Origin of the sequence: Streptomyces sp. NPDC127092, from assembly GCF_042722475.1 — a bacterium.
Classification (GTDB): domain Bacteria; phylum Actinomycetota; class Actinomycetes; order Streptomycetales; family Streptomycetaceae; genus Streptomyces.
Map to the genome: position 1 here is coordinate 29,854 of NZ_JBHXFE010000026.1, position 89,607 is coordinate 119,460.

Below are 89,607 nucleotides of genomic sequence, written 5' to 3' on the forward strand. Positions count from 1 at the left end.
GACGGAAACAAAGAGCGGAGCCATTGCGTTTCAGGTCCGCGATGGCGCCGCTGTGTGGGGGAAGCACCTGAACGATCTACAACGACGGGGGAATCGTTCAGGCACTGCGGGGGGTGGCGGTGATGGTCTCGGTCTCGACCAGCGGGGACTCGACCAGCTGGTGGTCGCGCTGATCCAGATTGACGAAGATCATGCCGTACCTGATGGCACAGCGGACGGGCTGAGGAGCGCCGCGTGGGCGGCGAAGACATCGGTAGGCGCGGACGTCCTCGTCCTGCTCACGAGCGACGACGATCGGCTCTCCGAAGAGGGTCACCATCAACGAGTCACCACGGTGGGGGATGGCCGTGACGAGATCGATGAAGTGCCACCCGGATCGGTAGGCCGAAGCCATCTCCCGGCGGAAGGACCGGTCGTCCGGCGGGACGATCATGCTTCCGAGCCCGCCGGAGCGAACTCCCAGGACGGCTCACCGGGAGATGCGAGGACGACGGTCGCAGGTGTGCTCTCCCACGAGGGCTCATTCGGCTCCGCCACCACGGAATGCGACGGGGGGATCTCCCACGAGGGCTCGCCGTTCAGGGCGAGTGCGCCAAGAGCAGCCGCCGCAACGGCTATGGCGCCAAGTGCACGAACCATCCTGGTCATGGCCGATCTCCACCTCTTTTGATCACTACCTCCCCCCCGCGTCCAAAACGATGGCCCACGATCGCCCCCCACACCAGCCGCGCCGGGCATCATGTTCCTGTAATTCATGACCCTGAGGGGGGTGCAAATGAGGCGAGAATCCTGCGAATCCAGACATAACCACAGTCGCGGTGAACTGTGCGACGTGGCCAAAGAGCTGTACGCACACGCCCTGCGCACGGGTCGCCTCGCCCGCGCCGAAGCCGACGCCGCACCGTGCCTCACCGAACTGGCCCTTCTGCGCCCCGGCCCGGACGACGTCGAGTGGCTGTACCCCGTGCCGCCGTCCGTCGCCCTCAACCAGCTCATACACCCCATCGAGCAGGAGATCCAGACCCGGCGTCAGCATGCCATCGCCCTGGCCGACACGTTCGAGCCGTTCCTGGCGATGAGCACCCGGGAGTCCTCCACCGGCAGCGCGATCACCGTCCTCGAAGGCCTCGGCGCGATCAACGCGACGCTCGACCACGTCATCAGCGCCTGCACGGAAGAGCTGCTCACCATCCAGCCCGGCAGCGGGCGCCGCCCCGACACCCTCGAACAGGCCCTGCGCCGCATGGAACCGCTGCTCGACCGCGGCGTCCGCATGCGCACGCTCTACCAGCACACCGCCCGGCACCACCCCGCGACGCTGGCCTACGTGGAACGCGTGGCCCCCTACGGGCTCGAGCTGCGCACCCTCGAGGAGATCATCGACCGGCTCATCATCGTCGACCGCAAGGTCGCCTTCGTGCCGGCCCGCAGCGACCGCCAGGTCGCGCTCGAACTGCGTCACGAGGGCCTCGTGCAGTACCTCGTCGGCGTCTTCGACCAGTTCTGGCTGCACGCCGTCCCCTGGGACGAGGAAGTGCCCTACACGCCCTCCGTGGACGGCATAGGCGGCGTCCAGCGCTCCATCGCCAAACTCCTCGTCGAGGGCCACGTCGACGAGGCCATCGCCCGCCGCCTCGGCATGAACGTCCGCACCTGCCGCGCCCACATCGCCAAGCTCGCCGCCGCCCTCGGCAGCGGCAGCCGGGCCCAGCTCGGCTATCTCATCGCCCAGTCCGGCATCCTCGAACAGGACCAGGACGACCAGCGCGAGGACTGACCGCGCCGCGGGAACGGCCGAGGCCCCCTCCGCCACGGCGGAGGGGGCCTCGACAGGCAGTCGGGGAGAACTACTCGCCGCGCTTGTGGCCCGGCCGCCACACCACCAGAGCGCTCGCCTGCTGCACATCGGTGTACGGGACCAGGTCACGCCGGTACGAGGCGTGCACCTGGGCCTCGCGCTGGCGCATCGCCGCCGCCGCGCCCTCGACCGCGGTCGACAGCTCGGCCACCCGCGCCTGCAGCGCCGCGACCTGGTTCTCCAGCTCGATGATGCGCTTGATACCGGCCAGGTTGATGCCCTCGTCCTGGGACAGCTGCTGCACCTGACGGAGCAGCTCGATGTCCCGGGCCGAGTAGCGGCGGCCACGGCCCGCCGTACGGTCCGGCGAGACCAGACCGAGACGGTCGTACTGACGCAGCGTCTGCGGGTGCAGACCGGAGAGCTGGGCCGCCACCGAGATGACGTACACCGGGGTCTCGTCGGTCAGCTGGTAGGGATTACGACGGCGGCCTTCCATCTCCTCAAGCTCCCTTCGCGGCCTGGAACAGCTCTGCCCTGGGGTCCTCGCCCGCGGTCGCCTCGCGGAAGGTCTCCAGCGCCTCACGTGCCTTGTCGTCCAGCTCCTTCGGAACCGCGACCTCCACCGTGATCAGCAGGTCGCCGCGGGTTCCGTCCTTGCGGACCGCGCCCTTGCCGCGGGCGCGCATGGTGCGCCCGTTGGGCGTGCCGGCGGGCAGCTTCAGCGTCACCGCCGGGCCGCCCAGGGTGGGCACCTTGATCTCGCCGCCGAGCGCCGCCTCGTCGAACGTGACGGGCACCGTGACGGTGAGGTTGTCGTCCCTGCGGCCGAACACCGGGTGGGCGTCCACGTGCACGACCACGTACAGGTCACCGTTCGGCCCGCCGCGCTCGCCCGGCGCGCCCTTCCCGCGCAGCCGGATCCGCTGGCCGTCGGAGACGCCCGCCGGGATCCGGACCTGCATGGTGCGGGAGGACTTGGCCCGGCCGCTGCCCTTGCAGACCTCGCACGGGTTCTCGGCGATCAGGCCGCGGCCCTTGCAGTCCACGCACGGGTCGGTCAGCGAGAAGCCGCCGCCGCTGCCGCGCGAGACCTGCCCGGTGCCGACACAGGTCGGGCACACCCGCGGCGTGCCGTTCTTGTCGCCGGTGCCCGAACACGCCTTGCACGGCTGCTGGCTGGACATCCGCAGCGGCACGGTCGCGCCCTCGATGGCCTCGGTGAAGCTGAGGGTCACCTCGGACTCGATGTCCTGGCCGCGGCGCGGCTGCGTACGGGTGCCCGCACCGCCCGCGCCCCGGTTGAACAGCCCGCCGAAGACGTCGCCGAGACCGCCGCCGAAGCCACCGGCGCCACCGGCCCCGCCCTGGGCGCCGCCGAAGAGGTCGCCCAGGTCGAAGTTGAACGAGCCGCCCGCACCCGGGCCGCCGGCCCGGAAGCCGCCGTTGCCGAACAGGGCGCGGGCGTCGTCGTACTCCTTGCGCTTCTTGGGGTCGCCGAGGACGTCGTTCGCCTCGGAGATCTCCTTGAAGCGCTCCTCCGCCCTGGTGTCACCCTTGTTGGCGTCCGGATGGTTCTCGCGGGCGAGCTTCCGGTACGCCTTCTTGATCTCGGCGTCGGTGGCGTCCTTGGGGACGCCGAGAACCTTGTAGTAGTCCTTCTCGACGAAGTCCTTCGTACTCATCGACGTCCCTCCTCCCGCGTGCGGGTACGGCTCTTACTCGCTGTCCTTCTCGGAGTCATCCGACTCCTCCGCCTTGCCCTGAGCACCCGGCTGGGGCTCGGCGACCGCCACGCGGGCGGGGCGGATGGTGCGGTCGCCGATCCGGTACCCCGGCTGCAGGATCGCCACGCAGGTCGTCTCGGTGACGTCCGGCGCGTAGCTGTGCATCAGGGCCTCGTGGATCGTCGGGTCGAAGGGCTCGCCCTCCTTGCCGAACTGCTGCAGACCCATCTTGGCGGCGACGGTCTCCAGCGACTCGGCGACCGACTTGAACCCGCCCACGAGCTCGCCGTGGTCCCGGGCCCGGCCGATGTCGTCGAGCACGGGAAGGAGCTCGGTCAGGAGGCCCGCGACGGCGATCTCCTTGACCGTGACCCGGTCCCGCTCCACGCGGCGGCGGTAGTTCTGGTACTCGGCCTGGAGCCGCTGGAGGTCGCCCGTGCGCTCGGTGAGCGCGGTACGGGCTTGGTCCAGCTGCGCCAGCAGGGCTACGTCCGTAGCGTCCCCGGCCGGGGCCGCCCCGTCCGCCTTCGCGGCGGACTCGGCGGCCTCGGTCTCCTCGGGCGTGCCGTCGGCGGGGACGTCGGGCTTCTCCTCGAAGCCCGGGGTCTCCTCCGACATCAGGCCGCGCCACCCTTCGGCTTGTCCTCGTCGACGATCTCGGCGTCCACGACGTCGTCGTCGGCGCCGGCCTGCTGGGCACCCTCGGCGCCGGCGGCGCCCTGGGCGGCCTGCGCGTCGGCGTACATCGCCTGGCCGAGCTTCTGGGAGACGGCGGCGACCTTCTCGGTGGCCGTGCGGATCTCCGCGGTGTCCTCGCCCTTGAGCTTCTCCTTCAGCTCGGCGACCGCGGCCTCGACCTCGGTCTTGACGTCACCGGGGACCTTGTCCTCGTTGTCCTTGAGGAACTTCTCGGTCTGGTAGACGAGCTGCTCGCCCTGGTTGCGGGTCTCGGCGGCCTCGCGACGGCGGTGGTCCTCCTCCGCGTACTGCTCGGCCTCCTCGCGCATCCGGTTGACCTCGTCCTTCGGCAGCGAGGAGCCGCCGGTGACGGTCATCTTCTGCTCCTTGCCCGTGCCCAGGTCCTTCGCGGTCACGTGCATGATGCCGTTGGCGTCGATGTCGAAGGCGACCTCGATCTGCGGGACGCCGCGCGGGGCCGGCGGGAGGCCGGTCAGCTCGAACATGCCGAGCTTCTTGTTGTACGCCGCGATCTCGCGCTCGCCCTGGTAGACCTGGATCTGCACGGACGGCTGGTTGTCCTCGGCCGTCGTGAAGATCTCGGAGCGCTTGGTCGGGATCGTGGTGTTGCGCTCGATCAGCTTGGTCATGATGCCGCCCTTGGTCTCGATGCCGAGGGACAGCGGGGTGACGTCGAGGAGCAGGACGTCCTTGACCTCGCCCTTGAGGACACCGGCCTGCAGGGCGGCGCCGATGGCGACGACCTCGTCCGGGTTCACGCCCTTGTTGGCCTCGTTGCCGCCGGTCAGCTCCTTGACGAGCTCGGCGACGGCCGGCATGCGGGTCGAGCCGCCGACGAGGACCACGTGGTCGATCTCGGACAGCTGGATGCCGGCGTCCTTGATGACGTTGTGGAACGGGGTCTTGCAGCGCTCCAGGAGGTCCGCGGTCAGCTGCTGGAACTGGGCGCGGGTGAGCTTCTCGTCCAGGTGCAGCGGGCCCTCGGCGGAGGCCGTGATGTAGGGCAGGTTGATCGTGGTCTCCGTGGAGGAGGACAGCTCGATCTTGGCCTTCTCGGCCGCCTCGCGCAGACGCTGCAGCGCCATCTTGTCCTTGGACAGGTCGACGCCGTGCCCGTTGGCGAACTGCTTCACCAGGTAGTCGACGACGCGCTGGTCCCAGTCGTCACCACCGAGGTGGTTGTCACCGTTGGTGGCCTTCACCTCGACGACGCCGTCGCCGATCTCCAGGAGGGACACGTCGAAGGTGCCGCCACCGAGGTCGAAGACGAGGATGGTCTGGTCGTCCTTGTCGAGGCCGTACGCCAGGGCGGCGGCGGTCGGCTCGTTGACGATGCGCAGGACGTTGAGGCCCGCGATCTCGCCGGCCTCCTTGGTGGCCTGGCGCTCGGAGTCGTTGAAGTACGCCGGGACGGTGATGACCGCGTCGGTCACCTTCTCGCCCAGGTAGGCCTCGGCGTCGCGCTTCAGCTTCTGGAGGATGAAGGCGGAGATCTGCTGCGGGTTGAAGTTCTTCCCGTCGAGCTCGATCTTCCAGTCGGTGCCCATGTGGCGCTTCACGGACCGGATGGTCCGGTCGACGTTGGTGACCGCCTGACGCTTGGCGACCTCGCCGACGAGCACCTCGCCGTTCTTCGCGAAGGCGACGACGGACGGCGTGGTCCTGGCGCCCTCGGCGTTGGTGATGACGGTGGGCTCGCCGCCTTCCAGAACGCTGACGACGGAGTTAGTCGTGCCCAGGTCGATGCCGACCGCACGTGCCATTTCGATTCCTCCAGCTGACTGACTTGAGTGGAACTGACTCAAGGATGCACGAGCCCCGGACGGGAGTCAACAGACCTGAGTGGAGCCGACTCAACTCTTCGCCGGGCCGGGCACTCAATGGAGGGCCGCCAGGCGACGGCCACCAGGGCGCGTCGCTTCCCTTCACCGCGACTCCTCCGTGAGAGAGTCCGGACATATCCGATGATTCTCGCCGGAAGGTGCTCGCGCATGACGGGGACGGGGATGACGGGGGCGAAGGGGAGGCGCCTCTTCACGGCGGGGCGGCCCTTCACGGCGGGGCGGCCCTTCACGGCGGGGCGTGGCGTGGCGGCAGGGCGCGGCGCGACAACAGGGCGCACCTTCACGGTGAAGCGTGCCTTCGACGTGGTGGGCGGGCTCGCGCTCCTGGTCCTGCTCTCCCCGCTGCTCGCCGGCGTCGCCCTCTCGCTCGTCCTGGCCAACGGAAGCACCCGGGGGATCCTGCGCCGCCGCCCGGTCGCGGGCCGGGGCGGCCGGACCTTCACGATGCTGACCTTCCGCACGAAGAGCCCGCTCGCGAACCTGCCCCTCCTGGTGCACGTCGTACAGGGCCGGATGTCACTCGTGGGACCGTGCCCGTTGGCGCCCGGCCACCGGGAGTCCACCGGCGACGGACGGCGCCGGCTGTCCGTACGACCGGGGGTCACCGGCCTGTGGCAGATCAGCGGACGTTCGGAGCTGCCCTGGGAGGAGCGTGAGCTGCTCGATCTCCACTATGTGGACCATCACTGGCTCGGCATGGATCTGGCGATTCTGGCGCGTACGCTTCCAGCAGTCCGTAAACGTCGCGCGGCAGGCCGGACACCGGTTCCTGCGGCACGGGCCGCCTGAGTCACGGCAAGGGTTGCCTGAGCGACACAGATCACCGTGAGCTCCGCTACATCGCGGGCCCGCGAACCGGTAATCTCGGCACGGACTCAATAAGTTACCGCTTAGTAGGCCCGAAGCAGAGGCCCGCTCGAGGAGCCCGTCATGCAACTCGCCGCGATCATCGTGTCGATCGTCATCACGGTGGTGGCCGTCGCGCTGTTCGGCCGCGCCATCGCGCAGATCTACCGCTTCGTGCGGCTCGGCCAGCCCGTGCCCGCGGGTACCCGCACCGGAGACCCCAAGCAGCGCACCATCACGCTGGTCAAGGAGTTCCTCGGCCACACCCGGATGAACCGCTGGGGCGTCGTCGGCGTGGCGCACTGGTTCGTGGCGGTCGGCTTCTTCTCGCTGCTGCTCACGATCGTGAACGCCTTCGGCCAGCTCTTCCAGGCCGACTGGCTGATCCCGATCATCGGTGACTGGCTGCCGTACGAGATCTTCACCGAGTTCCTCGGCCTGATGACCGTCCTCGGCATCGTCACGCTCATCGTGATCCGCCAGCTCAGCAAGCCGACCAAGGCCGGCCGCAAGTCCCGCTTCGCGGGCTCCAAGACGGGCCAGGCCTACTTCGTCGAGGCCGTCATCCTCATCGTCGGCGTCTGCATCATGACGCTGCGCGCGCTCGAGGGCGTCCAGCACCACGTGACGAGCTGGGAGCCGGGCTTCTTCGCCTCGTACCCGCTGATCGCGCTGCTCGACGGCGCCGACCTGAGCACGATCCAGAACCTCACGTACTTCTTCGCGGCGCTGAAGATCGTCACGTCCTTCACCTGGATGATCACGGTCTCGCTCAACACCAACATGGGTGTCGCCTGGCACCGCTTCCTCGGCTTCCCGAACATCTGGTTCAAGCGCAACGCCGACGGCTCCACCGCCCTCGGCCCGCTGCAGCCGATGACCTCCGGCGGCAAGCCGATCGACTTCGAGGACCCGGGCGAGGACGACGTCTACGGCGTCTCCCAGGTCGAGCAGTTCTCCTGGAAGGGCATCCTCGACTTCTCCACCTGCACCGAGTGCGGCCGCTGCCAGTCGCAGTGCCCCGCCTGGAACACCGGAAAGCCGCTCTCCCCGAAGCTCCTCATCATGTCGCTGCGCGACCACGCGCACGCCAAGGCCCCGTACCTGCTGGCCGGCGGCGGCAAGACCATGGAGGGCGACGAGAAGGCCACCGAGGAGCAGCTGAAGGACGTCCCGGCCGCCGCCCTCGCCGAGGCCGAGCGCCCGCTGATCGGCACCGCCGAGGAGAACGGCGTCATCGACCCGGACGTCCTGTGGTCCTGCACCACCTGCGGCGCCTGCGTCGAGCAGTGCCCGGTCGACATCGAGCACATCGACCACATCGTCGACATGCGCCGCTACCAGGTCATGATCGAGTCCGCCTTCCCGTCCGAGGCCGGCACGATGCTGAAGAACCTGGAGAAGAAGGGCAACCCCTGGGGCCTGGCCAAGAAGCAGCGCGTCGAGTGGACCAAGGAGGTCGACTTCGAGGTCCCGATCGTCGGCAAGGACGTCGAGGACCTCACCGAGGTCGACTACCTCTACTGGGTCGGCTGCGCCGGCGCCCTCGAGGACCGCGCCAAGAAGACCACGAAGGCCTTCGCCGAACTCCTCCACATCGCGGGCGTCAAGTTCGCGATCATGGGCGGCGAGGAGAAGTGCACGGGTGACTCCCCGCGCCGTCTGGGCAACGAGCCGCTGTTCCAGCAGCTCGGCCAGGAGAACGTCGCGATGCTGAACATGGCGTTCGGCGAGGACGACGAGGACGAGTCGACGAAGAAGCCGAAGTCGGCGAAGAAGATCGTCTCGACCTGCCCGCACTGCTTCAACACCATCGCCAACGAGTACCCGCAGCTCGGCGGCGAGTACGAGGTCATCCACCACACCCAGCTGCTCCAGCACCTCATCGACGAGGGCAAGCTGATCCCGGTGACCCCGGTGGAGGGCCTCATCACCTACCACGACCCGTGCTACCTGGGCCGGCACAACAAGGTCTACACGCCCCCGCGCGAGATCATGTCCGCCGTCCCCGGCCTGCGCCAGCAGGAGATGCACCGCCACAAGGAGCGCGGCTTCTGCTGCGGCGCTGGTGGTGCCCGGATGTGGATGGAGGAGCGGATCGGCAAGCGCATCAACACCGAGCGCGTCGACGAGGCCCTGTCCCTGAACCCGGACATCGTCTCCACCGCCTGCCCGTTCTGCCTCGTCATGCTGACCGACTCGGTCAACGGCAAGAAGAACGACGGCAAGGCGAAGGAGAGCCTGCAGGTCGTGGACGTGGCCCAGCTGCTGCTCGACTCGGTGAAGACGCCGCTCGAGCCGGAGGCCCCGGAGACGGCCGACGAGCCGGAGCCGGAGCCGGCGGCGTAAGCGCCGCTCGTATGTGACGGAAGGCCGGAAGGGCCGGAGGGGCCTGTAGGGCCGGAAGTGCCTGTAGGGCCGGAAGTGCCTGTAGGGCCGGAGGGGCCGCCCCGCGTGATCGCGGGGCGGCCCTTTTCCGTGGGTCGTGGGTCGTGGGTCGTGGGCTGCGTGGCTCCTGGGCCTGGGGGCTTGTGGTCAGTTCTGCTGACCACGCCGGTGGTAGAGGGCGAAGCCGAGACCGGCGGCACCGAGGGCGGCCATGCCGCCGCCCGCGCCGATGAGGGCGGCCTCGTGGCTGTCGTCGGAGACGGGCGCGACGCCCTCGGCCCCGGCCTTCACGGCGCCCTTGGGGACGGTGCCGCGCGGCACGACGACGGTGCTCTTCTTCTGAGCCGTGTAGGTGCGCACGAGCTTGCCGTGGAAGTCGTACACCCAGCTGTTGCCGCCCTGCTTCGGGGTGTCGACGACGACGAAGCGGTAGACGCCCTTGCCCTGCGGGACGAGCTTGTACGTCCAGCCCTTGTGGCTGAGGGTCTGGTTCTTGAGGGTGAGGGAACCGAAGCGGAGCTCGACGCGCGGGCCCTTCTTGTAGAGCTTGGCCACCTCGCCGTTGGGCAGCGTGACACGGGCGTCGGCCTGGTGCGGCGCGGGCTTGGGCTTGGGGGTGGGCTTCGGCGTGGGCTTGGGGGTCGGCTTCGGCTTCGGGGTGGGCTTCGGGTCCGGGGTCGGGACCTTGTCCATCCAGGAGCGGACGGTGCCGTCGGGGTTCAGGACGATGTGCAGGCCGTTGTTCTGGCCGTACGCGGGCTGCCCGGAGGTGGTGAGGGTGTCCAGCAGCGTGCCGCCGGCCCAGATCTCGGCCTGGTAGTCGTTCGGCGTGGTCATGTAGACCTTGGCGACGGAGCCGTCGGCGAGCTTGTACGACTGGACGAAGATCCGCCCGACGACGGGCTCGGAGGTGTCCTGCCGATCACCCTGGTCCTGCCCCTGGTTCTCGTCCTGCCCCTGGTTCTCGTCCTGCCCCTGGTTCTGGTCCTGCCCGGGGTTCTGGTTCTGGTCCTGCCCCGGGTTCTGGTTCTGGTCCTGCCCCTGCTTCTCGTCCTGGGTCCGGTCCTGGATCCGGCCCTGCGTCTGCCCCTGGTCCGCCGGCGCCGGGTTGTCGTCGGCGAAGGCGGCGGCGGCCGGGAGGGTGAGGGCGGCGATGGTGCCGGTGGCGATGGCTGCGGTACGGAGGGTCCGACGGGCAATTCGCATGGGAAAGCTCCTTTTGCCTGACTTGTTCGGCGACAAATCCAAGGTAGGAGCCCCATGTGTGCGCATTCCGTAGGATTTGTAACAGACGCCACAAACCTGTGCGGCGGCCATGTAACCCCTCAGGCCCCCGCAGGCCCCTCAGCCCCCTCAGGTCCCCCGCAGGCCCCCTCTCGCCCCCCTCAAGTCCCCCTTACGCCCCCTCAAGTCCCCTAGGGGATGTCACAGCTCTGCCGCACTCTCCGCCGATGGCGCGAGCGCACGGCGGGACCGGGTACGTTCATGACGTGGCTGGATTCAGGAACGGACGCGGCCGGGCCGGCGGCCCCCCGCAACAACAACCGCAGCAGCAGGCGCCGTACGGGTACAACGCGCCGCCGCCGTCGTACCCGCAGCAGTACCCGCCGCAGCAGCAGTGGGCGCAGCACCAGGGCGGCCAGGCGCCGTACGGCGAGCCCGAGTACTTCGGCGACCCGCACGCGCCGCAGCAGCAGCACCCGCAGCAGCACTACGCCGCGAACAACCCGGGCCACACCCAGGCCTTCAGCGTCCACGACGACCCGTACGGCCAGGGCGCGACGTACCAGGCCGGCGCCGCCCCCGTCGTCCCGACGGGCCCGCGGCTGCCGTGGAAGGGCCTCCTGAGCGGCATCGTGCTGCGCCCGGCGGACACCTTCCTGCGGATGCGGGACCACGCGGTGTGGGGCCCGGCGCTGATCGTCACGTTCCTCTACGGACTCCTGGCGATCTTCGGCTTCGACCAGGCGCGCGAAGAGGCGATCAACGCGACGCTGACCACGGCGATCCCGTACGTCCTGATGACCGGCCTCGGCTTCGTCGTCGGCGGACTGATCCTGGGCGCGGTGACGCACACCCTGGCCCGCCAGCTGGGCGGCGACGGCTCCTGGCAGCCGACGGTGGGCCTCTCCATGCTGATCATGTCGATCACGGACGCGCCGCGCCTCGTCTTCGCCCTCTTCCTGGGCGGCGAGAACGGCCTGGTCCAGGTGATCGGCTGGGCGACCTGGCTGGCGGCCGGCGCGCTGTTCACGCTGATGGTGAGCCGCTCCCACGACCTGCCGTGGCCGAAGGCGCTGGGCGCGTCGGCGATCCAGCTGGTGGCGCTGCTGAGCCTGATCAAACTGGGCACGCTCTAACGGCCCACCGGTACGACCGGCGACCGGCGACCGGCGACCGGCGACCGGACATACGGAAAGCCCCCACCACAAGGGCGGGGGCTTTTCGTATGTCCGGAGGCGGGATGTCCGGAGGCGGGTCTCAGGCGTCGAGGACCTGACCCTCGCGCCGCACGACGGGCGGCTCGACGGACCAGGGGAAGTTGATCCACTCGTCCGTCTTCTTCCACACGTACTCGCACTTCACGAGGGAGTGCGACTTCTCGTAGATGACGGCGGAGCGGACCTCGGCGACGTGGTCGACGCAGAAGTCGTGGACGAGCTTGAGGGTCTTGCCGGTGTCGGCGACGTCGTCGGCGATCAGGACCTTCTTGTCGGAGAAGTCGATCGCGTTCGGCACCGGCGCCAGCATGACCGGCATCTCCAGGGTGGTGCCGACGCCGGTGTAGAACTCCACGTTCACGAGGTGGATGTTCTTGCAGTCCAGGGCGTAGGCCAGCCCGCCGGCCACGAACACGCCGCCCCGGGCGATCGAGAGCACGATGTCGGGCTCGTAGCCGTCGTCGGCGATGGTCTGGGCGAGCTCGCGGATCGCGCGCCCGAAGCCCTCGTACGTCAGGTTCTCGCGTACGTCACTCATGCGGCTACCGCCTCACACCTGGGTCCGATGGAAGTTCATGTACGAGCGGGAGGCGGTCGGCCCCCGCTGCCCCTGGTACCGCGAGCCGTACCGCTCGCTGCCGTACGGGTGCTCGGCGGGCGAGCTGAGCCGGAACATGCACAGCTGGCCGATCTTCATCCCCGGCCAGAGCTTGATCGGCAGGGTGGCGAGGTTCGACAGCTCGAGGGTCACGTGCCCGGAGAACCCGGGGTCGATGAACCCGGCGGTGGAGTGGGTGACAAGCCCGAGCCGCCCGAGGGAGCTCTTCCCCTCGAGGCGTGAGGCGATGTCGTCCGGCAGCGTGATGACCTCGTAGGTCGAGGCGAGCACGAACTCGCCCGGGTGCAGGATGAACGCCTCGTCGCCCTCCGGCTCGACCTCGCGCGTCAGGTCGAGCTGCTCGACGGCGGGGTCGATGTGCGGGTAGCGGTGGTTCTCGAACACCCGGAAGAAGCGGTCAAGCCGCACGTCGATGCTCGAGGGCTGCAGCATGGATTCGTCGTACGGGTCGATGCGCACCCGCCCGGCATCGATCTCGGCCCGGATGTCCTTGTCTGAGAGAAGCACGGTCCCACGATACGCAGAGGGCGCGGAGCTCCCCCAATCGGGAGACTCCACGCCCTTTCCCTCGTCAGCGCCGCTCAAGCTCCACGGGCACCGCGTGCCGCAGCCGCGCGCAGCGCGGGCACCGGATCAGCCGCGCGGGCCCGATCCGCCCGGCACCGAGCTGGGCGAGCGGAAACGAAGCAGTACTGAACACGTGCCCCTCGGCACAACGGACGACGGTGCGCTCCATCGAACCCATCAAGTCCCTTCCCCGACAAGTGGTGGACGAGACAGCCACATTAGGGGATCAGCACCCGCTCCCCGGGGAGGGCACTCCGACCACTCCTCGACCGCACTCCCTCCGAGGGGCGCTTCGCCTCGCGTGCCGGATGGGGTACAGTGTGCAACGATGCCGCATCGATCTTCGGCGGCACTGCGGATGTAGTTTAATGGTAGAACATGAGCTTCCCAAGCTTATAGCGCGGGTTCGATTCCCGTCATCCGCTCGTGAACGAAGGCCCAGGTCAGCGACCTGGGCCTTCGTCGTTGTCTAGACCTCCTTAAGCGTGTTGCACCACCTCTGCACCACCCAGGCCTTTCTCCGGCTGCCGGCGGCCCTGTCGCGAGCCAGCCGCACCATCCGGTCAAGCCCGCCTGCCACCTCCTTCTGCCGCTCGGGTACCGATGTCCTCGTGGCGCAGGGCACCGAGGCCGGTGGCCACACCGGGACGATGGGCCTGCTGCCGTTCCTGGCCGGGATCGTGAGGCGTTATCCCGATGTTCCGGTACTGGCTGCAGGGGGCATTGCCGACGGCCGAACACTCGCGGCCGTCCTCACCGCCGGTGCGGACGGCGCCTGGCTGGGCACGGCGTTTCTCGCCACGCCTGAGGCGGTCGAGGTACACGACGTCCACAAGCGCCTGATCGTCGAGAGTGATGGCAGCGACACCGTATGGACGCGGACCTACGACATCGTGTCGGGGCTGCCCTGGCCGGCGAACATCGGCGCACGCGTCCGCCGTAATCGGTTCACCGACGAGTGGTCAGGACGTGAAGCAACGTTGCGGGACCGCAAAGAGGAATTCGCGCCCGCGCAAGACATCAACCCTTTCGAGGCCCCACCCGACCCCGACACGAGCCAGATCCCCTACGGTCAGTCGGCGTCCTTCGTCGACGCCGTCCGCCCCGCCGCGGACTGGTCCGGACCATCAGTGACGAGGCCGAGGCAATCCTGGCCTCGCGGCCTCGGTCCCTGCTGCGCTGACCGAGAGTGTCGCGCGCACAGCAGGTGGACAGTCTCCGTGCCCAGGCTCGGGCGAGTCCTCAACAGTCACGCCCACTAAGTGAGCCGGTCACGGATCGCGTCGGCCTCGGCGAACTCCTCGCTGCGTGGAGCCGGTCGCGCTCCTTCACGAGTTCGTCGACGGCGGCGTCGCTCTGGGCGGAGCCGGGGATGCCGAAGGTTCCGAAGAGGTTGTTCACGTCAACCGCAGGGTGGCCGGACCGGCCGGCTCCTCCATGCGGGTTCTGCTCGCGGATGTGCTGGAACAGGACGGCGAGGGCACCGGGGGTTCGGATACCGCGGTCACGTCACCGGCGCCCGCATGCCCCGCCGGGGTGGAATCCTTCCCTCGTACCGGGGATCGGTGCTGGTCACATGGGGTGAAAGGGCCTCGTGACTCGTACCCCCGCCCCGGGCGGGCGGAGTTGGTGGGGATGTGAGTACCTCAACCACCGCCCCGATACTGCCGGCGCCTCTCGCCACCCCTGCCCATCCCGTCGTGCACGACTCGGGCGCGGACACCGCGCCCGGCGTCATAGTCATCGACTCCTGCACCAGCCTCGGCGGCACTCTGGTCGTCCACCTCGCCGGGGAGATCGACCACTACAGCGCCGCACCGCTGCGGGCACTGTTGGCCTCAGCCGCCGACGACGGCTACACCGGCCTCGTACTGGACACCTCGCGGGTCTCCTTCTGCGACTCCGGCCTCCTGGCCACCCTCGACTGGTGGCCCCGGCACGGACGCCGCCTCAGGCTCGCGAACCGCTCCCCGGCCGTTCAGCGCCTCCTGAACGCGGCGGCCGCAGCAGCCCGGCCACCGGGTCGGCCGGGCCGGCTCACCCACGGCAGCGTGTCATGACGGTCAGGCTCCTGGCCTGTGGCCCCCGGTCTCCTCGCATACCGGCCGCCCAGGGAAGAGCGGCATCGCCGCCCCGTCCAGCCCTCCGGCCCACACGCCGCAGAACATCGGTCCACTGCTGCCTGGCGCCACCACTCCCGAACTCCATGACGTAGTCATGGGCGAGCAGGTGTGGGGCTCGCGCCCGCTCGCGGACCCCACACCTGCACCACAACGAGCCCGCTCAGACGTCGGCGGGCCGGATTCCCCTCGCGAGGTCAGTGATCGGAATAGCTGACGTCGCCCATGGTCCAAGCGCTGATGTCCGCGATCGAGACGCGGTACATCCCGCCCGTCTCCGGGATCCCGACCGCGCCCTGAAGAATCCGCGCCAGGTGGAAGTGCAGGTGTGTGGGCGGCCCGTCCTTCGCCACCGCGCCGGTTGCGAAGACGGCGGAGAACTCGGCCAGTCGTTCGGAGTCCGCCAAAACCTCCGAGACCCGCTGACGCCATGCCGCTTCGGGGGCCAGCCGCCCCGTGATGACAGCGCCCCCGGTGACGACGGTCAGGGACATTTGATTGCTCCGCCCGGACTCCACCAGCCTGGCGATGTCAACGAGCAGCTCGTCAGTCTTCGACATGAAAGCCGATCCTACGGGTCGCGTCGCCCGGTCCACAGGGTCGCTCTCACGGATGGGGACGGGCCGAACGGGGTTCACGCCGTAGACGAACAGGCCGCGACCGCCCAGATGCCGCAAGACCCGTACGGTGGCCGACGGGATAGCGACGTAGCACGTCGACCGCGCCTGCACAGGGGCCGTGCCACAACGTGCCGGTAGGGGAGCTCATGGCGCGGGTTCGCATTCCCGTCATCCGCTCTCGAACGAAGGCCCAGGTCAGAGACCTGGGGCGTCGTCGTTGTCCTGGGCGGTGCCGGTCGACGGGGCCCCGGTGTGGGGGAATTCGGCGAGGAGGATCTCGGAAGCCTGAGTGACGTTGTCGGCGCGGACGGCGCGGGCCATGGCGCTGCGGGCGGCCTCGGGCCCCGTGTCCGGCGGGACGACCATGAGGGAGAAGTGGTCGTTGCCGCCACGGGTGATGAGCACGGTGTCGTCCCCGACGGGGAAGGAGTCGAGGTGCACGACCTGGTCTCCGACGACCAGGCGGGTGGGGATGCCGTTCCAGGCCGAGGCGTCCAGTCCGACCCGGGTGATGGGCCCGAGGTGCTCGGACAGGGCGGTTACCAGCGGTGGGACCTCCCGCTCTACGTCACGCGAGCGCGGCCACCAGGCGCCGTCGAGGAGGCTCTGCCGGGACCCCGTCGTCTCCAGCCGGAGCAGCGCGGTTCCCGGGCCGACGGCCTGATGGACCTCGTCCGGCAGGAGGCGCGGGGGCGCGGGGACGTGGTGGGGGGAAGTGCCTGCGTCGGTCATGATCGGTCCGTCCGTCCTCGGGCGGCGCCGCTGCCGCCCGGACCGGTGCCACGGCGGACGCTGGGTCGGCGGGCGGGGCGACGGCCCCGTCCTTTCACCGTACTCCGGGAGGTCGCGGGGAAGAGCCGCTCCCCGCTGCGGAGCCGTTCGGCACCGTCGGTCTCGAACGTACCGTGGAGGTACGGAGGCCGACCCGGCCCGCTACGGGCGCTCGCCGGCGAGCCTCCCACAGGAAGGGACAGTGCAGCCTTGGACCGCAACGAGCCAGTAGCCGAAGCCCTGCCGCCGCCGGGGCACGCCGAAGTCCGCATCGTCGCCGCCACCCCGGACGCCGCCCGGACGGTCGCCGACATCCTCCGCCACTGCTTCGCCGGCAGCGAGCAGCGCAGCTACCCCGCCCCGGGCGGGGGCACCCGCCTCCACCTCACCGTCGACACCACACGACCCGCCGGGCCGGCCCGGTCCTGGCTGGCCACCAGCAGGCCCCCGAGCGGCACCGGGCCTCACTCCGAGGAGCCCTGACCGGCCAGCCGAAGCCGACGGATGTGCGGGCGGCCCCGGCCGTCGCGGAGCATCCTGGAAGCCGCATCCCGATGCCGTCGGATCCGGCTCCTCGGCGCCGGCTCGCCCAGTCCATTTCTGTTCCGCGCGACATTCATACGCCTTCTGAATTGCTCTGCCCAGGTCCGTCCGGTCGTCGAATCGGGGCCAACCGCAGCGGTGCACGCTCCGCATGCCGGGACACTCGACAACCTGTCCGTATGCAAAGAGCCGACCCCGAGCGCTGGCGAAGGCCCTGGTCAAGGGCCAGGGCCTTCGCCGGTGTTCGGGTCTCTCCAGGCCCCGGCCCTCAGGCGTTGGCCTCTTCCCTCGTTGCGGTCGGTGCGGGCGCGGGGGGTTTGCGGGTTCGGCGGCCGGGGAGCCACCAGTTGGCCTTGCCGCACAGTTCCATCACCGCCGGGACGAAGACCATGCGGACGATGGTCGCGTCGATGAGCACGGCGACGGCCATGCCCAGGCCGCCCTGCTTGACGGCGACGTCGGGGCCGAGCAGTGAGGTGGTGAAGACGGCGATCATGATGGCGGCCGCGGCCGTGATCACCTTGGCGGTCCGCGCGAGTCCGGTCGCGACGGCCGTGCGGGTGTCGCCGGTCCGCTCGTACTCCTCGCGGACCCGCGAGATCAGGAAGACTTGGTAGTCCATCGACAGGCCGAACAGGACCGGGAACATCATCATCGGCACCCAGGTCGTGACGGGCATGGCGGCGGGGAAGCCGAGGGCCGTGCCGAGCCAGCCCCACTGCACGACCGCCACCAGCACACCGTAGGCGGCGCCGATCGACAGCAGGTTCATCACGGCGGCCTGCAGGGCGATCGTGACCGACCGGACCAGGGCGATCAGCAGCACCATGGACATCGCGACGACGACGACGATCATCAGGGGCAGGCGGGAGCCGGACTCCTCGGCGGTGTCGATGGTGCCGGCGTTCGGTCCGCCGACGAGGACCCCTTCGCCGCCGGGTGTGCTGGGCAGCACGTCGTCGCGGAGCCTGTGGACCAGGTCCGTGGTCGCCTCGTCCTGGTACCCGGTCGTGGGGAAGGCGACGAAGGTGACGGCCTTCCCGTCCTCACTCACCCGGGGCGGCGTCGCGTGGGCGATGCCCTCGGTCCTGCCGACCGCTTCGACGACGGGAGCCAGATCGGCGTCCCCGGAGCCGGTTTCGACGGCGAAGACCAGGGGTGCGCCGTAGCCCGGGCCGAAGCCCTCGGAGAGGATCTCGTACGAGAGGTAGCTGCTCCGGTCGCGGGGCTGGACGCTGGCGTCGGGCTGGCTCAGCCGCATCGACAGCGTGGGGACGGCGAGCAGCAGCAGGGCCCCGCCGGCCAGGAGCGCGGCGACCAGCGGCCTGCGCTGCACCGCACCGGCCCAGCGCTCGGCGGGCGTACGGCGCTTCCGGGACGGTGCGCCGGTGGACGGTGCAGCGGTGGAACGGTCCCGGCGGGACACGCGGCGAGGCAGGCGCAGCGAGTCGATGCGGTGCCCGGTGAAGCCCAGGAGCGCGGGCAGCAGCGTCAGGGCGGCGATCATCGTGACGAGCACCGTGATCGACGTGGCGACGGCCAGCCCGGTCATCAGCCGCTGGCCCATCACGAGCAGGCCCATCAGCGCGATCACCACGGTCGTGCCGGCGAACAGCACCGCGTGACCCGCGGTGGCGATGGCCCTGACCGTGGCGCTCTCGGGGTCGTCACCGTCCCCGAGGCCGTCCTTGTAGCGGGTCACGATGAAGAGCGCGTAGTCGATGCCGACGCCGAGCCCGATCATCGCGCCGAAGGTCAGCGCGAAGTTCGGCGCGGGGACCAGGTGCCCCACCACCTTCATCAGGGCCAGACCGCCCACGATGGCCAGGAGGGCGGTCGCGATCGGCAGGCCCATCGCCACCAATGATCCGAACGCGACGAACAGGATCACGGCCGCCGCCAGGAGGCCCACGCTCTCGGCCGGGCCCTGCGGGGGCGTCTCGGCCTTCTCCGCCATGTACCCGCCCAGCGCGAGCGTGACGTGGTCGCCGGAGGCTTCCCTGACCCTGTCCACCAGCGGCTTCACCTCGCTCTTCTCCACCCCCTTGTCGCTCAGCGGGATGGCCGTACGCGCGATGCGACGGTCCTTCGTCACCAGGCTCTCGTCCTGATACGGCGACGTCACCGGCCCGGTCACGGGCGAGTCGGCGAGATCGGCGAGGACGTTCTCGATCCGCTGCCTGGCCGCGGGATCGTCGATCCCCTTCTCGGCCCTGATCGCGAGGGTCAGCCTGTCCCCTTGCTCCTCGGGGAAGTGCTTCTCCATCAGCTGCTGCGCCCTGGCCGACGGCGAGTCTCCTCCGGAGAAGTCGTTGTCGGGGGCGGCGCCGTAGCCGAATCCGGCGAACGCCACGGCGATCACCCCGACGATCCAGCCCAGCAGGACCAGGCGGCGGCGCCGGAAACAGAAGCGGCCCAGTCTCGCCAGCGTCCCGCCCGTGGGTGCGGTTCCGGTCGCCATCATCGGCTCCTCACCTCCCGTCCCTCCTTCACGCGGACGCGCGCACGTCGGCGGAGCGGCCGGCCGGCCGGCCGGCGCGGCGGGAGCGGACCAGGGCCAGCCGGCCGAGGACCACGGCGATCAGCCCCAGCACCAGGGCCACGGCGCCACCGAGCACTCCGTTGCCGGTGCCGGGACCGCCGTCGGCGACGGCCAGGTTCACCGCGCCGACGGCCATGCCGATCGCCCCGGCCACCAGGGCCGCGAGGGCGCCCCTCTTACCGCTGCCGCGGCCGATCCGGCCGGTGGAGCGGGCCAGGGACAGCCCGCCGACGACCACGCCGGCCAGCGCCACCACCGCGCCCGTGGTGCCCACGAGCCGCCCGGTGGTCAGGTCGTAGGCATCGGCGGCGAACAACTGGACCGAGGCCTGCGCGGCCGCGGGTGCGGCAAGCACGTGACGGACGGACATGAGGTGCTCCTTCTCCTCGTACGACTCCTGCTCCTGGATGTGGCCCGATCCTGTCCGCGGGACCTGCCTCCGGTCGTCCCGCGTACGGACGCACTTCGCGCTGCCGCCGGTGCCGTACGCGGCTACCGCGGACGCGGCAGGAGCGGCGCGGGTACCGCGGACGCGGTAGGCGGCCGGTCGTCCACGAGCCGGATCCGCCCGCGGCGCCCGCTGGCTAAGGTGCGCCCATGGGCATACGACGGTTCGCTGTACCGGCCTGGGTCGGGGACGTGGTGATCGCCGTGGGCGTGGCGGCGCTGATGCTGGGCGACGGCTGGTCCGGGGAGCACCTCGGCACGGGGCCCGCCCCGCTCGGCTACGCGCTGCTCGCGGCCGGCGGCCTCGCGCTGGCCGCGCGCCGCAGGGCTCCGGTCGCCGTCCTGGCCGTCACCGGGCTGTGCGCGGTGGGCTACCAGGCGGCCGGGTTCGACGTGCTCGCCGTCGCGTACCTGGTCGCGGTGTACGGCGCGGTGCGGGCCGGGTTCCGTGCCGTGGCGGTGACGGCGTCCCTGACCATGCTGGCGGCCCTCCAGCTCACGGCGCTGGCCCTGCGCGACGGGCCCGTGGGCGAGGTGTCGGTGCAGGCCCGCGGCACCCTGGAGATCGCCTGGCTCGTCGCCGCGTTCGCCGCGGGAGAGGCGTTGCGGCAGGCGGAGCAGCGGGCGGAGGAGGCCGAGCGCACCCGGGAGGAGACCGCGCGGCGCCGCGCCGACGAGGAACGGCTGCACATCGCCCGCGAACTGCACGACTCGCTCACCCACCAGATCTCCGTCATCAAGGTGCAGTCCGAGGTCGCCGTCCACGTGGCCCGCAGGCGCGGCGAGCGGGTGCCGGAGGCGCTGCTGGCGATCCAGGAGGCCGGGCGGGAGGCGAGCCGGGAGCTGCGCGCGACCCTGGAGGCCCTGCGCGACGACGGCACCGCCCCGCCGCGCGGGCTCGCCGACGTACCGGAACTGGTGGAGCGGGCCGGCAGGACCGGTCTGGAGGCGACGCTGACGATCGAGGGCGAGCGGCACGACGTGCCGGCCGCGGTGGGCCGGACCGCCTACCGGATCGTTCAGGAGTCGCTGACCAACATCGTCCGGCACGCCGCCGCCACCACGGCGTCGGTCCGGATCGACTACCGGCCCGACGCCCTCGCCCTGCGCATCGACGACGACGGGCGGGCCACGCCGGAAACCACTCCCGTGCCCGGTGTGGGGCTGCTCGGCATGCGCGAACGCGTCACCGCCCTCGGCGGCGTCCTGCTGGCCGCACCGCGCGGCGAAGGCGGCTTCACCGTCCGGGCCGAACTCCCCGTGGAGCGAACGTCGTGATCCGAGTCCTGCTGGTCGACGACCAGCCGCTGATCCGCAGCGGATTCCGCGCACTCCTCGACCTCGAGGACGACATCGAGGTGGTGGCCGAGGCCGCCGACGGCGAGGAGGGCCTGGAACTCGCCAGGAAACACCTGCCCGACATCGCGCTCGTCGACATCCAGATGCCGGTCGTCGACGGCATCGAGGCGACCCGGCGCATCGCCGCGGACCCGGCCCTGGCCGGGGTGCACGTCGTCATCCTGACCAACTACGGCATGGACGAGTACGTCTTCGACGCGCTGCGCGCCGGCGCCGCGGGATTCCTCGTCAAGGACATCGTCCCGGACGACTTCCTGCACGCCGTCCGCGTGGCCGCGCGCGGCGACGCCCTGCTCGCGCCCTCGATCACCCGCAAGCTGATCGACAGGTACGTGTCCCGGCCGCTCGACACCGGGACCGCGGCGGGGCTCGAAGAGCTGACCGGCCGCGAACGCGAGGCCGTCGCCCTCGTGGCACGGGGCCTGTCCAACGACGAGATCGCCGACCACATGGTGATCAGCCCGATGACGGTGAAGACCCACGTCAACCGGGCGATGACCAAACTCCACGCCCGCGACCGAGCCCAACTCGTGGTCCTGGCCTACGAATCGGGCCTGGTCGTCCCGCGCGCCTCCTGACCCCTGGGAGGGCCGCCGGCCACGGCGGAGGACCGCGTGCGCCGGGCGATGGGGCTCCGCGGACAAACCATGTGCCGGTGCGGTGCGTGTCTCACTAGCGTGGGCCCATGCATGAGGTCACGTGGTCGGGTGTGCGGGAGCGGGTTCTCCGGCTCGGCGAACTCCCCGGAGCAGAAAAGGTCTTCGGCGCGCGGGGGCATGGCTTCCGCCTCGGTCCGGTCATGGGCGAGGAGCAGCTCCGGGCGCTGGAGGCGGAGCTAAGCGTCGGTCTGCCCGAGCAGTACCGGAGCTTCCTCCTCCAAGTCGGAGCAGGGGGAGCCGGCCCCGACTACGGCCTGATGACACCGTCCTTGGGCGACGGCGGGTGGCAGTGGCGCGGCATCGGGCTCGCGTACTCCGCCCGGCCGACCACCGCCGCGTTCGCCGGGCGGCCCTTCGTGGCCGAGGTTCTGCAGGGTGAGCTCGACGCGCTCGACACCCAGGAGCCCGAGAGGGACGCCTTCGCGTCCGACGAGGAGTTCCGCCGTGCTCACGCGGCCTGGGACGCGCGCTACGAGGAGCTGTACGACGCGCAGGAGGCGGGGGCGGTGTTCCTCGGCGAGAAGGGATGCGGCTATACGTCGCTGCTGGTGATGACGGGCCCGCACCGGGGTGCCGTCTGGGAGGATCTGAGACCGGCGGACGGAGGGATCGAGCCGACCGGGCAGGACTTCGCCCCCTGGTACCGAGGCTGGCTCGAGCGCGTCGAGCAACAGCTCGACGTCTGACGGGGTGACGACGACGCGGGACTGCGCGTCCGCGCGTCCGCGCGTCCGGCCGTCCAGGGGGGGGCCGATCGTGGCGCCGTCACGCCCGCGGGCGTGGCGATATCTACTCGCGCCGGATGAGAATTCGGCAGACGACGCCGCGAGAATTACTGCCGCTCAAAAGGAGCGGAGATATTCCGCCGACTTTCGGAACGGTGTCGTGCTACTGTCGATTTCAGTTGCAGTTGTGGTTCCCGAAACTTCAGGTGCCCCCGACGGCCCTCAGGGCGGCGGGAGTGCTTTTTTTCGTCTCCGGATTCTCCGGCGGGGCAATCATCACAGCGACATGGTTTCCGCGCAGTGCGGACGCCGATGATCCCTCGAAGGAGATACGACATGAGCACCGGTACCGTGAAGTGGTTCAACGCGGAAAAGGGCTTCGGCTTCATCCAGCAGGACGGCGGCGGCCCCGACGTCTTCGCCCACTTCTCGAACATCGCCGCCCAGGGCTTCCGCGAGCTGCAGGAAGGCCAGAAGGTCAGCTTCGACATCGCGCAGGGCCAGAAGGGCCCGACGGCCGAGAACATCGTCGCTGCCTGATCCAGGCGCACACTCCGCAGCTGGGGCCCGCATCCTTCGGGGTGCGGGCCCCAGCTGCGTACGCACCACCTACCGGAATCCCGCCGAGCGAATCCGGCCGATCCCGTACCCGCCACGGCCCGGACATCATCTCTCCTCGTCGCGCCGCCTCCTCCGCCGAGCACGCCCTCCCGGGCCTTTCCGGCAGTTCAGCTTTCATGCCCCATTCGAAGCCGTCGGGAAATATCTGGTTCCGTTCCTTCGTCGCGGACATTCCCTGATGCGCCTCTCACCGAGGAAGGCTCCGCATGAACAGCGCACACCCGAACGGCCGTCCTTCCGCCCCGGACGACCGGGACTCCGCCTCCCGCCGGCATCAGAGGGCCCTCCCCTCCACGGACAGCCCCGCAGTGGCGCCGGAGCCGGCACCTCGGTCCTCCCCTTCCCCTTCTCCGACCAGGAGCCGCTCGTGACAGCGACGCAGACACCACCACCCCACCGCCCGTCCACCCCGGCCATGGCCGAACCGCACGTCTGGGCGGACATGACCGTCGAGGTCGCCCTCGCGGTCATGCAGGGAGCCCGTACCGCACGCCTGATCATCCGTGACGCCGACGGCCGGCGCACCGGCGTCATCACCCGGGCCCAGCTCACCGGCTTCCGCGCCAGCCCCGCGTACACCGACCGGGTGCGCCTGCGCGAACTCGGTCCGACGGACACCACACCCCGCTCGTGACCGCCCGCTGCCGGCACGACCACCCCGCCGCTCACCTTCCCTTCCTCTCCTCCTGTGAGGTCCCATGCGCTGCGTGATCGCCCGTTTCCCGTTCGAGCTGACGAAGAGCGATGTCCTGGAAGCGATGAAGGGCGTCAAGCCCGAACCCGTGTCCGGCGCGTTCGTGCGCATCAGACGCCGTGATTACCCCGCCAAGCAGGTCGGCGCGGTCGTCACCCGACAGGACCGCCGTGACTTCGGCGTCGGCGAGGTCGTTCGGGCCATGACCCGGCTCGGCTTCACGTGCGGCACCGGCACGGCCGTCGCCCCCTCGGCCACCGCCAGCCCGGTCCAGCGGGCGTCGGCACTCCTGGGCACGCCGCCAGCTGTCTGACGGCCTAAGAGCCGGCGGCGGGGGCCCAGTTGGCCGGGTCCGCCGTCCGCCTGTCCGGCCGCTCGTCCGTCCGTCTTCCGTCTGCCTCCGTCCGACTGGACGTCCGCCTTCCGTCCGCCTTCCGTCCGCCTGGCCGTCCGCCCTCTGACCGTCGCCCGGCCGTCTCCCGGCCCGCCTCCGATCGAGGACGATTCCCCTTCCCCCTCTCCAGCCGTCAGGAGCGCCGGTATCGGCGCCCCGGGCGGCGGCGTTACGCTCGGTGAACGTGCCGGAACGCCGGCCCGCGCACCGGAAGGTTCGACGGAGAGGTGAGAATGACATCAGACGATCCGCTCGGCCGTCTCGACGACGACGACTACCCCGCCTACACGATGGGCCGGGCCGCCGAGATGATCGGTACCACGCCCGGTTTCCTCCGCGCCCTGGGAGAAGCCCGGCTGATCACCCCGCTCCGCTCCGAGGGCGGCCACCGCCGCTACTCCCGCTACCAGCTGCGTATCGCCGCCCGCGCTCGCGAACTCGTCGACCAGGGCACCCCCATCGAGGCCGCCTGCCGCATCATCGCCCTCGAGGACCAGCTGGAGGAAGCCCAGCGCATCAACGCCGAGTACCGCCGCGCGGCGGGCGAACTCCCCCCTCCGGAAGCCGACTGAACCGAGCCCCGTCGTCCGTCTTCACATAGGCTGCGTCCCGCGACGTCAGCCGCGTCGTCGTCCTGGATGGTGCCGACCGGCGGCGCTGCGGGCCCGACGAGATCCTCGGCACCGGAAGGGAAGACCGCGCCATGCGCATTCTGATCGTCACCGCCGGTTCACGGGGCGACGTCGCGCCCTTCACGGGGCTGGGGCGGCGCCTGTCGGACGCCGGGCACCAGGTGGCCGTCGCGGCTCACGCGTCCTTCGCCGGGCTCATCGGCGCGTGCGGTCTCGGGTTCCGGCCCGTGCCCGGGGATCCGCAGGGGCTGATCCGGGACTGGGCGCGGGCGGGGTCGCGGGAGGAGGCGCGGGCGCTCACGAGGGCGTACGCGGAGGGGCTCGCCGACGGGGTCGCGGAGGCCGTCGCAGGCGGCGCCGACCTGCTGCTCACGCCCTTCGGTCCGGCGCCGCTCAGCAGGACGGCCGGCGAGGCGTACGGCATCCCCGTCGTCGGCACCTATCTCGTACCGGCGTTCGCCACCGGACGGTTCGCACTGCCGAACGCGGACGCGAACGCGAACGGCGCCGGCGGCGCGGGCCCCGGCCAGGAGCCGGAAGCCAACCTCGCCGCGGGCCGGGACGTGCTGCGGCGCGCGGACGCGGCCCTCGCGGGCGCCGCGACCCGGCTGCGTGCCCTCCTCGGGCTGCCCGACGGTACGCCGTCCGCGCCGGCGGACATCCGGCCGGTGTTCCACGGCTACAGCCCGCTGGTGGTGCCGCGCCCCGACGACTGGCCGTCCGGGGTCGAGGTGACGGGCTACTGGTGGCCCGCGCGGCCGGACGGCTGGCAACCCCCGCCCGAACTGGTCGACTTCCTCCAGGCCGGTCCACCCCCGGTGTTCGTCGGCTTCGGCAGCATGGCCCCGGGCGAGGGCGAACGGCTCGGTGAGCTGGTCGCCGCAGCGGTGCGGCGGGCGGGCGTCCGCGTGGTGGTGCAGGCGGGGTGGGCCGAGCTGAGCGGCCAGGGCGACGACGTCCTGGCCGTCGGCGACGTCCCGCACGACTGGCTGTTCCCCCGCACCGCCGCCGTCGTCCACCACGCCGGGGCCGGCACCACCGGGGCCGGACTGCGCGCCGGAGTGCCCGCCGTGCCCGTCCCGGTCATGGCCGACCAGCCCTTCTGGGCCTCTCGGTTGCACGACCTGGGTGTCGCTCCCCGGCCCCTGCCGTTCCGGGACCTCACCGCCGAGAACCTCGGCGACGCGATCACGGCCTGCCTGTCCGAACCGGTCCACCGACGCCGCGCCGCGGAACTCGCCCGCGGCATCGCCGCGGAGGACGGCGCCGCTTCGCTGCTCGCGCACATCGACGGCTACTCGACCGGCGCCGGGTGAAGGCGCTCTTCCCCTCGCGGTCTCGTCACCGGCCGCTGTCCTCCGCAAGGGTGTGGGCCACGAGGGCGTTGGCGTGGCCGTGGCCCAGACCGTGTTCGGACTTGAGCCAGGTCACGAGCTCCATGTGCTTCGTCAGCGGAGAGGAACGGACCAGGTCCTTCCATTCGGCGATCGGGCGGCCGTACTTCTTCTCGATGGACGGGAAGTAGCTGGCAGGGCCCTTCACAGCAGCGGTCATCGGTGCCTCCGTTTCGTCTTGCCGGCCGACGCCGGGACGGGAGGCCGCGTGCCGGGCGCGTCGCGGTCTTCCCTGCGTCGGTGGTGTCGTTCGTTCCTATGACCGACGGCGGCGACGAAAGTCATCGCTCTCCTTGCGAGCGACGGAGGAGACGGAGGAGACGGAGGCATCGGAGGCGACGGACGCGCGGCCGGCTTGGCAGGAGGTGGTGCCGCATAATCCTCGCGTGAACCGGACTCCCGCACCCATATCCGCCGGCCCCGCTCCCCAGGGCGCCCCCGCCTGGCCGGTCGCCGACGCGGCGGCCTGGGCGGGCGCCCGGCACGGCTCGTGGGCGAGGCCCCTGTGGTCCGTCCTGGCGCTGCTGACGTCCGTCGCCGCCGCGATCGACCTGGAGCCGATGCCGGTGTGCAGCGAGGCGGCGCCGTGCGGTGCGGACTGGGTCGGCATGGTCCAGTCCGGTCTCGCCGTCGGGTTGCTGTACTGGTTCGCCCGGCTCCCCGAGCTCGCTCTCGTCGCCGCGCCGGTCCTTGCCGTCATCGTGGCGTGGGAGGAGCTTCCGGACTCCGGGTGGGCGTCCCGTTCGGCGAATCTGGCGGTCATCGCGGCCCTCGGCTTCGGCTGGGCGGCGGCGTGGGCCCGGCTGGCGGCCCGGCGGCGGCAGCAGGTCCTGGTCGGGCAGGCCGGGGCCGCCACCGTGGGGCACGGGTGGGTGAAGTCGACCGGTGCGGCGCCGGGGCGAGGGCGGCGGGGGCTCGTACCGATCGCGGTCGGGGCGGTGCTGTGTGCCGTGGCCGCCGGCGCGGTCGTCCTGGGCCTGCGCGGCGTGGGCGAGGACGAGCGGCAGGCCGCTCGGGCGGCCCGTACGGAGGCGGTGGTCCTCGGCCGTACGGACATGACGCTGAAGGTCCGTACCCATGACGGGCGTCGTCTCGCCGTCGACGCCCTGTTCCCGGAGGACTACCGCCTCGAGAGCACCGTGGTGGTGCTGGAGGACGGGCCGTGGCGGCGGCTGGCCGCCGAGCCGTACGACGCGTTCGACCGGCAGTTGACGGCCCTGGCCGCCGGACTGCCCGGGCTCTCGCTGCTGGCGACCGGGCTGCTCGCACGTCGACGGCCGTGAGCCGGTGCCCGCGTCGAAGGAGGCGTCCCTGAAAGTGCCTCAGAGGCGTGCCCGACGGCGTGGCCGTCGGCGTTCGGCCGTGGTCACGGCTTCGTCCACTCGTGTTCCAGGATCGAGTACGTGATCGAGTCCCGCCATGCCCCGCGTACGAACACGTGGTCGCGGATCCTGCCCTCCTCCGTCAGGCCCGCCCGCAGAAGGGTTCGTGCCGACGCCTCGTTGAGGGGTGCGCGGGCCGCCCAGATGCGGTGGAGGCCCAGTTCCTCGAAGCCGAGGGCGCAGAGCAGGCGGACCGTCTCCGTGCCCAGGCCCCTGCCCCATTCGGCCGGGTGCAGCGCGAAGCCGATGGTGGCCGCCCGCTGGGGTTCGGTCGCCAGGCGGGCGTAGCCGATCAGCCGGGGGTCGCCGAGCCGGGTGACGGCAAGGCAGTACTCGGTCCTCGGGGTGTCCTCGGCGGAGGCGACGGACCGGTCGACGATCGCCTGGACCTGCTCGGGGGTACGGGGCTCGAAGCTGAGGTGCCGGGTGGCCTCGGGGTCGCCGTAGACCGCCAGGAGCGCGTCGGTGTCCCCGGGTTCGATGTCGCGCAGGGCCAGGCGAGGGCCGGCCAGGTGGATCGGGGGCATGGGCGCGGAGCCTCCCTGCGGGGTCGTCGGTGCGGGCCGGTCCGCCGGACCCGACGGCACTTCGGGCGCCCGGAGTTCAGGCGCCGAGGTCATGGAAACCGATGCAGTCCGGGTCCTGAAGCGGACACGAGGGATGCGGTGTGCGGTCCGGCTCGGGTGCCGACGGTTCGGGATCCCAGTAGCCGGGACCCGGCGGCGGCGTCGCGAAGGACTCGCACGCGCAGTCGGCCGAGCAGGGGCCCGAGAAGCGGGGTGCGTCATGGCGGTAGCGCGGGTGGCCGCACCGGCATTCGTACGTCGCCCAGGTCATCCCCATACCGGCCACCCCCGCACGTCTGGGCACGTCTCCGCGCCGCCCTGTGCCTCCCCGTACGTCTCCGCGTCTCCGCACGTCTCCGTACGTCGCCGCAAGTCTCCGTACGTCTCCCGCGTCCACGATAGCGACGGGCGGGCGGAAGAGCGCCGTGCGTGCGGGCCCGGGTTCAGCGGTCCGCCTCCGTGGTCCTCCCGTCGGCGGCGGGCCGCGCGGTGTCACCGGGCACGGGCGTTCCCAGCCATCGGGGGAACCGGCCCGAGGACGCGACGACCTGGCCCACCGCCACGCAGACGACGATCACGCAGCCGCCCGCGATGAGCCAGGACAGGAACGTGAAGACGTAGCCGAGGGGACCGTAGTGCTCCTGGCTCTGCTCCAGCGCCTGCGGCATCACGAGGGGCGAGACGTAGCCGAAGGCCGTCGTCGCGACGCCCGCGAGCAGTGCGCCCGGCAGCAGGGGTGCCCAGCCGATCCGCGCGCCCAGCAGCAGGTGCTGGGTCCACCACCACAGCGCCACGGACGTCGCCACCGAGACCAGCACACCGACGGCCGTTCCGGCGCCGAAGCCGTGGCGGATCGCCGACTGGAAGACGATGACGGCCAGCCAGCCCAGGATCCACACCAGCCACCTCCAGGCCGTGAGGCGGGCGCTCCCCTTGGGCAGGTCCCAGCAGCGCTCGCAGACCTGCTGGAGCGCCCGGCTGAGTGCCGTCGCCGAGATCAGCACGACGACCACGCCGGCCACGCCGATGCTGCCCCTCAGCTGGCCGTTCGCGGTCAGCGCCTGCTCGACGGCGTCGGTCGGCACCTTCTCTCCCATGAAGGAGCGGACGGCGTCGACCAGGAGGTCCTCCACGCTCTGCGGCGCGAACGCGGCCACGACGATCAGCAGCGGCAGCGCCGCCAGGAACGTCTGGGCGGCCAGGCGCGCGGCGGCCTCCATCGTGTTCACGCGGGCCAGCCGGGTGACGACCCGGCCGACGACCGGCGTCCGCTGGAGCGCCCCGCTCAACGGGCCTCCCCGCTCAACCGGCCTCCCCACTGAACGGTCCCCTCGCTGCCTCCGGCATCTCCTCCGGCATCTCCTCCGGCGTCTCCTCAGGCATCGCCCTCCGGGCGGGGCGGCGCCAGACGCTCGGCGTCTGCCGTGGCGCGGCCGCTCGCCGCCAGGAGGGCGATCACCGCGAGGACGGCCAGCAGGATCAGTACCAGGAGCAGGATGGTGAGCGCCGTGGGGTGGTTCCAGAGCGCGAAGAGCAGCGCCACGATCAGCAGGGCTCCGAGCGTGATCCACCGCCGGTTCGCCTCCGTCCAGACCCCTGCCCGGCCGGTCCGCACGTGGTGGACGTATCCCCACGTGGCGGCGGAGTCCGCGGTGCGCTCCGCGACTCCCCGTACCGCGACGGGCAGTCGGCCGGGGCCGATCAGATAGGCGCCGAGGGCGATGACGACGCCGAGGACGATCGCCGTGCGCAGCGCGACCCGCAGGAAGTGCAGCAGGGTGTCGAACACGGACGCCGCGGCCGCCTCCGACTGGACCTGTGACGGGAGGTGGTCGAGGTAGTAGCGGCGGGCGACGACCAGGCCGATGACGACGACGAGGCAGGCGAAGGCGGCTCCCAGCGCCGTGCGGGCCAGCGCCCGCCGCCGCCTGTGCGCCAGCAGGACGCCCACGGCGCCGATCACGACGACGATCACGGGGAACCAGTTGCCCACCACGTCGAGCGCGTGCGCCAGGTCGCGGGTCTTGTCGAGCTTGTCGGACCGGAAAAGCACCATCTGCTTGTCGACGTCGGGGATCTTGCCGGCCGGTGCCACGCCGGCGTCCACCAGCTCCTCCTTGACGCGGTCCACGGCCTCGCCGATGTCGAGGGTGACCGTGCCGTCGTCCACGCCGACCGCGCCACGCCCCTGCCCGGTCAGCGCGTGCACGACGGCGCCGTGGGCCGCCCGGTTGGCGGTCGTCCAGACCGTTTCGAAGCGGTCGCTCTCCACGAAGCGGGTGGCGACTTTCTCGACGGCGCCGTCGACGGCCGAGTCGAGCTGGGGGCCGAGCTTCATCACCGCGTCCGCGGCGCGCGGCGGCAGCCCCTGGCTCTTCAGCCAGGCGGCGACGTCCGCCATGACCTGCGGACCGTCGACGCGTACGTCGGCCGCCTGGGTGATGCGGTGGACGGCCGCCGCCTCGATGTCGGGGTCGCTCGCCAGCGGGGCGACCGTCTCCACGTACCGGTCGGTGTCGAGGGCGATGTCGTGCACCCATACGGTGAGCAGCGCGACCGGCACCAGGACGCAGGTGAGCACCAGGAGGACCGCGGAGGAGACGACCCGTGCCCACCTGCCCGCCGCCGAGCCCGCCGGTTTCCCCTCAGCCGGTTTCCCCTCGGCCGGGCTCCCGTCCTCCGGCTTCCCGTCCTGGCTGCTCATGAGCGCTCCTGGGTCTGGGGTCGCCTGCTTGCCTGCCTGCCTTGCCTGCCTGCCTTCATTTCTGATGGTCGAACGGCGCGAGCGCACGTCCGGATGGGCTGTATGGGAACCGGGCCCGGTTCACCGGTCCTCTCGCGTGCGGTGCCGTACGGGCTGATGGTGCGGACGGTGCGGGCGGTGCGGGGTGAACTCGACGTCCTGCCAGAGCGCGCGGAACGGCGACGGGTCGTCCTCGCTCAGGTGGTCGGCGGGGACGGCCCAGGAACGGACCGGCGTCCGCTCGGCGGTGACCGGCGGCCAGCCCGGGTCGCCGGTGGCCGCGAAGGCGGCCCAGGCGCGGAGCATCCGGTCGGACAGGGCGCGGTCGTCGGCGTCGGGGGCGCCGCCGACGAGGAAGTCGACGCCGGCGACGTCGAGGTTGCCGAAGGCGAAGGGGACGTCCGCCGTGTGCCAGGGCCTGGCTCCCTCGCGTCGGCGGGCGAAGCGGGCCAGGTGGGCGCGGCCGCCGTTCCTCGCGTGCCGCTCGGCGAGGCGGGTGGTGTACTCGGCGAACTGCGCGTCGCCGAAGAGCGCGAGGAAGCGGTCGAGCACCGGGGAGTCCGGCATCAGTGCCCCGTAGCCGTCGACCAGTCGGGAGGGGAGTCCCAGGTCCTCGGCGAACGCCACCAGTTCGGCCTCCGTCGTGAGTCCCCGTACGGCGCCCACCGTGTGGAGGAACCACTGCTCCTCCAGGGCGTGGCACACGAGCAGGTCCACGTCCGGCGCCGTCCTGGCCGCCGCGGCCGAGGCGGGCAGCACCACGCCGTCGACGACCGGCTGGAAGATCACCGGAGCGTACGCGTGGATCGGCGTCACCGGGTCCTTCGCGCAGCCCGCGGCGGTCCGGTCGGAGGCGGCCACCAGCGCCTCGGGCGGCACGGACGACAGTCCTTCCGCCGTCGGTGCGACTCCGGCCTCGGCCGCGATGCGCGCGGTGACCGCCGCGGCGAGCTCGACCGTATAGAACACGCCAGGCACGCTGTGGGCGATGACCCGCCGGAACAGGCCCCGGTCAGCGGCGCCCCCATCCGCATCCGCAGCCCCATCTGCATCCGCAGCCCCATCCCCATCCGCATCCGCGGTCGACCCGCCGCCCGCCCCCATCGCCATCAGGCACACGGCCGAGGCTCCGCCCGACGAGTGCCCGGCCACGGTCACGTTCCCCGGATCGCCGCCGAAGGCCGCCACGTTCTCCCGCACCCAGCGCAACGCCGCCACCTGGTCCAGGAGTCCGCGGTTGTCGGGGCGGCCCGGCACGTGGCCGAAGCCCTCGAAGCCCACCCGGTAGTTGCAGCTGACCACCACGAGACCGGCACGGGCCAGCGCCGTCCCGTCGAAGTCGGGCTGCGCGGAGGAGCCGAAGGTGTTCGCGCCGCCGTGGATCCAGAACAGGACGGGCAGCGCCGCGCCCGCGCCTACCCCCGCGTCCGCCTGCGCCCCCGCGCCCACCCCCGCGTCCGCCCGCGCCCCCGCGCCCACCCCCGTAGCCGCCTGCGCCGTCGGCGTCCATATGTTGACGGTGAGGACGTCCTCGTCGCCGGGCCGCCACACCGGTGCTCCCGGCAGCTCCGCCGACTGCGGCGCGATCGGACCGAACTCCGTGCCGTCCCGCACCCCCTCCCAGGCTGACGCCGGTTCCGGCTCCCGGAACCGGCGGTCGCCGAACGGCGGTGCCGCGTACGGGATGCCGAGCACGGCGGTGACGCCGTCGACGGCCGCCCTGCCCCTCACCTCGCCGCCCGTCGTCCGGAAGACCGCCCCGCCCGCGCATGATCGTTCGTCTCTCATGCGCGTCAGTGTCCGCCATATCCCCGCCACACCCCGCCACACCCCGCCAACCCCGCCGCACCCCACCCGCCCGGTGCGCACCGCCGTGCGCGATCATGCGCTGCATGAAGCTGCGTTGTGCCGTCCTCGACGACTTCCAGGGCGTCGCCCTGTCCTCCGCCGACTGGAGCCCGCTCGACGGGCGGGTCGACGTCCGCGTCCTGCGCGAGCACCTCGCCGACCCGGACGCCCTCGTCGCCGCCGTCGAGGACTGCGAGATCCTCGTCGTGATGCGCGAGCGGACCCCGCTCGACGCCGGCCTCCTCGCCCGGCTCCCCCGGCTGCGGCTGATCGTCACCTCCGGGATGCGCAACGCCTCGATCGACGTCGCCGCCGCCCGCGCCCGCGGCGTCGTCGTCTGCGGTACGGCCAGCGGCTCGGAGCCGCCCACCGAGCTGACCTGGGCGCTGATCCTGGGCCTGGCCCGGCAGGTGCACACGGAGAGCCGGGCGATGCGCGAGGGCGGGCCGTGGCAGTCCACGGTCGGCCTGGACCTGGCGGGCCGCGTCCTCGGTCTCGTCGGCCTCGGCAAGATCGGGGGCCGGGTGGCGCGGATCGGCCTCGCCTTCGGCATGGACGTGGTCGCCTGGAGCCCGAACCTCACCGACGAGCGGGCCGCCGAGTACGGCGTGCGGCGCGCCGGAGACCTCCACGAGCTGCTCGGCGCCGCCGACGTCGTCTCGCTGCACATGGTGCTCTCCGACCGTACCCGCGGGCTGATCGGCGAGCCGGAACTCGCGGCGATGCGCCCGGGCGCGTACCTCGTCAACACCTCGCGCGCGGGCCTCGTGGACGGTTCGGCGCTGCTGCGGGCGCTGCGCGAGGGCCGGATCGCGGGAGCGGGGCTCGACGTGTACGAGACCGAGCCGCTGCCCGCCGACGACCCGCTGCGCACCCTGCCGAACGTGCTCGCGCTGCCGCACCTCGGTTACGTCACCGAGGCCAACTACGGCCGCTACTTCGGCCAGGCGGTCGAGGACATCGAGGCGTGGCTGGCGGGTGCGCCCGTACGCGAGCTGGGGTGACGACGTGTTCGGCCCCGTACCCCTCTCTTCTGCGGGGGTACGGGGCCGATCGCGTCGTTACGGAAAGCGGCGGTGCGGGATCAGGCGGCCGGTGCGGTCGCCTGGGCCGCCTGCGCCGAGGCGGGCCCCGGTGCGAGCAGTCGCTGGGCGAGCAGTCCGAAGGCGAGTCCGAAGACCGCCCACAGCACCGCCTGGATGCCCAGCGTCGCGAGCCTGAAGTCCCACAGCACGGCGGCCGGGAAGTCGGGCTTCACGGCGTCCTCGTTGGCGGGCAGGAACGCGCAGGCGATCGCGACCGCGGTGACGAAGCCCGCGCCCGCGACGACGGTCGCGTTCCAGTTGCCGAGGCGCGGCGCGAGCCGGCGGCCCGCGATGACCGCGGCGATGCCGAGCAGCACGCTCAGCAGGATCATCAGGAAGAAGAGCGTGGTGCGCTTCCCGATGGTGTCCGGGTTGCCGACGGCCGGCGGGGTCGCCGGGTACTTGAGGAACGGCACCAGATAGACCGTGGTGAAGGCCGCCGCCGCGACGAGCGCCGCGGTGGCCTTCGGGGTGAACCGGCCCACCCGTCCCAGGACGAAGCAGAACGCCAGGGACGCGATGCCGCCGAGCGCGACGCCGTAGACGAGGACGCCGGTGGCGAGACCCGCCGTGGACTGCAGGTCCCGGCTGACGATCTCCTCCTCCTCGGCGGGCTCCTCGGCGGCGGCGCCGTGGCCTCCGCCGTGGTCGTGCGCGGTGGCGTGCTCGGCCTTGGCGGCGGCCTCCTCGACGGCGATCGAGGCGTTGACGGACGGTTCGCCCGCGACGTAGGCGACGGCGAAGGCGAACAGTCCGGCGATCAGGCCCGCGAGCATGCCGCGGACCAGGAGCTTTCCTACGAGCGAGCCCGTAGGAGCGGTTGGGGCAGACATGGAGCGGCTACCCCTCAGTGGCAGGGGAATCCGAGCAGGTGACGACCGTCGTGCACCCACTCGTGCACGTCGCTGCCGGCGATCAGGGACGTGGCACCCTGCTCGGCACCGACGAAGTACAGCGCGACGAGCGCCAGGATGCCGATGAACGCCGCCCACGGGAGCACCGCGCGGACCGGCAGCGAGACCGGGGCGACGGACGGGGTGGACGTGACGGCGGGCGACGCAATGGCCTCGGCCATGGTGGAACCTCCTCGGGAACGCGCGTCCCATACGGTGGTGCGCGACGACGGTCGTCGGGTCTGACTCGCCACCTCGCGGGCTGGAGGCGGCTCACAGTGGCGCGACCGTGCCGGACTTGCACCGGGCTTCCGTCTCGCCGTCGTCGTTCTGTGGAAATGTCGACTGACCGTACCGCGCCGGACACTCCGCGCCAAGGGCGCACGAGGCAGCGCCCGATGAATTGAGGGATGTATCACCCATGGCCCCGCCCACGACCGTTCGGCTCACGCTGGTCGCCCCCGCCATGAACGCGGCCTTGCGCGAGGCGAGATTCGACGACGCGGGGCCCGTGGAGCGGCCGCCGGACGGCCTGAATCCGTTGTGCCTCGGCGCGCGGGTACGCGTGGTGAGCTCGCCGTCCGGGCGGTGCCGGGCGACGGCGGAGGCGCTGGGCCTGTCCCGGTACGAGGAGGAGCCGGCGCTCGCGGGCTGCGCGATGGGGCGCTGGCGGGGACGGCGGCTCGACGAACTCGCCGTGGAGGAGCCGGAGTCGGTGGCCGCCTGGCTCGCCGACCCGGCCGCCGCTCCGCACGGCGGCGAGTCGCTGCGGGAACTGCGGTCCCGGGTCGCGGAGTGGATGGAGGGGCTGGGCACGCCGGCGGCCGCGCGGGACACGGACGCCTCGGCATCGGTGACGGTGTGGGCGGTGGCCGAACCGGACGTGATCCGCGCGGCCGTCTCCCACGCGCTGGGCGCCCCCGAGGAGGTGTTCTGGCGGCTGGACGTACGCCCGCTGCGGTGCGTCGAGCTGTCCGGACGATCCGGCCGCTGGAACCTGCGGCTCGGCGCGCCACTGCCGTAGTACGCGACCGGGGCCGCCGCCCGGGCTGAGTCAGCGCGGGCCGGCGAAGTCGGCCCAGGCCGGCGAAGTCTGTCCAGCCCGGCGAAGTCAGTCCAGCCCCGTGGAGTCAGTCCAGGCCGGCGGAGTCGGCCCGGCCCGGCGGAGTCAGCCCAGGCCGGCGCGGGCCAGCTCCAGGAACTCCTCGTCGGTCAGGCCCAGTCGGCGCGCCTCGGCCACCAGGGCGTGCAGCCGCTCGACGAGCTGGGCGCGGTCGGGCGCCTGCGCGCCGGGCACGATCACGGCGCCCCGCCCGCGCCGCAGCTCGATCAGCCCCTCCTCGCGCAGCCGCTGGTAACCCCGCAGCACGGTATGGACGTTGACGCCGAGCGAGTCGGCGAGCTCGCGCGCCGCGGGCAGCCGCTCGCCGGGAGCGGCACTGCCGTCGGCGAGGGCGCCGCGCACGCAGGCGGCGATCTGGTCGCCGAGCGGGACGGAGGAGGCGGGGTCGACCCGGAAGAGCACGGTCAGATCCTCTCACCGCGGGCGCCGGCGGCGCCGGACTCCCCGTCCTCCCCCGCCCCTGCCCCTGCCTGTGCCCGTGCCCGTGCCGCCAGGGCGTTCAGCAGCGCCGCCGCCGTTTCCGCGTCCGGCACGGTGACCAGGAAGGCGAAGCCGTTGGCGCGTCGTACGGACAGGGCCTCGCCGGAGCGGAGCAGGAGGGCCGAGCGGTGGGGGCGGGTGCGGTAGCCCCAGCCGCCGAACTCGGCGAGGGCGTCCACGTCCTGGACGGTCGCGGAGGTGATCTCGTCGAGCGGGATCCGGATCCGGGGGCGGGGGAGCAGGGCGGGTGTGACCGTGAGGCCGCGGCGGTCGACGGCGACCCGGACGCGCGAGAGCGCGAGGCCGGGCACGCCGACCGCCAGGCCGACGAGGGCGATCAGGGCGTACGGCCAGGGCGTGAACAGCACCGCGGGGACCGGCGCGGTCGCTCCCGCCAGGACGAACACCGTGGAGAGCGCGGTCATCCCGCGCGAGCCGGTGTCGCGCGACCAGCCGGCGATCTCGTGCGCGCCGAGTTCGAGCCGGGGCACCCGCGACGGGCCGACACGGCCGTCAGAGCCTTCGCCGCCGTCGGAGCCTTCGCGGCCCTCGGATCCGTCACGGCCGTACGCCGCCGGCTGCGCCGGGACGAGGCCGGTGAGCGCACGGCCGGCCAGGGCGGCCGGCGCCGCGATGCCCACGGCGAGGGTGAGGGTGGCGAGCGGCGCGGTGACCTCGGCCGCGTCGGCGGCGTCGAGGTTGGCGCGCAGGAGCAGGTCGAGCAGGCCGCCCATGAAACCGGCGGTGGCCCAGGCGCCCCAGAGCACGGCGCGCCGGACGAGCAGGGTCCAGCCCGCGCCGAGGGCCACGAGCAGCCCGGAGCTGACGGCGGCGTAGCCCGCGAGCGGGGTGAAGCCGTCGGCCCTGCCGCCCTCGCCGGCGGAGAAGTGCGTGGCCAGCGGGTCCGGGAGCCGGTCGCGCCAGAGGGCGAGGAGCAGCAGGTGGAGGGCGAGCGCGAGGACGAACGGCGCGGCGGCGAGGACACGGAGACGGTTCGAGCCGTGCGGTCGGTTCACGTCGTGCGGAGGGTGCGGACGGTTCACGGGACCAGGACCTCCCTCGGTTCTAGTTGTTTGCACTCTACTAGAACAACTTGGGTATGCGCCGCCCCCTGACGAAAAGCCAGGGGGCAGGCCGTCAGCGCGCCGTCCGCTTCGACACGCCGGTCTTCCCGCTCGTCGGATACGGCTTGGGCGAGCCGCCGATGGCGGGCGGGGTCCGAAGTCCCGACGGGGCGCCGGACGGCTTCGCGGTCTGCGTCGCCGCCGACGGCTCCTCGGACGGCGTGGCCGACGGGCTCGGCGAGCCGGTGGGCGTCGCGGAGCCGGTGGCGCCCGGCTTCCTGCCCTTACCGTCGCCGGAACCCGGGCCCGGGCCCGAGCCCGAGCAGGCCCCCAGGGCCAGGCTCAGGCCGAGCACCACCGACACCGTCACAGCTCCGCGGGCACGCACGCCCACCACCCCACCCCTGGTCACGCCGGTCACGTCATCGATTCGCACGACCGTGCGGCCGGGATCGTAACCCGGACCGGACCTCAGTCCTCGTCGCCGCCCGCAGCGCCCTCGAGGTCGCCCTCGGTCTCCAGGAAGACCTGCCGCAGCGCCGCCAGCGTCTCCGCGTCGGGCTTCTCCCACATGCCGCGCGACTCCGCCTCCAGGAGCCGCTCCGCGATGCCGTGCAGCGCCCACGGGTTGGCCTCCTTCAGGAAGGCCTGGTTCTCCGGGTCGAGGACGTACTCCTGCGTCAGCTTGTCGTACATCCAGTCGGCGACCACGCCCGTCGTCGCGTCGTAGCCGAAGAGGTAGTCGACCGTCGCCGCCAGCTCGAACGCGCCCTTGTAGCCGTGGCGGCGCATCGCCTGGATCCAGCGCGGGTTGACCACGCGGGCGCGGAAGACCCGTGAGGTCTCCTCGACGAGCGTGCGGGTGCGGACCGTCTCCGGGCGCGTGGAGTCGCCGATGTACGCCTCCGGGGCCGTGCCCCGCAGTGCGCGCACGGTCGCCACCATGCCGCCGTGGTACTGGAAGTAGTCGTCCGAGTCGGCGATGTCGTGCTCACGGGTGTCCGTGTTCTTCGCCGCGACCGCGATCCGCTTGTACGCCGACTCCATCTCGGCCCGCGCCGGACGGCCCTCCAGGCCGCGGCCGTACGCGTAGCCGCCCCACACCGTGTACACCTCGGCCAGGTCGGCGTCCGTACGCCAGTCGCGCGAGTCGATCAGCTGGAGCAGACCCGCGCCGTACGTGCCCGGCCGGGAGCCGAAGATGCGGGTGGTGGCGCGGCGCTCGTCGCCGTGCTCGGCCAGGTCGGCCTGGGCGTGGGCGCGCACGTAGTTGTCCTCGGGAGACTCGTCCGCCAGGCCCGCGACCAGCCGTACGGCGTCGTCGAGCAGACCGATGACGTGCGGGAACGCGTCACGGAAGAAGCCGGAGATGCGCAGCGTCACGTCGATGCGCGGGCGGCCGAGCTCGGCGAGCGGGATCGGCTCCAGACCGTTCACGCGGCGCGAGGCGTCGTCCCACAGCGGGCGCACGCCGAGCAGCGCGAGGGCCTCGGCGACGTCGTCGCCGGCGGTGCGCATCGCGCTGGTGCCCCAGAGGGACAGGCCGACGGACGTCGGCCACTCGCCGTTGTCGTCGCGGTAGCGCGTGAGCAGCGAGTCGGCGAGCGCCTGGCCCGTCTCCCACGCGAGGCGGGACGGCACGGCCTTCGGGTCGACCGAGTAGAAGTTGCGGCCGGTCGGCAGCACGTTGACCAGGCCGCGCAGCGGCGAGCCGGACGGGCCCGCCGGGACGAAGCCGCCGTTCAACGCGTGGACGGCGTGGTCGAGTTCGTTCGTCGTGGCGGCGAGGCGCGGCACGACCTGGCGGGCGGCGAAGTACAGCACCTCCCGGACGTCGTGGCCGTGGGCGTCGGTGAGCTCCGGGATCGCGGCCTCGTCCCAGTTCGCGTCCTCCATCGCCTGCACCAGTTCACGGGCCCTGGCCTCGACGGCGTCGGCCGTCGTACGGGTCGCGGCCGACTCGTCCAGGCCGAGCGCCTCGCGCAGACCGGGCAGCGCCTGCGTGCCGCCCCAGATCTGCCGGGCGCGCAGGATGGAAAGGACCAGGTTCACCCGCGCCTCGCCGGTCGGGGCGCCGCCGAGGACGTGCAGACCGTCGCGGATCTGGGCGTCCTTGACCTCGCACAGCCAGCCGTCGACGTGCAGCAGGAAGTCGTCGAAGCCGTCGTCGTCCGGGCGGTCGGCCATGCCGAGGTCGTGGTCGAGCTTCGCGGCCTGGATCAGGGTCCAGATCTGGGCGCGGATCGCCGGCAGCTTCGCCGGGTCCATGCTGCTGATCTGCGCGTACTCGTCGAGCAGCTGCTCCAGGCGCGCGATGTCGCCGTAGGAGTCGGCGCGGGCCATCGGCGGCACCAGGTGGTCGACGAGCGTGGCGTGCACGCGGCGCTTGGCCTGGGTGCCCTCGCCGGGGTCGTTGACCAGGAACGGGTAGACCAGCGGCAGGTCGCCGAGCGCCGCGTCGGGGCCGCACGCGGCGGACAGGCCCGCGTTCTTGCCCGGCAGCCACTCCAGGTTGCCGTGCTTGCCCAGGTGCACCATGGCGTCGGCGCCGAAGCCGCCGTCCTCGGCGCGGGCGGCGATCCAGCGGTAGGCGGCCAGGTAGTGGTGCGACGGCGGCAGGTCCGGGTCGTGGTAGATCGCGATCGGGTTCTCGCCGAAGCCGCGCGGCGGCTGGATGAGGACGAGCAGGTTCCCGCGGCGCAGCGCGCCGAGCACGATGTCGCCCTCGGGGTCGCCGCCCTGGCCCACGCGGGAGCGGTCCAGGAACATCTCGCCCGGCGCCGGGCCCCAGTGCTCCTCGACCTGCTCGCGCAGCTCCTGCGGCAGCTCGGCGTACCAGCGCTTGTAGTCGGCGGCCGGGATGCGCACGGGGTTGCGGGCCAGCTGCTCCTCGGTGAGCCAGTCCTGGTCGTGGCCGCCGGCCTCGATCAGGGCGTAGATCAGCTCGTCGCCGTCGCCGGAGACGAGGCCCGGGATGTCCTCCACCGGGCCGAAGTCGTAGCCCTCGGCGATGAGGCGCCTCAGGAGCGCGACGGCGGAGGCGGGCGTGTCGAGACCGACGGCGTTGCCGATGCGGGAGTGCTTGGTGGGGTACGCGGAGAGGACGAGCGCCAGCTTCTTCTCGGCGTTCGGGATGTGCCGGAGGCGGGCGTGGCGTACGGCGATGCCGGCGACGCGGGCGGCGCGCTCGGCGTCGGCCACGTACGCCGGGAGGCCGTCCTCGTCGATCTCCTTGAAGGAGAACGGGACGGTGATGAGCCGGCCGTCGAACTCGGGCACCGCGACCTGGCTGGCGGCGTCCAGCGGCGACAGGCCCTCGTCGTTCTCCTCCCACGCCGACCTGGATCCGGTCAGGCACAGGGCCTGCAGCACCGGCACGTCGAGCGCGGCGAGCGCGCCCGCGTCCCAGGCCTCCTCGTCGCCGCCGGCCTGCGCGTCGGCCGGGGTCGTGCCGCCCGCGGCGAGCACGGTGGTGACGATCGCGTCGGCGGCGCGGAGGGCGTCGAGGAGCTCCGGCTCGGGAGCGCGCAGCGACGCCACGTACAGGGCCCTGGCCTGGCCGCCGGCCTCCTCGATCGCGTCGCAGAGGGCGCCGACGAAGGCGGTGTTGCCGCTCATGTGGTGGGCGCGGTAGTAGAGCACGGCGACCGTGGGGCCCTCGGTGCTCTTCGGGGTCCGGTCGAGCGGGCCCCAGGTCGGGGCGGGCGCCGGGGCCTCGAAGCCGTGGCCGGTGAGGAGGACCGTGTCGGACAGGAAACGGGCGAGCTGGCCGAGGTTGGCCGGGCCGCCGTGCGCCAGGTAGGCGTGGGCCTCGGTGGCGACGCCCACCGGGACGGTGGAGGAGCCCATCAGCTGGGCGTCCGGCGCCTGTTCGCCGCTGAGCACGACGACGGGCTTCCCGGCGGCGAGGACCTCGTCCAGGCCCTCCTGCCAGGAGCGCACGCCGCCGAGGAGACGGACGACGACGAGCTCGGCGCCGTCGAGGAGGGCGGGGAGGTCGTGCCGGGGCAGCCGGGCGGGGTTGGCGAAGCGCCACTCCACCGGGTTCTCGGTGTCCCCGGCCGCGGCGGCGGCGTTCGCCGCGCGGGCGCTGAGCAGGTCGGTGTCGGAGTGCGACAGCAGCAGGAGCATGGCGAGCTCAGGCCCTTCCTCGGGGTTGTCCGCGCCCCGGGTGGTCGTGTGGACGGCAGGAGTTCCTGACTCACCGGCCACCCGGACACCCGGGGCCGGCTCACAGTGGCGGGACCGCGCCGGATTCTCACCGGGCTTCCTCCCCGGGGCCCTGGGACCCCATGCCGGTCTGCATCCTAGATCGTGCGGACCGGGCTACGGGCGGGGACCGGACGTCGGCCGGGTCACACCGGGCGACGCGGGTCGCGGGCCGGGTCCGGTCCGGACTGTGCCGCTGCGGACCGGGCATGCCGTGGACCGGGCCCGTCGCGGGCCGGGGCTCCGCGTTGCCCGTCGTGGAGCGAGCCCGTCCCCGACCGGGACCGTCGCGGACCGGGTCCGTCCCGGACTGTGCCGTCGTTCACGGCAGCCGGGAGGGCGTGCCGCCCGTGGGTATGCTCGCCGCCATGCCGGCCACCCCTCACGCCTCGTCCCGGCGGGACGAACCGCTCATACGGGACCGTGGTGACGCATGCCCGGGAGCGCTGCGTCTGCACCGCGCCGATGACGGGTTCCTCGCCCGACTCCGCCTTCCCGGAGGCCGGTTGACCGCCGGTCAGGTCGGGCTCCTGGCCGACGCGGCCGAGCGCCTGGGCGACGGAGGGATCAGCATCACCTCGCGGGGGAACGCCGAGCTGCGGGGGCTGCGGGACGGGTGCGGCGGCGAGCTCGCCGCCCTTCTGGAGCGGGGCGGGCTGCTGCCCTCGTCCACCCACGAGCGGGTGCGCAACATCGTCGCCTCGCCGGCCGCCGGGCTCGACGGACTCGGTTGCGCGGACGCCCAGTTGTGGGTGCGCGAGCTGGACGCGCTGCTGTGCGGCGAGGCCTGGGCCGCTTCCCTTTCGGGACGGTTCCTGTTCGTCCTCGACGACGGGCGCGGTGACGTCGCCGGGCTCGGCGGTGATGTGACCTTGGTCGCAGCGGACGACGGCGGGAGGGAGCCCCGGCCCCCGGCGGACCCGCCGGCCGCGAGCGAGCCCCGCGGGGGCCACGCCCTGGTCCGCCTCGGCGGTCAGGCCTTCCGCGTCCCGCGCGCCGACGCGCCGCGCGCCGCGCTCGCCGCCGCCGACGCGTTCCTGCGGGCCGCCGCGGACGCCGGGAACGGTGCCTGGCGGGTGCGGGAGCTGCCCGAGGGGCACGTACCCGACCTGGCCGGGGCCCTGGCGCGGGCCGGGATCGCGGCCGAGCCCGCGGCGGACCCGACGCCGCCGCACGAGACCCGTCCGCCGCACGGCACCTTGGCCCTGGACGGCACCCAGCAGCCGCACGGCACCCCGGCCCTGGACGGCACCCCGGCCCCGGACGGCACCCAGCAGCCGCACGGCGCCCCGGCCCCGCACGGCACCCCGCCCCCGCACAGCGCCCCGCTCGTGCCGGGGCCGCTCGGTGCGGGCGCCGTCTACGTGCTCGCGCCGCTCGGCCGGCTGACCGCCGCTCAGCTGCGGGGCCTGCTGCCCGCCGACGAGGTGAGGTTCACGCCCTGGCGCGGGGTGGTCGTGCGGACCGACCCCGCCCGGCTCCCGGAGCTGGCGGCGTACGGGCTCATCACCAGCCCCGACGCCCCCGGCGCCGGTGTCACCGCCTGTACCGGCCGGCCCGGTTGTGCCAAGTCCCTCGCGGACGTGCGGGCGGAGGCGGCGCGCGCCCCCGGGGGCGGGCTGCCCGTGCACTTCTCCGGGTGCGAGCGGCGCTGCGGGCACCCGCACGGCACCTGGGTGGACGTCCTCGCCACCCGCGACGGCGACTACCTGGTGGACGGCGCCCCCACCCCCCGTACCTCACTGCCCGAAGCCGTGGCCACGGCCCGTACGACGAGATGAGCGAGAACAACAGGATGTTCGAGTACGAGAAGGACGGCGCGGAGATCTACCGCCGGTCCTTTGCCACGATCCGCGCCGAGGCGGACCTCGCGGACCTGCCCGACGACGTCGCCACCGTCGCCGTGCGGATGATCCACGCGTGCGGCATGACCGACCTCGTCCGGGACCTCGCGTACTCCCCCGGTGTCGTCTCCGCCGCCCGCTCCGCCCTGCGCGCCGGCGCGCCGATCCTGTGCGACGCGCAGATGGTCGCGAGCGGCGTCACCCGCAAGCGGCTGCCCGCCGACAACGACGTGCTGTGCACGCTGTCCGACCCGGCCGTGCCCGCGCTCGCCGCCGAGCTGGGCACCACCCGCTCGGCCGCCGCGATGGAGCTGTGGCGGGACCGCCTGGAGGGCTCGGTCGTCGCCGTCGGCAACGCGCCGACGGCGCTCTTCCACCTCCTGGAGATGATCGCGAAGGGCGCCGGGAAGCCGGCGGCCGTGCTCGGCATCCCGGTCGGCTTCATCGGCGCCGCCGAGTCCAAGGACGCCCTCGCGGCGAACGAACTCGGTCTGGAGTACCTGGTGGTACGGGGCCGGCGCGGTGGCAGCGCGATGACGGCCGCGGCGCTCAACGCGCTCGCGCACGAAGCGGAGATCCAGGCATGAGCGTCGCGAAGGGCAAGCTGTACGGCGTCGGGCTCGGGCCCGGCGACCCGAACCTGATGACCGTGGCCGCCGTGAAGGCCATCGCCGAGGCCGACGTCGTCGCCTACCACTCGGCCCGCCACGGCCGCTCGATCGCCCGGTCCATCGCCGCCGAGCACATCCGCGAGGACCACGTCGAGGAGCGGCTGATGTACCCGCTCACCGTGGAGACCACGGACCACCCCGGCGGCTACCGGGGCGCGCTCGACGACTTCTACGAGGAGGCCGCGGCCCGGCTCGCCGCCCACCTCGACGCCGGGCGCACCGTCGCCGTGCTCGCCGAGGGCGACCCGCTGTTCTACGGCTCGTACCAGCACATGCACAAGCGGCTCGCGCACCGCTACGACACCACCGTCATCCCCGGCGTCACCTCGGTGAGCGCGGCGGCGGCGCGGCTCGGCGAGCCGCTGTGCGAGGCCGAGGAGGTGCTGACGATCGTCCCCGGCACGCTGCCGGAGGACGAGCTGACGGCCCGTCTCGCGGGCACCGACTCGGCCGTCGTGATGAAGCTCGGCCGCACGTTCCCGACCGTGAAGCGGGCCCTGGAGCGGGCCGGCCGGATCGACGACGCGCGGTACGTGGAGCGGGCGTTCATGGCGGGCGAGCGCACCGGGCGGCTCACGGACGTCGACCCCGAGTCGGTGCCGTACTTCTCGGTGGCCGTGCTGCCCTCCCGTATCGACGAGCAGCCGCCCGTACGGGAGCGGGGCGAGGTCGTCGTCGTCGGCACCGGCCCGGCCGGGGCGCCCTGGCTGACGCCCGAGTCGCGCGGCGCCCTGGTCAACGCCGACGACCTCGTCGGCTACACCACGTACCTGGACCGCGTCCCGGTGCTGCGCGCCTCGCAGCGCCGCCACGGCTCCGACAACAAGGTCGAGTCGGAGCGCGCCGAGTTCGCCCTCGACCTGGCCCGGCGCGGACGCCGCGTGGCCGTCGTGTCGGGCGGCGACCCGGGGGTCTTCGCGATGGCGACGGCGGTCCTGGAGGTGGCGTCGGAGGAGCGCTACGCCGACGTGCCCGTACGGGTCCTCCCGGGCGTGACGGCGGCCAACGCCGCGGCCGCCGCCGCGGGCGCGCCCCTCGGCCACGACTACGCCACCATCTCGCTCTCCGACCGCCTCAAGCCCTGGGACGTCATCGCCACCCGCCTCCGCGCCGCCGCCGAGGCCGACCTGGTCCTCGCGATCTACAACCCGGGCTCCAGGTCCCGCACCCACCAGGTCGCCGCGGCCCGCGACCTCCTCCTGGAGGTGCGCTCGCCGGACACCCCGGTCGTGGTGGCCCGCGACGTCGGCGGCCCCGAGCAGTCGGTCCGCGTCCTCACCCTGAAGACCTTGGACCCGTCCGAGGTCGACATGCGCACCCTGCTCCTGATCGGCTCCTCCCAGACCCGTGTCACGGAACGCGCGGACGGCCGCAGGATCGCCTGGACGCCACGACGTTACGGCTGAGCCGGCGGGCCGGCGAGCTAGCGGGCTAGCGGGCCAGCTGGCTAGCTGGCTAGCTGGCTAGCGGGTGAAGGTGCCCAGGCCCTCGGTGTTCAGGTATTCGACCGTGAAGGACCTGCCGTCCGGGGTGAAGGTGACGCCCGTGCGGCCGACGGCGTTCTCGCCGCGGGTCTCGAAGCTGAAGGTGTCGCCGTCGTAGTGCGTGAGCGGGTACGTCTGGGGCTCCGGGCCCAGGCGGAGGGTCAGGGTGCCGTCCGCGGCGGCGGTGACCTCGGCGCGGCCGTAGTAGGCGTTGGCGTACGTGCCGGCGTAGGTGGCGGCGGCCTTCGCTGGCGTGGCGTCGGACGGCGGGCGGGCGTAGTCGGTCTTCGACCGGCCCGCGTCCGCCTCCTGCTGGTACAGCGCGTCCACGAGGGGGATCCAGTCGCGGCTGACCTTGCCGGTCTGCGCGATGTCGAAGAAGTCGAGGGCGACGGCGTCGGCGACGCCGACCGGGGAGGTGTTGGTCAGGACGACGATGCCGAGCTGTTCGCCGGGCAGCATGGTGACGTTGGTGTGCGCGCCCTGGGCGAACGCTCCCGTGTGGGAGAGCCGGAGCCGGCCCTCGTCGTCGTAACTGACGTTCCAGCCCAGGCCGTAGAAGCCGGTCCTGGCGGCCGGTGCGCGGGGCGGGCCGGAGACCGACTCGGGCCAGTGGGTGCGCTCCAGGGCCTCGGCGTCGACGATCTGCCTGCCGTCGAGCCTGCCGTTCGCGAGCTGGAGCCTCAGCCAGGTCGCCATGTCGCGGGCGGTGGAGCTGACGCCGCCGGCGGGCGACTGGGCGTCCGGGTCGCGCACGTACGCGGCCTTCCAGGCGCCGTCGGTCTCCACGTGGCCCCAGGCCCGGTTCGCGGCCTTCGCGTAGTCCTCGAAGCGGGAGCTGGTGTGGCTCATGCCGGCGGGCTCGTAGAGGACGTCCTCGGCGAGCTTCTCCCAGGCCACGCCCTTCTCGTCGGCGACGGCCTGGGCGGCCGCCGTCAGGCCGAAGTTGGTGTAGGCGTAGCTCGCGCGGAACGGCGCGAGGGGCTCGTAGCGCAGGTGGGACAGGATGTACGGCCGGTCGTAGCCGAGGTCCTCGAGGAGGTCGCCGGCGTGGTCGGGCAGGCCGCTGCGGTGCGAGAAGAGGTCGGCGACCGTCACGTGGGAGGTCACCCACGGGTCTCCCAGGCGGAAGTCCGGCACGTTCGGGGCGACGGGCTTCGTCCAGCCGTCGACGCCGACGGCGCCGGAGACGACGGTGGAGGCGATCGGCTTCGAGACGGAGGCCAGCTGGAAGACGGTGTCGGCGTCGACGGCGGCCTTCTCGCCGGCCTTCCGCACGCCGTAGCCCTTCAGGGCCAGCACCTTGCCGTCGTGGACGACGGCGACGGCCACGCCCGGCACTCCCGTGCGTTTCATGGCCGATCCGACCACGTCGTCGAGCCGGTCGACCGCCCGCCGCACCTCCGCGTCGTCGAGCTGCGGCGGAGGCTGGGGCGGAGGCGGCGAGGGTCCGGGGGCGGCGGAGGCGGTGCCGGTGGCGAGGGCGGGCGCGGTGACGCCGAGCAGGGCCGCGAGACCGGCCGCCGCGAGCCGCCGTCGAACGGTGCTCATTCCTCCATTCAACGGGCCCCGGCGGGGTCTGTCGCGCCGGACGCCCGGCCCGCGACGCGCCGTGCCCAGGCCGCGGCCTCCTCGGGCGTCGCGGCCGTCGGCACGCCCTCCGGTACGGGCGGGCGGCGGACGACGACGACCGGGATGCCGGCCTCGCGGGCGGCCGTCAGCTTGGGCGCGGTCGCCGCGCCGCCGCTGTCCTTGGTGACGAGGACGTCGACGCGGTGACGGCGGATCAGCTCGCGCTCGCCGTCGAGGGTGAACGGCCCGCGGTCCAGGAGCACTTCGGTGCGCGCGGGCATCGGGGCCTCGGGCGCGTCGACGGAGCGGACCAGGAACCACTCGGTGCGGCCGGCGAACGCGGCCAGGCCCATCCGGCCCGTGGTGAGGAAGACCCGCTCGCCGAGCCCGTCCAGGGCCGCCGCGGCCGCGTCGAGGGACGCCACCTCGCGCCAGTCGTCCCCCCCGACCGGGACCCAGCCGGGGCGGCGCAGCGCCAGCAGGGGAACATGGGCGGTGGCGGCCGCCGCGGCCGCGTTGAAACTGATCCGCTCGGCGAAGGGATGGGTGGCGTCGATGACCGCGTCCACGGCGTGCTCCCGCAGCCACGCCGCGAGCCCCTCCGGCCCGCCGAAGCCGCCGATCCGCACCTCTCCGGCCGGCAGCCGGGGCGCCGCGACCCGCCCGGCGAGCGAGCTCGTCACGCGGACCGCGGGGTCCGCGGCGTGCAGCAGCCCGGCCAGGGCGCGGGCCTCGGTCGTCCCGCCGAGGATGAGTATGTGCAGGGACATGGGAATCCTGGGAGTCCGTTCATGAGTTCCGGCGGGCGTGCGGCCCAACTCAAGCACACCGGTCTGCGCCCCGGCTGGACGACGGGCGCCTGCGCGACGGCGGCCACGACCGCCGCGTACACCGCGCTGCTCACCGGGGACTTCCCGGACCCGGTGACCATCACCCTGCCCAGGGGCCACCGGCCGTCCTTCGCGCTGGCCGCCGAGTCCCTGACGGGCGACGCGGCCATGGCCGGGGTCGTGAAGGACGCGGGCGACGACCCGGACGTCACGCACGGGGCGCTGGTCCGCTCGACGGTACGGCTGCTCCCGCCGGGCTCGGGAGTCGTCTTCCGGGCGGGCGAGGGCGTCGGTACGGTCACCCTGCCCGGCCTGCCGCTGGAGGTCGGCGAACCGGCGATCAACCCGGTGCCCCGGCAGATGATGCGCGAGCACGTCGCCGAGGTCGCCGCCGCCCACGGCGGCACCGCCGACGTGGAGATCACGGTCTCCGTCGACCACGGCGCCGAGATCGCCCGCTCCACGTGGAACCCGCGGATCGGCATCCTCGGCGGCCTGTCGATCCTCGGGACGACCGGGATCGTCGTGCCCTACTCGTGCTCCGCCTGGATCGACTCCATCCGGCGCGGCGTCGACGTGGCGCGGGCGGGCGGCCTCACGCACGTCGCCGGCTGCACCGGCTCGACGTCGGAGCGCACGGTGACGTCGCTGTACGACCTGCCGGAGATCGCCCTGCTCGACATGGGCGACTTCGCGGGCGCCGTCCTCAAGTACCTCCGCCGCCACCCGGTGGACCGGCTCACCGTCTGCGGCGGCTTCGCGAAGCTGTCCAAGCTGGCCGCGGGCCACCTGGACCTGCACTCCGCCCGTTCCCAGGTCGACAAGGCCTTCCTCGCCGACCTGGCCCGCACCGGCGGCGCGTCCGAGGCCCTGGCGGAGGAGATCACCGCCGCGAACACCGGCCTCGCCGCGCTCCGCCTCTGCGAGGCCGGCGGCGTCCCCCTCGGCGACCTGGTCGCCGCCCGCGCCCGCGACGAGGCCCTGACGGTGCTGCGGGGCGCACCGGTGGCGGTGGACGTGGTGTGCGTCGACCGGGCGGGCGTGGTGGTGGGCCGGTCGACGGTGGCGGGGCCGGGGGCGTAGTCCGCGGGCAGGGGAAACCGGGCGACAGGGCGTCGGGCGGCGGGCGACAATCCCTGGATGGCGCACTCCGACGACCGCTCCCGCAGCGGCTTCTCGCACAAGCCGACCCTCACCGGCGACCTGGTCGTCCTCCGGCCCGTCACCGAGGACGACGTGCCGGCGCTGCTGCCGATGCTGCGGGACCCCGAGATCGCCCGCCTCACCGGCTCGCACGCGGACGTCGACGAGTCCGCGCTGCGCGCCTGGTACGGCTCGCGGGGCGCCCAGCCGAACCGGCTCGACCTCGTGGTCGTCGAGCGCGCGACCGGCCGGGTGGTCGGCGAGGCGGTCCTCAACGAGTGGGACCAGGCGAACGAGAGCTGCGCCTTCCGGATCGCCCTCGCCCCGGACACCGTCGGCCGCGGCCTCGGCACCGAGGCCACCCGCCTGATCCTCGGCCACGCCTTCGAGGCCCTCGGCCTCTACCGCGTCTGGCTGGAGGTCTACGCCTTCAACCCCCGCGCCCGCCGCGCGTACGAGAAGGCCGGCTTCCGCCCGGAGGGCGTGCTGCGCGGGGCGCTGCTGTGGGAGGGCGAGCGGGTGGACGCGACCCTGATGGCGGCGCTGGCGCCGGAGTGGGTCGACGGCGTCACTGGGACCTGAGCGCGCGGAACGCGGCGCGGCGCTCGTGCTCGGCATCGAGTTCGGCGAGTTCGGCGAGTTCGGCGCGGCCTGCGGCCGGCTCGGCCTCGGTGAGAGGCCCGTACTACGCCTCCAACCGGTCGACGACGTCCCTGAGTGACGGATAACCGATCTCGGCGATGTCCTCGGCGAGGTCGGCGAGTGCCGCGTCCGGATTGAGCGCCGCCACGACCTCCCGCGTCAGGGGCCGCAGCCCGAGGACGTGGCGGACGGCGTCGACGTCGACCTCCGTCTCGTAGTAGTCCGAGGCCCACGCCGCGTACGCCTCCGCCGAGCGGTCGACGAGCAGCCCGAAGAGGTGGCCGGCGCCGTCGGGGTCGCCGTCGCCCCAGGTGGGGAAGGCGATGGTGCCGGTCCGCCAGGCGGAGTCGTGCAGCTCACGCCAGAGGCAGGCGGTGACGGCTGGCGCGTAGCCGTCCTCGGCCGTGGAGACGCAGGGGAGGAAGACGTCCGGCACGTCGTCAAGGACGCCCGGCCACACCTCCGGGTCGTCCAGGCGGGCCCACGGGCTCATCGGGGCTTCGTGGGCGAATCCCTCCACGTACGCGCCCGCCGCCGAGAAGACGATCGTGTACTCGTCGCCCTGGCCGTCGCGCATCGACGCCACGTCCTTGGCGAACGAGAAGTACCGCCCGTCCCACTCAGGGCTCAGCACCGCGTCCAGCATCGCGAGCCCCTGGCAGTGGTCGCGCAGTTCCTCGATGCCCGGCAGCGCCCGGGCGACGTCGTAGACGGTCACGCGGCCCATTGCATCGCACCGCACTGACAGTCGGCCCCTTCGGCATGCGGGCCCCCTCTCCCGACCCTAGGCTCGGCAGGGCAAAGCCCCATCAGGCCCCCGGACCGGGAGGAGTCACCATGGCGAAGCGTGGCAACAAGAAGCGGGCCCGCAAGAAGAAGAAGGCCAACCACGGCAAGCGGCCCAACGCCTGAGCGGAGTGCGCCCGGGTGCCGTCAGCAGGTGTGGCGGTCCCGGGCCGGGTCGTAGAGGTGGCTGTCGCGGAACTCCGAGGCGGCCAGCGTGCGGCCCACGACGATGACGGCCGTCTTCGTGATGCCCGCCGCCTTCACCTGCTCCGCGATGTCCTCCAGGGTGCCGCGCAGCACGACCTCGTCCGGGCGGCTCGCCATGGCGACGACGGCGGCCGGGCAGTCCACGCCGTAGTGCGGGACCAGCTCGGAGACGATCCGGTCGACGTAGCGGGCGCCGAGGTGGAGGACGAGCAGGGCGCCGCTGCGGCCGAGGGTCGCGAGGTCCTCGCCGGCCGGCATGGGCGTGGCCTGCTGGGCGATGCGGGTGAGGATGACGGTCTGGCCGACGGTGGGGACCGTCAGCTCCCGCTTCAGCGCCGCCGCGGCCGCCGCGAAGGCCGGGACGCCGGGCACGACCTCGTAGGGGATGCCGGCCGCGTCGAGGCGGCGCATCTGCTCGGCCATGGCGCTGAAGACGGACGGGTCGCCGGAGTGCAGCCGGGCCACGTCCTGGCCCGCCTCGTGCGCGGCGGCGATCTCGGCGACGATCTGGTCGAGGTCCATCCTCGCCGTGTCGACGAGCTTCGCGTCCGGCGGGCACTCGGCGAGCAGTTCGGTCGGCACGAGCGACCCGGCGTACAGGCAGACCCCGCACTTCGCGAGGGTCCGCGCGCCGCGCACGGTGATCAGGTCGGCCGCGCCGGGGCCCGCGCCGATGAAGTAGACGGTCATTGCTCTGGGGAACCCTTCGTTACGGACCACTGGGTGACGGGCATGGCCTGGCGCCAGCCGGTGAAGCCGCCCACGGGCACGGCGGCGGCGACCGCGAGCCTGATCAGCTCGCCGCCGTGGCGCCGGTAGCGGTCGGCGAGCAGCGCCTCGGACTCGAGCGTCACCGTGTTGGCGACGAGCCGGCCGCCGGCCGGGAGCGCGTCCCAGCAGGCGTCGAGCAGTCCCGGCGCGGTCAGGCCGCCGCCGATGAAGACCGCGTCGGGGGCGGGGAGGCCGGCGAGCGCGGCGGGCGCGGGCCCGGTGACGACGTCCAGGCCCGGTACGCCGAGGGCGGCGGCGTTGCGGGTGATGCGGGCGGCGCGTTCGGGCGACTTCTCGACGGCGACCGCCCGGCAGGTCCGGTGCGCGCGCATCCACTCGATGCCGATGGAGCCGGAGCCGCCGCCGACGTCCCAGAGCAGTTCGCCGGGGGCCGGGGCGAGCGCGGCGAGGGTCGCGGCGCGCACGTACCGCTTGGTGAGCTGGCCGTCGTGCTCGTACGCCTCGTCCGGCAGGCCGGGCGTGGTGCCCAGCCGCAGCGCGTCCGGGTCGCGCACGCAGTCGAGGGCGAGGACGTGGAGGGCGTCGGCGCGCTCGTACGGCCAGTCGGCGGCCGTCCCGTCGAGCAGGCCCTCGCGCGGGCCGCCGAGCTGCTCCAGGACCCGTATCCGGGTGCCGCCCCAGCCGCGCTCGCGCAGCAGCGCGGCGACCCGGGCGGGCGTGCCGGGCCCCTCGCCGAGGACGAGCAGCCGGCGGCCGTCGTGGAGCGCGGCGGTGAGGGCGTCGAGCGGCCGGGCGACGAGCGAGACGGTCTCGACGGCCTCCAGGGGCCAGCCGAGCCGGGCGCAGGCGTACGAGACGGAGGACGGGTGCGGCAGGACGTCGAGGCGGGTGCCGGGGCCGAGGATCTCGGTGAGGGTGCGGGCGATGCCGTAGAAGGAGGGGTCTCCGCTGGCGAGGACGGCGATCCGGCGGCCCCGGTGGGCGGCGAGGAGGCCGGGCACGGCGGGGCGCAGCGGGCTCGGCCAGGGCACCCGCTCGCCGGGGCAGTCGCCGGCGGGCAGCAGGTCGAGCTGGCGGGGGCCGCCGATCAGCACCTGGGCGGCGCGCAGGGTGCGGCGGGCGTTCTCGGGGAGCCCGTCCCAGCCGTCGGCACCGATGCCGACCACCGATATCGCGTCCGCCTCGCCTGCCGCGTCTCTCGCGTCGTTCACGACGGGGACTCTACGGGAGGGGGCCCGGGGCGGCGGGAACCGGCCGCCCGGGCCGCCGGCCGGGGGCTGGGCTGGGCCTGCCGGCCGGGGGCTCCGCCGGGGCTGCCGGCCGGGGGCTGCGCCGGGGCTGCCGGCCGGGGGTTCCGCCGGGGCTGCCGGCCGAGGGCTTTGCCCGGACTGCCGGCCGGAGGCTCCACCGGGGCTGCCGGCCGAGGGCTTTGCCCGGGCTGCCGGCCAAGGGCTTTGCCCGGACTGCCGGCCGGAGGCTCCGCCGGGGCTGCCGGCCGGAGGCTCCGCCGGGCCGCCGCCCGGGGGTTACTTCGGCGCGTGCTCGCCGACGTAGAAGAGCAGCCAGATGAAGCCGGCGAGGGCGTGCGTCACGAAGACGTACACGAAGACGCGGAGCATCACGCCCCGCTCCTTCCAGCGTTCCAGGTCCGGCTCGGTCATGGGTTCAGGGTACGGGCGGGGAATAGCCGGGGCGGGGGTGCCGTTGAGGCGCATGACAGTTTAAGATTCAACCAAAGCCGGGACGAGCGCCGGCGGAAAGCCTGCGAGAGGTGAGCACGATGCAGTTCGGGATCTTCACCGTCGGCGACGTGACGACCGACCCCACCACCGGCCGCACCCCGACCGAGCACGAGCGGATCAAGAACACCGTCGCCATCGCGCTCAAGGCCGAGGAGGTCGGCCTGGACGTCTTCGCGACCGGCGAGCACCACAACCCGCCGTTCGTGCCGTCGTCCCCCACCACGCTCCTGGGCCACATCGCCGCCCGCACGGAGAACCTGATCCTCTCCACCTCCACGACCCTCATCACCACCAACGACCCGGTGAAGATCGCCGAGGACTACGCGACCCTCCAGCACCTCGCCGACGGCCGCGTGGACCTCATGATGGGCCGCGGCAACACCGGACCGGTCTACCCGTGGTTCGGTCAGGACATCCGCCAGGGCATCCCGCTCGCCATCGAGAACTACGCGCTCCTCCACAAGCTGTGGAGGGAGGACGTGGTCGACTGGGAGGGGAAGTTCCGCACCGCGCTCCAGGGCTTCACGTCCACCCCGCGCCCGCTCGACGGCGTCCCGCCGTTCGTCTGGCACGGCTCCATCCGCTCGCCCGAGATCGCCGAGCAGGCCGCGTACTACGGCGACGGGTTCTTCGCGAACCACATCTTCTGGCCCAGGCAGCACACCGAGAAGATGGTCCGGCTGTACCGGCAGCGCTACGCGCACTACGGCCACGGCACCCCCGAGCAGGCGATCGTCGGCCTCGGCGGCCAGGTCTTCATGCGCAAGAACTCGCAGGACGCCGTACGGGAGTTCCGCCCGTACTTCGACAACGCGCCGGTCTACGGACACGGCCCGTCCCTGGAGGAGTTCAGCCGCGAGACGCCGCTGACGGTCGGCTCGCCCCAGGAGGTCATCGAGCGCACGCTGTCCTTCCGCGAGTACGTCGGCGACTACCAGCGCCAGCTGTTCCTCGTCGACCACGCCGGCCTGCCGCTGAAGACGGTCCTGGAGCAGCTGGACATCCTCGGCGAGGAGGTCGTCCCGGTCCTGCGCAAGGAGTTCGCGAACCTGCGCCCGGCCGGCGTGCCGGACACCGCCCCGTTGCACCCCGCCGTCCTGCGGAACACCGAGAACCAGGAGGTCTGACCCCATGCGCACCCTGAAGCTGGTCGCCGTCTCGGCCGGACTCAGCAGCCCCTCCTCCACCCGGCTGCTCGCCGACCGGCTGCTCCGGGCCGCCCGCTACCGGCTGGCCGAGCAGGAGTACGCGGTCGACGTCGAGGTGGTCGAACTGCGCGACCTGGCCGTCGACATCGCCAAGAACCTCGTCACCGGCTTCCCGTCGGAGAAGCTGCGGAAGGCGATCGACGAGGTCACCGGCGCCGACGGCGTCATCGCCGTGACCCCGGTCTTCACGGCCTCCTACAGCGGCCTGTTCAAGTCCTTCTTCGACCTGATCGACCCGGCGGCGCTGACCGGCACCCCGGTCCTGATCGGCGCCACCGGCGGCACCGCCCGCCACTCCCTGGTCCTCGACCACGCCCTGCGCCCGCTCTTCGCCTACCTCCGCGCCCTGGTGGCCCCGACGGCCGTCTACGCGGCCTCCGAGGACTGGGGTTCGGGCGGCGACGACTACACGGAGGGCCTGCCGTCCCGGATCACCCGGGCGGGCAACGAGTTCGCGGACCTGATCGCGGGCCGCCCGGAACGGGCGGGGGAGGACGACGAGGTCGTCCCCTTCGAGAAGCAGCTGGCGGACCTGCGGCTGGACTAGGCCCGCTGGGGAGGCCCCGGGGGGCGTCCGGGCCTCCCCACCCGTACGGGAAGGTCGACGGGCGCCCCGCCGCCGCCCGGCGCATGATGCCTCTCATGGACATCAAGCTCGAACTGATCGGCGTGCCCGTCACCGACATCGACCGCGCCAAGGCCTTCTACGAGCAGGTCGGCTTCCACGCCGACCACGACGTGACCGTCAGCGACGACATCCGCTTCGTCCAGATGACGCCGCCCGGGTCGGCCTGCTCGATCGCCTTCGGCAAGGGCATCACCGAGATGGCCCCGGGCTCCCTGGACAACATGCAGGTGGTCGTCGCCGACATCGAGGCCGCGCACGCCGACCTCACCTCCCGCGGCGTCGACGTCAGCGCGATCGACGACCAGCCCTGGGGCTCGTTCGTCTACTTCGCCGACCCGGACGGCAACCGCTGGGCGGTGCAGCAGACCACGCCCCGTACCTCCGCCTGATCCCTCGCCCTCCTCCGGTCACTTGCGGCCCTCCTCCAGTCACTTGCGGCGCTCCTCCGGTCACTTGCGGTTGTAGAGGCGCATCGTCACGGGGCCGAACACCACCACGAACAGCGCCGACCAGCCCAGCGTCCAGGCCAGGTCCGCCGCCGGCCGGCCGCCCGCCATCAACTCCCGCACCGCCGTCGACAGATGGGTCACCGGACTGTTGTTGACGAAGGCCTGCAGCCAGCCCGGCATGGTCCTCGGGTCGACGAAGACGTTCGACAGGAAGGTCAGCGGGAAGATCACCATCATGCTGACGCCGATGACGGACTTCTCGCTGCGCAGCAGCAGTCCGAACATCGTCCAGATCCACGAGAACGCGAACGCGAAGACCAGCAGCAGCGCGGTCCCCAGCAGCACGCCCGCCACACCGCCGTCCGGCCGGTAGCCGATGACGACGCCCACCGTCAGCATCACCGCGGACGCGATCAGATAGCGCACGACGTCACCGAGCAGATAGCCGACCATCGGCGCGGGCCGCCAGATCGGCAGCGTCCGGAAGCGGTCGAAGACGCCCTTCTCGATGTCCGTGTTGACCGAGACGCCGGTGTACATCGTGATCATCATGACGCTCAGCACCAGGATGCCGGGCAGCAGGAACTGGATGTACTCCGACACCGAGCCGGCCAGCGCGCCTCCGAAGAGGTACGTGTACATCAGCACCATCATGATCGGGAACGCCGTCACGTCGAACAGCTGCTCCGGCACGTGCTTGATCTTCAGCATCGCCCGCCAGCCGAAGGTCAGCGAGGCGGACAGCGCGCTCGGCCGCGCCGGGCGGGCGTGGCCGACGAGCAGGGCGGCCAGTTCGTCGGCCTTCGGGGCGACGAACTCCGAGGCGGCGTCGGTGGTGGTGGTCACGCTGCTGCTCATGCCCCGCTCTCCTTCGCCCGGGCGGCGACGCTTCCGTCACCGCCGCCGTGGCCCCTGCCACCGCCATGGCTCCCGTCGCCGCCATGGCTCCCGTCGCCGCCGTGGCCCTCGTCGCCCTCGTCGCCGCCGTCCCCGCCGCGGCCCTCGTCGCCGCCGTCGCTGCCGTCCCCGCCATCCCCGCCATCCCCGCCGTCCCCGCCGTCGTCGCCGTCGCCCGGCGTGTGGTCCGTCAGTGCCAGGAAGACCTCGTCCAGGCTCGGCTGACCGAGCCCGAAATCGTCGACCGTGATCCCCGCCCTCGCCAGCTCGGCCAGCGCCCGCGCCGCCTGCTCCGCGGCGCCGAGGTCGGTGCCGTGGCCGTTCACGGTGGCGGTGAGCGCGACCGGGTCCGGGTCGAGCTGCACGGAGGCGTTCAGCACGGCGGCGAGGACCCGCTCGGCCGCCGGCCGCTGCTCCGCCTCCCGCAGCCGCACGTGCACGGAACCCGAACCCACCGAGGCCTTCAGCTCGCCCTTCGTGCCCTCCGCGATCACCTTGCCGTGGTCGATCACGGCGATCCGGGAGGCCAGCTGGTCGGCCTCGTCCAGGTACTGCGTCGTCAGCAGCACCGTCGTGCCCTGGGCGACGACCGCACGGACGATGTCCCAGACCTGGTTGCGGCTGCGCGGGTCGAGACCGGTGGTCGGCTCGTCGAGGAACAGCAGGTCGGGCGTGTTGAGGATGGACGCGGCGATGTCGATGCGGCGCCGCATGCCGCCCGAGTAGTTCTTGACCTGCCGGTCGGCGGCCTCCGCGAGCCCGAACGCGGCGAGCAGCTGCGCGGCCCGCTCGCGCGCGGCGGGACGGGAGTGGCCGAGGAGCCGGCCGAGGAGGAACAGGTTCTCGGTGCCGGTCAGGTCCTCGTCGACCGAGGCGTACTGACCGGTGAGGCTGACCCGGCCGCGCACCGCGTCGGCGTCCTGCACGACGTCCCTGCCGAAGACCCACGCGTGCCCGCCGTCGGGCCGGAGGAGGGTGGCGAGCATCTTCACGACGGTGGTCTTGCCCGCGCCGTTGGGGCCGAGGACGCCGTAGACCGTGCCGGCCGGGACGCGCAGGTCGATGCCGTCCACGGCGCGGTTGGTGCCGAACACCTTCACCAGGCCTTCGGTCCGGACGGCGAGGCCGGTGGCGGGGTCTGCGACGCGGTCGGTCATACGCGTGTCCTCCCGGACGGGCGGTCTCGCGCCCGCTCCCACCAGTCTCCGACGGCCCGGCGGGTCGTGCCAGGCCGGGCGGGGCGGAGCGGGGGTACGAGGCCGGTCACGCCGCCGGGGGTACGAGGCCGTCTCCGCCGTGCGGCGGAGGAGGAACGGCCTGCCGGGCGACGCGCCGGTACGGGCGCCGGCGGGAGGCTCGACCCATGCCGATGAGACTGAACGCCCTCCCCGACGTGCCCCGTTGGGCCGCCCTCGCCGCCCACGCCGTCCCGCTCGTCGTCCTGCCGTCCGGACTGTGGCGGCTCGCGCGCGTCGCCGGACTTCCGGTCACCCAGGACGCCGGGCTCCTCACGATGGGACCGGGCGAGACCGTCTACGTCGTGTCCCTCAGCGTCGTCTCCGAACTGCTCGCCTTCCTCACGCTCGGCCTCGTCCGCCCCTGGGGCGAGGTCTTCCCGCGCCGGCTGCCGCTGCTCGGCGGGCGCCGGGTGAACCCGGCCGCCGCGACCGGGGCCGCGCTCGCGGGCGTGGCCGGGCTGTGCGCGATCGCCGCGTGGGGCGTCTACGCCTCGTACGCCGGGCTCGGCCCGGGCATCCCGGCCTCACCGGCCCAGGAGGCCGTGCTCCTCGTCTGCTACGCCCCGCTGGCCGCCTGGCCGCCGCTGCTCGCGGCGGTGGCGGTCGCGTACTACCGGCGCCGGACCGGTCGCGGGACCGGTCGCGGGGCGGGTCGCGGTCAGTACGGCGCGGGGCGGCCGGCGGCGTCCTCGTGGGTGTAGAAGAGGTAGAAGGCGGCGGCGAAGGTGGCCGCGCCGACGATCAGGCCGAGCATCGACGACGAGAACACGCTGTGGTCGGACAGACTGAAGAGGAAGCCGATCGCGATGCCGGTCAACGCGCCCCAGGCCACCGCGCGCACCTCGCGCCGCAGCGTCCGTCCGTAACGGCGGAGCCCGTACACGGACACGGCGAGGACGACGGCCGAGAACAGGCCGAGCCAGAACTGGCCCCACGACAGGGCCTCGCCGCGGCGGGCGATGACGGGGGCGTACAGGCCGTAGGCGATGCCGAGGGTGACGGGCAGGCCCCAGCCGTGCGTGCTGAAGTCCCTGCGGGACTGCCCGCGGGACTGTCTGCGGGCGGGTACCGCTGCGTGTGCGGCCATGGGGAGACTCCTTTCCCGCGCCTTCCCGCACGCACTGCCGTGCCACGTGCGTGCGGCCGTGCTGCACCCTCCAGGGCACACCCGCCCCGTACCCCCCGCAAGTGGATCAGCCGGCCGCGGCCCCCGGTCGCGGCCGCCACCCCCGCCGCGGCCGCCGGCCCCACCCGTCTCGTCCGGCTCACCCGTACGTCTCACCCGTACGGCCCATCAGAAGGTTCCGAACCGAACAGGTGCTCTCACGATGAGCACCATGAGCCAGAACACCACACCCCCGCGCACCTCCCCGCAGCCGTCGACGGGCGGCGGCTGGGCCGCAGGCGGCACCGTCTTCGGCGGCGTCCTCATGTCGGTCATCGGCATCCTGGACATCTTCCAGGGCATCGCCGCCATCGCCGAGGACGACGTCTACGCCCGGGTCGGCGACTACGTCTTCAAGTTCGACCTGACCTCCTGGGGCTGGATCCACCTCTGCCTCGGCATCGTCGTCACCATCGCCGGCTTCGGGATCCTCAGCGGCGCCGAGTGGGGCCGGATCGCGGGCATCGCGCTCGCCTCGCTCAACATCGTCGCCCAGTTCCTGTTCCTGCCCTACCAGCCCTGGTGGGCGCTGTTCTCGATGGCCGTCTCGATCTTCGTGATCTGGGCCCTGGCCACCGACCATTCGTACGGAAAGAAAGCGGGCGTATGACGCGCCGCCTTCGCCGCACGGCTTCCGCCGCCGCCGCGCTGCTCTCCCTCGCCGCGTTCGGTCCGGTCCTCACGGGCTGCGACGCGGCGAAGGAGAAGGCCGGGGACATCGTCTCCTCGGCCACCGCGGCGGTGGCGTCCGCCGCGCAGCAGCAGATGGACGAGATCAAGGACGGGGTCGACGCCACCGCCGACGTCAAGGCCGGACCGACCTCCGTGGACGCCGACCGGACGGTCGCCGAGATCACCGCGACCAATCCCAAGGACAAGATCGCCGACTACACGGTCGTGGTGAACTTCCGTGACACGGAGGGCAATCTGCTCGACGCCGTCGTCCTGAGCATCGACGCGGTCGAACCCGGGAAGTCCAGGACCGGTACGGCGCGCAGCAACCGGACCCTCACCGGCGAGACGAAGGCCGAGATCGCCCAGGCGGTGCGCCACTGAGCCCGGCCCCGCCACGGCCACCGCCACCGCCACGGCCACCGCCATCGGACGGCTCACGGCGCCTCCGCCTCGCGCGACGGGCAGCGATCGGCCACGCTGGAAGGCATGGAGAACGACGAGATCCTCGAGAACATCGGTGCCCTCGTCGAGGAGGAGCGCAGCCTGCGGCAGCGCACCGGGGGCCTCCACGACGAGGAACGCGCCCGGCTCGCCGAGCTGGAGGTCCGGCTCGACCAGTGCTGGGACCTGCTGCGACAGCGTCGCGCCAAGGCCGAGTTCGGCGAGGACCCGGACACCGCGGCCGTCCGCCCGGCGGCCGAGGTCGAGGGCTACCGCAGCTGACGGGCCGCCCGCCGGCCGGATGCCCCGGGCCCCGCACCACCCGCCGTACGTTTGACGCATGGCGAAACCCGCACTGCCGCCCCGCACCCGCGCGTTCCGCGCTCCCCGCGCGCGCCTCGCGCCGCCCGCCTGGCTCACCGCCGGGCTGAAGCCGCAGCCGACCCCGGTGCCCTGGCCCGCCGTCGCCCGGGCGTCGATCGCGCTCGCCGCGCCGCTCGCCGTCGGTTTCGCCACCGGGCAGACCACGTACGGGGCGCTCGTGTCGATGGGCGCCCTCTCCGGAGTCATCGGCGACACCGCCGACGCCTACCGGATGCGGGTCTTCAACATCGCCGTCCCGCAGCTCTTCGGCGCGCTCGGCGTCACCCTCGGCGCGCTCGTCTTCGACCAGGGCTGGCTCGCCGTCGCCGTGCTCACCCTGATCGCGCTGGTCTCCGGGATGATCTCCTCGATCGGCGCCGTCGCCTCCGTCTCCGGACTGCTGCTGCTCCTCAACGCCGTCGTCGGCGCCGGCCTGCCGATGCCGGACCCCTGGTGGAAGGCGCCGCTGCTGCTCGCCCTCGGCGGGGTCGTCGTGCTGGTCCTCACCCTGCTCGGCTGGCCGCTGCGCGGCGGCGCGCCGGAACGGACCGCGGTCGCCGGGACCTACCGGGCCGTCGCCGAACTCTTCGACGCCGCCGGCACCGACGCGTACGACGAGAAACGGCAGGCCGTCACCGCCTCGCTCAACCAGTCCTACGACCTGGTCCTCGGCCGCCGCGCCCGCCGGCACGGCCGGGCACCGACCCTGGTGCGGCTGCTCTCGCAGCTCAACGCGGTCATCCCGGCCGTGGAGGCCGCGCCCGCCGCCCACCTCGCGGCCCGCCGCTTCCACCGGCCGCTGCCCCCGGAGATCGCGGCCGCCGTGCGGGAGCTCGCCGACGCCGTCGAAGCCGGCCGCACCGGCACGCCCGAGCCGCACCTGCCCGAGGCGCGCCGCCCGTCCGAGAAGGCCGTGGACGCGGCGGTGCGGTACGCGGCGACCGTCGTCCACAAGGCCGAGCCGCGCCCGTACAACGTCGACGACCGGCTCGGACTGCCCGCCGCCCTGCGGGTGCGGGTGCGCCGCGCCACGCGCGGCGTGCTGCTGTCCGGGGCGTCCTGGCGCTACGGCCTGCGGCTCGCGCTGTGCATCGGCCTCGCGCAGGCCTTCGTCTCGCTGATCGCCGTGCCCCGCTCGTACTGGGTCGCGCTCACCGTCACGTTCGTGATGAAGCCGGACTTCGGCTCGGTGTTCTCGCGGGCCGTGCTGCGCGCCTTCGGCACCGCCGCCGGGCTGCTCGTCGCCGCGCCGATCCTGGCCGCGCTGCCGCGCGGCTGGTGGGACGTGCCGGTGATGCTGGTGCTCGCCGCGCTCATCCCCGCCTTCTCCGCGAAGGGTTACGCCTTCCAGACCGCCGCCATCACCCCCGTCATCCTGCTCCTGTCGGACCTGCTCAACCAGCAGGGCTTCCACCTGGTGCTGCCGCGGCTCTACGACTCGCTCATCGGCTGCGCCATCGCGCTGGTCGCCGGCTATCTGCTGTGGCCGGAGTCCTGGCACACCCGGGTCGCGGACCGGCTCGCCGACGCGGTCGCCGACACCGCCGCGTACGTGGCACTGGCCTTCGGGACCGGATCCGGCGCCGGGGGCGATGGCGGACCCGGGGGTGATGGCGGCGGCGACCAGGGCGCACGGCACCGGGCCCGGCGCAAGCTGTACCGCGACATGTCGACCGTACGGTCCGAGTTCCAGCGCGCGCTGACCGAGCCGCCGCCCGCCGGGGACCTGGCCGCCGCGTGGTGGCCGCTGGCCATCGCCGTGGAGCGGATCGTCGACGCCACGACCGCCGCCCGGATCCGCGTCGACCACGGCGCACCCGCCCCGCACCCGGCCGAGGTGGCCGTCGTGGAACGGCAGTTGCGGGAACTGGCGGAGGGCCTGCGCTCCAGCGAGGTCCTGGTGGAGGTGCGCGCCGAGCTCGGCGGGGACGAGGACGGCGTGCTCGCGCCGCTCCGCCAGGAGGTACGGGCGGCCCGCGCCATCGCCACCCCGAGCCCGGACACCGGGACTTCATCTCCCCACACCGGCTCCCCGACCTCCCCAGCCCCATCCCGGGACGGCCTCAGCGCGCCGTAAACCCGGCCAAAGGGGCGTACGGGAGCCCTTACCGGCGGTTGCGGAATCGAACCCTCCCACCGCCGTTACCGGATCCCACGCGTACGACTACGATGCGCTCGAATTCACCGTGATCCACGTCGCGTTCCGTCCCCGAGCGACCTGGTGGCCCGGTCACGTCGTCCTGCGTACCTCCCCCCTCCGTCCTGCGTTCCTCCTCCCCCCGCGCCCCCGAGGACACCGCCATGCGCACCACTTCCGGCAGAGCACCCGGCACCTCCGGCCGCCGCGTCCCGGACCGAGGCCCCGGCCGGGGCCTCCAGCCCAACGCCCTCGGCACCTTCGACACGATCGTGATGGCCGTGGCCGGCAGCGCGCCCGCGTACTCGCTCGCCGCCACCACCGCCGTGCTCTTCGGCGCGGTCGGCCTCGCCGGACCCGCGTCGCTGCTCTACTGCGCGATACCCATGCTCGGCATCGTCCTCGCCTACGCGCGCCTCGGCCGGATCGACGTCAACGCGGGCGCTGGGTACTCGTGGGTGGGCCGCACCCTCCACCCCTTCCTCGGCTTCCTCTCCGGCTGGGCCCTGGTCTTCGCGGCGACCGTCTTCATGGTGGCCGGATCGCTGCCCGCCGGTTCCCTCACGCTCTCCCTCATCGACCCGGACCTCGCCGAGCACACCACCCTGGCCCTGGTGGTCGGCGCCGGCTGGTTCCTGATGATGCTGCTCGTCGTCCTCGGCGGCGCGCGGCTCACCGTGCGCGCCCAACTCCTCATGTCGGGCGTCGAGCTGCTGATCCTGCTGCTGTTCGTCCTCGGCGCGGTCATCCACCGCGGGCACGCCACCGCCTTCGACTGGTCCTGGTTCGGCCTCGGTCACTTCGGCGGGGCCTCCGGCTTCGCGTCGGGCGCGCTGATCGCCGCGTTCTACTACTGGGGCTGGGACGTCACCAGCAACCTCAGCGAGGAGACCCGCGACAGCCGCCGCACCGCCGGGGTCGCCGCCCTCGTCGGCATGGGCGTGGTGTTCCTGCTCTTCGAGGCGTTCACCGTCGCCGTCAACGTGCTGCTGAGCGCCGAGCAGATCGAGCGCGGCGGCGCGAACGTGCTCGCCGTCCTCGGGCAGGAGATCTGGCCGGGCGTCGGCGGCAAGCTGCTGGTCCTCGCGGTGCTCCTGTCGACCGTCGCCACCCTGGAGACCACCCTCATCCAGGTCACCCGCTCGCTGTTCGCGATGGGCCGCGACCGCACCCTGCCCGCCGTGCTCGGCACCGTCCACCGCCGCTGGAACACGCCGTGGGTGGCGGTGGCCGTCGTCGGCGGCGCCGCGCTCGTGATGTTCGCCGCCGCGGCCGCCGCCGGTTCGATCGGCCAGGTCCTCGGCGACGCGGTGAGCGCGATCGGCCTGCAGATCGCCTTCTACTACGCCCTCGCGGGCATCGCCGCCGTCGTCGCGTACAAGGGCCTGCTGCTGACCTCGGTGAAGGAGTTCGTGCTGGGCGGGGCCTGGCCGCTGCTCGGCTCGGCGTTCATGCTGTGGGCGTTCGTCGAGTCGCTCGGCGAACTCTCCACCGCCTCGCTCGCGATCGGCCTCGGCGGGCTCGCCGCCGGAGTCGTACCGATGCTCGTGTACTGGAAGAAGGGCAGCGCCTACTACCGCCCGGCGCGCCTGGACGCCGCCCGCGCGCTCGCCGCGGCCGAGCCGTTCGCCTCGCCGGACTCACCACGGGCGCGACGGGCGGACGAATCGCTGGCGACGGACTTCTGACCACCCGATTCCCCGGCCTCCGGGTCCGGATCACCGGTCCGGAGCACCGGACCGCAAGACCGGACCGCAAGACCGAACCGCAAGACCGAACCGGAAGACCGGACCGCAAGACCGGACCGCAAGAACGATTCCCTGTCCCGAGTCCGGGCCCATGAGTCCGACTTTCCCGTCCTCACGTCCGAGTCCTGACACCGTCGGCCATCGCCGCCGACGGCCGCCACTGCCTGCGAGGGAGGTACCAGGATGGCCGCGCTGCGCCGCCGCTCGGCCCGACAGGGCCGGTTCACCCCGGACTTCGACCCGGACTTCGGCGACCGGGCGCTCACCGAGGCCCGTCACGACATGGTGATCGGCCGCTGGCAGGGCGTACGGGATCTGCTGCAGGCCACCGGCGAGGACTGGTCGCGCCGCACCCACCGGCTGCGGCTGCTCTCGCACGCCGCCGCGGGCAGCTCGACGGTGGAGGCCTGGCGGGCGGCCGAGCCGCACAACCCGGACGCGGCGGTGCTGCGGGCGGCGACGGAGGTGGTACGGGTCTTCGACACGGCCATCGCCGCCGGCCGGGGCAGCACGGTCGACCGGGGCCGCGTCGACGCCTCCGTCGACGCGTGCCTGGCGGCGGCCGACGCGGCACCGGCCGACCCGATGCCGTGGGTGTCGCTGCTGTCCGTCGCCCGGCTGTACGAGGGCGGCGTGCCGCGCCGCCAACTGCGCCACTGGTTCGACGAGCTGCGGCGCCGCGACCCGTACAACACCGAGGGCCACACCCAGGTGCTCCGCTACTGGTCGGCCCGCTGGCACGGCACGCACGGCGCGATGTACGACTTCGCGCGGGACGCGGCGGGCGTCGCGCCGCCCGGTTCGCCGCTGCCGGTCCTGGTGCAGATCGCCCGGGTCGAGGAGTACCGCTACGTCGTGGACGGGGCACTCGGGCGGGGGCCGGTGCGCGGCTTCGACCAGCACTGGAAGCACGAGCTCGCGGTGACCGAGCTGCGCCGTACGCACGCCCGCTGGATCGGCGGCCGCGAGCCGGGGGCACCGGTCCGCCCGGAGGAGGTTGCCGAGCTCAACTACCTCGCCCATGCCGCCTGCTACGCGGGCGAGGCGGAACTGGCCCGGGAACTCCTCGGGATGCTGGGGCCGCGGGCGGCGTGGGTGCCGTGGGTGTACACGGGCGAGCCCGAGGAACAGTTCGTCCGGTTCAGGGAGGGGCTGGGCCTCGGGACGGGCACGGGGACGGGGACGGGAACGTCGACGGGGTCGGGTCCGAGGACGGGTCCGAGGACGGGATCGGGGCCGGGGACGGGCTGACGCCCGCCCCCGACGCCGGGGCGTGCGTCAGACGCCGATGTCGCGGCCGTCGGCGCGCCACACGGCGACGACCGCCGGGCGGACGATCTTGCCGGGGCCGTCGGGCCAGACGGAGGCCGGCTTCTCCACGGAGGCCCCGTCGACCTCGCCCGGGTGCTGCACGGCGACGAGGACGCGGCGGTCCTGGATGATCGGGCCACAGGTCTCGGCACCCGCCGGGACGGTCAGGAACTGCTTCAGCTCACCGCGCCGCTCGCCGCGCGTCGCGACGCCGAAGAGGCCGTCGTGCGAGCCGAGCTGGTTGCCGTCGGTGGAGATCCACAGGTTGCCGTGCGGGTCGAAGGCCACGTTGTCGGGGCAGGAGATCGGGCTGACCTTGTCCTTGGGGAAGCCCGCGAAGTAGGTGGCGGGGTCGTTCGGGTCGCCCGCGACGAGGAAGAGCCGCCAGGCGAAGCCGTCGCCGGCCGGGTCGTCCCAGTTCTCGGCGAGCTCCAGGATCTGGCCGTGCTTGTTGGCGTTGCGCGGGTTGGCCTCGTCGGCGGGGGCCTTGCCGGCCTTGCCGCGGTCCTTGTTGTTGGTGAGGGCGACGTACACCCGGCCGGTGCGCGGGGAGGGCTCGACGTCCTCGGGGCGGTCCATCTTGGTGGCGCCGACCTTGTCACCGGCGATGCGGGTGAAGACGAACACCTCCTCGGCGGTCATGCCGGGCACGTGCGAGACGGCGCCGTCGGGGCCGGCCGTGGCGAGCGGGATCCACACGCCGGTGCCGTCGAACTCGCCGTCGCTCGGGTGCTTGCCGGTGCCGTCGATCTCCGCGGCCGGGGAGTCGCCGGTGAGCTTGGCGACGTAGAGGGTGCCCTCGTCGAGCAGGGTGAGGTTGTGCTCGCGCGCCTTGCGGGAGCCGCCCTTCATCATCCGCTTGCTCGACACGAACTTGTAGAAGTAGTCGAAGCGCTCGTCGTCGCCCATGTAGACGACGGGACGGCCGTCGGCGGTGAGGCGGGGCTGCGCGGCCTCGTGCTTGAAGCGGCCGAGCGCGGTGCGCTTGCGGGGGGTGGACTCCGGGTCGTACGGGTCGAGCTCGACGACCCAGCCGAAGCGGTGGGCCTCGTTGGGCTCCTGCGCGAGGTCGAAGCGCTTGTCGAAGCGCTCCCACTTGCGCTCGGAGGCGCCGGCGACCATGCCGTACCGCTTGTCCGTGGCGCTCGAACCGTTGGCGAAGTACTGGTTGAAGTTCTCCTCGCCGTGGAGGGTGGTGCCCCACGGGGTGGTGCCGCCGGCGCAGTTGTTGAGCGTGCCGAGGACGGTACGGCCGGCCGGGTCGGCGGAGGTCTTCACGAGCGCGCTGCCCGCGGCGGGACCGGTGAGCTCGAACTCGCTGGTGGTGTGGAGCCGCCGGTTGAGGTGGTGGCGGGTGACCGGGGTGAGCTTGCCCGTGCGGTGCTCCTCCTGGACCACGACGACGGACAGGCCGTGCGCGGCCCAGGCGATCTCGACCTGCTCGCGGGTCGGGTTCTCGGGGTCGTAGCCCCGGAACATCAGGACCTCGTCGGTGTACTCGTGGTTGGCCACGAGGACTTGGCGGTGGTGCTCGCCGCGCAGCGGGAGGAGGGAGAGGAAGTCGTTGTTGTAGCCGAACTGCCCGGCCTGGGCGGCGGCGGTCTGCTTCTCCGAGTCGAAGGCCGGCGCGCCGCGCAGGATGGGCTCGCCCCAGCGGATGACCACGTTCTGGGAGTAGCCGGCGGGGACGGTGACCTGGTCGGCGGTGTTGGGCGCGACGGGCGCGAAGCGCAGGCCGCGGGCGCCGTCGGCCTTGCCGGGCACGGTGTTCCCGTTGTGTCCGGCGAGTCCGGTCTGGGCCTCGGCGGCGGGCGCGTTGCCGAGGGCGAGCGCGGAACCGGCGGCGGAGGCCACGGTCACGACGGCGGCGGCACGCATGACGGAGCGGCGCGAGAGCGCGCCGGCTATGACGTCACCGACGTACTCGTTGTCACTGGTGTTGGGCACCTCCTGGAAGCAGGCGTCGCCACAGCGGAAACGGCACGTCAGGGCGGAACGGCCGCCTCCGTGTGAGTGGTTGCTCAGCATCGGCAGCAGTTTGCGCACGTCGTCCTCCAGGTTTGAGCGCGGGTCCGCGGCGACGTTATGTGCGCACGTCTGCACGTCGGAGGCGGGAGAATGAACGCACGATGAATGCGTGGCGACCGGGGGCGCCCGGGTCGTAGGGCGCGGGGAGCCCGGCCGCTAACCTTACGTGTCCGCCCTGGCCAGGGATGAAGGACGCATACCGCACCCAACTCATGCGAAGGGGTTACCCCATGGGTATTCGGAGCTTGCTGCGCAAGGTATTCGGCCGCGACCGCGCGAACACCGCGGAACTCGAGGTCCCGGCAACCTCCGTCCCGCCCCAGGGCACGTCTCGCGACGGGGAGGTGGACGCGGCGGCGAAGGCGGAGGCCGAGGTGACGGCGGACGCCGAGGTGACGGCGGACGCGAAGGCCGACGCGAAGGCCGAGGCGAAGGCCGGGGGCAGGGCTGACGGCGCGGGTACGGGCGCGGGCGCCGGCGCCGGCGCGGACACGGCTTCGGCAGAGGCCGGTGCCGGGGCTGCCGGCGGCGGAAGGCCGTCGGCGGCCGAGCGCGCGGCGGCGGACCTGGTGGCGGCCGCGTTCGACAACCCGCAGATCCCGCCGGCACGGCGGGCGGGGGACGCGGAGACGCCGCGGGCGAAGACGGAGACGGACGCGGCGGAGCCGGCGGACGCGGTTGCGGCTGAGGGCGAGCGCGAGGCGCAGGCGACGGCGGACTCGGTGGCGGTTGAGGCGGAGGCCGAGGCCGCGGTCGAGGGCTCCTCTGAGGAGCCGCAGCAGAGCGCCACGGCGGAGCCTGCCGGCAGTGCCGAAGCCACGGACGACGTGGAGAACCCCGCCACGGAGAGCCCTGCCGTGGAGCCCGAGGAGCCGGAGGCCGCCGAGGCCACTGCCTCGGAGGAGCCGACCGCGACGGCGGAAACCGAGCCGGAGGCGGAGGCGCCGGCCGCTGCGGCGGCGAGCGAGCAGGAAGTCCCGGCGGAGCCGGAGACCGAGGCTCCGGCCGCTGCCGCCGAGGCGGAGTCCGAGGCCGCTGCCGAGGAGGCGGCCCCCGTAGCCGAGGCCGAGCCCGCCGCCGCCGAGGAGGCGGCCCCCGTAGCCGAGGCCGAGCCCGCCGTCGCCGATGAGGCCGAGCCCGTAGCCGAGGCCGAGCCCGCCGTCGCCGATGAGGCCGAGCCCGAGGCTGCCGTCGCGGACGAGGCCGCCCCGGCCACCGCCGAGCCCGAGGCCGAGGCCGCCGTAGCGGATGAGGCCGAGCCCGAGGCCGCCGCAGACGCCGTCGCCGTGGAGGCCGCCGCCGCGGACGCGGAGCCGACGCCGACGGAGCCGGTAGCCGAGGCCCCGGCGGCCGACGCCGTGACCGCGGCCGAGCCGGAGGCCTCCGAGGCCGAGCCGGAGGCGGCCCCCGCTGCCGAGGCGGACGAGGCTCCCGTACAGCCGGAGGCAGAGCCCGAGGCCGTAACCGAGACCCCGGCGGCCGAGCCCGTCGCCGCGAGCGCGGAGCCCACCCCGGCGAAGCCGGAGGCCGCGGAGGAACCCTCCACGACCGCCCCCTCCCCCACCCCGGCCCTCTCCCTCGCCAAGGTCAAGGCCGCCGCCCCGCACCTCGCCGACGCCTACAAGGCGGCCGGCGCCGTCCTCAAGAAGCAGGGGCTGACCGGCGCCCGCGCCGCCGTCTACCTGGTCGTGGACCGGTCCGGGTCGATGCGGCCGTACTTCAAGGACGGCTCGGTCCAGCGGCTCGCCGAGCAGACGGTGGCACTCGCCGCGCACCTCTCCGAGGACGCCGCCGTGACCGCCGTCTTCTTCTCCACGGAGATCGACGGCACCGCCGTCCTCACCCCCGCCGACCTCACCCCGACCCGCGTCGAGGAGATCAACGCGACCCTCGGCCGGATGGGCCGCACCAACTACGACCGCGCGGTCGAGGAGGTCCTCGCCCTCCACGAGAAGTCGGCGGACCCGGCCCGCCCGGCCCTGGTCGTGTTCCAGACGGACGGCGCGCCCGAGTCGAAGACGACCGCCACGCAGGCGCTGACGGAGGCGGCGGACCGCCCGTACGCGACGCACTGGCGGTTCACGGTGTGGGGCGAGGAGGAGACGAAGGCCTTCGACTACCTCCGTAAGCTGGCCACCCCTCGTACGGCCGTCCACTTCGCGGGCCCGGCCCCGGTGGAGACCCCGCACGCGACCTTCTACCGCGAGCTGCTCGCGGACTGGACGGTCTGAGCCGACCGACCCACCGCCCGGCCGACCCACCGCCCGACCGACCCACCGCCCGACCGACCCACCACCCGACCGACCCACCACCCGACCGACCCACCACCCGGGCGGACCGGGCAGGGCCCGGGCGGACCGGGCGGACCGGGCAGGGCCGGACCGGACCGGGCGGGGCCCGGGCGGACCGCGCGCCGGGCCCGAGCGGTCCGCGCGCCGGGCCCCCGGGTCCCGCCCCAGGTTTATCCGTGTGAGGACCGCTCGCCCCGGCCGTTAAAATTCGCACCATGGCGGCCACTGGATCCGAGAAGCAGGGCTCGAAGGCGTACTACGTCACGACCCCCATCTACTACGTCAACGACGCTCCTCACCTGGGCCACGCCTACACGACCGTCGCAGGCGACGTGCTCACCCGCTGGCACCGCCAGCGCGGTGAGAAGGTGTGGTACCTCACCGGCACGGACGAGCACGGTCAGAAGATCATGCGCACCGCGGAGGCGAACGGCGTCAGCCCGCAGGAGTGGTGCGACAAGCTCGTCGAGGAGGCCTGGAAGCCCCTCTGGGAGCACCTGAACATCGCGAACGACGACTTCATCCGCACCACGCAGAAGCGTCACACCGACCGCGTGCAGGAGTTCGTGCAGGACCTGTACGACAAGGGCGAGATCTACAAGGGCGGGTACGAGGGCCCGTACTGCGTGGGCTGCGAGGAGTACAAGCTCCCCGGCGACCTCATCGAGGCGGAGGACGGCACGAAGCTGTGCGCCGTCCACAAGAAGCCGGTGGAGATCCTCAAGGAGGAGAACTACTTCTTCAAGCTGAGCGAGTACGGCCCGAAGCTCATCGAGTTCTACGAGGCGAACCCGGGCTTCATCCAGCCGGAGTCGGCCCGCAACGAGGTGCTGAACTTCGTCAAGCAGGGCCTCGAGGACCTGTCGATCTCGCGCTCGACGTTCGACTGGGGCGTCCCGGTGCCGTGGGACGACAAGCACGTGATCTACGTGTGGATCGACGCGCTCCTGAACTACGCGACGGCCGTCGGCTACAACGAGAACCCGGCGAAGTTCGACGAGACCTTCCCGGCGAACGTCCACCTCATCGGCAAGGACATCCTCCGCTTCCACGCGATCATCTGGCCGGCCATGCTGATGGCGCAGGGCCTGCCGGTCCCGGGCCGGGTCGCGGCGAACGGCTGGCTGATGGTCGGCGGCGAGAAGATGTCGAAGTCGAACCTGACCGGCATCAAGCCGCAGGACCTGACCTCGCACTTCGGCGTGGACGCGTACCGCTGGTACTTCCTGCGGGCGATCGCCTTCGGTCAGGACGGCTCGTTCTCGTGGGAGGACTTCTCCGCCCGCTACACGTCCGAGCTGGCCAACGACTACGGCAACCTGGCCTCGCGCGTGGCCGCGATGGTCGGCAAGTACTTCGGCGGCGAACTGCCGGCCGCGACGGCGGACGGCGACGCGGAGAAGGCGCTGCACGAGGGCCTGGCGAAGGCCGTCGCGACGGCCGACGCGAAGATCGGCGAGGAGCTGGACTTCCAGGCCGGCATCCTGGCGATCTTCGACTTCGTGAAGCAGGTCAACGGCTACATCACGGAGCAGGAGCCGTGGAAGGTGGCCAAGGACGACTCGGCGGAGGGCCGGGCCCGCCTGGCGACCATCCTCTACACGGCCGCGGAGTCGCTCCGCGCCGTCGCCGTCCTGCTCAACCCGATCATGCCGGAGACCTCGCAGGCCCTGTGGGACTCCCTCGGCGCCGAGGCCTCCCTGGGCGCCCTGTCCGCCCAGCCGGTCCAGGACGCCGCGACGTGGGGCCAGCTCCCGGCCGGCGCGACGGTGACGAAGGGCGCGGTCCTGTTCCCGCGCCTGGAGGACCCGAAGAAGGACTGACGTCCGACGACGCCCACCTCGACGGCCGCCGCCCCACCCGGGGCGGCGGCCGTCGCCGTACCGGAAGAGAGAGGAGCCCCCGATGCCCCTTCGCCTGACGGCCACGCTGAAGGCCCTCGGAGCAACGCCGACACCCTCACCGACCCTCCTCACGGAAGCACTCCGCGCGGCCACGGCCGTACGGGCGACGGCGGCCTCCGCACGCGGCGACACCGCCCCCACCACCCCCACGACCGGCGTGTACGCCGACATCTCCGCCCTGACCGAGGACGAACTCCGTACGTGCCTGACGGCCCGCTTAACGGACCCGCGAGCCGAGGTAACGGCGGCCTGGCCGGCCGACGGAACAGCGGCGAAACTGCCGGCCGGACGGCTGATCGCGGCGATCGGCGACCTCTGGTACCCGTCCCAGGACGACCTGATCGTTCTCCACACCACCCCGGCGGGCCCGGCGGTCCTGATCCTCGACCACGAGGAACACCTGACGGCCGCCCGCCTCCCGTCGGCGCCGCTCCCGGTGGGGCCGACCGTCAACCCGGCACTGGCCGGACGCATCGTGGCCGGCTGCCGGGCGGTCGGCGCGCCCCACCTCCTGTACGAGAGGCCCGACGCCCCGCCCGTCCCCCTCCCCCTCACCACCGACCTGACCGCTCTCCGCCCGCCGTGCGTCCTGGCCACCCCGGACGACACGGGCACGGTCCACTACCCCGAGCCCGGCCACGCCCTGATCTCCGGCACGCCCCGCTTCCTGTCGGCGGCGCTCGCCGAAGGCGTCGAGGAGGCCCGTACGCGCTTCGCCCGTCACGCCCGCGTACTCGCCGACCGGCAACCCGCCCTCCTCGCCGTGGCAGCCGCCCATCCCGCCACTCACCGAGCCTGGACCGACCCCTCCGAGGTCCCGCCGGGCAGCGTGACGGCCCACCGGCTCTCCCTGCTCCAGGCCTTCGTCTCCGGCGACGCCGTCGACGGCCCCTCCGCCGATTCCTTCGCCATGGCCTGGCACAGCGCCCGCCGCTCGGCCGACGCCGCCGGAGAACGCGTCCGGGGCCGCCTCGCCGAACTCTTCGACGCGGTCTTCATGGCCCTGGAGGACCGCGACGACGCGCTGCTCCCCGCATCGGACCTCACGACAGCCGTCCGCTCGCTCATGGCGGCCGCGGACCTCTCCCCGGCCGGGAGGACGAACAGCCGATGATCAAGCTGACCTTCACGGTCCGCCCCGGCCAGGGCGAACCCAGCGGCTTCGACCTGGGCGACTTGGTCTGCGAGGGCGAAGGCGGCACGGCGGCCTCGACCGGGCACGTGCCCGACCAGGGAATGATGATCCACCTGTCGGTGCCGCTGCTCCTGGACCAACTGGAGCCCCTGCTCTCAGGAAAGAGGCGGACGCTCACCTACACGCCCATCGGCTCGTCGTACCGCCTGGACTTCCACCGCCGCCGCGACGGGCACGTCCGGGTGCGGGCGAACGGCATCCCGGTGGGCCGCTGCAGCACCGAAGACCTCGCCCGCGCGGTACTGACCGCCGCGCAGAGCTTCGCGGACGAGCACGTGGAGACCCTGCCCGCAGGCGACCCGGCAGCGAAGGACTACACATCGGCACTACGCCGGTTCCGCCAGGCACAACACGATCCGACGACGTGACTCGCAGAAGAACGTCGCCGCAGCGAGCCGCTCTCAGGCCGTCGCCCCTGATATATGGGACGGGCCGCCTTCGAGGTACGAGACACCGGCGTCACCCGCCAGGGTGAAGCCTTCGACACGCGCCGACATAGCCATCAGGCATTGCCAACGTCTGGTCATGGCGACAGCGACGAATCCGTCCGCGCGACGGGACGAACACGTACCGTGGAAGGCACCACCGATCCCGGAGGAGGCCGCCGTGGAGGCAGTCGAGCAGCGGACCCGTGCGATGACCCAGGAGCTCTTCGAGGAGCTCGCCAGGGTCGGCGACCGGCTGAGCGACGCCCTGCGCCTGGAGTTCATCGACGGGAAGATCGGGGAGAAGGCTTTGCCGGACGGCGACCACGGGCGGATCATCGAATGGCTGACCCGCCTCTGCATCCAGACGAACACGGAATGGTGGCTGTACCCGGACCAAGGGCTGCGGGTCGAGACCTACCGCAAGGGCAACGCCCGCCCGGACGGCTGCCTCGCGCCCAGCGGCACCTTCGCAGGCCAGGGCGAGTGGGCGTCCGCCGACGGTGTCCTCATGGCCGTCGAGGTCACCCCGCGCGACTCGGACACCGACCGTCGCGACCGCGTCGAGAAGCCCCGCGCCTACGCCGAGACCGGCATCCCCGTGTACCTCCTGATCGACCGCGCGACCGGCGAGGTGCTGGTCCACTCCCAGCCGGGAGAGGGACGCTACGACATGGTCGTGACGGTCACCTTCGGCAAGACCGTGACCCTGCCGGAGCCCGTGGGCATGGAACTGGACACCGCGCCGCTGAAGGAATGGGTCGGCTGAGGCCCACGGGCCAGGGGACGCACGGCAATCGACCATATTTACCGTTGCTCGTGGAAATGATCACGTGACAGCATGGGCGCGTGATTGACAACGGGGATGGCATAGCGAAGCCTCAACGGGTTTCACGGCTGACGGAGTTAGCACTGGAAGCGGAGGGGTCCGTACCGGCGACCGCCGCGCCGAAGGCTCAGCCGGCGGACGACCCAAAGGATGAACTCGTCGCCGCGCGACGCGAGTTTGCGCGTTTGCTTGGTGAATTCCGGCGTACGGCTGTGCTGGTGCCGTTCGACGAGAACGAGAGTCTGTGGACCGCGGACTTCAACGGTGTGCGGTGGATCTGCGCGTTCTCGGACGAGGAGGCGCTGGCGCGGTTCGCGGCGGCGCGGGGCGAGGCGGGCCGGGAGTGGACGTACCGGACGGTTCTGGGCGCGCGGCTGCTGGACGTGATGGTGCCGATGCTGCCGGGTCCGGGCGGAGTGGCACTGGATGCGGGCAGTGCGGACGGGAGAGCAACAGCCAGCGGTGCAAAGAGACGGTCTGCGAAGGCGACCCGATCGACATGGCGACGGGCCGCATGCTGCTGCCTCAGACCGACAGCCGCTGGTTCGGTCCGGGGTGGTCGTCGACGGTGGACCAGCGGCTGGAGATCGACGCCGAGGGCGTCCTCCTGGTCAGTGACGACGGCAGCATCCTCGCCTTTCCGCATCCGGCACCCGGTGTCCCCGTACTGCCGACCCACGGCACCCGTCGCTGTGCGCTGGACCGGGACGCCTCGGACGGCACGTACACGGTGACCGACCCGGAGACGGGCCTTGTACGGCACTTCGCCACCGTCGGCCACGGGGACGGCGGCGGGGACGGGCACGGGGGCAGCGACCGCGACGAGGCCGCCCTCGTCCAGATCGACGACTGCAACGGCAACTGGATCCTCGGGTCCGCTCTGGTAACGAGGAGGGGTGTTTCATCCATGTCCGCACGCGGCCGTTTGGTCGGCGAAACGCTCAGCCGACTGGGGCCCTTGAGGTGGTTCAGACTCAGCGCAGGACGACATCCGCTGTACGACTACTACCAAGTGCCGTACGTTGGTTGGCGATTCGATGCACCTCGCATCGAATACCTCCAGCTCATCGAGCAGGCCGTACGTGCGACTCCTACCGCTGTGGAATGGAGCCTCGACACCACGCGCCGGAACTGGCTATTGGCCCCATCAGTCCTCCTTGAGGACAACGAAACCGACGGTACGCCCGCCGCCTTTGACGAGCGCGTCAATCTGGCGATGCGGGACCAGGACTTCTGCATCAGAGCCTTGGGAGATCTGGACGCGATCATTCAGACGCTTCAAGACCTCATCACCAGGCACAACAAAGGAGAGAACTGACCCGAGGTGTACGCGACGAAGTCCGCCCACGCGGCCGGCGCGAGCGCCAGCCGGGGGCCGTCGGTGCACTTGGAGTCGCGGACGTGGGATTTCCGTGTCCGGCGGTCGCCAACTCCGCGCGGGGCCGGGCTTCCCCGGCTGCTCGCCGCCGAATGGCTGTGGACGGTCTGGGCGGAGCTGGAACTCGTCGGTTCACCGGAGCTCGATAAGCCGGGTTCCGGTGCTTCGGGCGGTCCCAAGTGCCAAGTACCAGAGGGGAAATGACCCCGCCAAACCCGCCCTTCCCCTCCCGTAGCGGCAGCGTCACCCATGCAGGTGAAATATGCCAACTGGGGTGGCGTCGAGGCCGGTTGCTTGATCTACGCTCAGCTCGACCGAGACAACCGTAGACATGCGTCGGCCCCCGCCGGGACGGCAATCCCGTTGCGAGGGCCTGACCATCAAGGAAGGCATCACTTCCCGATGGATAGCCAGAACACTAGCGTGCGCCCGCACGCCTCGTCCCGTAACGGCGGGAAGAACCACTCTCACCGGGGTACGAGTGGCGGTGTCATTCACGAGAACACCCGTCACACCGAGCGCTTCACCATCGTCGGCAACGACCTCCTCCAGCACGAGGAGCTGTCGGGGCTGGCCCGCGCAATCGGCGCGTACATCCAGTCGGTGCCCGGCGGCTCGCCCGTCGACATCAAGACCATGGCCCGGAAGATGCGCGAGGGCACCACACGGACCGCCGCCGCCATGCGCGAGCTGGAGGCCCATGGCTACCTGCGGCGTGAGCGCGTACGCCTGCTGAACGGGCGGATCGTGACACGGACGGTGTTCTGCAACCAGCCGGGACGCAGCGGCACCAGTACCCGTACCGGCTCCGCACGGCCGGCGCCGAAGCCTGCGCCGAAGCCCCGGCCTGCGCCCCGGTCCGAGCCGCCCCGTCGCCGCGCCATGCCCCCCCGTGCCGCAGCCCGCGTATCCCGCCCCTGAGCTGCTACTGACCGCCGTCGAGGTCCTCGCCGGGCTCCGAATCCGAGATCCCCGGCTGCTCCTCTCCGCCGCCGACACCGAGCACCTCGCCCCGGGTGTCGCCGCCTGGCTGGAGCGGGAGGTCTCGCCCGAGGCCGTACGGCATGCGCTCACCACCGATCTGCCCGAGCCCCTGTACCGCCCCGCCGCCCTCCTGGCCCACCGGCTCACCGCCCTGCTCCCGGCGCCGCCCCCGTTCCGGGCGCCCCGACAGCACCCGCTCCAGAACTGCGACGTCTGCGACCTGGCGTACCGAGGGCCGGAACCGGGCCGCTGCGGGGGCTGCCGCCTACCATGAACGTGACGATCCTTGCCCCTGGGCACAGACGAGGAGCGAGCGCCATGACCATCGCCTCGAACGACGCACGGCAGGGCGCTTCTCTCCTCTACCGGACCATGAGGGACTTCGTTCACTCCACGGACGACACCCTGCCGGGGAAATTCGAGATCACCAAGGAAGGGATCGTCCTCGACATGATGGCGCCCAGCGGTCGTCACGAACTGACCGCACTGCGCCTCCGGAAGCGCCTCGAGAAGGTGATGCCGGAGGAGATCGTCGCCCACACGGGAGAGCCCGACGTGGAAGACGAGCCCGAAGGCATCATGCGCCGCCCCGACCTCATGGTGATCGCCGAAGCCGACATGGACGTCGACGGCTCCTTCGACCCCCGGACCCTCGTCGCCGCCGTCGAAGTCGTGTCGCGCTCCAATCCCGACAACGACTGGCGCGGCAAGATGCGCGACTACGCCCTGATCGGCGTCCCCGTCTACGCCGTCTTCGACCCCCGTACCGGAACCGGGGCCGTCATGACGGACATCCACCCCACACCGGAGGGACCGCGCTACGCCACGCGGAAGGACTTCGTCTACGGCGAGGACGTCACCGTCGCCGGATGGACCATCTCGACCGAAGGCCTTCCGCGCTACGAGAACGAGTGAGGCCCGGAACCGTCGTGCGAGACGGTTCCGGGCCCCTCAAGAACCTACAAGGCCGGCAGGCGTCAGCCGCGGGCCGCGTCCGGGTGGACCGACTCCGTGATCGGGCGGTCCGCGGTGGGCTTGGTGGCCGCGACCGGCTTGCGGAGCTGGATGTTCAGCTCGCGCAGGCGGGCCTCGTCCAGTTCGGTCGGGGCGCCCATCATCAGGTCCTGGGCGTTGCCGTTCAGCGGGAAGGCGATCGTCTCGCGGATGTTGGGCTCGTCGGCGAGGAGCATCACGATGCGGTCGACGCCCGGGGCGATGCCGCCGTGCGGCGGGGCGCCGTACTGGAAGGCGCGGAGCATGCCGGCGAACTCGGTCTCGACGGTCTCGCGGCTGTAGCCGGCGATCTCGAAGGCCTTGAACATGATCTCGGGCTCGTGGTTCCGGATGGCGCCGGAGGAGAGCTCGATGCCGTTGCAGACGATGTCGTACTGCCAGCCGAGGACGTCCAGCGGGTCCTGGGTCTCCAGGGCCTCGAGGCCGCCCTGCGGCATCGAGAAGGGGTTGTGCGAGAAGTCGATCTTGCCGGTCTCCTCGTCCTTCTCGTACATCGGGAAGTCGACGATCCAGGCGAAGCGGAAGACGTTCTCCTCGAACTGGCCCGCGCGCTTGGCGGCCTCGACGCGGACGGGGCCCATGATCTTGGAGACCTCGTCGAACTCGCCGGCGCCGAAGAACACCGCGTGGCCGGGCTTGAGGCCCAGGCGCTCGGTGAGGACCTTGACGTTCTCCTCGGTGAGGAACTTGGCGATCGGGCCGGTCAGCGCGTTGCCCTCGCCGACGCGGACCCAGGCCAGGCCCTTCGCGCCGAGCGAGACCGCGAAGTCGCCGAGGCCGTCGAAGAACTTGCGCGGCTGGTCGCCGGTGTCCGGGACCGCGAGCGCGCGGACGTGCTTGCCCGCGAAGGCCTTGAACTCCGAGTTCTCGAAGACGTCGGTGATGTCGACGAGTTCGAGCGAGGTGCGCAGGTCCGGCTTGTCGTTGCCGTACTTCAGCATCGACTCGCGGAACGGGATGCGGGGGAACGGGGACGTCACGTGACGGCCGCCGCCGAACTCCTCGAAGAGCTCGGTCATCAGCTTCTCGATCGGCTGGAAGACGTCCTCCTGCTCGACGAAGCTCATCTCCACGTCGAGCTGGTAGAACTCGCCCGGCGAGCGGTCGGCGCGGGCGTCCTCGTCGCGGAAGCAGGGCGCGATCTGGAAGTAGCGGTCGAAGCCCGAGATCATCAGCAGCTGCTTGAACTGCTGCGGCGCCTGCGGCAGCGCGTAGAACTTGCCCGGGTTGAGGCGGGAGGGGACCACGAAGTCGCGCGCGCCCTCGGGGGAGGTCGCCGTCAGGATCGGGGTCGCCATCTCGTTGAAGCCGAGGGCCACCATCTTCGAGCGGATCGAGGCGATAACGGCGCTGCGCAGCATGATGTTCCTGTGCATGCGCTCGCGGCGCAGGTCGAGGAAGCGGTACTCGAGCCGCCGCTCCTCGTTGACGCCGTCGTCGGTGTTGATGGTGAAGGGGATCTGCTGGGCCGCGCCCAGGACCTCGACCTCGGCGGCCTCGATCTCGATCTCGCCGGTGGCGAGGTCGGGGTTCACGTTCTCGGCGCCGCGGGAGACGACCTTGCCGTCGACGCGGACGACGGTCTCCTTGGTCAGCTTGTCGAGGACCTCGGCCGCCGCCGTGCCGGGGCGGGCGACCAGCTGGGTGATGCCGTAGTGGTCGCGCAGATCGATGAAGAGGATGCCGCCCAGGTCGCGCCGATTGTGCAGCCAGCCGCTCAGCCGGACGTCGGTGCCGACGTCAGAGGCGCGGAGCTCGCCGCAGGTGTGGGACCTGTACCGATGCATCGTCGTTCATCCAGTTCTTCGGGATCCGTGGTGGAAAAGCTTGACGGCGTCGAGCCGCGTCAAGCCTTCCCAGCGTACCGGGCGACCCAAGATCGCGATTCGAATACTCTCAGTGGCGACCTGCTGTCCGATATTCATAAAGTGGGGCAATGCGCACCGAGGACGTCCTGGCCGCGATCGCGACCGGTCTGTGGCGCTGGGACAACGCCTCCGGGTTCGTCACCCTCGACGCCGAGGCGGCCCGGCTGCTCGGGCTGCCCGCCGAGCCCGCGCGGCTCACCGAGGCGCAGGTGCGTTCCCGGTTTCATCCGGTCGACTGGAACGAGATCGACGGGGTGGTGAACCTCGCCGTCGCCGAGGGCACCCTCGCCGAGGCCCGGCTGCGGATCATGGACGAGCAGGGCCGGGTGATCCGTACCGTACGGAGCAGGTCCAAGCCGCTGATCGAGGGAACCGACTACCAGCTCGTCGGCACCCTCCAGGAGGTCGCCGAGCCGCAGCCCGGCGCCGCGGGGCCGCACACGCCCATCACCGGCGACTGGCGCCGCTCCCGCGAGGCCTTCCTGCTCGACGCGGGCCGGGCGCTCGCGGAGGCCCGGTCGACGGCCGAGGTGCTGCGGGTGGCGGCGTCCCTGTCGATGCCCGGGTTCTCGCCGGACGGGCTCGCCGTCTTCGGGATGTCCGGCGAACGGCTCACCGTGATCGGCCATCACGGGCACGGCGACGGCGACGAGGGGCCGTTCACCTCGATGACCCTGGACACCGACTACCCGGCGGCCGAGGTCGTACGGACCGGGCGGGCGATCTATCTGCCGAGCCCGGAGGAGTACGCCCGGCGCTTCCCGATGACCTGGCCGCTCGCGCAGCGCTTCGGCCGCCGCTCGTGGGCCTTCGTCCCGCTCGTCGTCGCCGGGCGGACGATGGGCGCGTGGATGGCCGCGTTCAAGCATCCGGTGGCGTTCACGCCGGACGAGCGCAGCGTCCTGACGACGGTCGCCCGGATGCTGGCGCAGGCGCTGGCCCGGGCCGGGGTGGCAGAGTCGGAGCGGGAGCTGTCGCTGGGACTGCAGCGGGCGATGATGCCGGTCCTCGGCCCCGGCATCCCCGGCATCCAGGTGGCGGCGCGTTACGTGCCCACCGGCGGTGGACTCCAGGTCGGCGGCGACTGGTACGACATGATCCGGCTGCCCGGCGGGTCCGGCGCCGGCCGGATCGCGCTGGTCATCGGCGACGTGCAGGGCCATGACGTGCGGGCCGCCGGGCTGATGGGGCAGCTGCGGATCGCCCTGCGCGCCTACGCCTCCGAGGGCCACCGCCCGGACGCCGTGCTCTCCCGCGCCTCGCGCTTCCTGTACGGCATCAACGACGGCACGGGCGGGGTGGCCGGGGGCGGCACGAGCGGTATGGGCGGCACGGGCGGGGTGGCCGGGGCGGAGGTCGGGGGCGGCTCCCGGTCCGGGTCCGGGTCCGCCTCCGCCTATGGGTCCGGCTCCGGCTCCGGCCATGGGTCCGGCTACGGCGCCGGCCATGGGTCCGGCTACGGCTCCGAGGACGACCCGTACGGCGGGCCCCGCTTCGCGACCTGCCTCTACCTGGAGGTCGACCTGGAGACGGGCACGGTCGACATCGCGCGGGCCGGGCACCCGGACCCGGCGGTACGGATGACCGACGGAACGGTTCTGCTGAGACCCACCGCCGGCGGCCTGCCCCTCGGCATCGTCCCGGACACCGACTACCCCACCACCCGGCTCACCCTGCAGCCCGGCGAGACCCTCATGATCTGCACCGACGGCCTCCTGGAGACCGGCGGCCACGACCTCGACAGCGGCTGGGAACGGGTCCGGAAGCTGCTGGAGTCCGACGACGGCGAGGACCTGGAGGCGCTCGCCGACCGGCTCGTCGAGGCCGTCCACGGGCCCGGCTCGCACCACACCACGGGGCCGCTCGCCGACCGCCGCGAGGACGACATCGCCGTCCTGCTCCTCTCCCGGCAGGGCGCGGCCGTACGGGAGGCCCCGCGCCGCACGATGATGACCGTCGCCCAGGCCGAGCCGGAACGCATCGCCGCCGCCCGCGAGCAGATGCGCCAGCTGCTGCACGACTGGAAGGACGGGGACCAGGTCGACTCGGCGGTCCTGATGGTCTCGGAGATGGTCACCAACGTGCTGGTGCACACGGACGGCGACGCGCTGCTCGTCGCCGAGGTGGTCTGCCGCGACCATGCCCGCCGGCTGCGCGTGGAGGTGGCCGACGCGAGCGACGAGCTGCCGCACAAGCGGCATCCGGGCGAGATGGCGTCCAGCGGACGCGGGCTGATCCTGATGGAGATGCTGGCGCACAGGTGGGGCGTGGACCCGCGGGGCGAGGGCAAGGCGATCTGGTTCGAACTGGAGGAGCCGCCGTCGGCGAACGGCTGCTGCAGCTGAGGACGGGCCGCCCCGAGGCACCTGGGTGGTGGTCCGGGGGCCGGCCGTGAAGGCGGCGCCCCGCCGCTCGGCGGAGTCCCGGCCGTGACAGGCGGCCCGCGGCCGCTCGGCGCAGCCCCGGCCGTGACAGGCGGTGCCCGGCCGGGCGGCGCAGACTGGTGACGTACGCCGCGGGAGGACGTCCGGGCGGGGGGCGGGGGGCCCGCGGGAGGCAGCCGGGGGGACCACGGAGTTCGTCATGGATACCCACAAGGTCGGCAGCGACACCACGGTCCTGGCAGACAGCCTGGAAGTCCCCGGGATCGGGCACATCCCCGTCAACGCGTACGTCCTCACCGCCCGCGAGCCGGTCGTCGTCGACACCGGCCTCTCGGTCTCCGACCGCGACTTCGTCGCCTCCCTCGGCGATGCCGTCGACCCGGCCGACATCCTCTGGATCTGGCTCACCCACCCCGACCGGGACCACACCGGCGGCATCTTCGACCTGCTGGTGGCCGCGCCCCGCGCACGGGTCGTCACCACGTTCATCGGCGCCGGGATCATGACCACCGAACGTCCGCTGCCCATGGACCGGGTCTACTTCCTCAACCCCGGCCAGAGCCTCGACGTGGGCGACCGCATGCTGCGCGCCTTCCGGCCGCCGCTCTTCGACAACCCAGCCACGGTCGGCTTCTACGACGACAAGACCCGGATCTGCTTCAGCTCGGACTGCTTCGGCGGCCCGATGCCCACCGCCGAACTCGCCGAGAGCGGGCACGCGAACGACCTCAGGCCGGACGAGCTGAGGGCCGCGCAGCTGCTGTGGGCAACGGTGGACAGCCCGTGGGTGCACGTCGTCGACCAGGCGAAGTACCGGGCGTCGATCGAGCCGTTGCGGGAGATGAACCCCGAGATCGTGTTGTGCACGCACCTGCCGCCGGCGGTGCGGATGACGGACGCGATGCTGGAGACGATCTCCATGGCGCCGGACGCGGACCCGTTCGTGGGCCCGGACCAGGCCGCCCTCGAACAGATGCTGAAGGCCTTCGAGCCGGGCAGCACCCCGGCGGCGGCCACCTAGGCCGAGGCCTAGGCGGGGCCCTCGTACCGGCTGCGCAGTTCCCCGATGATCCCGAAGAAGGCGGCGGTCAGCGGTACGGCGAGCAGCATGCCCAGGACCCCGGCGACGGAGGCGCCGGCGGTGATCGCCAGCATGACCACCGCCGGGTGCATCTGCACGGTGCGGGACTGGACGAGGGGCTGGAGCACGTTGCCTTCGAGGACCTGGACGGCGAGGACCACGCCGAGCACCCACAGCGCGATGACGAAGCCGCGGTCGGCGAGGGCGACGAGCACGGCGACGGCGCCGGAGAGGAAGGCGCCGAGGTACGGGATGTAGGCGGTGACGAACACCAGCGCGGCGAGCCCCACCGCGCCCGGCACCTGGAGGACGAGCAGGCCCACCCCGATGAGGACCGCGTCGACGAAGGCGACGAACGTCGTGCCCCGCATGAAGCCCTCGACGGCCTCGAAGGCGCGCCGCCCCATGGCCTCCACCATGTCGCCGGTGGCGCGCGGCGCGAGCGAGCGGAGCACGCCGGCGGCGCGGTCGGAGTCGCGGAGGAAGAAGAAGATGAGGAGCAGGGCGAGGACGGCGGTGGCGAGCATCTGGCCGACGACGCTGAGCCCGGAGATCACTCCGGTGGCGGCGGTCCCGCCGAACTTCTCCAGGAGCCGCCGGGCGTTCTTGGCGAGGTCGTCGAGGGAGGTGCCGGCGGCTCCGAAGTGTTCGGCGATGTCGACGGCGGCCTGGCGCAGCGAGTCGACGATCTGGGCGCCGGTGTCGACGAGCGCGGCGACCACGATGTAGGTGGCGCCGCCGACCACCACGAGCACGGCGAGCACGGTGATTCCGGCCGCCAGCGACTTCTGCACCCTCATCCGGAGCAGGCGCCGGTAGAGGGGGCCGAGGAGCGCGGTGCCGAGGAGGGCGAGCAGGACGGGGGTGACGGCGGTCTTGAAGACCACGCACAGCCAGACGAAGACGGCCGCGACTCCGGCGACGAGCAGCGCGACGGCGCACCAGGCGGCGGTACGGCGAGCGCCCTCGGGCAGCAGGGGGCGGTCGGCGGCGGTGCGGTCGGTGGGCACACCCCCACCGGACCACGCCGCCCGGCGTGTCGTCGCGCGCTGAACGCCGTACGGGTGACGCCGCGTCAGGAGCGGTACGGGGTGGGGCGGGCGTACGAGCGAGGGCCCGCGCCCGGCGCACGGGCAAAGGCCCGCGCCCACCGCCCGGCGCACGAGCGAAGGCCCGCGCCCACGCCCGGCCTACGGCCTCCGGGCGAAGGCCCCCGCCCCCGCCCCCGCCCCCGACGCCTACGCCGTCTGCTCCCCCATCCCGTGCACCGCCGGGATCGTGCCGAGCCGGCCCGCCTGGAAGTCCTCGAAGGCCTGGCGGAGTTCGGCCTGGGTGTTCATGACGAACGGGCCGTAGTGGGCCATCGGCTCGCGGATCGGCCGGCCGCCGAGGAGGACGACCTCCAGGTCGGGCGTGTGCCCGTCCTGCTTCTCGTCGGCGCGGACGGTCAGCGCCCCGCCCTTGCCGAAGACGGCGGTCTGGCCCATGTGGACCGGGCGTCGCTCCGCGCCGACCGTGCCGCGGCCGGCCAGGACGTAGGCGAGGCCGTTGAAGTCCTCGCGCCACGGCAGGTTGATCTCCGCGCCGGGGCGCAGCGTGGCGTGGATCATCGTGATCGGGGTGTGGGTGACGCCCGGGCCCTGGTGGCCGTCGAGCTCGCCGGCGATGACGCGGAGCAGCGCGCCGCCGTCGGGGGAGGTCAGCAGCTGGACCTGGCCGCCGCGGATGTCCTGGTAGCGCGGGGCCATCATCTTGTCGGAGGCGGGCAGGTTCACCCACAGCTGGAGGCCGTGGAAGAGGCCGCCGCTGACGACGAGGTGCTCCGGCGGGGCCTCGATGTGGAGCAGGCCCGAGCCGGCGGTCATCCACTGGGTGTCGCCGTTGGTGATGGTGCCGCCACCGCCCTGGGAGTCCTGGTGGTCGAAGATCCCGTCGATGATGTAGGTGACGGTCTCGAAGCCGCGGTGCGGGTGCCAGGGCGTGCCCTTGGGCTCGCCGGGCGCGTACTCCACCTCGCCCATCTGGTCCATCATGATGAACGGGTCGAGGTACTGGTAGTTGATGCCGGCGAAGGCGCGGCGCACGGGGAAGCCCTCGCCCTCGAAGCCCTGGGGCGCCGTGGTCACGGCGAGGACGGGTCGGGCGACGGCGTCGGCGGCGGCGCTGACGCGGGGCAGGGTGAGCGGGTTCTCGACAGTCACGGCAGGCATGGCGGGACCTCCTTGTGCGACCAGTTTAGTTGAAAGCTGAACTTCCTGCCACCCGGAACGCGAAACGCCCGGGAGGAATTCCTCCCGGGCGCCTCGCCGCGAGCCTCGGTCACGAGCCTCGCTCAGCCGTACATCCGCCGCATCGCGTAGTCGACCATCTGCTCCACGGCCTTCGCGTCGAAGACCATCCGGTGGTCGCCCTCCATGTCGAGGACGAAGCCGTAGCCGGTCGGGAGGAGGTCGATCACCTCCGCGCCCGTGATGACGAAGTACTTCGACTCCTTGCCCGCGTACCGGCGCAGCTCCTTGAGCGTGGTGAACATCGGGATCACCGGCTGCTGGGTGTTGTGCAGCGCCAGGAAGCCCGGGGTGTCGCCGCGCGGGCAGTAGACCTTCGAGGTCGCGAAGATCTGCTGGAAGTCCTCGGCGGAGAGGGTGCCGGTGGTGAAGGCCCGCACCGCGTCCGCGAGCGAGGGCGGGGACGGCTCCGGGTACAGCGGGGGCTGCTGGGCGTAGCCGCCCTGCATGCCCGGCTGCATACCTCCCTGCATGCCCGGCTGCATGCCCGGCATTCCCTGCTGCGGGGGCTGCTGTGCGTACTGCTGCTGGGCACCCGGGTTCTGCTCGTAGCCGTACATGCGGGCCAGCCTATCGAGGCCCGGACGGGGCGTGCGGCCCGCGTCACAGATGTCCGGATAGGGGTTGCCTTTTATTACCGGTGGGTAGCATCATCGTAGAGAGCGTGGGCTACTCGCCGGTAGTACGCCGTTGCCGAGTACGCGCACGAGGACATCCGCCTCCCCGAGCCTTTACGGAGCCGTCGCCATGGGGCACTACAAGTCGAATCTCCGCGACATCGAGTTCAACCTCTTCGAGGTGCTCGGCCGCGACAAGGTGTACGGCACCGGTCCGTTCGAGGAGATGGACGTCGAGACCGCGAAGAGCATCCTCGACGAGATCCGCCGCCTCGCCGAGAACGAGCTGGCCGAGTCCTTCGCCGACGCCGACCGCAACCCGCCGGTCTTCGACCCCGAGACCAACACGGCCCCGGTCCCGGCCTCCTTCAAGAACTCGTACAACGCCTTCATGGAGTCCGAGTACTGGCGCCTGGGCATCCCGGAGGAGATCGGCGGCACCGTCTCCCCGCGCTCGCTCATCTGGGCCTACGCGGAGCTGCTGCTCGGCTCGAACCCGGCCATCTGGATGTACTCCTCCGGCCCGGCCTTCGCCGGCATCCTCTACAACGAGGGCAACGAGGCGCAGAAGAAGATCGCGCAGATCGCCGTCGAGAAGCGCTGGGGCTCCACCATGGTGCTCACCGAGCCCGACGCGGGCTCGGACGTCGGCGCCGGCCGCACCAAGGCGATCCAGCAGGAGGACGGCTCCTGGCACATCGAGGGCGTGAAGCGCTTCATCACGTCCGGTGAGCACGACATGGAGGAGAACATCCTCCACTACGTCCTCGCCCGCCCCGAGGGTGCCGGCCCCGGCACCAAGGGCCTGTCGCTCTTCCTCGTCCCGAAGTACGAGTTCGACTGGGAGACCGGCGAGCTGGGCGCCCGCAACGGCGTCTACGCCACCAACGTCGAGCACAAGATGGGCCTCAAGGCCTCCAACACGTGCGAGATGACCTTCGGCGACAAGCACCCCGCCAAGGGCTGGCTGATCGGCGACAAGCACGACGGCATCCGCCAGATGTTCCTCATCATCGAGTTCGCCCGCATGATGGTCGGCACGAAGGCGATCTCCACCCTCTCCACGGGCTACCTCAACGCCCTGGAGTACGCCAAGGAGCGCGTCCAGGGCACCGACCTGGCGAACTTCATGGACAAGAACGCGCCCAAGGTCACCATCACGCACCACCCTGACGTCCGCCGCTCGCTGATGACGCAGAAGGCGTACGCCGAGGGCATGCGCTCCCTCGTCCTCTACACGGCCGCCGTGCAGGACGAGATCGCGATCAAGGAGGCCGCCGGCGAGGACGCGAAGGCCCTGCACGGCCTGAACGACCTGCTGCTCCCGATCGTCAAGGGCTACGGCTCCGAGAAGGGCTACGAGCAGCTCGCCCAGTCGCTCCAGACCTTCGGCGGCTCCGGCTTCCTGCAGGAGTACCCGATCGAGCAGTACATCCGCGACGCCAAGATCGACACGCTCTACGAGGGCACCACGGCGATCCAGGGCCAGGACTTCTTCTTCCGTAAGATCGTCCGCGACCAGGGCGCGTCCCTGAACGCGCTGGCCGAGGAGATCAAGAAGTTCCTCGCGGTCGGCACCGGCGGCGAGGAGCTGGCCGGCGCCCGCGACGCGCTCGCCAAGGCGGCCGTGGACCTGGAGGGCATCGTCGGCGCGATGCTGACCGACCTCACCGCCACCGGCGAGGACCTCAAGAACATCTACAAGGTCGGCCTCAACACCACCCGCCTGCTGATGGCCTCCGGCGACGTCGTCGTCGGCTACCTCCTGCTGCGCGGTGCGGCCGTCGCCGCCGAGAAGCTGGCGGCCGGCGCGTCCGGCAAGGATGTCGCCTTCTACCAGGGCAAGATCGCGGCCGCGAAGTTCTTCGCCGCCAACGTCCTGCCCGGCGTCTCCACCGAGCGCGTCCTCGCCGAGAGCGTGGACGGCTCCCTGATGGACCTGGACGAGGCCGCGTTCTAGTACCCGCACAGGTACCGCACAGGTACGCGCCTGAGTCCGCACGGAGGAACGGCTCGCTCCCGGGGAGGGGAGCGGGCCGTTCCTTTTTCCTGTGCGCTTTCCTGTGCACTTCTCGCGCACCTCCCTGTGCGCCCACGGGCCCGCGTCCCGCATTTCGAGACTGCGTAAGGTGAACGGCATGAGTAGCGCACCTGTCCGCTTCGACCGCGGCCACACCGATGACCTCATGACCTTCCTGGCGGCCTCGCCGTCGCCGTACCACGTGGTGGCGAACGCCGCGGAGCGGCTGGAGAAGGCCGGTTTCCGCAAGGTCGAGGAGACCGACGCCTGGGAGGGGACGGCAGGCGGCAAGTACGTGATCCGCGGCGGCGCGATCATCGCCTGGTACGTGCCCGAGGGCGCCGCCCCGCACACCCCGTTCCGGATCGTCGGCGCGCACACCGACTCCCCGAACCTGCGGGTGAAGCCCCAGCCCGACTTCGGCCGCGAGGGCTGGCGCCAGATCGCCGTGGAGATCTACGGCGGACCGCTGCTCAACAGCTGGCTCGACCGCGACCTCGGCCTGGCCGGCCGGCTCACCCTGCGGGACGGCTCGCACCACCTCGTCAACGTGGACCGGCCGCTGCTGCGCGTGCCGCAGCTCGCCATCCACCTGGACCGCCAGGTGAACGAGGGCATGAAGCTGGAGCGCCAGCGTCACATGCAGCCGATCTGGGGCCTGGGCCCGGTGCACGAGGGCGACCTGATCTCCTTCGTCGCCGAGGAGGCCGGTGTCGACGCCGAGGAGGTGACCGGCTGGGACCTCATGGTCCACGCCCTGGAGGCACCCGCCTACCTGGGCCGTGACCGCGAGCTGCTCGCGGGCCCGCGCATGGACAACCTCATCTCCGTGCACGCCTGCGTCGCCGCGCTCACCGCCGCCGCGGCGCAGGGCGAGGCCCTGCCGTACATCCCGGTCCTCGCCGCCTTCGACCACGAGGAGAACGGCTCCGAGGCGGACACCGGCGCCCACGGCCCGCTGCTCGGGAACGTCCTGGAGCGTTCGGTGTACGCGCGGGGCGGCGGTTACGAGGACAAGGCCCGCGCCCTCGCCGGGTCGGTCTGCCTCTCCTCCGACGTCGGCCACGCCGTGCACCCGAACTACAGCGAGCGCCACGACCCGACGCACCACCCGCGCCCCAACGGCGGCCCGATCCTCAAGGTGAACGTCAACCAGCGGTACGCCACCGACGGCAGCGGCCGTGCCGTGTTCGCCGCCGCCTGTGAGAAGGCCGGTGTGCCGTGGCAGTCCTTCGTCTCCAACAACGACATGCCCTGCGGCACCACGATCGGCCCGATCACCGCCGCCCGGCACGGCATCTCGACGGTCGACATCGGCGTGGCCTGCCTGTCGATGCACAGCGCCCGCGAGCTGTGCGGCGCCGACGACCCGTACCACCTGGCGAACGCGCTGCTGGCCTTCCTGGAGGGCTGACGCACACGGGACCGGGACCCCCCCTGCCGGCGGGGGCAGGTTCCCCTCCCGCACCCCCCCCCCCCCAGCCCAAAAAAGACCAGGACACACCCCCCCCCACTCCTCCGCACCAGCCACCCCCACCCCCCTGT

Annotated in this window: 83 protein-coding genes, 1 tRNA gene, 2 pseudogenes and 2 riboswitches; of the genes and pseudogenes, 48 read left to right on the forward strand and 38 right to left on the reverse strand. The window is 72.5% G+C overall.

What is annotated here, in order from left to right; genetic code table 11:
- Positions 1–97: 97 nt before the first annotated feature.
- A complete protein-coding gene (locus tag ACFWJO_RS21840) occupies positions 98–433 on the reverse strand; it encodes a (2Fe-2S)-binding protein (protein WP_384422478.1) in 336 nt (111 codons plus the stop codon).
- A 321-nt stretch (positions 434–754) separates the two neighbouring features.
- Here ACFWJO_RS21840 and ACFWJO_RS21845 point away from each other — a divergent pair, with 321 nt between their 5' ends.
- Positions 755–1,777, forward strand: coding sequence for a helix-turn-helix transcriptional regulator (locus tag ACFWJO_RS21845; protein WP_386867468.1), 1,023 nt, complete (start codon positions 755–757; stop codon positions 1,775–1,777).
- Positions 1,778–1,847: 70 nt separating this feature from the next.
- Here ACFWJO_RS21845 and ACFWJO_RS21850 read toward each other — a convergent pair whose 3' ends face one another.
- Genes ACFWJO_RS21850 through dnaK form a run of 4 tightly spaced genes read right to left on the reverse strand, consistent with a single transcriptional unit; the run spans position 1,848 to position 5,987 of the window.
- Positions 1,848–2,297 (reverse strand): heat shock protein transcriptional repressor HspR, encoded by a 450-nt coding sequence (locus ACFWJO_RS21850; protein WP_384422474.1) that lies wholly within the window; start codon positions 2,295–2,297, stop codon positions 1,848–1,850.
- 4 nt (positions 2,298–2,301) lie between these two features.
- Positions 2,302–3,483 carry a molecular chaperone DnaJ gene (gene dnaJ, locus ACFWJO_RS21855; RefSeq protein ID WP_384422472.1) on the reverse strand — a complete coding sequence of 394 codons (1,182 nt, stop codon included), beginning with the start codon at positions 3,481–3,483 and terminating at the stop codon, positions 2,302–2,304.
- 33 nt (positions 3,484–3,516) lie between these two features.
- Positions 3,517–4,143: a nucleotide exchange factor GrpE gene (gene grpE, locus ACFWJO_RS21860; RefSeq protein ID WP_386867471.1), complete on the reverse strand. Its 627-nt coding sequence runs from the start codon at positions 4,141–4,143 to the stop codon at positions 3,517–3,519.
- On the reverse strand, positions 4,143–5,987 hold the full coding sequence (dnaK, locus tag ACFWJO_RS21865) for a molecular chaperone DnaK (protein ID WP_386867473.1): 1,845 nt from the start codon (positions 5,985–5,987) through the stop codon (positions 4,143–4,145). The genes grpE and dnaK overlap by 1 nt, the downstream gene beginning before the upstream one ends.
- Positions 5,988–6,215: 228 nt before the next feature.
- On the opposite strand from dnaK, the gene ACFWJO_RS21870 reads away from it, so the two are divergent.
- Complete coding sequence (locus tag ACFWJO_RS21870) at positions 6,216–6,857, forward strand: sugar transferase (RefSeq protein WP_386867475.1); 642 nt, start codon at positions 6,216–6,218, stop codon at positions 6,855–6,857.
- 141 nt (positions 6,858–6,998) lie between these two features.
- On the forward strand, positions 6,999–9,263 hold the full coding sequence (locus ACFWJO_RS21875) for a (Fe-S)-binding protein (protein ID WP_386867476.1): 2,265 nt from the start codon (positions 6,999–7,001) through the stop codon (positions 9,261–9,263).
- Positions 9,264–9,449: 186 nt separating this feature from the next.
- Here the strand turns inward: ACFWJO_RS21875 and ACFWJO_RS21880 are convergent, their stop codons facing one another.
- Entirely contained in the window at positions 9,450–10,508 is a 1,059-nt protein-coding gene (locus ACFWJO_RS21880) for a hypothetical protein (protein ID WP_386867478.1), read from the reverse strand.
- A gap of 284 nt (positions 10,509–10,792) precedes the next feature.
- On the opposite strand from ACFWJO_RS21880, the gene ACFWJO_RS21885 reads away from it, so the two are divergent.
- Positions 10,793–11,662 (forward strand): Yip1 family protein, encoded by an 870-nt coding sequence (locus ACFWJO_RS21885; RefSeq protein ID WP_386867480.1) that lies wholly within the window; start codon positions 10,793–10,795, stop codon positions 11,660–11,662.
- 121 nt (positions 11,663–11,783) lie between these two features.
- Here the strand turns inward: ACFWJO_RS21885 and ACFWJO_RS21890 are convergent, their stop codons facing one another.
- Together ACFWJO_RS21890 and dcd are read right to left on the reverse strand one after the other, a co-directional pair.
- Positions 11,784–12,281, reverse strand: coding sequence for a phosphoribosyltransferase (locus ACFWJO_RS21890; protein ID WP_352187362.1), 498 nt, complete (start codon positions 12,279–12,281; stop codon positions 11,784–11,786).
- A gap of 12 nt (positions 12,282–12,293) precedes the next feature.
- Entirely contained in the window at positions 12,294–12,869 is a 576-nt protein-coding gene (gene dcd, locus ACFWJO_RS21895; RefSeq protein WP_386867482.1) for a dCTP deaminase, read from the reverse strand.
- 414 nt (positions 12,870–13,283) lie between these two features.
- Between dcd and ACFWJO_RS21900 the strand changes: the two genes are divergently transcribed.
- The 3 genes from ACFWJO_RS21900 to ACFWJO_RS21910 all read left to right on the forward strand — a co-directional run bounded on the left by ACFWJO_RS21900 (position 13,284) and on the right by ACFWJO_RS21910 (position 14,989).
- A tRNA-Gly gene (locus ACFWJO_RS21900) sits at positions 13,284–13,354 on the forward strand.
- Positions 13,355–13,414: 60 nt separating this feature from the next.
- Positions 13,415–14,191 carry an NAD(P)H-dependent flavin oxidoreductase gene (locus tag ACFWJO_RS21905; protein WP_386867484.1) on the forward strand — a complete coding sequence of 259 codons (777 nt, stop codon included), beginning with the start codon at positions 13,415–13,417 and terminating at the stop codon, positions 14,189–14,191.
- A gap of 375 nt (positions 14,192–14,566) precedes the next feature.
- Positions 14,567–14,989 (forward strand): STAS domain-containing protein, encoded by a 423-nt coding sequence (locus tag ACFWJO_RS21910; protein ID WP_386867486.1) that lies wholly within the window; start codon positions 14,567–14,569, stop codon positions 14,987–14,989.
- A gap of 257 nt (positions 14,990–15,246) precedes the next feature.
- On the opposite strand, the gene ACFWJO_RS21915 is transcribed toward ACFWJO_RS21910, so the two are convergent.
- A complete protein-coding gene (locus tag ACFWJO_RS21915) occupies positions 15,247–15,609 on the reverse strand; it encodes a hypothetical protein (RefSeq protein ID WP_386867487.1) in 363 nt (120 codons plus the stop codon).
- Positions 15,610–15,864: 255 nt separating this feature from the next.
- A complete protein-coding gene (locus tag ACFWJO_RS21920; RefSeq protein ID WP_386867489.1) occupies positions 15,865–16,401 on the reverse strand; it encodes a DUF5994 family protein in 537 nt (178 codons plus the stop codon).
- A gap of 249 nt (positions 16,402–16,650) precedes the next feature.
- On the opposite strand from ACFWJO_RS21920, the gene ACFWJO_RS21925 reads away from it, so the two are divergent.
- A complete protein-coding gene (locus ACFWJO_RS21925; RefSeq protein WP_386867491.1) occupies positions 16,651–16,923 on the forward strand; it encodes a hypothetical protein in 273 nt (90 codons plus the stop codon).
- A 328-nt stretch (positions 16,924–17,251) separates the two neighbouring features.
- Here the strand turns inward: ACFWJO_RS21925 and ACFWJO_RS21930 are convergent, their stop codons facing one another.
- A complete protein-coding gene (locus ACFWJO_RS21930; RefSeq protein ID WP_386867493.1) occupies positions 17,252–19,447 on the reverse strand; it encodes an MMPL family transporter in 2,196 nt (731 codons plus the stop codon).
- A 25-nt stretch (positions 19,448–19,472) separates the two neighbouring features.
- Complete coding sequence (locus ACFWJO_RS21935; protein WP_386867495.1) at positions 19,473–19,895, reverse strand: DUF6223 family protein; 423 nt, start codon at positions 19,893–19,895, stop codon at positions 19,473–19,475.
- Between the two features lie 227 nt (positions 19,896–20,122).
- Between ACFWJO_RS21935 and ACFWJO_RS21940 the strand changes: the two genes are divergently transcribed.
- The 8 genes from ACFWJO_RS21940 to ACFWJO_RS21975 all read left to right on the forward strand — a co-directional run bounded on the left by ACFWJO_RS21940 (position 20,123) and on the right by ACFWJO_RS21975 (position 26,372).
- Positions 20,123–21,250: a sensor histidine kinase gene (locus tag ACFWJO_RS21940; protein ID WP_386867497.1), complete on the forward strand. Its 1,128-nt coding sequence runs from the start codon at positions 20,123–20,125 to the stop codon at positions 21,248–21,250.
- Entirely contained in the window at positions 21,247–21,909 is a 663-nt protein-coding gene (locus ACFWJO_RS21945; protein WP_386867499.1) for a response regulator, read from the forward strand. Before ACFWJO_RS21940 ends, ACFWJO_RS21945 begins: the two co-directional genes overlap by 4 nt.
- A 107-nt stretch (positions 21,910–22,016) precedes the next feature.
- Complete coding sequence (locus ACFWJO_RS21950) at positions 22,017–22,676, forward strand: SMI1/KNR4 family protein (RefSeq protein ID WP_386867501.1); 660 nt, start codon at positions 22,017–22,019, stop codon at positions 22,674–22,676.
- A 375-nt stretch (positions 22,677–23,051) separates the two neighbouring features.
- Entirely contained in the window at positions 23,052–23,255 is a 204-nt protein-coding gene (locus ACFWJO_RS21955) for a cold-shock protein (protein ID WP_384411592.1), read from the forward strand.
- 448 nt (positions 23,256–23,703) lie between these two features.
- On the forward strand, positions 23,704–23,970 hold the full coding sequence (locus tag ACFWJO_RS21960; RefSeq protein ID WP_386867503.1) for a CBS domain-containing protein: 267 nt from the start codon (positions 23,704–23,706) through the stop codon (positions 23,968–23,970).
- 64 nt (positions 23,971–24,034) lie between these two features.
- Positions 24,035–24,343 carry an SCO5918 family protein gene (locus tag ACFWJO_RS21965; RefSeq protein ID WP_386867505.1) on the forward strand — a complete coding sequence of 103 codons (309 nt, stop codon included), beginning with the start codon at positions 24,035–24,037 and terminating at the stop codon, positions 24,341–24,343.
- A gap of 314 nt (positions 24,344–24,657) precedes the next feature.
- A complete protein-coding gene (locus ACFWJO_RS21970) occupies positions 24,658–24,996 on the forward strand; it encodes a MerR family transcriptional regulator (protein WP_386867507.1) in 339 nt (112 codons plus the stop codon).
- Between the two features lie 131 nt (positions 24,997–25,127).
- Positions 25,128–26,372, forward strand: coding sequence for a glycosyltransferase (locus tag ACFWJO_RS21975; RefSeq protein WP_386867509.1), 1,245 nt, complete (start codon positions 25,128–25,130; stop codon positions 26,370–26,372).
- A gap of 25 nt (positions 26,373–26,397) precedes the next feature.
- Here ACFWJO_RS21975 and ACFWJO_RS21980 read toward each other — a convergent pair whose 3' ends face one another.
- Positions 26,398–26,610: a DUF4287 domain-containing protein gene (locus ACFWJO_RS21980; RefSeq protein ID WP_385690504.1), complete on the reverse strand. Its 213-nt coding sequence runs from the start codon at positions 26,608–26,610 to the stop codon at positions 26,398–26,400.
- Between the two features lie 226 nt (positions 26,611–26,836).
- On the opposite strand from ACFWJO_RS21980, the gene ACFWJO_RS21985 reads away from it, so the two are divergent.
- The gene (locus ACFWJO_RS21985; protein WP_386867512.1) at positions 26,837–27,733 is read left to right on the forward strand and encodes a hypothetical protein; all 897 of its coding nucleotides are present in this window, start codon (positions 26,837–26,839) and stop codon (positions 27,731–27,733) included.
- An 83-nt stretch (positions 27,734–27,816) separates the two neighbouring features.
- Here the strand turns inward: ACFWJO_RS21985 and ACFWJO_RS21990 are convergent, their stop codons facing one another.
- The 4 genes from ACFWJO_RS21990 to ACFWJO_RS22005 form a co-directional block, all read right to left on the reverse strand.
- Positions 27,817–28,359 carry a GNAT family N-acetyltransferase gene (locus ACFWJO_RS21990; protein WP_386867513.1) on the reverse strand — a complete coding sequence of 181 codons (543 nt, stop codon included), beginning with the start codon at positions 28,357–28,359 and terminating at the stop codon, positions 27,817–27,819.
- Positions 28,360–28,841: 482 nt separating this feature from the next.
- Positions 28,842–29,687, reverse strand: coding sequence for a YhjD/YihY/BrkB family envelope integrity protein (locus ACFWJO_RS21995; protein ID WP_386867515.1), 846 nt, complete (start codon positions 29,685–29,687; stop codon positions 28,842–28,844).
- Between the two features lie 86 nt (positions 29,688–29,773).
- Entirely contained in the window at positions 29,774–31,102 is a 1,329-nt protein-coding gene (locus ACFWJO_RS22000) for a hypothetical protein (RefSeq protein WP_386867517.1), read from the reverse strand.
- Between the two features lie 120 nt (positions 31,103–31,222).
- Positions 31,223–32,929 (reverse strand): carboxylesterase/lipase family protein, encoded by a 1,707-nt coding sequence (locus ACFWJO_RS22005; RefSeq protein WP_386867519.1) that lies wholly within the window; start codon positions 32,927–32,929, stop codon positions 31,223–31,225.
- Between the two features lie 104 nt (positions 32,930–33,033).
- Here ACFWJO_RS22005 and ACFWJO_RS22010 point away from each other — a divergent pair, with 104 nt between their 5' ends.
- Positions 33,034–33,993 (forward strand): D-2-hydroxyacid dehydrogenase family protein, encoded by a 960-nt coding sequence (locus ACFWJO_RS22010; RefSeq protein ID WP_386867521.1) that lies wholly within the window; start codon positions 33,034–33,036, stop codon positions 33,991–33,993.
- A gap of 80 nt (positions 33,994–34,073) precedes the next feature.
- Here ACFWJO_RS22010 and ACFWJO_RS22015 read toward each other — a convergent pair whose 3' ends face one another.
- Both ACFWJO_RS22015 and ACFWJO_RS22020 read right to left on the reverse strand, forming a co-directional pair.
- On the reverse strand, positions 34,074–34,907 hold the full coding sequence (locus ACFWJO_RS22015; protein WP_386867523.1) for a CbtA family protein: 834 nt from the start codon (positions 34,905–34,907) through the stop codon (positions 34,074–34,076).
- Between the two features lie 14 nt (positions 34,908–34,921).
- The gene (locus tag ACFWJO_RS22020) at positions 34,922–35,149 is read right to left on the reverse strand and encodes a CbtB-domain containing protein (RefSeq protein ID WP_128984069.1); all 228 of its coding nucleotides are present in this window, start codon (positions 35,147–35,149) and stop codon (positions 34,922–34,924) included.
- Positions 35,150–35,207: 58 nt separating this feature from the next.
- Positions 35,208–35,280: riboswitch (cobalamin riboswitch) on the reverse strand.
- A 108-nt stretch (positions 35,281–35,388) separates the two neighbouring features.
- Between ACFWJO_RS22020 and ACFWJO_RS22025 the strand changes: the two genes are divergently transcribed.
- A complete protein-coding gene (locus ACFWJO_RS22025) occupies positions 35,389–35,991 on the forward strand; it encodes a histidine phosphatase family protein (protein ID WP_386867525.1) in 603 nt (200 codons plus the stop codon).
- 144 nt (positions 35,992–36,135) lie between these two features.
- Here the strand turns inward: ACFWJO_RS22025 and ACFWJO_RS22030 are convergent, their stop codons facing one another.
- From ACFWJO_RS22030 to cobN, 4 genes are all read right to left on the reverse strand, one after another.
- On the reverse strand, positions 36,136–36,492 hold the full coding sequence (locus ACFWJO_RS22030) for a GntR family transcriptional regulator (RefSeq protein ID WP_384411565.1): 357 nt from the start codon (positions 36,490–36,492) through the stop codon (positions 36,136–36,138).
- Positions 36,493–36,494: 2 nt separating this feature from the next.
- Entirely contained in the window at positions 36,495–37,586 is a 1,092-nt protein-coding gene (locus ACFWJO_RS22035) for a hypothetical protein (RefSeq protein ID WP_386867527.1), read from the reverse strand.
- A gap of 121 nt (positions 37,587–37,707) precedes the next feature.
- Positions 37,708–38,022 (reverse strand): hypothetical protein, encoded by a 315-nt coding sequence (locus ACFWJO_RS22040; RefSeq protein WP_386867529.1) that lies wholly within the window; start codon positions 38,020–38,022, stop codon positions 37,708–37,710.
- An 83-nt stretch (positions 38,023–38,105) separates the two neighbouring features.
- Entirely contained in the window at positions 38,106–41,765 is a 3,660-nt protein-coding gene (gene cobN / locus ACFWJO_RS22045) for a cobaltochelatase subunit CobN (protein WP_386867607.1), read from the reverse strand.
- Positions 41,766–41,824: 59 nt separating this feature from the next.
- Positions 41,825–41,907: riboswitch (cobalamin riboswitch) on the reverse strand.
- 292 nt (positions 41,908–42,199) lie between these two features.
- Between cobN and ACFWJO_RS22050 the strand changes: the two genes are divergently transcribed.
- Genes ACFWJO_RS22050 through ACFWJO_RS22060 form a run of 3 tightly spaced genes read left to right on the forward strand, consistent with a single transcriptional unit; the run spans position 42,200 to position 45,764 of the window.
- Complete coding sequence (locus tag ACFWJO_RS22050; protein WP_386867609.1) at positions 42,200–43,624, forward strand: cobalamin biosynthesis protein CobG; 1,425 nt, start codon at positions 42,200–42,202, stop codon at positions 43,622–43,624.
- Entirely contained in the window at positions 43,621–44,274 is a 654-nt protein-coding gene (locus ACFWJO_RS22055; protein WP_386867531.1) for a precorrin-8X methylmutase, read from the forward strand. The genes ACFWJO_RS22050 and ACFWJO_RS22055 overlap by 4 nt, the downstream gene beginning before the upstream one ends.
- On the forward strand, positions 44,271–45,764 hold the full coding sequence (locus ACFWJO_RS22060) for a precorrin-2 C(20)-methyltransferase (protein ID WP_386867533.1): 1,494 nt from the start codon (positions 44,271–44,273) through the stop codon (positions 45,762–45,764). The genes ACFWJO_RS22055 and ACFWJO_RS22060 overlap by 4 nt, the downstream gene beginning before the upstream one ends.
- A gap of 57 nt (positions 45,765–45,821) precedes the next feature.
- Here ACFWJO_RS22060 and ACFWJO_RS22065 read toward each other — a convergent pair whose 3' ends face one another.
- Positions 45,822–47,393: a serine hydrolase gene (locus ACFWJO_RS22065; RefSeq protein ID WP_386867535.1), complete on the reverse strand. Its 1,572-nt coding sequence runs from the start codon at positions 47,391–47,393 to the stop codon at positions 45,822–45,824.
- An 8-nt stretch (positions 47,394–47,401) separates the two neighbouring features.
- Positions 47,402–48,178 carry a cobalt-precorrin-6A reductase gene (locus ACFWJO_RS22070; RefSeq protein WP_386867611.1) on the reverse strand — a complete coding sequence of 259 codons (777 nt, stop codon included), beginning with the start codon at positions 48,176–48,178 and terminating at the stop codon, positions 47,402–47,404.
- A 27-nt stretch (positions 48,179–48,205) separates the two neighbouring features.
- Here ACFWJO_RS22070 and ACFWJO_RS22075 point away from each other — a divergent pair, with 27 nt between their 5' ends.
- Together ACFWJO_RS22075 and ACFWJO_RS22080 are read left to right on the forward strand one after the other, a co-directional pair.
- Positions 48,206–49,327: a cobalt-precorrin-5B (C(1))-methyltransferase gene (locus tag ACFWJO_RS22075; protein WP_386867537.1), complete on the forward strand. Its 1,122-nt coding sequence runs from the start codon at positions 48,206–48,208 to the stop codon at positions 49,325–49,327.
- A 57-nt stretch (positions 49,328–49,384) separates the two neighbouring features.
- A complete protein-coding gene (locus ACFWJO_RS22080; protein WP_386867539.1) occupies positions 49,385–49,969 on the forward strand; it encodes a GNAT family N-acetyltransferase in 585 nt (194 codons plus the stop codon).
- A gap of 103 nt (positions 49,970–50,072) precedes the next feature.
- On the opposite strand, the gene ACFWJO_RS22085 is transcribed toward ACFWJO_RS22080, so the two are convergent.
- Complete coding sequence (locus ACFWJO_RS22085) at positions 50,073–50,756, reverse strand: hypothetical protein (RefSeq protein WP_386867541.1); 684 nt, start codon at positions 50,754–50,756, stop codon at positions 50,073–50,075.
- Between the two features lie 110 nt (positions 50,757–50,866).
- Between ACFWJO_RS22085 and ACFWJO_RS22090 the strand changes: the two genes are divergently transcribed.
- A complete protein-coding gene (locus tag ACFWJO_RS22090) occupies positions 50,867–50,941 on the forward strand; it encodes a 50S ribosomal protein bL37 (RefSeq protein ID WP_099895366.1) in 75 nt (24 codons plus the stop codon).
- A 21-nt stretch (positions 50,942–50,962) separates the two neighbouring features.
- On the opposite strand, the gene cobM is transcribed toward ACFWJO_RS22090, so the two are convergent.
- The 3 genes from cobM to ACFWJO_RS22105 form a co-directional block, all read right to left on the reverse strand.
- Positions 50,963–51,712, reverse strand: coding sequence for a precorrin-4 C(11)-methyltransferase (gene cobM, locus ACFWJO_RS22095; RefSeq protein WP_386867543.1), 750 nt, complete (start codon positions 51,710–51,712; stop codon positions 50,963–50,965).
- Positions 51,709–52,965, reverse strand: a complete 1,257-nt coding sequence (gene cbiE, locus ACFWJO_RS22100; RefSeq protein WP_386867545.1) for a precorrin-6y C5,15-methyltransferase (decarboxylating) subunit CbiE — start codon at positions 52,963–52,965, stop codon at positions 51,709–51,711. The genes cobM and cbiE overlap by 4 nt, the downstream gene beginning before the upstream one ends.
- 315 nt (positions 52,966–53,280) lie before the next feature.
- Positions 53,281–53,415 carry a DUF6126 family protein gene (locus ACFWJO_RS22105; protein ID WP_386867546.1) on the reverse strand — a complete coding sequence of 45 codons (135 nt, stop codon included), beginning with the start codon at positions 53,413–53,415 and terminating at the stop codon, positions 53,281–53,283.
- Positions 53,416–53,534: 119 nt separating this feature from the next.
- On the opposite strand from ACFWJO_RS22105, the gene ACFWJO_RS22110 reads away from it, so the two are divergent.
- The 3 genes from ACFWJO_RS22110 to ACFWJO_RS22120 all read left to right on the forward strand — a co-directional run bounded on the left by ACFWJO_RS22110 (position 53,535) and on the right by ACFWJO_RS22120 (position 55,721).
- A complete protein-coding gene (locus ACFWJO_RS22110; RefSeq protein WP_386867613.1) occupies positions 53,535–54,623 on the forward strand; it encodes an LLM class flavin-dependent oxidoreductase in 1,089 nt (362 codons plus the stop codon).
- A 4-nt stretch (positions 54,624–54,627) separates the two neighbouring features.
- Positions 54,628–55,251: an FMN reductase gene (locus tag ACFWJO_RS22115; protein ID WP_386867548.1), complete on the forward strand. Its 624-nt coding sequence runs from the start codon at positions 54,628–54,630 to the stop codon at positions 55,249–55,251.
- Positions 55,252–55,346: 95 nt separating this feature from the next.
- Entirely contained in the window at positions 55,347–55,721 is a 375-nt protein-coding gene (locus tag ACFWJO_RS22120) for a VOC family protein (protein WP_384411534.1), read from the forward strand.
- Positions 55,722–55,781: 60 nt separating this feature from the next.
- Here ACFWJO_RS22120 and ACFWJO_RS22125 read toward each other — a convergent pair whose 3' ends face one another.
- On the reverse strand, positions 55,782–56,639 hold the full coding sequence (locus tag ACFWJO_RS22125; RefSeq protein WP_386867551.1) for an ABC transporter permease: 858 nt from the start codon (positions 56,637–56,639) through the stop codon (positions 55,782–55,784).
- Positions 56,636–57,835 carry an ATP-binding cassette domain-containing protein gene (locus ACFWJO_RS22130; RefSeq protein WP_386867553.1) on the reverse strand — a complete coding sequence of 400 codons (1,200 nt, stop codon included), beginning with the start codon at positions 57,833–57,835 and terminating at the stop codon, positions 56,636–56,638. Before ACFWJO_RS22130 ends, ACFWJO_RS22125 begins: the two co-directional genes overlap by 4 nt.
- Positions 57,836–58,041: 206 nt before the next feature.
- Here ACFWJO_RS22130 and ACFWJO_RS22135 point away from each other — a divergent pair, with 206 nt between their 5' ends.
- The gene (locus ACFWJO_RS22135) at positions 58,042–58,617 is read left to right on the forward strand and encodes a hypothetical protein (RefSeq protein ID WP_386867555.1); all 576 of its coding nucleotides are present in this window, start codon (positions 58,042–58,044) and stop codon (positions 58,615–58,617) included.
- On the opposite strand, the gene ACFWJO_RS22140 is transcribed toward ACFWJO_RS22135, so the two are convergent.
- Entirely contained in the window at positions 58,575–59,003 is a 429-nt protein-coding gene (locus ACFWJO_RS22140; RefSeq protein ID WP_386867557.1) for a hypothetical protein, read from the reverse strand. The genes ACFWJO_RS22135 and ACFWJO_RS22140 overlap by 43 nt on opposite strands.
- 250 nt (positions 59,004–59,253) lie before the next feature.
- Here ACFWJO_RS22140 and ACFWJO_RS22145 point away from each other — a divergent pair, with 250 nt between their 5' ends.
- The 6 genes from ACFWJO_RS22145 (at position 59,254) to ACFWJO_RS22170 (ending at position 65,696) form a co-directional block, all read left to right on the forward strand.
- On the forward strand, positions 59,254–59,691 hold the full coding sequence (locus tag ACFWJO_RS22145) for a hypothetical protein (RefSeq protein WP_386867558.1): 438 nt from the start codon (positions 59,254–59,256) through the stop codon (positions 59,689–59,691).
- Entirely contained in the window at positions 59,688–60,137 is a 450-nt protein-coding gene (locus ACFWJO_RS22150) for a hypothetical protein (protein WP_386867559.1), read from the forward strand. Before ACFWJO_RS22145 ends, ACFWJO_RS22150 begins: the two co-directional genes overlap by 4 nt.
- 105 nt (positions 60,138–60,242) lie before the next feature.
- Positions 60,243–60,479, forward strand: coding sequence for a DUF2630 family protein (locus ACFWJO_RS22155; RefSeq protein ID WP_386867561.1), 237 nt, complete (start codon positions 60,243–60,245; stop codon positions 60,477–60,479).
- Between the two features lie 58 nt (positions 60,480–60,537).
- Positions 60,538–62,637: an FUSC family protein gene (locus ACFWJO_RS22160; protein ID WP_386867563.1), complete on the forward strand. Its 2,100-nt coding sequence runs from the start codon at positions 60,538–60,540 to the stop codon at positions 62,635–62,637.
- Between the two features lie 224 nt (positions 62,638–62,861).
- Positions 62,862–64,385 carry an APC family permease gene (locus ACFWJO_RS22165; protein WP_386867565.1) on the forward strand — a complete coding sequence of 508 codons (1,524 nt, stop codon included), beginning with the start codon at positions 62,862–62,864 and terminating at the stop codon, positions 64,383–64,385.
- Positions 64,386–64,628: 243 nt separating this feature from the next.
- A complete protein-coding gene (locus ACFWJO_RS22170) occupies positions 64,629–65,696 on the forward strand; it encodes a hypothetical protein (protein WP_386867567.1) in 1,068 nt (355 codons plus the stop codon).
- A gap of 27 nt (positions 65,697–65,723) precedes the next feature.
- On the opposite strand, the gene ACFWJO_RS22175 is transcribed toward ACFWJO_RS22170, so the two are convergent.
- The gene (locus tag ACFWJO_RS22175; RefSeq protein ID WP_386867569.1) at positions 65,724–67,802 is read right to left on the reverse strand and encodes a PhoX family protein; all 2,079 of its coding nucleotides are present in this window, start codon (positions 67,800–67,802) and stop codon (positions 65,724–65,726) included.
- A 212-nt stretch (positions 67,803–68,014) separates the two neighbouring features.
- Between ACFWJO_RS22175 and ACFWJO_RS22180 the strand changes: the two genes are divergently transcribed.
- The 7 genes and pseudogenes from ACFWJO_RS22180 to ACFWJO_RS22210 all read left to right on the forward strand — a co-directional run bounded on the left by ACFWJO_RS22180 (position 68,015) and on the right by ACFWJO_RS22210 (position 75,746).
- On the forward strand, positions 68,015–70,015 hold the full coding sequence (locus ACFWJO_RS22180) for a VWA domain-containing protein (protein ID WP_386867571.1): 2,001 nt from the start codon (positions 68,015–68,017) through the stop codon (positions 70,013–70,015).
- A gap of 275 nt (positions 70,016–70,290) precedes the next feature.
- Entirely contained in the window at positions 70,291–71,898 is a 1,608-nt protein-coding gene (metG, locus tag ACFWJO_RS22185; RefSeq protein WP_386867573.1) for a methionine--tRNA ligase, read from the forward strand.
- Between the two features lie 82 nt (positions 71,899–71,980).
- The gene (locus ACFWJO_RS22190; RefSeq protein ID WP_386867575.1) at positions 71,981–73,093 is read left to right on the forward strand and encodes a hypothetical protein; all 1,113 of its coding nucleotides are present in this window, start codon (positions 71,981–71,983) and stop codon (positions 73,091–73,093) included.
- Positions 73,090–73,542 carry a hypothetical protein gene (locus ACFWJO_RS22195; RefSeq protein ID WP_386867577.1) on the forward strand — a complete coding sequence of 151 codons (453 nt, stop codon included), beginning with the start codon at positions 73,090–73,092 and terminating at the stop codon, positions 73,540–73,542. The genes ACFWJO_RS22190 and ACFWJO_RS22195 overlap by 4 nt, the downstream gene beginning before the upstream one ends.
- Positions 73,543–73,810: 268 nt before the next feature.
- The gene (locus ACFWJO_RS22200; protein WP_386867615.1) at positions 73,811–74,368 is read left to right on the forward strand and encodes a Uma2 family endonuclease; all 558 of its coding nucleotides are present in this window, start codon (positions 73,811–73,813) and stop codon (positions 74,366–74,368) included.
- Between the two features lie 80 nt (positions 74,369–74,448).
- Positions 74,449–74,874: pseudogene (locus ACFWJO_RS22205) on the forward strand (SseB family protein); the annotation flags it as partial.
- Between the two features lie 53 nt (positions 74,875–74,927).
- Positions 74,928–75,746 carry a DUF6531 domain-containing protein gene (locus ACFWJO_RS22210; protein ID WP_386867579.1) on the forward strand — a complete coding sequence of 273 codons (819 nt, stop codon included), beginning with the start codon at positions 74,928–74,930 and terminating at the stop codon, positions 75,744–75,746.
- Here the strand turns inward: ACFWJO_RS22210 and ACFWJO_RS22215 are convergent.
- The gene (locus ACFWJO_RS22215; RefSeq protein ID WP_386867580.1) at positions 75,707–76,057 is read right to left on the reverse strand and encodes a DUF397 domain-containing protein; all 351 of its coding nucleotides are present in this window, start codon (positions 76,055–76,057) and stop codon (positions 75,707–75,709) included. The genes ACFWJO_RS22210 and ACFWJO_RS22215 overlap by 40 nt on opposite strands.
- A 151-nt stretch (positions 76,058–76,208) precedes the next feature.
- On the opposite strand from ACFWJO_RS22215, the pseudogene ACFWJO_RS22220 reads away from it, so the two are divergent.
- Positions 76,209–77,064: pseudogene (locus ACFWJO_RS22220) on the forward strand (helix-turn-helix domain-containing protein).
- A 44-nt stretch (positions 77,065–77,108) separates the two neighbouring features.
- Positions 77,109–77,705, forward strand: coding sequence for a Uma2 family endonuclease (locus ACFWJO_RS22225; protein ID WP_386867581.1), 597 nt, complete (start codon positions 77,109–77,111; stop codon positions 77,703–77,705).
- A 62-nt stretch (positions 77,706–77,767) separates the two neighbouring features.
- Here ACFWJO_RS22225 and aspS read toward each other — a convergent pair whose 3' ends face one another.
- Positions 77,768–79,591 carry an aspartate--tRNA ligase gene (aspS, locus tag ACFWJO_RS22230; protein ID WP_386867583.1) on the reverse strand — a complete coding sequence of 608 codons (1,824 nt, stop codon included), beginning with the start codon at positions 79,589–79,591 and terminating at the stop codon, positions 77,768–77,770.
- Positions 79,592–79,740: 149 nt separating this feature from the next.
- Between aspS and ACFWJO_RS22235 the strand changes: the two genes are divergently transcribed.
- Both ACFWJO_RS22235 and ACFWJO_RS22240 read left to right on the forward strand, forming a co-directional pair.
- A complete protein-coding gene (locus ACFWJO_RS22235) occupies positions 79,741–82,017 on the forward strand; it encodes a SpoIIE family protein phosphatase (protein WP_386867585.1) in 2,277 nt (758 codons plus the stop codon).
- 238 nt (positions 82,018–82,255) lie between these two features.
- Positions 82,256–83,077, forward strand: a complete 822-nt coding sequence (locus ACFWJO_RS22240) for an MBL fold metallo-hydrolase (RefSeq protein WP_386867587.1) — start codon at positions 82,256–82,258, stop codon at positions 83,075–83,077.
- An 8-nt stretch (positions 83,078–83,085) separates the two neighbouring features.
- Here ACFWJO_RS22240 and ACFWJO_RS22245 read toward each other — a convergent pair whose 3' ends face one another.
- The 3 genes from ACFWJO_RS22245 to ACFWJO_RS22255 form a co-directional block, all read right to left on the reverse strand.
- Entirely contained in the window at positions 83,086–84,147 is a 1,062-nt protein-coding gene (locus ACFWJO_RS22245; RefSeq protein WP_386867589.1) for an AI-2E family transporter, read from the reverse strand.
- A gap of 228 nt (positions 84,148–84,375) precedes the next feature.
- On the reverse strand, positions 84,376–85,347 hold the full coding sequence (locus ACFWJO_RS22250; protein WP_386867591.1) for a pirin family protein: 972 nt from the start codon (positions 85,345–85,347) through the stop codon (positions 84,376–84,378).
- Positions 85,348–85,469: 122 nt separating this feature from the next.
- Positions 85,470–85,985: an SseB family protein gene (locus tag ACFWJO_RS22255; protein WP_386867593.1), complete on the reverse strand. Its 516-nt coding sequence runs from the start codon at positions 85,983–85,985 to the stop codon at positions 85,470–85,472.
- 187 nt (positions 85,986–86,172) lie between these two features.
- Between ACFWJO_RS22255 and ACFWJO_RS22260 the strand changes: the two genes are divergently transcribed.
- Positions 86,173–88,002 carry an acyl-CoA dehydrogenase gene (locus tag ACFWJO_RS22260; RefSeq protein WP_386867595.1) on the forward strand — a complete coding sequence of 610 codons (1,830 nt, stop codon included), beginning with the start codon at positions 86,173–86,175 and terminating at the stop codon, positions 88,000–88,002.
- A 178-nt stretch (positions 88,003–88,180) separates the two neighbouring features.
- Entirely contained in the window at positions 88,181–89,476 is a 1,296-nt protein-coding gene (locus tag ACFWJO_RS22265; protein ID WP_386867597.1) for a M18 family aminopeptidase, read from the forward strand.
- Positions 89,477–89,607: the final 131 nt, after the last annotated feature.

Coding starts and splice junctions, on each gene's coding strand:
- ACFWJO_RS21840 (WP_384422478.1), bottom strand. CDS start 433: ATGATCGTCCCGCCGGACGACCGGTCCTTCCGCCGGGAGATGGCTTCG.
- ACFWJO_RS21845 (WP_386867468.1), top strand. CDS start 755: ATGACCCTGAGGGGGGTGCAAATGAGGCGAGAATCCTGCGAATCCAGA.
- ACFWJO_RS21850 (WP_384422474.1), bottom strand. CDS start 2,297: ATGGAAGGCCGCCGTCGTAATCCCTACCAGCTGACCGACGAGACCCCG.
- dnaJ (WP_384422472.1), bottom strand. CDS start 3,483: ATGAGTACGAAGGACTTCGTCGAGAAGGACTACTACAAGGTTCTCGGC.
- grpE (WP_386867471.1), bottom strand. CDS start 4,143: ATGTCGGAGGAGACCCCGGGCTTCGAGGAGAAGCCCGACGTCCCCGCC.
- dnaK (WP_386867473.1), bottom strand. CDS start 5,987: ATGGCACGTGCGGTCGGCATCGACCTGGGCACGACTAACTCCGTCGTC.
- ACFWJO_RS21870 (WP_386867475.1), top strand. CDS start 6,216: ATGACGGGGACGGGGATGACGGGGGCGAAGGGGAGGCGCCTCTTCACG.
- ACFWJO_RS21875 (WP_386867476.1), top strand. CDS start 6,999: ATGCAACTCGCCGCGATCATCGTGTCGATCGTCATCACGGTGGTGGCC.
- ACFWJO_RS21880 (WP_386867478.1), bottom strand. CDS start 10,508: ATGCGAATTGCCCGTCGGACCCTCCGTACCGCAGCCATCGCCACCGGC.
- ACFWJO_RS21890 (WP_352187362.1), bottom strand. CDS start 12,281: ATGAGTGACGTACGCGAGAACCTGACGTACGAGGGCTTCGGGCGCGCG.
- ACFWJO_RS21915 (WP_386867487.1), bottom strand. CDS start 15,609: ATGTCGAAGACTGACGAGCTGCTCGTTGACATCGCCAGGCTGGTGGAG.
- ACFWJO_RS21920 (WP_386867489.1), bottom strand. CDS start 16,401: ATGACCGACGCAGGCACTTCCCCCCACCACGTCCCCGCGCCCCCGCGC.
- ACFWJO_RS21930 (WP_386867493.1), bottom strand. CDS start 19,447: ATGATGGCGACCGGAACCGCACCCACGGGCGGGACGCTGGCGAGACTG.
- ACFWJO_RS21935 (WP_386867495.1), bottom strand. CDS start 19,895: ATGTCCGTCCGTCACGTGCTTGCCGCACCCGCGGCCGCGCAGGCCTCG.
- ACFWJO_RS21940 (WP_386867497.1), top strand. CDS start 20,123: ATGGGCATACGACGGTTCGCTGTACCGGCCTGGGTCGGGGACGTGGTG.
- ACFWJO_RS21950 (WP_386867501.1), top strand. CDS start 22,017: ATGCATGAGGTCACGTGGTCGGGTGTGCGGGAGCGGGTTCTCCGGCTC.
- ACFWJO_RS21955 (WP_384411592.1), top strand. CDS start 23,052: ATGAGCACCGGTACCGTGAAGTGGTTCAACGCGGAAAAGGGCTTCGGC.
- ACFWJO_RS21965 (WP_386867505.1), top strand. CDS start 24,035: ATGCGCTGCGTGATCGCCCGTTTCCCGTTCGAGCTGACGAAGAGCGAT.
- ACFWJO_RS21970 (WP_386867507.1), top strand. CDS start 24,658: ATGACATCAGACGATCCGCTCGGCCGTCTCGACGACGACGACTACCCC.
- ACFWJO_RS21975 (WP_386867509.1), top strand. CDS start 25,128: ATGCGCATTCTGATCGTCACCGCCGGTTCACGGGGCGACGTCGCGCCC.
- ACFWJO_RS21980 (WP_385690504.1), bottom strand. CDS start 26,610: ATGACCGCTGCTGTGAAGGGCCCTGCCAGCTACTTCCCGTCCATCGAG.
- ACFWJO_RS21990 (WP_386867513.1), bottom strand. CDS start 28,359: ATGCCCCCGATCCACCTGGCCGGCCCTCGCCTGGCCCTGCGCGACATC.
- ACFWJO_RS22000 (WP_386867517.1), bottom strand. CDS start 31,102: ATGAGCAGCCAGGACGGGAAGCCGGAGGACGGGAGCCCGGCCGAGGGG.
- ACFWJO_RS22005 (WP_386867519.1), bottom strand. CDS start 32,929: ATGAGAGACGAACGATCATGCGCGGGCGGGGCGGTCTTCCGGACGACG.
- ACFWJO_RS22010 (WP_386867521.1), top strand. CDS start 33,034: ATGAAGCTGCGTTGTGCCGTCCTCGACGACTTCCAGGGCGTCGCCCTG.
- ACFWJO_RS22015 (WP_386867523.1), bottom strand. CDS start 34,907: ATGTCTGCCCCAACCGCTCCTACGGGCTCGCTCGTAGGAAAGCTCCTG.
- ACFWJO_RS22020 (WP_128984069.1), bottom strand. CDS start 35,149: ATGGCCGAGGCCATTGCGTCGCCCGCCGTCACGTCCACCCCGTCCGTC.
- ACFWJO_RS22025 (WP_386867525.1), top strand. CDS start 35,389: ATGGCCCCGCCCACGACCGTTCGGCTCACGCTGGTCGCCCCCGCCATG.
- cobN (WP_386867607.1), bottom strand. CDS start 41,765: ATGCTCCTGCTGCTGTCGCACTCCGACACCGACCTGCTCAGCGCCCGC.
- ACFWJO_RS22050 (WP_386867609.1), top strand. CDS start 42,200: ATGCTCGCCGCCATGCCGGCCACCCCTCACGCCTCGTCCCGGCGGGAC.
- ACFWJO_RS22055 (WP_386867531.1), top strand. CDS start 43,621: ATGAGCGAGAACAACAGGATGTTCGAGTACGAGAAGGACGGCGCGGAG.
- ACFWJO_RS22060 (WP_386867533.1), top strand. CDS start 44,271: ATGAGCGTCGCGAAGGGCAAGCTGTACGGCGTCGGGCTCGGGCCCGGC.
- ACFWJO_RS22065 (WP_386867535.1), bottom strand. CDS start 47,393: ATGAGCACCGTTCGACGGCGGCTCGCGGCGGCCGGTCTCGCGGCCCTG.
- ACFWJO_RS22075 (WP_386867537.1), top strand. CDS start 48,206: ATGAGTTCCGGCGGGCGTGCGGCCCAACTCAAGCACACCGGTCTGCGC.
- ACFWJO_RS22080 (WP_386867539.1), top strand. CDS start 49,385: ATGGCGCACTCCGACGACCGCTCCCGCAGCGGCTTCTCGCACAAGCCG.
- ACFWJO_RS22085 (WP_386867541.1), bottom strand. CDS start 50,756: ATGGGCCGCGTGACCGTCTACGACGTCGCCCGGGCGCTGCCGGGCATC.
- cobM (WP_386867543.1), bottom strand. CDS start 51,712: ATGACCGTCTACTTCATCGGCGCGGGCCCCGGCGCGGCCGACCTGATC.
- ACFWJO_RS22105 (WP_386867546.1), bottom strand. CDS start 53,415: ATGACCGAGCCGGACCTGGAACGCTGGAAGGAGCGGGGCGTGATGCTC.
- ACFWJO_RS22110 (WP_386867613.1), top strand. CDS start 53,535: ATGCAGTTCGGGATCTTCACCGTCGGCGACGTGACGACCGACCCCACC.
- ACFWJO_RS22115 (WP_386867548.1), top strand. CDS start 54,628: ATGCGCACCCTGAAGCTGGTCGCCGTCTCGGCCGGACTCAGCAGCCCC.
- ACFWJO_RS22120 (WP_384411534.1), top strand. CDS start 55,347: ATGGACATCAAGCTCGAACTGATCGGCGTGCCCGTCACCGACATCGAC.
- ACFWJO_RS22125 (WP_386867551.1), bottom strand. CDS start 56,639: ATGAGCAGCAGCGTGACCACCACCACCGACGCCGCCTCGGAGTTCGTC.
- ACFWJO_RS22130 (WP_386867553.1), bottom strand. CDS start 57,835: ATGACCGACCGCGTCGCAGACCCCGCCACCGGCCTCGCCGTCCGGACC.
- ACFWJO_RS22135 (WP_386867555.1), top strand. CDS start 58,042: ATGCCGATGAGACTGAACGCCCTCCCCGACGTGCCCCGTTGGGCCGCC.
- ACFWJO_RS22140 (WP_386867557.1), bottom strand. CDS start 59,003: ATGGCCGCACACGCAGCGGTACCCGCCCGCAGACAGTCCCGCGGGCAG.
- ACFWJO_RS22145 (WP_386867558.1), top strand. CDS start 59,254: ATGAGCCAGAACACCACACCCCCGCGCACCTCCCCGCAGCCGTCGACG.
- ACFWJO_RS22150 (WP_386867559.1), top strand. CDS start 59,688: ATGACGCGCCGCCTTCGCCGCACGGCTTCCGCCGCCGCCGCGCTGCTC.
- ACFWJO_RS22155 (WP_386867561.1), top strand. CDS start 60,243: ATGGAGAACGACGAGATCCTCGAGAACATCGGTGCCCTCGTCGAGGAG.
- ACFWJO_RS22160 (WP_386867563.1), top strand. CDS start 60,538: ATGGCGAAACCCGCACTGCCGCCCCGCACCCGCGCGTTCCGCGCTCCC.
- ACFWJO_RS22165 (WP_386867565.1), top strand. CDS start 62,862: ATGCGCACCACTTCCGGCAGAGCACCCGGCACCTCCGGCCGCCGCGTC.
- ACFWJO_RS22170 (WP_386867567.1), top strand. CDS start 64,629: ATGGCCGCGCTGCGCCGCCGCTCGGCCCGACAGGGCCGGTTCACCCCG.
- ACFWJO_RS22180 (WP_386867571.1), top strand. CDS start 68,015: ATGGGTATTCGGAGCTTGCTGCGCAAGGTATTCGGCCGCGACCGCGCG.
- metG (WP_386867573.1), top strand. CDS start 70,291: ATGGCGGCCACTGGATCCGAGAAGCAGGGCTCGAAGGCGTACTACGTC.
- ACFWJO_RS22190 (WP_386867575.1), top strand. CDS start 71,981: ATGCCCCTTCGCCTGACGGCCACGCTGAAGGCCCTCGGAGCAACGCCG.
- ACFWJO_RS22195 (WP_386867577.1), top strand. CDS start 73,090: ATGATCAAGCTGACCTTCACGGTCCGCCCCGGCCAGGGCGAACCCAGC.
- ACFWJO_RS22200 (WP_386867615.1), top strand. CDS start 73,811: ATGACCCAGGAGCTCTTCGAGGAGCTCGCCAGGGTCGGCGACCGGCTG.
- ACFWJO_RS22210 (WP_386867579.1), top strand. CDS start 74,928: ATGGCGACGGGCCGCATGCTGCTGCCTCAGACCGACAGCCGCTGGTTC.
- ACFWJO_RS22215 (WP_386867580.1), bottom strand. CDS start 76,057: ATGGGTGACGCTGCCGCTACGGGAGGGGAAGGGCGGGTTTGGCGGGGT.
- ACFWJO_RS22225 (WP_386867581.1), top strand. CDS start 77,109: ATGACCATCGCCTCGAACGACGCACGGCAGGGCGCTTCTCTCCTCTAC.
- aspS (WP_386867583.1), bottom strand. CDS start 79,591: ATGCATCGGTACAGGTCCCACACCTGCGGCGAGCTCCGCGCCTCTGAC.
- ACFWJO_RS22235 (WP_386867585.1), top strand. CDS start 79,741: ATGCGCACCGAGGACGTCCTGGCCGCGATCGCGACCGGTCTGTGGCGC.
- ACFWJO_RS22240 (WP_386867587.1), top strand. CDS start 82,256: ATGGATACCCACAAGGTCGGCAGCGACACCACGGTCCTGGCAGACAGC.
- ACFWJO_RS22250 (WP_386867591.1), bottom strand. CDS start 85,347: ATGCCTGCCGTGACTGTCGAGAACCCGCTCACCCTGCCCCGCGTCAGC.
- ACFWJO_RS22255 (WP_386867593.1), bottom strand. CDS start 85,985: ATGTACGGCTACGAGCAGAACCCGGGTGCCCAGCAGCAGTACGCACAG.
- ACFWJO_RS22260 (WP_386867595.1), top strand. CDS start 86,173: ATGGGGCACTACAAGTCGAATCTCCGCGACATCGAGTTCAACCTCTTC.
- ACFWJO_RS22265 (WP_386867597.1), top strand. CDS start 88,181: ATGAGTAGCGCACCTGTCCGCTTCGACCGCGGCCACACCGATGACCTC.